This is a genomic window from Hymenobacter perfusus (genome assembly GCF_003944765.1).
Taxonomy (GTDB): Bacteria; Bacteroidota; Bacteroidia; order Cytophagales; family Hymenobacteraceae; genus Hymenobacter; species Hymenobacter perfusus.
Genome location: NZ_RWIU01000004.1, coordinates 227571 through 342913 on the forward strand (window position 1 = coordinate 227571; position 115343 = coordinate 342913).

Below are 115343 nucleotides of genomic sequence, written 5' to 3' on the forward strand. Positions count from 1 at the left end.
GTCGCCAATGCGGTAGGAGTCATTGGGTTTGTCCAGCAAATCCAGGAAGACCAGATCCACCGAGGGAGTCTGTTGCTTATCAACCGTATCGGATAAAGACTCGATACACCACGCCAGGCGCAGCTGGTTGTAGCGCTGCACATACTTGGTAATAAGTGCGCGGGCTAATTCTTCATCTTCTACTATTCCACAAGTGAAAACGCGCATACGTAAGGGGCAATTAGGTGCTGCTGTAGGGGAGAAGAGGAGGGTTAAGAGCGCAAAAAAGGCTGTTTGGAGTTGCTTCCGGAGCAACCCCAAACAGCCTTGACGAGCAATTCTGAAAAAGAATAGTTCGGGGAGGTAACTATACCGCGCGGCTGGTGCAGAGCGGAGTGGAAGTCAGGTGGTCTTCGGTAATAAACAGCAGGCTGGCACCGGTGGTAGAAAGATTGGTAACGGTTTCTTTTTTGATGTGGAGTTTCTGGGTAAGAGCAGTAATCGTTTTCATTAGGCAGTAGTTTATGTGAGATGGATGATCAAATGAAGGAAAAGATAGACTTCCTCCTCGTATAAATTCGACAAACAGAGAAAACTCTTCGACCATCTGCAAAAGATAGACGTATGTACTAGGTCGCTTCGGCTGCCAGCGACTTTATGAGTGGGGTATAAGTTTGGAAGGCTGTGTGACGCTGCCGCCGAGGATATTCAGCATGGGCCTGGATTGCGCTGCTGCCTTCTGCCATCAATGCAACTTTAGCTTTCGCCGTATCTTTAAGCATGGATTTTGGCCGCCTTTCCGACCTGCGCTACGTTGATTTTCGCCTGCCCGCCGACCACCCCGAAACGGCCGCCGTACTAGCCCGGGGCCTGCCTGCGCAACCCGCGCCGCCGGCCGTGTACGTGGGCTGCCCCATCTGGACGAACAAGGCCTGGGTAGGGAGCTATTTCCCGCTTGGTGTCCGGGAAACGGAGTATCTGCACCATTACGGCCGGCAGTTCAACAGCATTGAACTCAACACCACGCATTACCGCATTCCAGATGCGCCCACCGTGCGCAAGTGGCGGGAAGCAGTACCGGCTACGTTTCGTTTCTGCCCCAAAATCCCGCAGGTCATCAGCCACGACCGGGCCCTGTACAACGCCGATGACCTGACGACCAGCTTCTGCCGGGCCATTGAGGGCCTGGGGCCGACGCTGGGGCACGCGTTCCTGCAGTTACCGCCCACCTTCGGGCCGGAGCACTTACCGCGCCTGGAACGGTACCTGCTCGATTTTCCGGCCTACGTGCCGCTGGCCGTGGAACTGCGCCATCCGGCCTGGTTTTCCGACGCGGGGCTGCTGGCTTCGGTTACGGCTATGCTGGAGGCGCTGGATAAGCCGCTGGTGCTGAGTGACGTGGCCGGCCGCCGCGACGTGCTGCACATGCGCCTGACTACCCCCGTGGCCTTTGTCCGCATCAACGGCCACGGCCTGGTCGATTCCGACTTCCGGCGAGCCGACGACTGGGCCGCCTGTATAGCCGGATGGCTGGAGGCGGGCCTGCACACGGCCTACGTGTTTATCCACCAGAAAGACATCATGCATTCGCCCATCTGGGCGGAACATTTTCTGCGCCGGCTGCACGAGCTGACTGGCATGGCCCTGCAGCCACCCCGCATCCTGCCGCAACAGGTGCAGGGGAGTCTTTTTTAGCGTGGTGAAGAGATAAAGAGCTGCAGTGAGTTAGCTGTTCTGGTGGAGCGTGAAGGCGCAGCTTACACAGCTAGCCCACTACCTGCTACTTTACTGCTTTTCCCAAGCTGAACTTGATGCCCAACTCCGTAGCAATGCCCAACTGTGGGGCCCGTTTGACCGGGCCGGCATAGTAGTCGAAATACGTATAACCTGGCTCCCGGCCGAGGCCGGCTCCCACGTAGGCATCCAGCCAGCCGTATTTGCCCAGACGCCGCTGCATACCCCATTGCAGTGTCAGGGTAGAGTAGTTGTAGTGGGTGCGGAAGGGCGTGGCAGTGAATACGGAGGTAGACTGCAACGATAGGTAGTTACCCACGAACGGCCCGGTAGCCCGGCCATTTTGCCGCCGCTTTTCCTGGTTGTAATAATATTTCACGCCTACATCAAAACCATAGTCACCGATGATAGACTCCCGTACATCGTTGAAATAGCGTTGCCGCTTGCCCACTTTAAAGCCGCTGAATCCATTGGCGTACAGGGAAAAGGCCGGTGTGAGATGATGCTCAACCCCTAATACTATCGGCACCGATAAGCCCCAGTAGCCGCTGGAAAGGCCCCGGGTAAAACCAGTACCCAGTTTGAGCAAGGTGCCGCTCCCGCGCGGGACAGCCAACGAAGCGGCGGCCGGCGTGGTGGTTGAATCGGGAGTGGTTTGGGCCGTCGTGCACTGTGGGGTCAGGAACGCGGTAAAAAACGACAGGCCAGCCGGAGCCGCTACGAGTAGGATGCGCATAGAAATACGGGAATGAAGTAGAAATTCAGGTTCAGGATATCGGGCCGGGAGGGAAGGTTGCGTGCCGGGGAGCGGAAAACAGAAAAAAAATGGCTTGGCCCAACCGGAGGCAGGCAAATCCAGTACCTTTCCAACGCCCCGACGGCACGTTTCCTGCCCTTATGAAATTGAATTTTTCCTCCCTGCTATTCTCCCTGTTACTGGGAGCCGGCGGCCTCCAGCCCCTCCGGGCACAGGTGCTGCCCACGGCTGCCGAAACCCGCTGCCTGCTGCTCCCCCTCAGCCCCGCCATCCGGCTGGCTCAGGCTGTCCGGGTTGTGGAAGGCGAAGTGCTGGATGCCACCAGCTTCCGGGGAATCAACGGCCGCATTTTCACCCGCCACCGGCTGCGGGTATTTAAGCAGCTGAAAGGTCCGGCTGCTACTGAGCTGACGGTTCTGACGGAAGGCGGTACGCTGGGGCTGGAACGGCAGGAACTGACCAATACGCTCCGTCTGGCGCCCGGTGAGCAGGGTCTTTTCTTTCTGGAGCCCGTGCGGTTTGCCGGCGTGGCCGTCGGCGCCGGATGGCAGGCCTACGGCAGTGAGCAGGGCTTCGTGCGGTATGAGTTGAGCACTGCCACGGCAACCGAGCCCTTTCGGCAGTATCGGCAGCTGGACGCGGCATTTTACCAGACCATCGGCGGGGCGGCTCCGCACCTGGTGCAGGCAAACCCGGCCCTGGACGTGGCCCTGCTGCGCCGGGCGCAACCACCGGTAGCTGCCAAGGGTCAGGCTCCCGTCATTACTACCCTGGCTCCGGCGAGTCTCACGGCCGGTACCAATGCCATCCTGACTATTGCCGGCTCGGGCTTTGGGGCCAGCCGAGGCGCGGGCAGCGTGGAGTTCCGCAATGCCGATGATGGCGGGGCTTCGTACACCAAAGTCAACGATGACGACTACATCAGCTGGACGGATACGCGGATTCAGGTGCGGGTGCCTTCCCTGAGCGCTAGCCGTAACCCTGCCGGTACTGGTAACGTGCGCGTTACCACGGCGGATCAGGTGCCAGCAGTGAGCCCCGGAATAGTGACTATCGTGTTTGCCGCTGCCAATGTGCTGGATACCAATACCGGGCAGCGGACCGTGCCCGGGCACCGCAATTTTGATGGGGCCGGTGGGGTTACGTTCCGGTTTGATGCGGGCTTTGCCAGCAACGCGCCTGCCTCGGCGGCATGGCAGCGGGCGTTGGCTACCTGGCGCTGCCAGACCGGTATCAACTGGAGCGTGGGCACTACCCGCACCAAAACCGGCGTGGCCGACGACGGGGAAAACTCCGTGGGCTTCGACAATGGGCCGGAGCTACCAACGGGCGTTTTGGGCCGTACCACCAGCTACTACCGGGGCTGCTACCTGGCTAGCGGCGCGGTGGTATTCTACGTGCAGGAAATAGACACCCAGTTCGATGATGCTACCAACTGGCAGTTCGGGCCGGGCAACCCCACGGCGGTACAGATTGATTTTGAGACGGTAGCAGTACACGAGTTGGGTCACGCGCAGCAACTCTCGCACCTGATTCTGCCCACGGCCGTAATGCACTATGCCATTGCCCGGGGGCAGCGCAGCCGTACGCTGGCCGCCGGCAGTGATATTGCCGGAGGGCGCTACGTATTACGTACCCGTAGCTTTCTGCCTGCCGCCTGTGGCCCGGCCCCGATGCTGCCCGCCCCGCTTACCGGGCAGCTGGCCACTTACGCGGCCGGAAGCGGCACCACCCTCCAATGGACCACCCGCGACGAATGCTACCTGAACGGTTTTGTGGTGGAGCGGGCCCCGGCCGATACTACGGCGGGCTGGCGGCAGGTAGCAGCCGTGGCGGCCGGCGCAACGTCCGGGCAGTACCGTTTCGTGGATGCCCAACCGCTGCCCGGCCTCAGCTACTACCGACTGCGCCTGCGCCGCCCCGATAATTCCCTGGATACGGCCATGCCCATCGGGGTAACCGATGATGCCTCCGCCCTGAACTCTCTACAGGTGTTTCCGAACCCTTACCAGACCGGCGAACCGCTGAATCTGCAGTACGTGGGCGGCTCTGCGGCCGGCAGTCTGGTAGTGCGTTTCTACGATGCTGTGGGCCGCTACCTGGCCGGCTCCCGCCTCGATTATCTGCCGGGCCTGAACCGGCTTCCGGTTACGCCGCCTTCGCTGTGCGCCGGCTACTACCTCATCCGCTGGACTGACACCAATGGCCGCAACGGCGTAGTACCGCTGGTGGTCAGTGAGTGAGGAGGCAACCCTTCCCAGGGCATCATACCCCCTGAGCAACAAAAAGCCCCTGACGTCCGTGTTGGCATCAGGGGCTTTCTGCTTATCTATTTGTTTGCTCTTCGAAAAGGAAGGATTAGCTGCGCTGCCCTTCGGGTGCTTCACCTATGCCTCGCACTGACAACCACTCACCGCGTCAGGAGCATGGCCCCGTAGGAGTAGCCGCCGCCGAATACGGTGACGATAATGTGGTTGCCGGGCTGCAGCAGCGGCCAGGTATCGGCCAGGGCAATGGCGGCGCCGGCGCAACCGGTGTTACCCAGCTCCTCGATGTTGGAAACGGCGCGCTCCTCGGGCAGGCCCAGCTGCTGCTGCACGTTTTTGGTGATGCGCAGGTTGGCCTGGTGCGGAATCAGGTACGTCACGTCGGCCACGGTCAGGTTGTTCTGCTCCAGTAGCTGCTGGGTGACGCGCGTCATATAGGTGCAGGCGTGGATGAACACGTCCTTACCGAAGGGCATCACAATCCCGCGCTCCACGGGTTTCAACGTTACGGCCTGGTCGGCCTTGCCGATATTGCCGGCCCCGCCCGTCCGGATGGCCTGAACGTGCAGGTCGGCCGGCGCCAGGCGCTCCTTGGATAGCAGCAGCACCGCCGCGCCGTCGCCCCACAGGTGCCCGGCCACCGTATCGAAGTCGTTGTTGTAGGCCGTGTTATGTTCGCTCACGACTACCAGCGCCCGTTGGGCCTTGCCCGTGGCGAAGTACCCTTCCACAATTTCCACCGCGTTCAGCAGCGAAGAGCAGGCCGAAGAAATGCTCACCACCGGAATGTCCGACACATTCAGCTCGCGCTGCACGGCGTGCGCCACGGTGTAAATGGTATCGTGCGGGGTGTAAGTGCCACCCACAATCAGGTCGATGTCGGCCGCCGGAAAAGCCGGGGCCTGCGCCAGGGCACGGCGGGTGGCTTCAAGGGCCATCGTATTCGTATTCTCGTCGGGCGCCGCTTTGCGACGAGTCCGGATGCCCGTCCGCTCCGTTATCCACTCATGCGAAAGGCCATTAAGGCGAGTGAAATGTTCGTTGGTAATGATTTCGGCGGGCAGATAAGCCGCCACCTGATGGATGTACACGGAGCGAAAAGGAGAATAAGGCGCGAAGCGGAAATGAGTCTGCAAGGTACGGGGTTCGAAACAAGTTGCCGGCTATTCCGGTCGGGGCCCGTACTTTGCACCGGTGCCGTTCGTTGAACACGGGCCCCAGGGCCGGGTTCAATGGCCTACTTACAACATTATGATGTTTTTTAATTCGCTTCGTGCGGGGTGGCTTCTGGCGGCCCTGCTGGGGGCCGGAGCCGTGCTGGCTCCGGCCGTACACGCCCAGAAATACCATACTGCCGCCGGTTTGCGGCTCGGCAAAAACAACTACGGCCTTACCGTACAGCAGAAAATCTTCGAGAAGACCACCCTTGAAGGCCTGGGACTGGTAGGCTCCCGCGAAGTAAGCGCCACGGCGCTGGCCGAGCGGCACTTCGGCATCCTGGGCCCCAGCCTCAACTATTACTTCGGGGCGGGCGGCCACCTGGGCCGCAACAAGGACACGGGCGGCTTTGGCGGCTTTGACGCGCTGGTGGGAGTGGAGTACAAGGTGGCCTTTGTTCCCATCGTACTCAGCCTCGACTTCAAGCCCACCGTGGAAATCAACTCCGACGACTGGGCCCGGTTTCCCACGGCCTTCTCCATCCGCTACGTTATCATAAAAGACAAATCGAGCATTTTCGATGGCGTATTCGGCGGTGATAAGAAGAAGAAGTCCAAGTCTAAATCCAAGGCGAAAAGCGGCAGCGGGCGTGGTCTGTTCGATTTCTAGCTTCAGCGGTTGCCTGCGCGGCTAAAGCCGCCACTGTTCGCCTCCCCAAAAACCTCCGGCCCGTAGTTCGTCAGCTACCGGCCGGAGGTTTTCGGCGTTCAGGGCGGAGGTGACCAGGAGTTGGACTGTGTGTAAGCGGATGCATAGTAGGTTGATTTTTAATATATAAAATATTTCAAGGCGTATAGGTATAATGAAATCGATCTTGTTTAATTAATGCAATTAAAAATAAATAATTTGCAATTATAGAAACTTCATCTATCTTTAGTAATAAGAATTGTATTGTCTTTATTACAAAAATTCCCCTAAAGATGAAAAAACACTCTACTTCCGTGAAGTGGCTTCGGCTGCTATGGCTTCTGGTAGTGGTCTGTTGGCCGGCCCTGATTTCGGTGCAGGCGCAGCCTACGGGTTGCACCGGTGCCAGCCCCGGTGGACAGCCTGCTGATAATGGACTATATGCGGAGTATTTCAGTGGCTATTTCGCCGATGATCCGGCTTTTTTTACCGATAACAGTCATCCGGCCAGCCTTATCCGCACGGAGGCGCAGGTGAACTTCGCCGCCAACAACAGCTTCGGCGACCTGCTGCCCATAGCGGGCGGCACTGCCCAGGACCCGGACCGGTTTAGCCTGCGCCTGCGCGGTAGTCTCCGTATCACTACGGCCGGCGACTATACCTTTTACCTGACTTCGGACGATGCCGCCTACCTCTGGCTGGATGACAATGCCCTGGCGTTGCCTGTGGACCTTTCCACTGCCCTTATTGATAACGGCGGCGGTCATTCCAGTCTTACCCGTTCGGTTACGGTAACGCTGCCGGCCGGCCGCCACAACGTGTTAATTCTGTACGGGGAAGACTGCTGCGACAATGTGCTGGTGTGGGAGTATGAAGGCCCCGGCATTGCCCGGCAGGTGGTGCCCGCCTCGGTACTGTGCACCTCGGTGGTGCCGCAGCCGTCCGCCCCGCAGGCTATTACCTACACCCCGGCTACCCGGGCTTTGCCTACCGGCACCTCGCGTAGCTCGGGCGTACCGGTGGTGCAGGATGGGGGCGCGGCCGTTACGGAGTTTGCCGTGACCAACGCGGGTGCGCTGCCGGCTGGTATCACCATTAACGCCACTACGGGGGTACTGACGGCGGCAGCTTCCGTGGCCCAAGGAACCTATAATGTGGATGTGGCCGTCAGCAACGCCAACGGCACCAGCTCCTTCCGGAACGCCTTCCGGTTTCTGGTCACGGCTCCGCTACCCGGCGGCTGTGGCGGCCCCGACCCTGCCAGCGAGCCAGCCTCAGCGGGCCTGTACGCCGAATATTTCAGCGGTTATTTTGCCGATGATCCGGGATTCTTTACCAGCCTCACGCCGGGACTGATCCGTACCGACCCCCAGGTGAACTTCGCCGCCAGTAACAGCTTCGGGAATCTGCTGCCCGTAGCCACCGGCACCACCCAGGACCCCGATGAGTTCAGCCTGCGTCTGCGCGGTAGCCTGTACCTGGCCACTACAGGTTCTTATACCTTTTACCTGACGGCCGATGACGCCGCTTACCTCTGGCTGGATAACAACGCGCTGGCACTGCCGGCCGCGCGGCCCGATGCGCTTATCGACAATGGGGGCTATCATCCGGCTACTACCGTGGCGGTTACGGTAACGCTGGGCGCGGGTCTGCACAATGTGTTGCTACTGTACGGTGATAATGGTCTGGGCAACAGCCTGGTGCTGGAGTACGAAAGTGCCGGCCTGGGCATCAGCCGGCAGGTGGTGCCCGGCACGCTGTTTTGCACCTCGGTGCAGCCGCTACTGCCGCCCCCGGCCGCCCTGGGCTATTCGCCCAAAAGTCTGCGGCTGGTAGTCGGTGCTTCGGCTACCTCTGCCGCTCCCACGGTTACGAGTGCCTCGGCCGTGGTAGAATACGCCATTGCCAACGCAGCCGACCTGCCGACGGGCATTACCATTAATGCTGCTACCGGTCAGGTAGCGGCCAATGCCACGGTGCCCGAAGACAGCTACCAGGTAGATGTGGCCGCGCGTAATGCCGGGGGCAGTGCCGTCTTTGCCCGCTCGCTGTCGGTGCAGGTGGTGCCGCCCGCGCCAGCCGGGTGCTCCGGGCTCGATGCGGGCGGCCGGCCGGCTTCGTCGGGGCTGTACGCCGAGTTTTTCCCGGGTTACTTCAACGATGATCCGGCCTTTTTTAACACCATAACCCCCGCCCAGGGGCGCAATGTGGAGGTGCTCGATTTCAGCAGCCCCGAAAGCTGGGGCGACCTGACCGGAGCCGCCAGCGGTACCCCCGAAGACCCAGATAGCTTCAGTGCCCGCTTCAAAGGCCGCATCCGGATAGCGGTGGCCGGTACCTACACCTTCTACCTGACCGCCGACGACGGGGCGTTTCTGTGGCTGGATAATGCCGCCCTGGCCTCAACCCCGGTCATTGCTCAGGCACTCATTCAGAATGGCGGCCAGCACCCCGAAACCACCGAGCAGGCCAGCATCTACCTCAGTGCCGGTCTGCACGATATTTTGGTGCTATACGGCGAAAATGCGGCTTTCAACAGCCTGAAGCTGGAATATGCCAGTACTCAGGCCGGCGTGGCCCGGCAGCTCACCCCCACGGCCGGTTTGTGCTCCTCCAGCTCCAATGCGCCACTGCCCGTAACGCTGGTCCGGTTTGGGGCCCAGCCGCAGGATGCTGATGTGGTCCTCAGCTGGGAAACGGCTCAGGAGCTGAACAGTGCGTCGTTTGAGGTAGAACGCTCCGCCAACGGACAGGTATTTGAGGGGCTTGGCCAGATAGCCGCTGCCGGTACTACTTCCAGGCCCCAGCGCTACTCCTTTACTGACCGCGCTCCGTTGTCGGGCATCAACTATTACCGTCTGCGTCAGTTGGATCTGGATGGCACGGCCCACCTTTCCGGCGTGGTGGCGGTGCAGTGGGGCGGGACTGTGGTGACGCAGCTACGGCTGTTCCCGAACCCCAGTCCCAACGGTGAGGTGACAGTGGCGCTGACCCAGTCTACCCCCGAAGCCACCACCGTAGAAGTCTTGGATCTGCGCGGGGCCGTGGTACACCGCCAACTGGTGCCGGCCGCCAACCACCCCCAGGAAGTGCTCCTGAAGCTGCGGAAGCTGCCCGTGGGCATCTATCTCCTGCGCCTGATAACTCCCTCGAACGTTACCACCCGCCGACTGATGCTGGAGTAGCTGAGCGGGCCTCTGAAACGCAAAAGGCTCCAACGACGTGCCGTTGGAGCCTTTTTGCGTCAGGGTTTAACCGATGTATGCCTTACTCGCGGTGGACGCGGCCGCTGCCTACCACCGAGCTTTTTACCTGCGGATTGCCCGTCACGTACACCTCGCCCGAGCCCACAATGCTGGCCTCCAGCAACTGCGTGGCCTGCACCCGACAGTCGCCGGAGCCGCTGATGCTCACGCTGCAGGTTTTGCTTTGCAGCTTCGCCGCCTGCACGCCGCCCGAGCCGCTCACGCTGATGGCCTGTTCCGGAGCCACCCCCGCCGCCTGAATCGTGCCCGAGCCTGAGAGGGAAGAGCTGATTTTATCAGCCGTGACGCTGGTGAGCTGAATGCCGCCCGAGCCACTGACGGCCAGGTCCAGGTTGGCCGCTTTAATGGTGTCGGCGGCCTTGATGGTGCCGGAACCGCCCACCGACAGGCCCTTGATAACGGGCATGGTTACGTATACCGTCACGTTGCCTTTCATATTATACCAACTCATGCCGCTTTGCTTTTTGGTATTGATGCGCAGCTTGTTGTTGGTCACAATGGTTTCGAGGTGGGCCAGGTCCTCCGCGTCGCCCTGCACTTCTACTTTCTGCGGGCTGCCCTGGCGCAGCACCACTTTCATGGAACCACCCAGGCCTACCGAGGTAAAAGCGCCAACGGTGCGGGTTTCTCGGGTATCCGCCGTGCGGAAAGCGGATAATAGTACAAGGGCTAGGAACAGGCCGGGCAGCAGGAAACGGAAGGCTTTCATAAGGCAGTAGCGTTGAAGAGTGGAACGGTTGCCCGGACAGATGCGGGTGGCGAGGCAACCGTTGCCTGGGTCCCGAAAATAGCCGGGGCCTAGGCCGGGCCGGGGCGTAGCGAGGCGGGCATGGCTTCAGGCCCGGCCCGCATCAGATACCCTTGCCCCCAGCTCACCAGCGCGGCTATCATGGGTTGCACCCGCTGGCCTTGCTCGGTGAGCGAGTATTCCACTTTGGGCGGCACCTGCTGGTACACCACCCGTTGCACAATGCCATCCAGCTCCAACTCCCGCAATTCCTGAATCAGCATCTTCTCGGTGATTTCCGGGAGTAGGCGCCGTAGTTCCCCGTAGCGCCGGGCACCTCCGAACAGGGTGCTCAAAACCAGTAGCTTCCATTTGCCGCCCAGCACATTAAGCGTCGTGCGTACGGGGCAGAAATCAAACGGGCCAAGCGCCAGGTTGGCGTGCCAGTCCGATTCGGCCACTTGTTGTTTGGTGAGTTTGCCCATATTTATTCTGGCTGATATTCAGCAATTCTGTGAAAAAGGTAAGCACCCTACTTTATGGTAGGTACTTGCTAAAAGGAAAGGTAAGTGATTTTCTTTGTGAAGCATGAAGCGTGGGGATAGTCCGCCGTGCTTCAGAACCCAACTTCTTACCAGACACGCATATGGCAAAGCATTTTGTAATCACCGGTGCTACCGGCAACATTGGTACGGCCCTCGTGCATGAGTTGCTCGGGCAGGGGCATAAGGTAACGGCCGTGGCCCGGGCCAGTGCCCGCCTTGATGCGCTGGCCCAGGCCGGCGCCACAACCCGGCCCGGCAACCTGCACGATGTGGCCTTCCTGACGGAAGTCCTGCGCGGGGCCGATGCCGCTTTCCTGATGATTCCGCCCAACCCCACCGCTCCCGACGTGCTGGCGCACATGCAGCAGGTAGGGCAGGCCATGACCGAGGCCGTGCGCGCGGCCGGGCTGGCGCAGGCGGTGCATCTGAGCAGCATTGGGGCCGATTTGCCGGCCGGGACCGGGCCGGTGGTTGGGCTCTATCACCAGGAGGCCCGGCTGAATGCCGTGGAGGGGCTGGCCGTGGCGCATCTGCGGCCGGCGTATTTCATGGAAAACCTGCTGGCCAATGTGGGCCTGATTCAGCACATGGGCAGCATGGGTTCCGGAATGAGCCCCGATCTGGCGTTCCCCATGGTTGCTACCCGGGACATTGCCGCCAAAGCCGCCGGGCTGCTGCAACATGGCTTCGAGGCGGGCTCGGTACACTACATTCTGGGGCCGCAGAATTACAGCATGCAGGATGCGGCCCGGGCCATCGGGGCTGCCATTGGCCGGCCGGAGCTGCCCTACGTGCAGTTTCCGTATGCCGATGCCAAGCAGGGCATGATCGGGGCCGGCCTCTCCGAAAGCATGGCCAGCCTCTATGACGAAATGACGCGCAACATGAACGAGGAAAAAGTAATGGTACACGAGTCCCGCACCGCCGAAAGTAGCTCGTCTACCACCATGAGCGAGTTTGCCGGCGCGGTATTTGCCCCGGCGTTTCAGGGTGCCGCCGGCCGGCCGGTATAAGGCTGACCGGCGCCGCACAAAAAACAACGCCCGCCGGATTTTCGGCGGGCGTTGTTTTTTGTGCAGTTTTGGGCTCCCGGTTTCGGTTCCGTCCGGGCACCTGTTGTTCCTTTGCTTATCCGGCCATGCATCCCCACGAAGAGCTTCTGCACCGCTTCTACCAGGCCTTTCAGCGCCGCGACCACGCCGGCATGGCCGCGTGCTACCACCCCGAGGCCACCTTCGAAGACGCAGCCTTCCAGCTGAAAGGAGCCGAAATTGGGCAGATGTGGCGCATGCTTTGCGAGCGGGGCCGCGACCTGCGCCTGGCCTACAACGACGTAGCGGCCGACGAGCATGTCGGCCGCGCCACCTGGGATGCCCGCTACACCTTCTCGCAAACCCGCCGCAAGGTGCACAACCACATTCAGGCCCATTTCACCTTCCAGGACGGCCTCATCCGCACCCACCGCGACGAGTTCAGCTTCTGGCGCTGGTCGCGGCAGGCGCTGGGGCCGGTGGGCTGGCTGCTGGGTTGGTCGGCCTTCTTGCAAAACAAGGTGCGCGCTACCGCCCGGCAAGGTCTGGAGCAGTTCATGGCCCGCCCGAAACAGTAGCTGGGTAGCAGTACTCGCATAAAAAGAACTTCACCAACAGAACGTCATTCCGAGCTTGCCGAGGAATCTCGCGTGCTGACGTTGCTAAGCTGACCGGCATGCTTCATCGGGCGTCCGCTTGTTGAAGCATCTCTACCGCTTCGTTGAATTACTACCACAACAAAGCGGTAGAGATGCTTCGGCTTCGCTCAGTATGACGTTCTGTATGTTTCTGTGTGTTGACAAGCAAAAAAGGCTTTCTGCACTGCGCAGAAAGCCTTTTTTGCTTCGTTTCTGAAAAGTCAGCCTACCAGATTTTTACCCGGGCCGAATCAGCCAGGTAAAGTTTCTGGCCGGGCTTTACGTTGAAGGCTTCGTAGAACTCCGGCACGTCGGCGAAGGGGCCGTTGATGCGGAACTGGGCCGGCGAGTGCACATCGGTGAGGATAGCCTGGGCCAGTCGCTCGTCGCGCTGGTGGGTTTGCCAGCCCAGCGCATAGCCCAGGAAGTAGCGTTGGGTGGGCGTGAGGCCGCCAATTTTCTCGCCCTTTTTGTACTGCTCGGTCTTCTTGAAGGCATCCAAAGCAATGACGATGCCGCCCAGGTCGGCAATGTTTTCGCCGGCCGTGGCCTTGCCGTTGATGTGCAGCGAATCGAGGATGGTGTAGCCGTTGAACTGGCGCACGATGCCGTTGACGCGCTGCTGGAAGGCGGCCCGATCCTTTTTGCTCCACCAGTTGCGCAGGTTGCCTTTCTCATCAAATTGGCTGCCCTCATCATCGAAGCCGTGGGTCAGCTCGTGGCCGATGGTGCTGGCCCCGGCATAGCCGTAGATAACGGCATCGTCGGCGTTGGCGTCAATCAGGCCGGGAATGGCGAAAATAGCGGCCGGCAGCACAATTTCGTTGTTGCTGGGGTTGTAGTAGGCGTTATAGGTCTGGGGCGTCATGCCCCACTCGGTACGGTCCACAGGTTTGCCCAGCTTGCTCAGGTTGTAGCGGTAGGCCCATTCGTTGGCGCGCATCACGTTGGCGGCGTAGGAGCTGCGGTCCACTTTCAGGGATGAATAGTCCTTCCACTTATCGGGGTAGCCTACTTTGCGGGTGATTTTGGTGAGCTTCACCAGGGCCTTTTGCTTGGTGGAGTCGCTCATCCAGTCCAGCTTCTGAATATGCTCGCGGAAGGAAGCTACCACGTTTTCGGTGAGGTCCTCGTAGCGCTTCTTGGTGGCGGGAGTGAAGTATTCCTGCACGAACAGCTGGCCCAGGGCCTCGCCCATGGCGTTTTCCTCGGCATCGAGTACGCGCTTCCAGCGGGGGCGCTGCTGCTTGGCGCCCTGCAGCACGGTGCCGTAGAAGCGGAAGTTCTCGTTGTCGAAGTCCTGGCTGAGCTTGCCGGCAAAGGCGTGTACCAGCTGCCACTGCAGGTAGGCTTTCCAGTCGGCCAGGGGCGCGGTGGTGAGCAGGCGGCCGGCTTCGCGGTAGAACTCGGGCTGCCCCACAATCACCGTATCTACCTTGGCAAGCTGCATCTGGGCCAGCCAGGGCTTCCAGCTGAGGCCGGGTGTGAGCTTATCCAGGCCCGAAACGGCCATTTTGTTGTAGTTGGCGTACGGGTCGCGCAGGGCTTCGAGCTTGCGCGAGGAAGCGGCCAGCTTGGTTTCCAGCTGCACCACGCGTTGGGCGCTGGCCTGGGACATAGCCGCATCCTGGCCCAGCAGCCCGAACATGGTGGCAAGGTGCTTATCGTACTCCTGCCGGATGTTTTTGGTGCGGGCGTCCTTGTTGAAGTAATAGTCGCGGTTGGGTAAACCCAGGCCCGACTGCCACAGCTGCAAGGCCATTTTGTCGCTGTTTTTGGCGTCCTGGCCCACGTAGTAGCCAATGAGGGCATTCACGCCCAGCGGCTGCAGACGGGCAATGGCGGCCTGCACATCGGCCACCGACTGCATGGCGGCAATGCGGTCCAGCTCCTGCTTCAGGGGCGCTACGCCCTGCTGGTTAATGGTGGCGCTGTCCATGCCCGTGGCCCAGAAGTCGCCGATTTTCTGCTGCACCGAGCCAGCGGCGGCGCTGGTTTTGGCGGCGTCTTCGTTGAGCTTGCGCAGGCGGGCGTACACCTCGTTCTGCACCTCCTTGCCGATGCCCCAGTTGCTTTCCGACGCCGGAATAGGATGCTGCTTGAACCAGGCCCCGTTGGCGTAGTTGTAAAAATCGTCGCCGGGGCGCACGGTGGTGTCTAGGTTGGCCTGGATGAGGTCGGGGCCGGTGGCCTGGGACTTGCCGCCGGGCTGGCAGGCCGTGAATACGAGGCCCAGCAGCGGGGCCGCCAGCAGCCAGGGCCGCAGGGGAGGGGAGAAAATCATAGAAAACGACAGGTAAGGGAGGACGAATGTAGCGCGAATGAGTTGTTTCGCGTAGCGGCAAGGACGCCGCCCTCTTTCCGGTCGTTGCCTGCCCATGAAACTCCCGCATCTGCTGCTGCTCAACCTGGCCGTGGCCGCTTACCTCACCGGCCTCATCTGGACGGTGCAGCTGGTGCATTACCCCGGTTTCGCCTACGTGGCCCCCGAGAAATTCGGGGCGTTTCATGAGCACCACACCCGCACCATGAGCTGGGTAGTGTTGGCCCCGATGGTGCTGGAGCTGGGCCTGGCCGGCTGGCTGGCCGGGGCGGCCCCGGAGCTGGGCGCGGCCCGCTGGGGGCAGCTGGCGCTGGTGCTGCTCATCTGGGCCGTGACGTTTCTGATTTCGGTGCCGTTTCACAACCGCCTCGGCACCCACGGCTACGATTACGTGGCCATCGACGGGCTGGTGCGCACTAACTGGCTCCGCACCGTGGCCTGGACCATCCGGAGCGGCCTGCTGGGCTGGCTGCTGTGGAAAGTTTTGTAGCGGAAAGCCTTTGCTTGGCGTATCGTTGCAAAGTGGTTCGGCGTGGGCGTTCCAGAACTGAAGCCCTGGGCTAGTAGTCAGCGAAACAGCCAACGAACCATAGCGCCTCTCCGTTTCCCAGGGCTAAAGCCCTGGGAAACGGAGAGGCGCCACAACTACCAACCATATACCGAGACGCGAAGCAAAGGCTTCGCGCTGCAATCTGCCCCACAATGCTTCCCGCCGCCGCCGACTTCCTGCCCGAACTTCAGTTTCAAACCAGCCGCAGCAGCGGACCGGGCGGCCAGAACGTGAACAAGGTGGAAAGCCGGGTGGAGCTACGCTTCCGCCTCCTCGATTCCCAGCTGCTCACCGACGAACAGAAAGAGACGCTGCTTCAGAAATTGGCCTCCAGGCTCACCGCCGAAAGTGAATTGCTGGTGGTAGCCCAGGAAGACCGGAGCCAGCTGCGCAACAAGGAAACGGCCCTGCGCAAATTCCACGAGCTGCTCAGCAAAGCCCTCTACAAGCCCAAAGCCCGCAAAGCCACCAAGCCCAGCAAAGGCGCCGTGCGCCAGCGCCTGGAATCCAAAAAGAAGCACGGCGACAAGAAAACCAACCGTGGCCGGGTGGATTATTAGGGACTCCCAACTCACCTTCGGCCCATATCTTTAGGTAATGAAAAGTGCGGCTACAGTCTTTGTGATATTGCTGGTGTGGCTACTGGTTATTACTGGCTACCTCGGCGCTTTTATCCTGTGGTTACCAATGCTGACGTTTGTACTGGGCTCGGCATTTGTCATTGTATTTCTTACGGTGTGGGTAATGCTACCGTATTGGATATACCAGCAGATTATCAAGCTGGCAGATCTGCCGTTGGGGCCGCTGCGTACCGGCCTGAACTGGTGGCTGGCCGGTACATATTATCTGATGCCGATGGTGACGGGCCTACTGGTGCTGCTGAAGGGCTTCACCTACTTTCTTGATCCAACAAGCCTGTTTCCTTATTTCGTGGTCTGGGTAGTGGCAATGCTGGTTGCGCTGGTTCCCGGCTACATTGGTTTCCGGCGCTGGTATAAGCAGCAAGTGCCCGAGTAGCCGCTGAAAACAGCGGCCGCCTCAGATCCAGCCCTTGCGCTTGAACCACACATAAATCCCCACCGAAATAACCACCATCGATATGATGGAAAGCGGGTAGCCGAATTTCCAGGTCAGTTCCGGCATGTGGCTGAAGTTCATGCCATAGATGCCGGCAATGAAGGTGAGCGGCAGGAAAAACGCTGAAAACACGGTGAGTACGCGCATGGCCTCGTTGGTACGCTGTGACGAGAGCGAGAGGTAGAGGTTCATGAGGTTGGTGGCGCCGCCGTCGAGCTGCTGGTACATGGTTTCTACCTTCACCTGCAAATCCTGGGTATCTTGGAGCAGCGTGTCGTCGGTGTTGGTGGGGGCCAGCTGCCGGCGCAGCATCGTGAGGATATCGCGCGTGAGCAGCAGGAGCTGCTTGGCCGCCGAGGCTTTGCGCTTCAGGAAGTATAAGCCCTGCAAGGCGTTGGGTACTTCCTGCTTCAGAAATATCTCCGCCTCGTAATCGTCCAGTTCCCGCGTCAGCCGCAGGGCCGGCTGCATGTAGCTGTTGAGGGCGTAACGGACCAGATGAAACGCCACTTCGGCGGGAGTGCTGCACGCGTCGCTGGGGCCGCCAGCCACGCGTTGCAGCTCGTTCAGTACCGGGTGCGGCAGCCGGTGTACCGTAATCAGGTAGTCGGCGGCGTAGAACACGGCAATCTTGGTGCTGAGCTCCTGAATGGTGTCGGCCTCGTTGGTTTTGGGCGGATTGAACACCCGCAGAATCACGAAGCTCAGCCCGTGGGTAGCCTCAAACTTGGGCAGGTGGGTGGGTTCCAGACAGTCGCGCACCAGCGAGTCGGGCAGGTCGTATTGCGCGGCCACGGCCTGCAACTCGGCCACGGTGGGGCTGGTGATATCCAGCCAGGCAAATGAGGATTCCTGGCGGGTGAGAAGTTGTTCGGTCATTGCGTGGGGCTGTTGGCCGTCCTTCTACGCTTAGGAGCGGCGAACAGCCAACCGCCACACCTCTTACAGCAGTGTGCCGCGCAGCACGAAGGTGGCCACCGAGAAGTAGATGATCAGGCCGGTAACGTCCACCAGCGTGGCTACGAACGGGGCCGAGGACGTGGCCGGATCAAGCCCCAGACGGCGCAGCAGCATGGGCAGCATAGCCCCCGACAGCGCCCCCCACAGCACAATGCCCAGCAGCGAGAAGCCCACCGTCACGGCAATCAGCTGCCAGTACGGGCCGAAGTAGCCGGGGTCGATGTAGTTGGCCCACAGTACAATGCGCAGTGCGCCCACCACACCCAGGATGCCGCCCAGCGCGAGGCCCGACAGCAGCTCCCGCCGCATCACCAGCCACCAGTCCGATAACGAAAACTCGCCCAGGCTCATGGCCCGGATGATGAGCGAAGTGGCCTGGGAGCCCGCGTTGCCACCGGCCGAGATGATGAGCGGAATGAACAGCCCCAACACGGCCGCCTTCTGCAAGTCATCCTCGAAGTGGTGCATGGCCGAGGTGGTGAGCATTTCCCCAATGAGCAGAATCACCAGCCAGCCGGCCCGCTTCTGCACCATTTTCCAGATAGGCGTATCGAGATATGGCGCATCCAGGGCCTCCGAGCCGCCCAGCTTCTGGATGTCCTCGGTGTCTTCTTCTTCCCGGATGCTGAGGATATCATCAATGGTCACGATGCCGAACAGCACGCCTTCGTCGTTTACCACGGGCAGAGCCACCCGGTCGTTGCGGCGGAACACCTCAATGGCCTCCTCCTGGTCCTGCATGGCGGTAAGCTGCACGTAGCGGCGGTCCATCAGCTCGCTCACATGCTTCTGCGGATCGGAAAGTAGGAATTCCCGGATGCGGATATCGTCAATGAGGATACCCCGCTCATCGGTCACGTAGAGCACGCTCAGGGTTTCCGACTGCCCGCCGTGCCGCCGAATGTAGTCGAGCACCTGCTGCACCGTCCAGCTTTCCCGGATGGCAATGTAGTCGGGCGTCATCAGGCGGCCCACTGAGTACTCGGGGTAGCCCAGCAGCTCCAGCGTCACCTTGCGCTCCGGCTCCGACAGCGTCTGGATCAGCTCCCGCACCAGCTCGTCGGGCAGAAACTCCAGCAGCGCCGTCCGGTCATCGGGCGACATTTCGTTGAGGATATCCGAAATCTTATCCTGCGAGAGGTTGGCCAGAAAGTGTTTCTGAATGTCGAGGTCGAGGTACTCGAACACTTCCGTGGCCAGCCGGAGCGGCAGCAGCCGGAAGATGATGAGCTGTTCCCGCTCTTCTTCCTGTTCCAGCAGCTCCACTACTTCGTTCGGCTCAAACGACTTGAGCGCCTCCTTGAGTTTGAAAAACTCGCCCTCCTGAATCAGGGACGTGATGTGGTCGGTAGTCGGGTGCTGATTCATGAACGGCAGGAAGGGGTGTTTTTCGCTAGGCAAACAGGACTTGGTGAGGCGGTAAAAACCGGCGCGCAAAAGTAGGCTTTTCGGGGGCGGTTTCCGTGCCTCTACGTTAACTTTCTGGCGGGTTCAGGCCCATGTACGGGGAACTCAACGGTACGGGCGCGGCCACCACCGGATTTCTGCGCCCGTAACAGCCGGGTGGCCGCTTGAGGTAGCCAGATTTCTTGGCAGCTTGCACCTACCGCGTACATTTGGTCTGCACTCCCCCTCGATGTCTATGCCCCAGCCACCTATTGTCCCGCCCCTCGGTACCCTCGTCGCCCTTGGTGGCGGCGACGATGATGCCATGCTGGCCCTGCTCTGCGACATGCTGCCGAAGGCCGGCCTGCCGGTTGAAATCATCACCGTGGCCTCCCGCGACGATACCCGCTCGGCCCGGGCCTACGAGCGGGCTTTGCGCGAGCTGGGCTGTACCGGGGCCCGGCACCTGCGCATCAGTGAGCACCATCCCGCCGATGCGCCCGATACGTTGCGTCGTCTGCGTCGGGCCGGCCTCGTGTTCTTCTCCGGCGGCGACCAGGAGCGCATCACCGATTTTTTGCAGGGTACGGAATTCCTGCGGGTGCTGCACGAGCGGTATCAGCAGGAGGCAGACTTTATCATTGCCGGGACCAGTGCCGGGGCCGCCGTCATGCCCGAATACATGGTGGTGGAAGGCTACGGCTGGCGGGCCCTGCGCAAGGGCGGCATGCTCACCAGCACCGGTCTGGGCCTGCTGCCCCAGCTGCTTATTGATCAGCATTTTGTGGAACGTGGCCGTTTCGGGCGGCTGGCCCACGCGCTGCTGGCGCATCCCATGTGCCTGGGCGTGGGGCTGGCCGAGGAAACCGGCCTCATCATCCGGCAGGGCCGCTACGCCGAGGTGTTTGGTGATGGAGTGGTAATGGTGGTAGATGGCCGCTACCTGCACGGCAGCAACCTGGGCCGCATCGGAAGGGGCGAGCCGGTGAGCGGGCAGGGTTTCCGGGTGCATCTGCTGGTGGCTGGCCAGCTGCTGGACCTGCACTCCCGCGAAGCAGGCCCCCGGGTGGAGATGTAGCGCCGGGCCCGGAACAGGCCCGGCCGGATTGCGGTAACCTGAGGAAGTACTCACAAACTGCGAAAATCACCCCACAGAAACTTGTTCGGCGTGCCGACTAAATCATTGTCTTTTTCCCTACATTTAGGGCCTAAACCCCCAAAATTCTCACTCATCTTTTCTCCGGTATGAATCTAAAATCTCTACTCCTCGCGGGAGGTGCGCTGCTCTCAGGCTCGGCGGCCTGGGCGGGTGGCTACCAGGTAACGCTGGCCGGGATAAAAAACAACGGCATGGGTGGCGTAGGCGTAGGCCTGTCGCTGGACCAGGCGGCCATGTTCTACAACCCCGGTGCTTTGGCCATGGTAAAGGAGCGCGGCGTGCAGATTGGTGCTAATCTGACGCTGGCGCGCAACGCGTTTGTAGCGGAAGGCGGTAGCCAGCAGCGGCAGCTGCGGAATACGGTAACCACCCCATTCAGCCTGTACGCGGGCTTCGGCCCTTCGGAAGGTAAATTCCGGGCAGGTATTGCGGTGTATACACCCTTTGGCAGCAAGCTGCAGTACGCCGACGGCTGGGAAGGCCGGACGTCCCTCACCGACATCGACCTGAAATCCATCTTTGTACAGCCCACCGTCAGCTACGCCATTACCGATCAGCTGAGCGTGGGTGCCGGCCTGGTAGTGCTGGCCTACGGCGCGGTAAACCTGCAGCGTGATGTTCCGTTGCCTGATTCCTACGGCCACATTGAATTGGATGGCAAGGCCGAAACGAAGATGGGCTTCAACGCCGGTATCTTCTTCAAGCCTTCCGATAAGCTGTCGGTAGGTATCAACTACCGCTCGAAAATTGATGCTGTAGTAAAAGATGGCGACGTAACGTTTACCGGCATTCCGGCTTCGTTCAGCTCCCGCTTCCAGGCCACCAAATTCGGCGCTACGCTGCCGCTGGTGGCCACTACCAGCATCGGTATCGGCATTATGCCCAACGAAAAGCTGACGATTGGCTTCGACGCCAACTTGGCCCAATGGAGCAAGTACCGCGTACTGCGCTTTGATTTCGATCAGCAGATCAACGGCTCTACTTCCAGCGAATCGAAGCGCTTTTACCAGGATGCTCTCACGTTCCGCCTGGGTGGTCAGTACAAACTCACCGAGGGCCTGACGGTGCGCGCCGGTGGCGTGTATGACGAAACGCCGGTGAAAGACGGCTACGTAACGCCCGAAACCCCGGATAATGACCGCATCAGCGGTACGCTGGGCGCTTCGTACGCCTTCGGTAAGTTCAGCGTGGACCTGTCGGGCCAGTTCGTGAGCATCAAAAAGCGCACAGAAACTCAGGCCGACCTGCTCAACAACGGCACCACGGACCGCATTGCCGGTACCTACAAAACCAACATCGTGATTCCGGGCATCGGCCTGAACTACGCTTTCTAACCGCGACTCGCTTTCTGACTCATGAATACTTACCTGTTTCGCAAGGTTACGCCCCTGGTGGCGCTGCTGGGCCTGGGCCTCACGGCCTGCCAGCCCGATATAGAAGACGACTTCCGGGCGGATAAAGGCTCCGCTGATTTCTCCCGTTACATTGCCGTTGGTAACTCCCTCACGGCCGGTTTCTCTGATGGCGGCCTGTATCTGGAAGGCCAGCAGAACTCGTACCCCAGCATTCTGGCGCAGCAGTTCTCGCTGGCCGGTGGTGGTGAGTTCAACCAGCCGCTGTTCACGGAAGCCCAGAGCAATGGCTCGGGTTACCTGCGCCTGACGGGCTTTACGGCCGCCGGGACGCCCATCACGGCCAACGTGACAACTAACCTAGCAGTGCGCAGCGCTACCCCGCTGCTGTACACCCGCTACGATGGCCGCGTAGATAACCTGGGCGTGCCCGGTATTCGCCTAAGCGATATCCAGACGCCAGGGTACGGCAGCACTCAGGGTAATCCTTACTTTGAGCGCATCACGCCTACCAGCACGCCCACGCAAAGCTATTTTCAGCGCGTGAAGGCGGAGGCAGCTACGGCTACGTTCTTCTCGAACTGGCTGGGTAACAACGACGTGCTGGGCTATGCTACAGCTGGCGGAGCTGCTAACACCATCACGAACGTGGATACCTTCCGCCTCAAAAACAACCGTATCATTAACGTGCTGACAGCTAGCGGGTCGAAAGGAGTAGTGGCAACTATTCCGGATGTGACCAACGTGCCGTTCTTCACTACGGTAGGGCCTACATTCCGTGCTACACTCGCGGCCGCCAGCGTACCCGGTATCGTGGTGCAAACAGGTTCGGCTTTCGGCGGACCTACTTCCACTAACCGCAAGCAGGTAGCCACTACCGATATTCGTGATGCCAGTGGTAGCGGCCGCCAGCTGTTCACCCTGCTTTCCTCGCCCTTCCTAGGGTTGCTGAATCAGCGTACTGGCCGCGCCTGGCGCTACGTGTACGCCCAGAGCGGCCAGCCAGCAGCTGGTTTCTCCCTCTTCCTGACGGCCTACGGTATTGATACCACGGCCACCTTCGGTACCAGCGCCGGCAACCCCATTCCCAGCCTATTTGTGCTAGATGATGTGGAGCAGGGCTTGGTACGTACGGCTACCACTAGCTTCAACTCCTCCATTGTGGCCAAAGCCAACGAGAAAGGACTGGCTATTTTCGATGCTAATGCCTTCTTCTCGCGCGTTGCTACTTCCGGCATCGTGACCAACGGGGTGAACAACACGGCTGCTTTCATTGCTGGTAACCTGTTCTCACTGGACGGCGTGCATCCTACGCCCCGCGGCTACGCCGTAGTGGCCAACGAGATGATCCGGGCTATCAATGCGAAGTATGGTGCCAAGGTACCTACCGTCAATGCCAACGACTACCGCGGAGTACGTTTCCCGCAGTAAGCTCTCGATAGTAAACCACAAAAAAGCGCCTCTCCTGTTTGCAGGAGAGGCGCTTTTTTGTGGCGGTATGAGCAGCAGTAAAGTTCAGGAAAGCTGCACCTGCTGCAATACCTCAGGCAGGGCAGGCGCGGCCTCGCCAGCCAGGCGGGCGGCAATGAGCTGGGCGTGGTAGCGGCCGTTTTCGATAAACCAGCGGCTGGTGTTGAGGCCGCCGCACACGGTGCCGGCGAGGTAGAGGCCGGGGCGGTTGGTTTCCAGCGTATCGGCGTTGTGAGTGGGCGTCTGGGCGGCGTCGGCTTCACAGGTGATGCCCAGGGTGGCTAGGAACCGGAAGTCGGGGTGGTAGCCAGTGAGGGCATACACGTGCTGGGCCGGCAGGGTGCGCGGACCGTCGGGCGTGTTCAGCTCCACAGTGGTAGCAGTAATGCGGGCCACGGTGGTGTTGAACAAACAGCCGATTCGGCCCTCCTTGATGCGGTTCACCAGGTCGGGCCGGATCCAGTACTTCACCGACTCGCTGATTTCCGGGCCGCGCACCACCAGCGTGGGGCGGGCACCGGCACGCAGCAGCTGCAAAGCGGCTTTGGCTGAGGAGTTTTTGGCCCCGATAATCACCACGTCCTGGTCGGCGTGGGCGTAGGGCTCCTTGTAGTAGTGCGTGACGTGGGGGAGGTCTTCGCCGGGCACGCGCAGTAGGTTGGGCACGTCGTAGAAGCCGGTGGCCACCACCACGAAGCGCGCCCTGATGCGGCCCTTTTCAGTTACGACAGTAAAGTTGCCCTGCTCGCCTTCGAGGCCGTTTACCCGCTCGTAGAGGCGCAAGGTGAGCTTTTCAGTCTGGGCTACGCGGCGGTAGTAGTCGAGGGCATCTTCGCGCAAAGGCTTGTAGTGCAGCGTGGTCATAGGGTGTCCCCCGATTTCGAGCAGCTCGGGCGTGGAGAAGAACTCCATATTGGTGGGGTAGCCGATGATGGAATTCACCAGCGCGCCCTTGTCGAGCACGCACACCGAGAGGCCGCGCCGCTGCACTTCCAGCCCGCAGGCCAGCCCTACGGGGCCGGCCCCAATCACCACTACATCAAAAGAAACGTCGGTTGTCATACGCTGTACTACCAAATCGGGGGCCAAGGGTTTTCGCCGGGCTTTGGAGCGTTGGGCATAAGGGGCCTATTTGCGACGTTTCAGATACGTCAGGGCCCCCGTGCTCCAGAGCGCCACGCCGATAAGCACGGGCTGGAAAAACAGCCGGGCCAGGCGCTTGTCGTCGGTGTCGAGGCCGAAGGCGGAGAGGTGGTGGGTGTACTGGTGGATGTTGCCGGGGAAAACGGCTGCGTAGAAAGCCGCCAGCCCGAGGCCCATTTCCACCCGGCGCTTCTTCCATAGCAGTAGCGCCAGCCCCAGCCCAATTTCCACCACGCCCGAGGCCAGCACGGTCGTATCCTTGCTCAGCGGCACGAAATCGGGAACCTGGGCCTGAAACTCCTGACGCTGAAAGGTGAGGTGGCCGGTGCCGGCCACTACCATAAAGGTGCCCATGAGGCCGCGGGCCACGTTTTGCAGGGTAGTGGTGTGAGGTTGAGGAAGCATAGGAGGCTGCGTTAGAGTGAGCGTGTAGGCTGGCTATACGGCCACCCAGCCGGCGCGGATATGTGCGCCGGATTTCGCCCGCCGCCGCCCATACTTTTCTCTATATGGCTGAGTACTCTGTTGCGTCCCAGCGTACGAACGGCGCGCCCGGGGCGCCTCACCCCCCGGCCCCCTCTCCGGAAAAGGAGAGGGGGAGCCTGATATTGGGTGGAGTTAGTTGCCTACCAGGCGTGCAGCAGTCGGCGCAGCAGAATGATTTCGCCGGTGTGGTAGGCGGCATGGTCGCCCAGCAGCATGGCTTCGCGCAGGATGGTCTGGCCGTCGCCGTGCGGAATGGGGGCCAGCAGGTCGGTGTCGGGCGCGTGCAGCAGGTCAATGAACCGCTGCTGGTCGGCCCGGATCTGGTCAAGCGTCCGGTGCCAGTTGGCTTCGTCGGCGGTGGCGGTTGTGGCGGGCCAGTAGCCGGTAGGCCAGTCCGGCGAAACGTGCGCGGCGCCGAGCGAAAATTCCACAATATCCCACTGGGCAATGCGCACGTGCTCTGCCAGCTGCCAGATGGTGTACGGCGCTTCCGGCACGTGCTGGTTCCACTGCGCGGGCGTGAGGTCGGTGCAGGCATCGACGAACGTAACGTGCGCGTTGGCCTGGGTCAGCAGGCTGATCAGCTCCGCGACTATTCCGTTTTTCGTGGTGTGGTCCATGGGGTTGTGTAAAGATTCAGCTCATTGACCGGATTGGTATACGAAGTAGAGACGCAATATTTTGCGTCTCGTCGTTGCTGATGTTGCGCAGTTCTGGCGCGATGCCAACCGTTCAACATCAGCAACGACGAGACTCCAACTATTGCGTCTCTACTTTGGTCCGCAAGCCTAAGAAACGATACTGTTTTAGTGCGCCTGCAGCCAGTTCTGGCCGGTGCCGACTTCTACTTCCAGCGGCACGCCGTGGGGCAGGAGCAGGGCGGTGGCCATCAGCTCCTTGATTTTGGGCGTGATGTAGGCCACTTCCTCCTGCACCGCATCAAACACCAGTTCGTCGTGCACCTGCAGAATCATCTTGGTGCCGAGCTTTTCCTGACGCAGCCACTCGTGGATGTTGATCATGGCCTTCTTGATGATGTCGGCGGCGGTGCCCTGAATGGGGGCGTTGATGGCGTTGCGCTCGGTGTAGCCGCGCAGGGTGGCGTTGCGCGAGTTGATGTCGCGCAGGTAGCGGCGGCGGCCCAGCAGGGTGGTGGCATATTCCAGCTCCCGGGCCTTGTTGATGCTGTCGTCCATGAACTGCTTCACCGACGAAAACTCCTCGAAATACGTATCGATAATCTCCGTGGCTTCCTTGCGCGAAATGCCGATGCGCTGGGCTAGCCCGAAGGCCGAAATGCCGTAGATGATGCCGAAATTGACGGTTTTGGCCTTGCGGCGCATCTCGCTGTCCACCTCATTCAGCGGCACTTTAAACACCTTGCTGGCCGTGCTGGTGTGAATGTCGAGGCCTTGGCGGAAGGCTTCAATCATCGTTTTATCCCCCGAAAAATCAGCCATGATGCGCAGCTCCACCTGCGAGTAGTCGGCCGCCAGCAGCAGGTGGCCGGCGTCGCGGGGCACGAAGGCCTTGCGGATTTCGCGGCCCTTCTCGGTGCGGATGGGAATGTTCTGGAGGTTGGGGTTGGTACTACTGAGGCGGCCGGTGGCCGTTACGGCCTGGTTGAAGCTGGTGTGTACGCGGCCGTCCAGCTCGCAGACCAGCTGGGGCAGGGCCTCCACATAAGTGCTGCGCAGCTTACTGAGCTGGCGATACTCCAGAATGAGGGCGGCAATGGGGTTGTCGGCCGCCAGCTGGCTCAGGATTTCCTCGCCGGTGGCGTACTGGCCGGTCTTGGTCTTCTTGATTTTGCCCTTGCCGATGTCCATTTTATCGAACAGCACCTCGCCCAGCTGCTTCGGCGAGCCAATGTTGAACTCCTGGCCGGCTTCCGTGAAAATCTGCTTCTCCAGGTCCACGATGTAGCCTTGCAGCTCGGCCGAGTACTCGCCCATGGCCGAGGAGTCGATTTTCACGCCCTCGTACTCGATATCGGCCAGCACCGGCACCAGCGGGTTTTCCACCTCGTTGAGCAAATCCAGCAACCCCACTTCCTTGAGCAGGGGCTCAAACACGTGCTTGAGTTGCAGCGTCACGTCGGCGTCTTCGCAGGCGTAGTCCGACACCTCGGCCGGGGGCAGGTCGGCCATGGTTTTCTGGTTTTTGCCTTTCGGGCCGATGAGCGCCGTGATGGGCACGGGCGTGTAGTGCAGGTAGGTTTCGGCCAGCACGTCCATGCCGTGGCGCATATCGGGCTCCAGCAGGTAGTGGGCCAGCATGGTATCGAACAGCGGCCCGCTGATGGCGACGTTGTAATGCTTGAGGATGGTGAGGTCGTACTTGATGTTCTGGCCGATTTTGAGGATGTGCACAGCCTCAAAAAACGGCTGAAATTCATCCACAAGAGCCTGGGCGGCGGCGTGGTCGTCGTGCGGTACGGGCACATAGTAGGCCTCGCCGGGCAGCCAGCAGAAGCTCAGGCCCACCAGCCGGGCCGTCATGGTATCGAGGCCGGTGGTTTCGGTGTCGAAGCTGACCTCGGTTTGTTGGAGCAGGAATTCCAGCAAAGATGCCCGCAGCTCCGGCGTGTCCATCAGGTGGTACTGGTGCGGTACGTCCTGCAGCGTACGGCGTGGGCCGGCTGGCGCGCCAAACTCGCCCGTTTCGCCTTCTTCCGCGCCAATGGCCACGGCGGCATCCGACGACGAGCCGAACAAACTGCCCTGGCCTTCGGCGGTTTTGGGGCGGCGCGCCCCGCGCCCAACTGGCGCGGCACTCACGCCGGCGGGACTGCCGCCGCCCAGTACGCGGGCGGCCAGCTGGCGGAACTCCAGCTCGTCGAACAGCTGGCGCAGGGCCTCGGCATCGGGCTGATCCAGCACCAGCTTGTCGGCCTCAAACTCAATGGGCACGTCGAGGTGGATGGTGGCCAGCTCCTTGCTCATGAGGCCCTGCTCGGCGAAGTTGCGCACGTTTTCCTGCTGCTTGCCCTTGAGCTGGTCGACGTTGGCAATCAGGTTTTCCACCGAGCCGTACTTCTGGATCAGCGTTTTGGCCGTTTTCTCGCCGATGCCCGGAATGCCCGGGATATTGTCGGAAGCGTCGCCCTGCAGGCCCAGAATGTCAATCACCTGCTCGGGCCGCTCAATCTCGAAGCGCTGCAGCACGTGGGCCACGTCCAGGATTTCGGCGGCGTTGCCCATGAAGGCCGGCCGGTAGATCTTCACGCAGTCCGTCACCAGCTGGCAGTAGTCCTTATCGGGCGTCATCATGTATACTTCCCCAAAGCCCTGGGCCTCGGCCCGGCGGGCCAGCGTGCCAATCACGTCGTCGGCCTCGAAGCCTTCCACCATCAGAATGGGAATGTGGAATGCCTTGATGATCTGCTTGATATACGGAATGGCTAGGCCGATATCTTCGGGCATGGCCTGGCGCTGGGCCTTGTACTCGGCGTACTGCTCGTGGCGGAACGTCTTCTTGGCCGCGTCAAACGCCACGCCGATGTGGGTGGGCTTTTCCTTCTGCAGCACTTCCACCAGCGTGTTGGTGAAGCCCAGGATGGCCCCGGTGTTCAGGCCCTTGGAGTTCACGCGCGGGTTCTTGCTGAACGCAAAGTGGGCGCGGTAAATCAGGGCAAAAGCGTCGAGCAGGAAAAGCTTGTGGGGCTGGGCAGCGGGGGCGTCGGGAGTCATAGGGGCGAAGGTACGGAAGGGGAGAAGCGCGGGCACGGGTTACAGCCGCCGCGTCACACAAAAAGCTAACAAACCAAAAGGAGAAGTAGCAGTTATACTACCCCAGATAGCCGACCGGAGTTACGGACACGGTGCGGGAGCCACCAAAAGACGTAAAGCCACCCTGCCCAGGCAGAGTGGCTTTAAAAATGTGTTCTGGCCGGCTACAGTGCGGGCTTTACCTCCAGAACCGTGTGGGTGCTGCCAGCCTGCCCGGTGGGGGCCAGGCCCTGTACCACCACCAGGTAGCGGCCGGCCTGGTCGCCGGTGTAAAACTGCAGCTGCTGGGGGCCGGCGGCCGTGGTAGTCACGCTCGGGTTCCAGTAGAGCAGGTTGCGCATGTCGGGCAGGCGGCTCTGCTTTTGCTGGGGTGTATCGTAGCGGGGTGCGTAGAACTCCCGCTGCGCCTGCAGGCCCTCGTACTGCTGAATCAGCGCCCGGGAGTCCAGCTCGAAGCCTTCCAGATCACCCTTGTAGGTGGTGTAGCTCACGATGCCGTTGTACACAGTGGAGCCGTGGAAGTAACGGCTGTCGATTACCTCCAGCTTCTGAATTTTCAGCGGATCCATGGCCATCATCTTGTTCACGCTGAAAACGGGCACGCCATCCAGCAATACCAGCGGGTTTTCGGAGAGAATGGCGTTATTGACCTTATCCGTCACCAGGAAGTGGAATCCATCCTTGCGGATACGGACGATAACGCCCGGCACGTACTCGCGCATCACTTCTTCCAGCACCTTGAAACGGGTGTACTTATCCAAGAAGTAGCTTTCGCTTGGCTTACCGTAGAACGCCAGGCTGTCGGAAGGGGCCGGGGCGGAACGCAAGGTTTCTTTGGGGGCGAAGATGGTTTGTACCTGGGTCTGGAAATGCCGCTTGGTATAAGCCCCTTCCAAGCTGGGCTGGGCACGGAACACGGGTGGCAGTGTAGGGGCGTAGCGGCCGGAGAAGGACGAAAGCAACTGAATTTGCGCGGTGCTGTCCTGGCGCGGGTCCGTCTGGATAACCAGTTCCCGGGTACCAGGTACCGCATCAGCTTCAAACTGCACGAGGCCATCGGCGTTGCTCACGGCGTTGGTCAGGCGAATCAGGCGGCTGGGCGAGGCCAAGTAGGCCGTCACGCCCGGGCGGGGAATATCGGTGCCGGGCTGGGTCAGGCGGGCCTGTACCAGCGGACCGCGCAGCTCGGGCAGGTAGGGTAGGGGGGGCGGCGTGGGAGCCAGCACCTGCTCCCATCGAAACCGGCTCCAGCCCTGGGTAAGCATCAGATTATCGGCTGCCTCGGCGGCTTCGGGGCCGGTAGTCGTAAAATAGTACTCGGGGCTTTCGACCTGGCCCTTCAGGTCGGCGCTCAGCCACAGGTAGCTGTTGATATCGGTGGGCCGCGGGGATGATAAGGAATCCAGCCGGTACACGGCCACCGATAAATTGGCCCCCAGAGGCTGCCCCGGCCCGCTCGTGGTAGCCAGGTTCAGGGCTACCTGTTCGCGCAGGGCGTAATAAGGCTTATCGGGTTGAGCGCTGACGGTGAGCTGGTTGCGGGGTGGCTGAAAATACAACCGCTCACACAGCGGCTTGCGGTCGGCGTTAAAAAGGGTGAAATGCGAAATGCCATCGGGCAGCTGACTTGGCTCCACGGTGAAGGTGGCCGCGCCGTTGCGCAGCGTTGCCTGGGTGGCTACGGCTATGTTTTGCCCGGCATGGCCCAGCAGGTACACGGTTTCGGACTGGCTGGTAGTGGCGCGCACTGTTACGGTGAGCGGGCCACTAGCCGGGCGTTCCAGGCGCATGGCGTAGCCCTGGGCGTATATCGGGGGCAACTGGTAGCGCCCCGGCTTGCCGTTGGCCGGGGTTACCACGGCCGTATAGGTGTTGCCGGCTTCCGGCGTAAAGCTGAAGCTACCCAGGCCAAAGCGCAGGGTTTTGAAGGTGGCTACCACCGCGCCGGTCTGGGTGAGCACCTGGCCCTGCACGGCTACACCCTTGCCGTTGGCGTTGGTGGCCTGAAAACCAACTTTACCGGGCAGGCCCTGCACCAGATTACCGCCCTCCGGAAAGAACTGGACCGTGTAAGGCTTGGTCGAATCCGGTGCTGCCGTACCCGAGGCTGCGAAGGTATTGACCACCGTTACGGAGCTGCGGAAGTAGTATTCCGGCCCGAAGTTCTGCATCCAGTTGGTGTAGGCGCGCACTGTGTAGGTGCCCGAGGCCAGGGAGGGCGGCAGGGTAAAGGAGCCCTGCCCCGTAGCCTGCCGGAGCTCTATCCGGGCTTGCAGCACGGGCTTGTTCTTGTGGTTGAGCACCTCCACGTTGGCTACCTTGCTCATAGGCAGCGGGCGGCCGGAGGTGCCATCCACGGCGTACACCTTAAACCACATGGTTTCCCCGGCGGTGTAGAAAGGTCGGTCGAGGTGCAGGAAAAGCTTCTCGGGCAGGGCCGTGCGCTGGTAGCGACTGAAAACGCGCGTGAGGCCGCCCAGCGAATCAGGGACTGTTTGACCTGCCGCGCTGCCGGCCGTTGCCAGCCCTAGGGTTAGTAACAGGGCAAAATAGCGGTTGGAACCGGTTCCGCTTTGGAGTGGATTACTGGCGTAATACATAAGGAATAGGATGATTATGGCCAGAAATCAGGCTTTACCGCTGTGCCACGCGTGCGGCAATCGATACAGTCCCGCGACTTGCTGATGTAGCCATACACTGTACCTGTAGGCGTTTCGAGTGCATAGATGGGCAAGTAGTTGGGATTACTAAATGCAGCCTGCAACGTAGCAGCCGCTGGTGGTGGTGGGGTAGGTCGGTCCAGAAAAATGGTATCGGCGGGCAGACAGCTTTCATAGCCACTTTGAATGCGCCAAGTGGTAGGTAATTCATTCCGGGTAATAAAAAGACGCTTCTGCTCCACTGAGTGGGCACTAATAAATCCCAGAGCTAACTCACTCTCATCATTCAGGCACCGGATGTTACCTGTTAGCTGAGAGGGCAGAGGGTCGAATAGCGTACCAATATTTTCGGTGTTTTTGCGCAGAATTTCCCAATACATGTACTCATCTGCAGTCTGGGCGTGCTGCTTTACCAGAATGCTGTAGCGCTGACGCAGCCGGTCAGCGGTACTGGGTAGAGAGCGAAGTAGATAATTGGAAACCTTATCCTGGGTAAGTCGGGTAGTGCTGGCCAACGCAATAGCCGAAGAGTTATTGGTTGACCAGCATATTGTGGGAAAGGGCGTGACAATATTCTGTATGCGACCATTCTTGTACTCAACCAATGGGTTATAGGGAGAAGTTATTTCCCAGGTTTCGGTGTACTCCCACCGGTAGTATTGCGTCTGGTTAGAGGCATCGTGTGAGCTGACGTAAATACTCAGTCCTTTATCTGCGGCCTGCCAGGTCACGGCATCAATGGGAGGAGTAGTTTTCACCGGTACATACTCGGAGGCGTACTCCTTGCCCGCCGCCGTAAGAATGCGCAAACGGTAGTTTCGCTGCGGGTTCAGCGTAAGTTGGGCCGAGGAATAGGTGCCTTTAACGGTTCCTTCCGGCAGTGTGTGCCGGGACCCGTTTTCTTCTTCAATTGACACAGCGGCTCCTTTCTCGGGCGGCGGCGGTGTTTTGGCTGCAATGTCAACGGTGCGTTGTAAGGTGATGGTGGTAATGCCCTGGCTGTTGATGAAGCCATCCACCACCAGAAACTGTCGGGGGCTACTGACGACGTCGGGCGTGTACGGCTCGATGCAGCTTGGTAGCAGCAGTGCCAGCAGCCACAGTAATGCAGAATAAACGGGAAGGCGGCGTGGCATCTAGAATTTGAAATTATAGGTGATAGTAGGAATGGGCTGGCCAAAGATGGAGAGCTGGTAGCCCTTGATCTGTCCATTTTCCGACTTGAAATAAACCGAATACGGGTTGCGGCGCCCGGTGAGGTTGTACAGGCCCAGCGTCCAGGAACTGTGCGCCAGCTTTTTTACCTTATGGCCGCCTTCTATATTCAGGGCAAAATCGGCGCGGTAATAGTCCGGAATGCGGTAGGCATTGCGTTCGGAGTAGTACACCCGGGTAGCGTTACCGCTGGTGTACTTGGCCAGCGGCAGCGTAATAGGCCGGCCGGTGCTGTACGTGAGGTTGAGGGAGGTACTGAAGCGGCGGCTGAAACGGTAGTTGCCTACCAGCGTAGCATCGTGGGGCTTATCGAAGTTGCTGGGGTAGTAGCGGCCCCCATTCACCATATCGGAAGTGGTGGCCGCATTCACCCGCACCAGGGAGCGGGAATAGGTGTAGCTGAGCCAGCCGTTCACCTTGCCGGTCGTTTTCTTCACCAGCACTTCCACCCCGTAGGCCTTACCCAGCGCATTCACGATGTCCGTTTCGATATGGGGGTTCAGAATCAGAGTAGCCCCGCTCTTGTAGTCCACAAAATCGCGCAACGACTTGTAATATGCCTCCACCGACGTTTCAATGGTGTTGGATTTGAAGTTGCGGTAAAAACCCACTGCGTACTGGTCGCCCACCTGGGGCCGCACGTTGGCGTCGGAGAGCTTCCAGATATCAGCCGGTGAGACGGAAGCCGTATTTGTCAGCTGGTGAATGTACTGGCGGGTGCGGTTGTAGCTGAGCTTCACGGAGGAGTTATCGGTGAGGGCGTAGCGGGCCGAGAGGCGGTACTCGGGGCCGTGGTAGGTAGCCAGCACCTTGCCCGAGCCGTAGCGGAGCGTATCAATAATGGTATTCTCCGATTTGGACAGGCCGGCCGCGTACTGGTACACATCCCGGGGGCCCAGGGCGTTGAACAAGGAGTAACGCAAGCCCACCGCCACCGAGAAGCGCGGACTCACATCAATCCGGTCTGAAACGTAAAGGGCGCTTTCCAGGGCCTGCTCGCGGCCCAGAATAGCGGGGGCTATCAGGGAGCCTTCCCCGTTGGGCTTCAGGCTGCCCGGTGAAATCTGGTACAGCAGGCTGCTCACCCCAAAATCAATGGTGTGTTTGGTATTGGGGAAGTAGCTGAAATCAGCCTGGAGGTTGGTTTGCTTGATGCCGTACTGCAGTCGGGAGGCCGTTACCGGGTTTTTCTCGCTGGTAATATCATAGCCGTAGTGGCTGTAAGCGCCCGTGAATACGCCGTAAATCTTGTTGTTGAAGCTGTGCTGCCATTTCAGGCTGGCATTCTGGTTGATGTACTGGTAAGTGGTGTCACTGGCCAGTCGAAACCGGTCGGCACTCAGGTAGCCGGTAGCGTACACGCTGTTTTTGTCGTTGAACTGCTGGCTGACGTGGGCACTCACATCATAAAACGAGGCAGTGCTGTTGCGAAACGAACTGTTGGAGAGCCGCCGCAAAATCCAGTCGGAGTAGCTGCTGCGCCCACTGATAATAAAGCTGCTCTTGTCCTTCACAATGGGGCCTTCCAGCGTCAGACGGCCGGTTAGCGGGCCAATGCCCCCGGAGCCGGAAAACTTTTTGCGGTTGCCTTCCCGGGTGGTAATTTCCAGTACCGATGACAGCCGCCCGCCGTACTTGGCCGGAATGGCACTCTTGTATAGTTCCACCGTTTGCAGAATATCGGGGTTGAAGGCCGAGAAAAAGCCGAACAGGTGGGAGGGGTTGTAAATAGTAGTACCGTTGAACAGAATCAGGTTCTGGTCGGTGGCGCCGCCTCGCACGTTCAGGCCGGTGTTGCCTTCCCCCACCGATTTTACCCCCGGCAGCGTCAGAATCACCCGCAGAATATCGGTTTCGCCGAAGGCAGTGGGGACTTGGCGCATGGTTTTGATGTCCAGCTTCGTCAGACCCATCTGCATGCCGGCCACGTTTTTGTCCTTCTCCGCCTCAATTACTACTTCCTTCAGCGAGGTGATATCCTCTTCCACCTCAATTTCCAGCCGGCCGTCACCGCGCAGGAATACCTGCCGCTTCGTGTTCTTGACGCCAATACCCCGGATTTTGATGTCGCGCCGCCCCACCGGAACTGTGAGGGAGTAGTAACCGAACTGGTCGGTGCTGGTGCCCGCGTCCGGGTTTTCCGTGTACACCGTCGCGCCGATGATGGGCTGTCCCGATTTCAGGTCGCGTACGTGGCCCGCCAGCGTGGCTTTACCGGTTCCCGCACCCGTGCCCGTGCCAATATCATGCACCACGTACTCAGCCTCGCGCACGTAGCGGGAGCGGCCCACGGGCGTATTCTGTTGCGGGGCCGCCGCGTCGGCGCGGGCAATTGTTGCGCCGTCAATGGTATTCTGGAAAAACGTGCTGGGCAAAGTGGCCTCGATGGGCTTACCCGCAGTAACGAATACGCGCTTCTCATCATCCACCGCAAAACGAAATCCTGTGGGCTGCAATGCCTGGGTCAGTGCCGCCGGTACCGGCAGATTCTGCGCTTTCAGGGTAATGAACAGACTATCGGTAGCGGCCGGATCGAAATAGAAACGGTAGCTGGTCTGGCTTTCAACGAGGCGGACAAACTGTTCGAAGGGTACGCGGGTAAAAGTGCCATCCAAGACCTTCTCGGTTTGCTGCGCTTGGCCGGGTACGTTGATTAGTAGGCTGAAAAGTAGATAAAATAAAAAGTAAATATGCTTCATATGAGAACGGGCTATTTGGGTGGAAAATTAGATGAAAAAAAATAAAAAATGATCTAATAAGTACTTGAATTATGATAAATGCACAATTCAAGTAGGCTTTTTTCAATATTTTTTTTATTAAATTTTAAATTTCTTGACTTAATATACTCCTGAATTTGAGGCGCGTTTTCGCTGAATGCGCGCAATGCAGTCCCTTTTGAAGAGGTGAAATAGTAGGTTCCATTATTGCAGATATAAAATTTATCAATTGGGGAAAATTCAGCTTCTACTCTTTTTTGTGTGATTTGTTTTTGTAACTTTTTTGTGCGACGGGCTAATAGCATTGTGTTGCCACTGTTCAATACTTCATAATAGCCGGTGTTAATATTATTCTTGCTACTATCAGTTACTATTCGGGTGAAATAGTGTTCATTAATAGTGAAATTACTTACGTTTTCATTTATGAGACGTAGCATAAATGGACTGTTAGGAAACGATAAAATTACTTGGTCAAGAACTGTGTCATAGGCGAGAGACAGGTTGTCAAAATATTCCCCGTTGTAAGTAACCGTACCAGGTTGTTTTTCAGGCCAGGTAAAATACTGGTGACCTGTGCGGACACTATACCGCAAAGAATAATCAATGTATTCAGGTCCGCTGTACAACAGAGTTGAATTAGGAAACGCAGGTGCGTACCGCAGTTGCGCAGTTTCCATACGTGCAGTAAGCTCATCACTGGCAGTAGCAGACTGGCCCAAGGCAGCTGAACAGTACATGAGACTTAGCATACTATAGAAAGCAATAAAAGGTATTTTCATGGAAATGGGGGGTAGGAGTAAAGGAACCTGTAAGTCCACTTTCAAGGAATAAGCCAGGTAATAGACAGGAAAGGTATTACAAATAGCGGTTATATAGTAGCTTACTGCCATTTTGCGTGGGACACTATATCTGATTGATAAACAACGAAGCTGCAGTGTAAGGCCGCCTGCTTACGACTCCACATTGAACCGGTAATCGATAACAAGTGGCGCGGACGACGAGACGCAAGCAGACGGCCCTATACCGGTCAGCAAACCGCCACATATCAATATTGGATTGGCCTTTGTGCGAAGAAAACCTATAATCTCAACAGCCCGCTCCTGCGGAGAACTACTGTAATGCGCTATATCTCCCTCGACCTTGAAACCACTGGCGGCAACTCGCTGCGTCATCAGATTCTGGAGCTGGCGGCCGTGGTGGAAGACACCCGCAAACTGCTGCCACTGGCGGAGCTGCCGTATTTCCGGCGCGTGGTGCGTCACCCGGAGCTAACCGGTACGGCCGGGGCGCTGGCGCTGAACGCCGGTTTGCTGCGCGAACTGGCCCGCAAAGAACCCAACCCGGAGCTGTGCACGCCCGAGGAACTGCTGCCACAGCTGCGCGAATTTCTGCTGGCCCAGGGTTTCAAAACCGATAAAAAGGACTGCGTGGCTGTAACGATGGCTGGCAAGAACATTGCCTCCTTCGATCTGGGCTTTCTGCGCGAATTGCCCGGCTACGGCACGCTGGTGCGTGCCGAGCCTGCCATGCTCGACCCGGCCGCATTCTACCTCAACTGGCGCAAAGACACCCGCCTGCCTACCATGCAAATCTGCAAGGCCCGCGCCGGCTTCGAAGACGATACGGTAGCCCACCAAGCCCTGGCCGACGCGCTGGACGTGGTGCAACTGCTGCGGCCGTTTTACGAGCTACCGGCATATAAAAGAGTAACTGAGTAGCGGAGTAATTGAGCAGTTGTTCTGGTGATTGTACAGACTTAGCAACCAGCTTCTAGCGCAGTAACTGTGTAGTAGGGCTGTAAAAAAAAATAGCTGAGTAGCTGCTCTGGCGCGCATTGTGCGGGTACCAGAACAACTACTCAGCTACTCAAATACTTAGTTACTCCTTACCAGTCGCCGGAGGCACCGCCCCCGCCGGAGCTGCCGCCGCCGAAACCGCCGAAGCCGCCCGAGTCACCGCCGCCGCCGCCGCCAAATACGCCGCGGCCGCCGCTGAAGTCGCCAAAGATAATAGGCGGAATCATGGCCCCGCCGAAGCCCCGGTTGCGCCGGCCGCCCGAGCTGCCGCCGCCCCGGTTCCGGAGCAGAATAAACAGTAGCAGCGCCCCAATAACCACCCAGAACATCCAGCCCCCGCCGCTGTCATCCGAAGAGGACCGACGGTTGCGGGGCTGGGTGGCGGGGTCGGCCTTGTATTCGCCTTTGGCCAGGGCAATGAGCTGGTCGGTGGCGCGGTCAAGGCCCTCGTAGTAGCGGTTTTCCTTGAACGCCGGCGTGAGCGTGCTGGTGATGATGCGCTTGGCCAAGGCATCCGGAATAGCGCCTTCCAGGCCGTAGCCGGGCTGAATCCGCACCTTGCGTTCCTGCTTGGCAATAAGAATCAGGACGCCGTTATTGTTGTTTTTCTGGCCTATGCCCCACGTTTCGTAGAGCTGCTGGGCGTAGCCGGCAATTTCGTAGTCGCCGAGCGTGGGGATGGTCACCACCGCAATCTGCGACGAGGTAGAATCATTGTAAGCCACCAGCTTGCGCTCCAACTGGGCCACCTCATCGGGGCGCAACAGGCCCGCCAGGTCGTTGACGAGGCGGGGCGGGTTGGGGCGGGGCGGCACGTTCTGGGCCAGGGCCGCCAGCTGCAGCAGCAACAGGCAGGCCGCCAGCAGCCAGCTGCGCCGCAGGAAAAAGTAGAACAGGTGCTTCATGGACGTTTGGTAGACGAATCGCCAAAGGAGATGGAGTCGTCCAGCTCGTTCTGGTCGGTTTTGGCATCGTAGGGAAAGTAGCGGCGCAGCTGCTCGCCTACCAGCCGGATGCCCTGTTCCAGGCCATCCACGTATTTCTCGGTCCGGAAATGCTGCAATACATTTTCCTTGGCGGTTTCCCAGAAGTCATCGGGCACGGCGGAGTTGATGCCCGTGTCGCCAATAACGGCAAACTGCCGACTCTGCCAGGCCAGATAAAACAGCACGCCATTGCGTTGCGCTGTCCGGTGCATACCGAGCTCGGCAAACACCTGGGCGGCGCGGTCCAGGGGCTCGGGCGTGGGACAGGTATCTTCCAGATGGACCCGGATTTCGCCGGAAGTACGCAGTTCGGCCTGCCGGATAGCCGCTACCAGTGCTGCTTCCTGCTCCGAAGAGAGTGGGTTTGTCATAAAATCGGTTTTTGGTTGTTCGTTTTCAGTTTTTGGTCCTGGACATCAGCTGCCCAGAAACCAAAAACCAGAAACCAAAAACGATACTAGAACTGAACGGTAGGCGCTTTCTGAGCCGCGGCATCGGCGGCGAAGTAGGGCTTCTCGGCGAAACCGAACATGCCCGCAAACAGGTTATTCGGGAAGCTCTTGATGTAGCCGTTGTAGTCGTTGGTGAGCGTATTGAGCTTATTGCGCTCCACGTTGATGCGGTTTTCGGTGCCTTCAATCTGGGCCTGCAGCTCCTGGAAGTTGGCGTTGGCCTTCAACTCGGGGTAGTTTTCCGATACGGCCAGCAAACGGCCCAGGCCAGCACTTACCTGCGACTGGGCTTCCTGGAACTGCTTCAGGTTTTCGGGAGTCAGGTTATCGGCGTTCAGCTGCACGCTGGTAGCCTTGGCCCGGGCTTCGATTACTTCGGTCAGGGTTGATTTCTCGAAGTTGGCGGCACCCTTCACTGTATTTACCAGGTTTGGAATCAGGTCGGAGCGGCGCTGGTAGGCGCTTTGCACGTTGCCCACCTGGGCTTTTACCGCCTGGTCTTTGGACACCATGGAGTTGTAACCGCACGAGGATTGCGTGAGTAGCAGCACCAGACCGGCAAAGTAGAGCAGAAAACGTTTCATGGGGAGAAAGTAAGAAAAGTGAAAAAGGGAGAGGAAAAACGTTTGGGAAGGTCAATATCGGCAGGGCCGCGTCGGTTTTAACGGCCGGCGGCTACAAAACGGCCGGCTGCCTGTTATTGCACGTAGCCGAACCGTTGCGCTGCAAAGTACGAATTCGCGCTCCGGTAGTTGTACCGGGCCTTGCTCCGGTGCTATTGCGTATTTTGCGCGTCGGTGCTCCCCGATTTTTCTCTCGCATGAAAGCAGTTATTCCCGTAGCCGGTATCGGCTCCCGTTTACGTCCGCACACGCATACCCAGCCCAAAACCCTGGTTCCCGTCGCCGGCAATACCATTCTGGGCCACATCATCGACCGGCTGGTAGAAGCCGGGGTGCAGGAATTCGTGTTCATTATCGGCTACCTGGGCGAGAAAGTGGAGCAGTACGTGCGCAAGCAGTACCCCGAATTGCAGAGCACGTTTGTGGTGCAGGAACCGCGCGAAGGCATTGCCCACGCCCTCTGGCTGGCCCGGGAACAGTTCCGCCACGAAGCAGACGGTATCCTGATCATGCTCGGCGACACCATTGTGGACGTGGACCTGCCGGCCATGATGCGCACGCCCGGCAACGTGCTGGCCGTGAAAGAGGTAAAAACGCCCTCGATGTTCGGTCTGGTGGAAACCGCCACCAACGGCCGCGTGACGAAAGTGGTGGAGAAGCCGCGCATCCCGAAGTCGAACTACGCTATGGTGGGGCTTTACAAGATTGCCAACGCCGACTGGCTGGCCTCGGCCCTGGAACGCATTGTGGAGCAGGACCAGCGCACCCACGGCGAGTTTCAGCTCACGGATGCGCTCATGCTTATGATCCAGGACGGCGCCGAAATGACCACGGCCTCGGTGGATAACTGGTTTGACTGCGGCCGCAAGGAGAGCCTGTTGGAAGCCAACGCCCGCCTGCTCAACCGTCCCGAGTTTCTGAAGCGCCGCGAGTTTCCGGAGTTTCCGGATACCATCATCATCCCGCCCGTCAGCATCGGCAAAGACTGCCAGATTTCGGGCTCCATCATCGGTCCCAATGTGGCCATCGGTGACCGGACCATCGTTAAGAACACCATCCTGACCGATTCCATCATCGGCTCCTACTCCGAGCTGCGCTCCGCCGTCATGCACGACTGCATCGTGGGCTCCGACGCCCTGTTCCGCGGCACCCGCCACAGCCTCAACATCGGCGACAACACGGAAATCGATTATAGCTAAGCGGTGAAGTTGTGAAATGGTGAGTTTGATGTTCTGTTTGTGCGGTTAACGCCTTCAGAACATCAAACTCACCACTTCACCATTTCACAACTTCACCATTTGTGTATCCGCTGCGGGCAGATTGTCGTTACTTTAGCCCGATGCGCTACCCGACCTCCTTCTCCCGCCTGCTGCCCACCCTGGGCCTGACGCTGTTGCTCCTGCCCGGCTGCTACTCCCGCTCCGATATGAAAGGAGAGGACGCTACCACCGAAAAACCCACGGCCGAAATGCCCGACGCTGTGCGGCCCACGGAAGCCCCCGGTGTGGAGGCTCCGGAGGAAGCATCGGACGTGGTGAGCAGTGTCGCTGTTCAGCCGTTGCAGGCCGTGAACGTGTTTCTGGAAGTGTCGGGCTCCATGGAAGGCTTTATGCCCAAAACCGGAGCCAGCGGCGAGAACACGCGGTTTCAACAGCACGTGGCGCAGCTACTTTCGGAAATCAACCGGACGCCGGCCTCCCGGAAAAAGGCGTTTTTTCGCATCAAGGAAAAGCCCTACGCCGATACCTACCAGGGCATTTCGGGGACAGTGCGTAGCGGCATTCAGCAGCCCGCCAAAAGCACCGACCTGCCCGCCGTGCTCGATACGCTGATGACGCGCTACTACCAGCCCGGCACCGTGAGCGTCCTGATTTCGGACTTCATCTACTCGCCCAAGAACGCCGGGGCCATTCCTTACATCAAAACCGACATCACCGACGCCCTGCAGCGCAACGGCGCGCAGCCCGATCTGGCTGTGTCGGTGTACGGCTACACGTCGGATTTCCGGGGCACGTATTATCCAGCGTTGAAGGCTGCGGGCAAGAAAACCAACTGCTGCGACACCGAAATTCCCTACTACATCTGGGTGCTGGGGCCGGCTGCGGCCGTGCGGCAGTTTGATGCCGCGCTGCTGGAGCAGCAGCCCGCCAAGCAGGCGCATTTCGGCGTCATGTATCCGCGGCCGGCGTATTCGCTGCTCAGCAAATACCAGAACAAAGGCAGCTGGTACTACGGCGACGCCGGGGCCAGCAAACGTAGCGCCGACGCCTACCGCGTGGTGGCCGTATCGGAAGCCTCGGCTCAGCAGCCGGTGGAGTTTGTGGTGGGCCTAAACCTGGGCCAGCTGCCCGGCCAGTACCGCGACGTGGCTTACCTCATGCAGAACCTGACGCTGCAGGGCGTGGACACCGACGCCAAGCTCCTCGACGTGCAGGCGGCCTCGGCCCAGACCAAGGCCAGCAGCGGCCCGGAAAGCAAGTTCACTCACTTCGCCAAAATCCGCCTGACGAAAGCGCCCAAAGCGGCCCGCCCGCTGGTGCTGCGCCTCCAGGACCAGCGCCCTGCCTGGGTTGCCCAGTGGACCACCCGCAACGATGGCACACCCGCTGCCAAAACCTTCGCCCTCAGCTCCCTGCTCGACGGTTTGGAGCCCCAGGCGGCCGGGGAGAAGCGTCCGGTGTTTGAGCTGCCCCTGACGGTGCAGCCGGCCGAGTAGCACCCTGCGGGCAGCGCGCCGCCGCTGTTTTGCGTATACCAACCCTATGCGCGCTGTCTCACTTGGCACGATAGTCGTGCAGCAGCCCGCCAGGCAACGGTTGCGCGCCGCATACAATTTCGCCTCCGTCGTATCGTTCCATCACCCGCGAAGGGAAACTTCGCGTTACTTCCTTTCATGAAAGCACTCTTCCGCTTCCTCTACGAACTCATCGGCGCCCCCCAACCACCCGCCGACACCCCCGTGTACCGCGACGTTATCTTCCCCAACCTGGGGCTGCTGAACCTGGGCATTTCGCTTGGGCTGGTGGTGGTGTTCTACCTGCTCATCAACCGGGCCATGGGCGTGGCTACCTTCAACAAGGGCCGGCACTGGGCCATCTTCCTGGGGCTGAATGCGCTGATTGCCTTTATCGTCACCATCTGGCAGACCAACGCCCAGCAGGTCACCGACCACAGCTACATCTACTGGCTGGCCACCTGGAACGCCATTTTGGGCATGTTCTGGTTTTTCCTGTTCTCCGTGCTGCTCAAGCGTGCCTCCACCAACGCCAGCACGACACCGTTTTAAATCACAGATGTTGCTGATGTAAGGATTACCCAGATTGCGGCAGGGCTTGCTTGCGTTGTCGGCCGTCTGGGTAATCAATCAGCGAAATCAATCTTAATCTGCAAAATCTGCGATTCATGGCTAAACTCTTTTTATTCGGTATTGGCGGCACGGGTTCCCGCGTGATTCGCTCGCTCACGATGCTGCTGGCGGCGGGTGTGGAGCTGCCCAACTGCGACCGGGTGGTGCCCATAATCATCGACCCCGACGCGCACAACGGCGACATGAACCGCACGGTGCAGCTGCTGCAGAGCTACCAGCAGATCTACAAGCGCCTCGGCCCCCGCGAAGAAGGCTTCTTCAAAACCGATATCAGTACGCTGAGCGGCATTTCGCAGGACGTGAACGGCTCGGTGAAGGATACCTTCATCTTCGACTTCGGCGGCATCAACCAGAGCTTCCGGCAGTACCTGAGCTACGACGGGTTGAGCGTGGACTCGAAGGGACTGGTGGATCTGCTGTTCACCCAGGACAACCTGGAAAGCCCGCTGACCATTGGCTTCCGCGGTTCGCCGAACGTGGGCAGCATCGTGCTGAATAAGCTGGTGGAAAGCCCGGAAATGCGGTTTTTCGCCGATAACTTCCAGGACGGTGACCGGGTGTTCTTCGTGTCGAGCATCTTCGGCGGTACGGGTGCGGCGGGCTTCCCGCTGATGCTCAAGAACCTGAAGGACACCAACACCCGCCTCAGCAACGCCCGCTACCTGCGCGACGCGCCCACTGGCGCCGTGACAGTGATGCCCTACTTCGCCCTCCAAAGCGAGGACAATGCCGTCATCGACTCCAACAACTTCCTGACGAAAACCAAGGCGGCGCTCAGCTACTACGAGCACAACCTCCAGGGGCTCGACGCGCTGTACTACCTAGCCGATACGCCCGATACGCCCTACGAAAACCAGCCCGGCGGCACCCAGCAGAAGAACAAGGCCCACGTAATTGAGCTGCTGGCCGCCCTGAGCATCGTGGACTTCATGCGCTACTCGCCCGCCGAACTGCGCACCGGCGGCCCGCACTTCCACGAGTACGGCCTGCAGACCGACGCGCCGGAAATCCAGTTTAGCCACCTGCCCGATGAGTCGCGCGAAATCATTGCCAAGCAGCTCACGCAGTTCCTGTACTTCACGCGCTACCACAAGCAGCACCTGCCCACCGACAAAGCGCCGTACGCCGACAACCTGAAGCTGGACTACGCCATGCGCAACGAGCCTATCTTCCGGGAGCTGAACACCTTCCTGCATAGCCCCGATTCAGGCGTAGACCAATGGCTGCAGGAACTGGCCCAGAACCGCCGCGCTTTCCGTCCCTTCGACCTGCAGACCGAAGACTTCAACGCCATGATCCTCGGCAAGCCGGTGGAAAAGAAGTGGAACGACTTCTTCAACAAAGGTCTCAGCCACAATTACTTGCTCGACAACCTCAACAAAACCGAGAAGTCCATCCAGGAACCCGACAACTTCCGCAAGCTGCTGGAGCTGTTCTATGATGTGACCGATAAGGCGTTTGAGGAGAAGGTAAAGGTGGTGTAGAACAAAAACTCCCCTCCTTGGAAAGGAGGGGACGCCGTGCCGCAGGCGCGGCTGGGGTGGTTTGCCCGTGTGCTGATGTTGTTTGCCTGAACGACCCAAGCCGCACCGTTCTAACGCATCAACCACCCCTAGCCCCTCCTTTCCAAGGAGGGGAACTAGCTTTCTAGTTGTAGTTTCTAGCAGTAAAAAATCACCCCGAACAACCTTCGTCTGGCTCCCCCTCTCCCGGAGGGGAGGGGGCCGGGGGGTGGGGTCCCGATATGGCCAAAGTCCTTCGCTTACACAACAACGGCTCCCAGCAGGTGCAGGGCTGGCAGAAAACCGCCCCCGTCACCAGCACCGAAATCAACACCGTGACGGACCCCGCGGGGGGCAAGTCGCGCAACCTGGCCGTGAGCATCCCGACGCCGTTTGCGCGGATGCACCTGTTCGAAACGGCTTTTGATTTCCTGGCCCGGGAGGGGCAGCGCAACCCTGGCTCGGTGTACCACGAGCTGACGACCCACTTCTGGGACTTGCTGGAGCTGCTCTACAACTACCACCTCTACACCCAGGCCGGCCGCAAAATCACGCTGCGCCGCTGGAATGCCGAGGCCGAAATCCGCCGGATGCGGCAGGACGAGGGCACGCGCCTGCTGGGCGAAACCCTGCAGCTGTACATGCAGGACGAGCGGTTCCGCGACTTCTCCGACATGTATCTGGTGTACTATGAGTCGCCGGAGCTGGCGGGCGGCACGCGCCTGCTGGGCGGCACCTCGCCGCTGACCATCCTGTTCACCGGCCCCGCCGTGACGCCTCTAGACTTAGAGCGCCCGCAGGCCCGCGGCCACTACTTCGACCAGCAAACTGTGCTGCTCGAAGACCGCGATCCGCAGTTCCGCGAGTTCGTGTATGAGCTGTTTCTGGCGTATCCGCAGTTGCAGCGCCGCGAGTTTGCCGGCAGCGTGTACGCCGGCTTCGACCGCGCAAAAATCAATCAGCTCCAGATGCAGGGCGACCGGAGCGCCCAGCAGTTTGCCGCCCGCTACCCGGCCCTGGCCGACGTGCAGGGCAACCTAGTGAGCGTGAAAGGTGTGCCGCTGCCCGGCCGCGCCGACCAGTCGGCCGTCACCAGCTCCGACCTGTTCATCCAGCCCACCCGCGAATCGACGACGGGCCGGCCGCGCCCCTTGGTGCTGCGCCCGAATCTGACGATGCCCGGCGCCAACTACCTCAACGGCCAGCCCTGGGACGACCGTACGCCGGTGCCCTACTACGATGAAGTAGCCCTGGAAAGCCGTGTGCTGCCCGGCAAAGGCTTCAAGTACCCCTACCTCACGGTGGGCGACCTGCTGGAAGATTCCCTGGTGGAGCTGCCCTACGAGTTGAACACCCAGCGCTTCCACACTGGCAAAGTCACGTTCCAGTACGGAGCCGACGGCCAGGGTCGGGCGCGGTTTCCGTATCTGCTGCCGCTGAAACAGGCGTTTTTCGAGTACTTCACCGAGAACGAGCTGGCCGAGCTGCTCACCTTCACCATCGACCTGAGCCACGTGCGCGTGCAGCTGCGGGTGCCGGTGCAGGCGGGTCGCTTCATCACGTTTGAGCGCAGCTACTACCACAATCCGCAAAACCCCAAGGATGCCCAGGGCCGCGAGATTCTGGAGAAGGGCCGCATTGTGAAAGCCGCCGTGGGCGTGGGCGTGTTCCCGTTCTACAAGGTGCGCTACCAGCCCGAGTACAACGACCTCTACAAGGTGATGCTGGTGGATGCCGACAACGCGCCCACCATGCTCAACCGCCGCTACGACCTCACGTTCTTCGTGAACGGGGAGCGAATCACGGAGCAGGGAGCCGCCCGCCGTGCCACCCGCTACGAGCGCACCCAGAAAAGCATGGCCACCGCCGGCAGCACCTACTACGAAGTCACCGGCACCCATTTCGACCTCGCGGAGTTGACCTGTCCGCCCGCCACCATTGGTGCGGAGCCGGCGCGGGGCCTGTTCGTGCCGCGCTGGCGCGAGCTGGACCGGGGTACCCGCCGCTTCACCTTCGCGGTGGACTTTGGCACCACCAACACCCACATTGCCTACGCCGATTCGCCGAGCGCGCACCCGCGCCCGCTCACTATCGGGGAAGCCGATGTGCAGGTGGAGTGGCTGCACGCGCCGGTAGCCGACCAGGGCCTTTCGGCCGCCCAGCGCTACCGCACCGGGGCCGGCCAGATCTGGGACAACATTGCTACGCTGCAAAACCGCGAGTTTGTGCCGTCATTCCTAGGGGAAGGCGGCTCGGTGTATGAGTTTCCGATTCGTACTGCCGTGTGCGAAACCACGTCGTTTGCCAACGAGCCGGCCAAGGTGCTTAGCAACATCAACATCGGCTTCAGCATCAACACCGAAAACACGGCCGAGCTGCCCCAGAACCGCTTCATCACCAACCTGAAGTGGTCGGCGGAGCTGGACCCGCAGGGCGTGTCGCGCATTGAGGCCTTCTTCCGGGAAATTCTGCTGCTGCTGCGCCACAAGGCGGCGCTGCACGGCGGCATTCTGGAAGACACCCGCGTGGTGTGGTTTGCGCCGCTGAGCTTTGATGGGTTCCTGCGCAACCAGTTCCAGCAGGTCTGGGACGAGTCGTTCCGGCAGGTGTTCAAGGCCAACCGCCCCACCATCTGCCTCACCGAGTCGGTGGCCCCGTACTACTACCTCACCGCCACCAACCAGGTAGTGCCCAACCGCGACGAAAACGTGGTGAACATCGACATTGGCGGCGGCACCACCGACTTGCTGCTGTTCGCTGACCAGAAGCCGGCCTACAGCACCTCGTTCCGCTTCGCCGGTGACGACCTGTGGGGCGACGGCTACGCCCGCGTGCAGGGCGCGCCCAAGCAGAATGGCCTGCTGCGCCTCGGCGTGGGCCACGTGGAAAGCCTGCCCGACTCCGAACAAAATCAGGAGTACAAAGGCTATCTGCGCGCCGCCCTCAGCAACAACGATTTCGGCTCCGCCGACGTGACCAGCCTGCTGTTTAAGTACGATGATGCGCTGCGCTTCACCCAGGCCCTGGGTCTGGGCAAGGGCCGGCAGCTGCGGGTGCTGTTCTACCTGCACTACACCAGCATCATCTACCACACGGCCCAGCTTACCAAGCACCTCGGCCTGAAAACGCCACGCTACCTGTGCTTCTCGGGCAAAGGCAGCCTCTACCTGCGCCTGCTGGCCGGGGGCAGCTCGCTGGTGGCCATTGAGAAGATTACGAAGGCCATCTTCCAAGCCGTGACGGGCGTGGAGCCGCCCCACAATTTCCGCGTCATCCTGGCCGACAACCCCAAGGAAGCCACCACCAACGGCGGCGTGCTATTCGAAGAAAAAACCACCACCGACTACGACAACATCAAGCCCGTGAAGTACAGCGGCGCCGTGGAAGGCACCGAGCTCAACCAGCAGCGTCTGAAGCTAAACCAAGTAGATGCCGAGCTGAAAAACACGGTGCTGGATAACGTCCGCAACTACCTCACCCTGGTGCTGGAAGGCGACGAAGTGGCTCCGCTGCTGCGCGAAGTAGGCGTGGACGTGGACCGTCAGCGCGTGAAAGACATTCTGCTCCGCGAAATCGAGGACAGCCTGAGCCTGGGTCTGCACCAGTTTCAGCGCCAGCTTTCCTCCGACGAGACCCTGCCGGAAACTCTGTTCTTCCTACCGCTGAAACAGGCGCTGTATAACCTGAGCCGCGAGCTGCAGGCGTAGCTATGTGCGAAACAGTAAATATCAATGCTGAAGTACTCAGGCTACGGCAGAGTCGACTGATGCAGGAGGATGGCCAGTATCTTGTGTTCGATGAAGCAATTGCAAGAATTCTGTCTGCTAGAAATGTGGAGCATATTCCTCTATTATGTCAGGGGTTTGACGACGCCACGGAGCATTATGAGGTTATGTTTGGACTAATTCATGCCGTAGAAGGATACCATAAAATTGCTAGTCCTGAAGTAGCTACGGGGTATTTTATCAAATCTATATCAGTAATGGTTCCGCATGCTTCTGAATGGGCGAAGCAAATGCTAAGACGATTCCTTAATAAAGCTGACGACAGACAAATTTTGCGGAAAAGTTTGGCAGCTGCAGAAACAAATGACTGGACAATGGCTGTCAAACTGCTGCAAAAAATTGCATCTGAAGATGCAGAGCGTTTTAATCAAGCAGTAGTAGAAGTTCTGGACTAAATGCATCAATGTAGCTATCCGCTCTTGCCCCCCAACCTACTACCCCAAACACCTTATGACCCTTTCCCGCCGCGTTGCTTCCCTGCTTACCGGCCTGCTGCTGCTCGCGGCGGGCGGCCATGCCCAAACGCCCCTCGGCCAGCCCACGCTGGAGGAGCGCAAAGTGCAAATCTGGTGCGCCACGGCCAGGTTTGTGTTTGAAGATACCGGCCACCCCGAACTGAAAAGCCAGCTGAAATGCGGCGGCCCGCTGAAGGACTTTGCCGGTAGCATCAAAGCCGACGAGCAGCGCGTGTACTCGGCGCTGTACCAGCCGCTGGAAGTACAGGGCGCGATGTACAAGGGCCTGGGCTCCGACAACTCCCGCCTGCAGACGCTGGTGCGCGAAATCATCAACCGGCTGCGCACCTCTCCGGCCCGCAAGGGCAATGCCGTCCGGCTGGCCGGCGTGACGAAGCTGGAAACCGCCCTGAAAAACTACCTCGACCAGGGCACGCCCATCGGCGACCTGCCCGCCGCCGAAGCCACCGCCGAAACCGAAGCCGTCGACACCACCGCCACCACCGACGAGGCTACGGCCGCTGCCCCCGGCGACGCGGGCCTGGACGAAGCCGGCGTCGCCACGGCCGCTACGCCCGCGGCCGTCGGTACCGGCGAGAGCCTGATGAACAAGTTTTTTGGTCCGTTAGCCCTGATTCTGGCGCTGCTGAGTTTGGTGCTGTACGCCCTGCTGAAGCGTAGCATCGGGGCTTCCTGGAAGGAAATCAACGCCCGCATCGACAAGCGCCGCGACGATATTGCCGCCCTGCAAAGTAGCCCCGGCAGTGGTGCTGGTGCCGGCAAAACGGCCGAGCGGTTCTCGCCGGCCCAGCTGCGCGAGTTGGAGCAGTTGATTCAGCAACGAGTGGAGCAGGAATTGCAGAAGCGTCAGTCGGCGCCGAAACCAGGTGCTGCTGCGGTAGCTCCCGCCAAGTCTGCCCCGCCGCGTGCGCCGCAGCCCGTTGCGCCGGTTTCGGTGCCCGTGGCTCTTCCTGCGCCTGTTGTAGCGCCGGCCCCAGCCCCGGTTCAGCCCACGCAAGCGCCGACTGCTACGCCTGCGGCCTATTCCGCTACCTCGCCCGACGAGTTCGATACTCTCGTGCCTCCCGTACAGCTTCCGCCACCGTCGGCTGCTCCGCCCGCTGTACCCGCCGCCGACCTGCCCCGCACGCGCTACGTGAAGGTGCCCGTAAACGGCGTGTTCAACGAGTACGACTTCTCCGACGAGCCCCAGCACGACAGCATCTACGAGATTCACCAGGACCCGCAGTGGCCCGAGCTGGCCACGTTCAGCGTGACTTCCAACCCGGCCGTACACGCCTACGCCATCCAGAGCGCGCAATACTCCTTGCGCGAAGCCTGTAAGTACCAGCAGCCCGTCGGCCCGGTAACGCGCATCGTGACGGAGGAGGAAGGCGTGCTGCGCAAAGTAGCCGGCGCTTGGCAGATTGAGCAGAAAGCCGCCATCCGGTTTGAGTAAAAGCCGAGTTGAGCAGCCCCGGAGGGGCAGTATGTTGGTAGAACAAGAACGGTATTTGACGACTGAGCCCCAGCGGGGCGACACTTCCGTTCAACGAATGGTGTCGCCCCGCTGGGGCTTTTGCTCTGTTACTTTCTGCGTTTACTACCGATATGACGCCCCGCTGGGGCTACTCACTCGTTTTTCGCTGTAGCTTCGTAGCCTTATGCTTGAAATCATCCTCGAAATCCTGGTGGTGGCTGTGGTGGTCGGGCTGCAGATTCGCACGTTTCTGCAGACGCGCGCCGCGGCCCGGCGGCTGGGCCAGCTGTATCCGTCCAAGGAAAGCCTGCGGGTGGAGCACCGCATTGTGCTGCCCGACGGCCGCGACCTGCCCGAATACGCCGCCGACGCGCCGCCTGAATCCTTCGCCTCCAACCTCATCAAGGCCGAAAACGCCTCGCCCGAGTTTCAGGAAATCCTGCTCGACACCAACGACTACCTGCGCCACAACAAGGGCGCGGCGGCCGACTTTGGCATCCTGAAAGATATATCGGAGCGCCAGAGCCAGGTTCTCGACAACTCGGTGCAGGCCAACGTGGCCACGCCTTTGTACCTGGGCTTGCTGGGCACGTTTCTGGGCGTGATTCTGGGTCTGGTGGGCATTGCCCGCAACGGCGTTTCGGATGAAAACGCGCTGACGCCCTTCCTCACCGGCGTGCTCATTGCCATGACGGGCTCCTTCGTGGGGCTGCTGCTCACGCTGCTCGGCAACGGCGTACTGCGCCAGGCCCGCGAGCAGCTCGACCGGCTCCAGAATCAGTACTACACTTTCCTGCAGGCCCGCCTGCTGCCGGTGCTGCACGCCGATATGGCCAGCTCGCTCACCAACCTCAAGTCGGTGCTCGATGCGTTCAACCAGCAGTTTGTGGGCCAGGTGGAGCTGTTCAACCCGCTCATGGAGAAGGTGACGCAGAACATCCGGGTGCAGAGCGACTTCCTGGAGCGCCTCGATACCATCGGCTACGACAAGATGGCGGCGGCCAATATTCTGGTGTTTGAGAAGGTGCGCGAGTCGGCGGAAATGTTCAGCGCCTTCACCGGCTACCAGCAGCGCCTTAACGAGATGCTGCAGAACGGCTACCACTCGGCCGAGGCCGTGAACAGCATCCTGGACCGTCTGCGGGGCTTTGAAAAAGGCATCAACGACCTGGGCCAGTACATCGGCGGCAACAACAACTCGGTGCAGTTGATGCTGGATTTCTTCCAGAAGCACCAGCTGGAGCTGCGCAACCTGAAGGACCGCGCCGAGCAGCACATCGACCAGGCCGGCGTCGGCCTCGCCGACGTGATGAACAAGCGTCTGGCCTACAACGAGCGGCAGGCCCAGCTGGCCTACGAGAAGTGGCAGCAGTATTTCGAGCAGCTCAACGCCGATAACGTCTTCGAGAAGCTGCTGAAACAGCTGGAGCCCTTCCAGAACCTCAACGTGCAGCAGGCCGACCTCAGCCGCGACGTAACCGCCACCCAGCGCGAGCTGCTGCGCAAAGTGGAAATCGATTCCCAGATTCAGGCCAAGCTGCTGCTGGAGCTGTCCAACCTGAACACGGTGCTTGTGAAAGCCACGTCCAAGAATAGCTTTCAGCGGTTTATGGACAAGCTGTTTGGCGGTGTGAAGCCGCAGTAGCTACAGTAGCTTTTCGAACTTCTCTTCCACGTTAGCCAATACTTCGCAGTCGCAGTAGCCCCCATGCGTTGCCAGCCATTCAGATGTATTAGCTACTGGTAGATTGCGGGACTGCAAAAAAAGGTGCGTGAGTCGGAGCGTATCATCGCACTCTTCTTCACCTAATTGTTCGTCCAGATAGTCAAACAGCTCTTTAAGATTGGATAATGAAACAGGCATAGCAGCCAGCAGCTCATGTTGCTGCTTTTGTTTAACACTTGCCAATAAAGCCTTCCGTTTCTGCTTTTCGTCTTTGCTGCTCATTGCCAGATAGTCAGTCGGCAAGATACATTCCATCATGAACAACGCCACCTCCAACAACCGCCAAAACAATGACTTCTTCTGGCCCAGCTACGTGGACCTGATGACGTCCTTGTTCGTGGTGATGCTGGTGCTGTTTGTGTACAGCTTCAAGCTGTTCAAGGACCGGGAAGGGGAGTTGAAGCAGGCCAACGGCGAGCTGAAAGCCAAGGCCGCCGAGCTGGAGCAGATTACCAAAATCCGCCGCTCTTTGCAGCAGCTGGAAGGCCGCTACTTCCGCTACGACCCTACCAATGAGCGGCACGAGCTGCTGGTGCCCGTGCAGTTCAAAGCCGGCCGCGACGAAATCCAGGACAGCTACAAGCCCGCGTTGCTGCAGGCCGGCCGCACCCTGCGCACGGTTCTCAAGAGCATCAAAACCGACCAGCCCGTGCGCTACCTCGTGATTGTGGAGGGCATGGCCGCCCGCTACCCCCAGGGCGACCCGCGCAACGCCCGCGAGGAGCAAACCACCTACCAGCTCAGCTACCGCCGCGCCCTCAACCTGCTCAACCTCTGGAAGCAGAACGGCCTCAATTTCGGTCAGGACCGTGGTATTGAACTCATCATCGGGGGTAGCGGCTTCTACGGCACCGGCCGCTACCAGGGCCGCCGCGAAGGCGACAACAAACGCTTCCTGATTCAGGTGATTCCGAAGGTGGGGCGGATGCAATAATACCTCACGCCCCAGGGCTGAAGCCCTGGGCTACGTAGCGTTGATACGATGTAGAGACGCAATATTTTGCGTCTCGTCGTTGCTGACGTTGTTCAGATGGCGCAGGACCGGTCGTTCAATGACGAGACGCAAAATATTGCGTCTCTACATCGTTTATGGCTAACTCAAACAGCCGCTGAATTATACCGCTTGTAGCCGCGGCTGCTTCTTCCGGGTTTTGTTGCGCCGGCCCCACCAGATGATGGTGCCGGTGACGGGCAGGCTGGCGCAGATCAAGCTCACCAGAAACGCCACCAGCTTGCCGCCGAAGCCCAGAATCTGGCCCACATGCAGGTCGTAGTTCATGTCAGAAAGCTTGGTGCCGGCGCTTTTGGTGGCGTGGAAGCGGGTTTCCAGCAGCTGGCCCGATACCGGGTGAAAGGCGTACTCGTCGCGGTGATAGTAGTGCAGGGTTTTTTGGTAGGTCCAGCAGAATGCGGGGTCTTTGCCAGTGCCGGTGGGGCCCAGCAGAATCATCTCGTGGGTGGGGGAAAAGCGGCGCGCTGTGCGGTACACCACGTCAGGTAGGGGCTGGGCGGCGGCGGCGGCGGTTTGTAGCGTGTCGAGCCTGGTTTTCATGATTTCCTGCGGGGCGGGGCGGCCGCCATCCACGGCCAGCACCAGCGGCTCCAGCAGCCATGGATACAGCATAAATAGGCCCGACAGCGCCAGCACTAGCCCGATGCTGGCCGCATAGAAGCCCAGCACGTTATGCAAATCGTAGTTGACGCGCCGCCAGCGGGCACCCCACTTGATGGTGAAGCGCTGCTTGCGTTCCTGCTTGCGCTTGGGCCACCACAGCACCAGGCCTGTGAGCAGCATCACCACGAACACGCTCACGCCGCCGCCCACCACCCACTTCGCCACTGCCTCGGGCAGCAGCAGGTGCATGTGGATTTCCTGCACAATGGTGAAGAAGTGCGTACGCAAATCCTGCTCGTGCAACACCTGCCCCGTGTAGGGGTTCAGGGACACCATAATGGGCGCGCCGGCCTTATCCGTAAAGAACACGGTGGCCGCCCGTTCCGGCCCGAAATACGTGACCCAGGTGGTGGCCGCCGCCACGTCGGGATGAGTCGCCAGCGCGGCGGCCTGCAGCTGCGAGGGAAGCACGTAGGCCGATTGTTGCACCTCCACTTTGCGCCACGACTCCGTGAAGTCCCGGATATCGTCCTGAAACACGAAAATAGCCCCCGTCAGGCTCACGATGAACACAATCAGTCCCGAGGCCAGCCCCAGCCACAGGTGCAGCTTTCCGACGGTTTTTTTGAACGTGCTCATAGTGAGGCAGAAAACGACTGTCATTCCGAGCGAAGCGAGGAATCTGGGTTTACCTTTTGATGAGTACGCCAGATTCCTCGCTTCGCTCGGAATGACAGCCGGTAAAAATTAAAACTTGTAAGCTACGCTGCCGACAATACTCCGCAGCTTCTGGGGGTTCATGGTGGTGTAACCGGTCCAGTACTGCTTATCCGTGAGGTTATCCACCTTGGCCGAAATGCGGTATTTGGGCTGGTCGTAGAATACCGAGGCGTTCAGCACCGTGTAGCTGGGCAGGATGAACACATTGTTCACGGCATTCTGCACCTTGTTTTCGCTCACATAGTTGCCCCCGAAACCGGCTCCAAGGCCCTTCAGAGGACCTTCGGGCTGACGGTAGCTTGCCCAAGCATTGGCCAGGTAAGGCGAAGATGCAGTGTTGGGCCGGCGGCCGTTCACCTCCTCCGGCGAATCTTCAAACTTCGAGTCGTTGTAGGCGAAGCCCCCGATTACGTTCAGGCCGCGTACCGGATTGGCCACCAGGTTGACTTCCACGCCTTTGCTGCGCTGGGTGGCATCCTGAGCGTTGATGGCTTCAAACGTGGTAGGCGCGTAGCCCAGCAGCCGCAGCCGGTCCTGCACCCGGATATCGTAGTAGCTTACCGTGGCGCTGAGGCGGCCGGCGGCGGCGTCCAGTTTCACCCCGCCTTCCCACTGGTTGGCGCGTTCAGGCCGGGCCAGCGACCGGCTGCCGTCAACGGCCAGGTAGAGGCCCAGGTTGTTGAAGCTGTTCTGATAGTTGGCAAACACGCTCACCCGGTCCTTCACCGGCTGATATACCAACCCGAACTTTGGCGACCAAGTGGTTTGCTTGTACGCCTGCACCGGCGAGTAAAACAGCCCGCCCTTGTTATCAACGTGGTCGACGCGCAACGCGGCCAGCACGCTCAGCTGCTCCGTCAGGTTTAGCACGTCCGAGATGAAAGCGCTGTACGTATTCGATTTGGTGGTGACCAAGTAACGGCCCCCGCCCCCGGCGGCGTACACGGCATTCATGTTGGTGCCGTTGAACTGATCCAGGACGGGCCGCGGCGAGGCTAGTGCCACTGTATCGAAGTTGCCGCCCAGAAAATTTACGTCGGAGCTGACGCGCAGGAAATCCAGGCCCAGTACCACGCGGTTACGCATATTGCCCACCTGGAAGTCGCCGTTGACCAGCTGCTGCGCTTCCCACAGCTGCCGCTGGCTGTTATCCGTCGATTGGTCGGCGCGTACCAGGTAGTTGGCCGCTTCGGGCAGATCGGGGCGGCGGCGGCGGAATTCCGGGGTAGACGGCGTCAGGTAGTAGTACGCCGAGTTGCCATCCGAGTAGCTGTTGCTGCTGGTCAGGTAAGTGGTAGCCGTGAAGGCGGGCGAAATCTTGTACTGCACCTGCCCAAATAGGTTGGTGCTGCGCGAGTCCTGGATCAGGCCCGGCCCCTGGTACGACTGCTCGTAGTCGAACGGCGACTTGTCGGCCCGGTCGAAACCCAGAACACTGGGGGCGAAGTACAGGAAGACAAACTGGTTGCCCGTGCCCCGGCCCTTGTAAATCTCGGCATCGAGGTTTACCGTCAGCCGGTCGGAGGGGCGCCATTGCAGGCTGGGCGCTACCGCGAAGTTCTTGTTGAAGCCGGTGTAGCCCTTGTTCTGGAAATTGTCCTCGTAGGTGTAGGCCGTATTCAGGCGAATTCCCAGGGTTTTGGGCTGGTCGGCGGGCGTGTTTTGGTCTACCAAGTTTACGTCGGCACTCACGCGGTGGAAGCCGTAGGAGCCAGCCGCCACGTTCACTTCGCCCCCGAAAGTCTCCAGCGGCTTTTTGGTTACGCGGTTGAGGAGGCCGCCGTAGGAAGTTAGGGCCGACCCGAACAGCGTGGCCGAGGGACCCTTGATGACTTCCAGCTTCTCCAGGTTCACCGCGTCGATGTTGCCGGTGACGTTGCCAGCCACGCCGTTCCGCAGCTGGCTTTGCGTAACGAAGCCCCGCGCGGCGTAGAAGGCGCCCCCGTCGCCGCCGCGGCCGGTAGCATCCCACATTTTCTGCAGACCCGGCGCGTTGCGGGTCGCGTCGTCCACGCTGAACACCAATTGCTCGGTCAGTAGCTCCTTGCCCACGGTGGCGTACACCTGTGGGTTTTCCAGGTTGCTGAGCGGCATTTTGTTCACGTCCACGCTAGCGGAACGGTTGAACTTGTTGGTTCGGTTGCCGCTGATAACCACCTCTTTGAGCTGCTGGGCATTCTCCGTCAACATAAAGTCAACTGCCGTGGCCTGGCCGCCGCCTACCGTTACGGTCTTCTCTTCCCCTTTCAGCCCTACCGCCGAAATAACGACCGTATACTGCCCGTCGCGGACCCGCTCAATCACATATTCGCCCTGACCATTGGTGATGGCCCCCTGACTGCGTCCTTTCAGGCCTACGGTTACGGCTTCGGCCGGGCTGCCATCGGAAGTGGTAACGCGGCCTCGGATAGCGGCGGTTTGCTGGGCTTGTACGGAAAGCGTGCAAGCCAGCAGAGTAGAGGTCAGGCCCAGGGAGCGAAGATTCAGCATGGTGTGTGATTGTCTGGAATCGGTCTAAAGAGCTGCAAAGGAACAACTGAAATTCTATTTAGAAAAATTCTTAATAAAAATATGTTGCAACAGACGAGCTAACCAGATTGTGGGAATTTGAAAGAATCGATGGCATCCGGCCAATCTGCAGCATCTGTCATTTATCTTCGGCGCTTCTCCCGCTATTCCCATCCAATGCAAAAATTCCTTCTTCCCGTAGTAGCCCTGGCGGCGCTGGCTTCGTGCCGCTCCACCCAGTCGCAGGCCCCCGGGGCCGCAGCTGCTACCGTTTCTACCCCTACCGCCGCGCCCGTGCAATACCCTGATACCAAGAAGGTCGACCACAAGGACGACTACTTCGGCACCTCCGTGGCCGACCCCTACCGCTGGCTCGAAGACCTCGACTCACCCGACACCAAAGCCTGGGTGACGGCCGAAAACAAGGTCACCTTCGGCTACCTGGAGCAGATTCCGTTCCGCGACAAAATCCGGGAGCGGCTCACCAAGCTCTGGAACTACGAGAAATTCGGGATTCCGCAGCAGGAGGGCAGCCAGCTCTACTTCAGCAAAAACGACGGCCTGCAGAACCAGGCCGTGCTTTACACCCAGCAGGACGGCGCAGAAGGCCAGCCCGATGTGCTGCTCGACCCCAACAAGTTCTCGGCCGACGGTACCACCGCGCTGGCCGGCACCTTCTTCTCCGACGACCACCGCTACATGGCCTACGCCACCAGCGGCGGCGGCTCCGACTGGCAGAAAATGAAGGTGCTTGACCTGAAAACCCGCCAGCCGCTCGCCGATGAGCTGCAGTGGGTGAAGGTGTCGGGCGCGGCCTGGTACAAGGACGGCTTCTTCTACAGCCGCTACGACGCACCGAAGAAGGGCGAAAACCAGCTTTCCGGCAAAAACGAGTACCACAAGGTGTTCTACCACCAGCTCGGCAAGCCCCAGAGCGCTGATAAATTGGTGTACGAGGACGCCAAAATGGCGTTGGGCTTCCGCACCGTGGGCACCACCGAGGACGAGCGGTTCCTGGTGCTCTACCTCACCGATGGCAAGGCCGACGGCAACCGCTTGCTGGTGCGCGACCTCACCGACCCCAAACAGGCCAACAGCTTCACGCCTATCATCAACAACTACGACGACAACAACTCGGTAGTCGGCAACGTGGGCGGCCTGTTGCTGGTGCAAACCAACTACAAGGCGCCCAACTACCGCGTGGTGCTCATCGACCCCAAAAAGCCGCAGGAGGCCAACTGGAAAGAGGTGCTGCCCCAGACCGAGCAAAAGCTGGAAGGCGTCGACCACGTGGGTGGCTACCTGGTGGCCTCGTATCTGAAGGATGCCAGCAGCCTGATTAAGGTGTACACCGAAAAGGGCGAGTTCAAGCACGACGTGGCGTTGCCGGCCATCGGCACGGCCAGTGGCTTCGGTGGCAAGCGCGACTCGAAGTCGGTGTACTACGCTTTCACGTCGTTCACGTACCCGACCACCATCTATAAGTACGACCTCGCCTCGAACACCAGCACGGTGTTCCGCGCCCCTACCGTGGACGTGAAGCCCGAGGACTACGTGACCACGCAGGTGTTCTACGCCAGCAAGGACGGCACCAAAATCCCGATGTTCATCACCCACAAGAAAGGCGTGAAGCTCAACGGCCAGAACCCGACCTATCTGTACGCTTACGGCGGCTTCAACATCTCGCTCACGCCGGGCTTCTCGGTGGCGCGCATGCTGTGGCTGGAAAACGGTGGCATCCTGGCCATTCCGAACCTGCGGGGCGGCGGCGAGTACGGCGAAAAGTGGCACCAGGCCGGCATGACGCCCAATAAGCAGAACGTGTTCGACGACTTCATTGCGGCCGCCGAGTACCTGAAAGTGCAGGGCTACACCAGCACCGAGAAGCTGGCTATGGCCGGCGGCTCCAACGGCGGCCTGCTGGTGGGTGCCACCATGACCCAGCGCCCCGACCTGTGCGGCGTGGCCTTCCCGGCCGTGGGCGTGATGGATATGCTACGCTACCAGAAGTTCACCATCGGCTGGAACTGGGCCCCTGAGTACGGCACCAGTGACAACTACGCGCAGTTCCAGAACCTCTACAAGTTCTCGCCGCTGCACACGCTGAAGTCCGGCACCACGTACCCCGCCACCATGATTACCACCGCCGACCACGACGACCGGGTAGTGCCCGCGCACTCCTTTAAGTTTGCCGCCGCTTTGCAGGCTGCCAACACCGGCCCCAAGCCCCAACTGATTCGCGTGGACGTAAACGCCGGACACGGCGCGGGCAAGAGCACCAAGCTGCAAATCGAGGAATGGGCCGACGTCTGGTCCTTTGCCTTCTACAACATGGGCGTGAAGCCGTACGGCAAGTAGTAATTAGTGTAGAGATGCAATAGTTGGAGTCTCATCGTTGAATGACCGGCATTGCGCAGATCAAACAACATCAGCAACGACGAGACGCAAAATATTGCGTCTCTACACCAAGCACTAAACTCTACACAGCGTATCTTCGCGGCCGCAACTCCCGTAATTGCCTCTGGCTTTTCGCTTTCTGATATGAAAAAAACGCTCCTTTTCGGCCTTTTGGCGGCTTCGATGCTGTCGGTTGCCTCGTGCAAAAACCCTGACGTGCGCTCGGAAGAAGATATGGCTACCAAGCCACTGCCCGAAATTCCGGCTGCCCCGGACACCACCGGCGGTAAAACTGCCCCCGAAAATGCCGCTACCCGCGAAGTCAACGCGGTTAACGCTACCGAAGACATCAAGAAGATGCAGCCCGTAATGTAATTGCCCGGCGCAATTCGCCTGGAAAGTGAGCAATGGCCTGGGTCGTTGCTCACTTTTTCTTTTTCAGGCTGTTTTACGGCAGAAGCCTGCTCGTATCTTCACTATCAAATACGCACGAATATGAATATCCGCCGGGGCCGGGAGGCCGATTTGCCGCAGGTGCTGGCCCTGATTCAGGAGTTGGCCGAGTACGAAAAAGCGCCGCAGGAAGTCACGAACACGCTGGCCGACATGCAGCGCGACGGATTCGGGCCGGAACCAATTTTCAAGTTCTTCGTGGCCGAAGACGCGGCGGGCGTCATCATCGGCATTGCGCTGTACTACACCGCCTACTCTACCTGGAAGGGCCGCATGCTGTTTCTGGAAGATTTAGTAGTCACCGAAAACCAGCGCGGCACCGGCCTGGGCCGCCAGCTGTTTGATGCCGTGGTGGCCGAAGCCCGGCACACCGGGGTCAACCGCATGAAGTGGCAGGTGCTGAAATGGAACGAGCCCGCCATCGGCTTCTACAAAAAACTGGGTGCCAACCTCGACCCCGAGTGGGACAACGGCAACCTCAGCCACGAGCAGCTCCACGCCTACGCCTGCCACCCGGCCGCCGAAGCCGCCGTGCAGCAAGGGTAGTAAACGCAAAAAAAACTGTCATTCAGAGCGAAGCGAGGAATCTGAGTTTCTCCCGATTACCGGAGAGTTTCTCCCAAATTCCTCGCTTCGCTCTGAATGACAGTTTTGGCAGGGGCTGGCTGAAGCGCTTAGCCCAGCACTTCCAGCATGGTGCGGAAGGAAGCATACCGACCGCCGAAGTGCTTTTCCATTTCCTGAATCAGGCTCGGAGCGGCCAGTTGCTGGTATTCCTCCAGCTGTTCCAGGCTCACGCAGTAATACTGCGAGGCGTAGGTGATGCCGTTGTCTTCCTCATTGAGCAGGCGGCAGAATTGGCTTTTCAGAAAGAACCCGGTGGCCATTACCTCCGGCATGTGGGTCTGCTGCATATACGACACCCACTGATCTTCAATTTCCGGATCGAGGCTGGTCGTGACGTTGTATAGAATCATGGTGACTTAGGTACGTAAGGTGCTGACTGATTTCCTGCCGATGGCAGCGCGCGAACAGGCGTAACACAAAAGTCGGCCAAAAAATCCAAGTGCCTAATCCATGAAGCCCATACCTCACACCCGCAGGTGGTCGAACTGGAAGTGCTGAATGCGGGCCTGAATGTCTTTGGAGGAGAGTTTTTCACGGATGGCGGCCTGCACCAGGCCGGGCAGCTCATCGTCGCCGGCGAAGCGCAGGGCCAGGATCTGGCTGAGCTGGAGTTGCGCTTCGAGCGGGCGCAGGCTCTGGCCGGTAATTTCGAAGTAGCGCTGGCGCACTTCCAGCCGGATCAGGCGGTCCTGGAGTTGCAGGGCGTAGTGCTGACGCATCATCACCAAAGTTCCCAAACCCACTATGGCCAGGGCCATGACCGTGAACCATAACCGGGACGTTTCGTCGTCGTTGCCCGCCACGTCCAGATAGCGCCGGACGCCGTAGCCGGCCAGGATGAGGGCGGCCGGCAGCAGCACGAAATGGTGCCACGGGTAATACATCGGTTTGTTCTGAGTGGGCTGATCGGCCATTGGGGGAGGGGCGTAAAAGTGAATACAGGTGGGAGCAATACGCAAAAACTCCAGCCAAAGGCCGGAGTTTTTGGGAATGAAACAGCGCGTTGGCAGGCCAACGCCCGAATTACATTTTGGAGGCTTTCTTGGCTTCGCGGGCTTTGCGCTTCTCGTCGCGGGCGGCCTGCTTGGCGGCCGACTCCTGGCGGCTGGCTTCCTTGGCCACGTCGCGCTGGCGCTTCAGCTCAATCTTCTGCTCTTTCATCTGACGCTTCTGCTCGCGCATGGCGTTTTCCTGGTCTTTGAGCTGGGCTTTGGTCTGGTCTACATTGCTGCGGGTAGCAGCGGTTTCCTGCTTGCGGACATCAAGGGCGGTTTTGGCTTCAGCGGCGCGTTGCTGTTGCATCTGCAGACGCATCTGGGTGGAATCTACCACCTGGGCCTGGGCGTGGCGGCCACTCAAAGCGAGGACGGCAACGGCGGCTACAACAAGAATCTTTTTCATAGGAAAGGGCGAATTTCGATAGGAAATCCGCCCCTAGTACGAAGCTGAGCCGTAATAGTTGATGTGCGGCTGGCTTATTCTTCCACGTAGTCGAGGTCTTTGCCGAAGCTCTCGGGCAAAGTGCTCACGGCCCAGAAGGCAATCAGCAGCGACACGCCACCTACCACCGCCCCGGCCAGCACGCGGTTGGGAGCCCCGGGCTGACCCAGCGCGGCGGCCGTGTACTGGAAAATGGGCACCAGCAGCACCACCGAGCCCCGGGCGAAGTTGGGGGCCGTGGTAGCCACCGTGGCCCGCAGGTTGGTGCCGAACTGCTCGGCCGCTACCGTCACGAACAAGGCCCAGAAACCCACCGAAATGCCCAGCACGAAACATACGGCGTAGAAAACGGTAGGTGTAGCGCCCTGAATACCGAAGAGGTAGACGCCCACCATCAGGCCGCAGAACACCAGAAACAGCTGCAGCGCGCGGTTGCGGCTACGCAGCAGCTGGCTGAGCGTGCCACTGGCAAAATCCCCGAACACCAGTCCGAAGTAGCACCAGAACACGCCAAGCCCGGCCGTTACGGGGCCAGTCAGCCCCAAATCTTTGCCGAACTCGGGGGACAGCGTAATTAGAATGCCCACCACAAACCACAGCGGCACGCCAATGAGCAGGCACTTGAGGTAGCGGGCCAGACGCGGCCCGTTGGTGAACAGCGCGAAGAAGTTGCCCCGCGCCACCTCGCTCTTCTTGGTCTGCTCAAATAGGCCCGACTCGTACACGCCCACACGCAACGCCAACAGCGCCAAACCCAGCCCGCCACCCACTAAGTAGGCATTGCGCCAGCCAAACTTGTCGCCCACCCAGTAGGCCAGCATGGCGCCGGATACGCCCACGGTGGCGACAATCATGGTGCCGTAGCCGCGCTTTTCCTTGGGCAGGGTTTCGGAAACCAGCGTGATGCCCGCGCCCAGCTCCCCGGCCAGCCCGATGCCGGCAATCAGCCGCAGCCAAGCGTACTGCTCAATGGTCTGCACGAAGCCGTTGGCAATGTTGGCCAGTGAGTAAATCAGGATGGAGCCAAACAGCACCGAAAGCCGGCCCTTTTTGTCACCCAGCACGCCCCACAAAACGCCGCCGAGCAGCATGCCGCCCATCTGCATGTTGATGAGGTAGAGGCCCTGGTTGGTGATTTGGCCAGGGTCGGTGATGCCCAGGTCGGTAAGGCTTTGCACGCGCACAATGCTGAACAGAATCAGGTCGTAGATATCCACGAAGTAGCCCAGGGACGCTACTATCACAATGGCGCTGAGCAGGCCGGTGGTTTTAGGAGGAGGAGCAGGGGTTGCGGTAGTCATGCGGGAAGGGAAGTTGGGGCCCGCAGATTACGAAGATTTACCGGTATGCTGTGCGGGGCGCCGGTCCGGCAGCTGCAAGTTGTCGGGCCGGTTGTCGTTCGATTCATTTGCTCGTCGCCGTAACAACAGCAGCTTACCTCAACCGGCCCGACAGCTTGCAGCTGCCGGACCGTGCGTTACTGCTTATCCGGCTCGTCGCAGCAGCCATGGGCACCCATGGCCGGGAATTCGTCTTCCAGCTGCACGGTGCAGTGGCGGATGTTGAACTCGTGCTGAAGGTCATGCTGCAGCTCGCGTAGGAACTGGTTGCCGTTCTGGCCGCCGGGGCGCACTAGGTGGACCGTCAGGGCCGTATCCTGGGTGCTGAGGGGCCAGATATGCAGGTCGTGGAGGGCCGTGACGCCGGGGCGGGCCAGCAGAAACTGCCGCACCGCCGCTACCTCAATACCGGCCGGAGCCGCCTGCAACCCCAACTGCACGGTTTCGCGCAGCAGCCCCCAGGAACTATACCCGATGATGGCCAGGATAGCAAAACCGATAAGTGGGTCGAGCCAGAGCCAGCCGGTGAAGTACACCAGCGCCCCGCCCACCACCACGCCCACCGACACCAGCATATCCGTCAGCATGTGCAGGTAAGCGCCGCGCACGTTCACGTCGCCCTTCTGACCGCTGCGGAACAGCCAGGCCGTGAAGCCATTGATGAGGATGCCCAGCCCGGCAAGCCCCATTACCACCGGGCCGTTGATGGGGGCCGGGTGGCGCAGGTGGTCGATGGTTTCCCAGAGAATAAAGCCGAGGGCGAGGTACAGCAAAGCGGCGTTCAGCAAAGCCGCCTGAATGGTGGCTCCCTTGTAGCCGTAGGTGAACCGCTCAGCGGCGCGACGCCTGGCCAGCAGCGCCGCGCCCCAGGCTAATGCCAGACTCAGCACGTCGCTCAGGTTGTGGCCGGCATCGGAAAGCAGGGCCGAGGAATTGGCCCATAGCCCACCGGCTGCTTCCCCGGCTACAAACAGCAGGTTTAGCGCAATACCCCAGCCGAAGGCCCGGCTAAAGTTACCGTCGGCGGGTGGGCCGTGGTGGTGGGCGTGGTCGTGTCCGGCGTGGTCGTGGGGCATGAGGGGTTTCGCGTACGGATGCGTCGAAGGCAGTAGCGCGAACTTTGCAGTTCGCGCTACTGATAAGCTACTTGAACGATAAGGGAACAATCAGCTTTACGCTCATCGTGCGGCCCAGGTTGAAGACGCCCTGCCGGCCCGTTACTTCATTCACGGCCGTGTATTTCAGGCGGCTGAGGTGGTTCTGGTACGCAACGTCGAACAGGTTGTTGGCTGCCAGGTACACCGAGAACAGCGTACGGTCCTTTCCCGATACCACGTCGGTGCCCACACCGGCATTAAAGAGGGTGTAGCCGGGCGTACGGGTTTCGGTGTCGAAGGCGGAGAAAATGCGGTTTTGCTGGAAGTTGTGCTCCACCGTGCCCCGGGCATACAGGTTGCGCAGCCGCGAGCTGCCCACCTTCCGGAAGTTCACCCGCAGCTCCGACTGCAGCCGGTCAGCGGGGGTGAATGGCAGGTTGCGCTGCCCGGCAGGCTGGTTTTGCTGCACCGAGCGCACCATGGAAAATGAGTTTTCGAAGTGCAGCCAGTCGAGCGGGTGCGGGTGCAGGTCGAGGCTGACTTCGCCCCCGGCCAGCCGTGCGTCGCCCTGTCCGTAGCGGAATACCCGGTCACCATCGGCCGACACCGAATCCTGGCCGACGGCCGTGCTCAGAGCCCTCGGGAAGATGTAGTTGCTGATCTGGTTGCGAAATACGTCGGCCGACAGGCTCACGTGGTCGGAGGTGAAGCTCAGGCCGCCATCCAGCTGAAAGCTGGTTTCGGCCTTGAGGTTCGGCTCCCCGATTTCGTAGCGCACCGTGCCCTCGTGGATGCCGTTGGAACCCAGCTCGGCAATGTTAGGGGCGCGGAAACCCCGGGCCGCGTTGGCCTTAATCAGCCACTTCTCGCTCAGATTGTAAGCGGCTCCCACGCTGCCGCTCACGTTGCGGAACGTGCTCTGGAAGCCCGCAAACTTGGTTTCGCCCTGCCCAACGGGCACCGGCTGCTCATCAGGGCCCAGGTCTAGGGCATCGGCCGTGATGCGGCGCACGTCGTAGCGCAGGCCGCCGCTGAGGTCCAGCTCCCCGAAGCTCTTTTTGGTGACGCCGAACAGGCCCCCGTCGAGCAGGCGGTAGGCCGGAATCAGGAATTCCACGCCCTTGTTCTGGTTTTCCTGCTGCATACCGCTCAGGCCCACGGTGGTGTTCCAGCCCTGCATTTCGGGCAGAAACCAGCGCAGGGCGTAATCCACGGTGCGCAGCTGGAAAAACAACGACTTCTCGTAGTAGTCCTCGGGGTTGCCGAACTCCCGGCGCAGGTTCTGCTGCCAGCCCACGTTCAAGGTCACGCGGTGCTGGCCCAGGATGAAGTTATTATCGGTGCCGATGCGCAGGTGGTTTATCTGCTGGCGGGGCACATCGAGGCCGTAGCCCGAGAAGCCACGGCCGGTTACTACCTGCTCCTCGCCCAGGTCATTCACCCGCAGAAACCGGCCCGTGGTGCTGTCCCGCTCGCCCTCAATCAGGCCCAGAATCTGGTTGAAGGAGCTGAAGGTGAGGTGGGAGTAGCCCCAGCTTTTGTTGAGGCCCACGTAGCCGCTGCCATCCAGCTCCCGGAAGCCTGAGTTGTACACCCGACCGTCGTAGCGGTTGCGGTAGTCGGCGGCTACTTTGCCCGAGCCCCGCACCTGCCAGTTCAGGCCGCCGAGGTTGCCCGCATTCCAGAGCGAGTAGCCCTGCTGGTAATTGTTGGTCTGGTAGTTGGCCGTCACGGAGCCCAGAATCCGGCCATCCTCCACGGGGTCGGGGGCCAGGAAGTTGATGACGCCGGCCAGCCCGTCGGAGCCATATAATAAGGAGCCGGGGCCTTTGATGATTTCGGCCCTATCGATGCTGTACTCGTCGATTTCGATGCCGTGCTCATCGCCCCACTGCTGGCCTTCCTGCTTGCTGCCGTTGTTGAGGGTGATGACGCGGTTGGCCCCCAGTCCCCGGATAATGGGCTTGCTGATGGCCGCGCCGGTGGTAATCTGGTTGAGGCCGGGCGTGTGGGCCAGGGCATCCACGGCGTTGGTGGCGGCCGTCTGGCGCAGGCGGGTCTGGTCTACCACGCTGGTCGGGATGGGCGAGCGGCGCATCTCCGTACTGGCCGATGCGCCCGTGACCACTACTTGCCCGATTTCCGTTTCGGCGGGCGTGAGGGCTACGTTGAGCGGTGCTTCCGCGCCGGTATCCACAGTGCGCACCACGGTAGTGTAGCCCACAAAGCGCACCTGCATGAGGAATCGTCCCCGGGGCAGCCGCGCAAACCGGAAGTTGCCCTCCGCATCGGCCGAGGTGGCCTGCTTCAGATCGGGAAAAATGACGGTGGCGCCGGGCAGGGCCTCGCCGGTAGCGGCATCGGTGATGCGGCCGGTAACGGGCAGGGCCACCGTGCGCGCGGGCCGGGTGGCTGGAGCTGGAACTGCCGTCGGGGCGGGCACAGTGGGAGTAGTCTGGGCCAGTACGCTGCCCGAAAGCAGCAGCAGGCCGGTGGTGAGGGGAAAGCGGGACATAGAAACGCAATTTACACGCTGCTCATCAACGGCAACTGGCACCGTCGGGCTGCATTCGGCCAAAAACAAAAGAAAGCACCGGCCAATAGCCGGTGCCTTCCCGAGAAATTCTCCACAACCAAAACGGGAGAAAAAAGGTGGAGAAGCCAGTTGCAGCCAGCCCCTCCGGATAAGTGGTGATTTAGTGAGGTGGTGATTTAGTGAGTTTGACGTTTCGATTGCGCGGCTTCGGCAGATGGAACGTCAAACTCACTAAATCACCACCTCACTAAATCACCTATCTCACAACCGTGGGGAAGGTGACTTCCACGTCGGTGTCGCCGGGGGTGGCGGTGCCGTTTTTGGTGCCAGGCTGGTGGCGCAGCGTTATTTTGAGGGTACCGGTGGTGCCGGTAGCGTTGGCGGCGGCCGTTTGCAGGCGGGTGTCGAGGCCCACTTCCAGGTTGTTCTTGTCCTTATCGGTGCGCGTGACGGTGACGTTGGTGCCGGCGGCTTCGAACAGGAACAGATGCTCGTCGGCCTCCTCCTTCACCTCGGCCGAAATGTCCTCGGCCGGGTTCTTAGTTTCGTCGAGCAGTACCAGCTTGCCGGTATAGGTAGTGTTGGGGGCCAGCGTCAGGCCGCTGATAAGCGGAGCCGCGCCGCCGTCGCCGTCCACGTCGCGGTACTGGGCCGTGAGTGTTGCGCCGCCGGTGGTGGGCGTCAGCTCGTAGCGCAGGGTCGTAATCTGCTCATTGTCGTCGTCGGGCGTGGGCGTGTCGTCGTTGTCATCGGAGCAGCTGGAGAAAACCGGAGCGGCGGCCAGCATGGCCAGGAAAGCGGAACGGAAAAGCAGGTTTTTCATGGGGTCAGTGATAAAGAAGTTGGGTGATGAAGAAACTGGTGAAAGGAGGGTGGAGGTGGTGTGAAGGGACGTTATGGGGTAGATTTGGCGTGGCTGAATTCAAGCGGCACCCGCAGGCGTAGCGTCAGGTTGCGGCCCATTTCATCGGCGAAGTAGCGGTAGCGGTTCAGGTAGTCGCGGTAGCGCTGGTTGAGCAGGTTGGCACCGGCTACGCTCAGCTCCAGCGGCAGGCGGCCCCAGTGCACGGTGGTACCAGCTTCCAGCCCCAGCAGACCGTAGCCGGCCGGCGGCAGGCGGTAGTCCCGCTCGGCGTAGTTGCGCGGCACGCGGGTCTGGCGGGCCACGCCGGTGCCCAGCACCTGCACGTAGCTGTTTTGCAGGTGGCCATCGGGCCGGTTCGCGGCCTCGTAGCGCACACTCAGCTCGGCACGGTCGGCGGGCATGAAGATGAGCCACTCATCCTGGCGGGTGTCGCGCCCGCGCACTACGGCAGCCTTGCCGGCCAGGAGCCAGCGCTGGGCCAGCTGGTAAGAGCCGCTCACGTCCAGCCCGCGTAGCGTGGCATCGGTCTGCTGAAACTGCCAGCTTGCCAGCACGCCCCGAATGTTTACCACCGGCGGCAGAATGGGCGACTGGTACAGGAAATCCCGGATGCGCGTCTGGTACACGGTCAGCTCCCCGTTTAGGCGCGGGTTGTCGTGCAAAGTGGCGGTGAGGCCGAGGTTGAGGGCGGTTTCGGGGCGGGCGGGACCATTGCCGGGCACCAGGTCGTATCCCAGCTCATACTGCGCGTTATGCACTCCGTCGCTGAACCGTTCGTTGGGGGCGGGGGCGCGCCGGGTGAGGCCCGAGGCCAGCCGCAGCGTGAGGTGGGTGGAGGCATCGTACACGGCCCCCAGCGAGGCGGCCGGCGTGGTGTACTGGAAGCGGGATTCTTCTACTCCGAATACGCCGCCCTCACGGGTGGCGCGCTTCACCTGCAAATCGCGCCGGTCCAGGCGCAGGCCGCCTTCCAGCAGCCAGCGGCCCTGCTGCCACTGCTCCAGCCAGAACAGGCCGCCCACGTAGTTGGTGTAGAACGGGATGAACTGCCGGCTGCCATCGGCATAGCGGTTGAACTGGTAAGTGCCCGCCAGCCCCACGCTGCCCGTGAAGCCGCGCCAGGCGCGGTGCTCCCACAGCAGCTCGGCGGTGCTGGTGCGGTTGGTGTAGCTCAGGGCCGGCCGGTCGAGGGCGGCGCGGTTGTCGTTGCGGGGGCGATACTTGTCGTACTCGTCGCGGGCGTCTACCTGCTGGGCTACGGTGGTGCTCAGGCGGCCGGCATTGCCCGTTTTCACGAACCCCGTGAACTTTAGCACCTCGTGCCGCACTTGCTGGTAGGCCCGCTCAATATCATAGGTGAAACCGGTGGTTTCCAGCGGCCGGTCCCGACTCACAGCCAGCAGAAAATCCTGCTGGTTGCCCACGTGCGCCGCCGGCAGAATCCCGATGCGGGTATTAAACTGGCTGTAGAAGACTTCGGCCCCGTAGGTCGATTTGCGCCAGCCCACGGCGCCCGAGAAGTTACCTTCCTCGAAGCCCGAGTTGTTCAGGTAGTAACCCGGGGCGCGCATGGTACCGGCTTTGCGCACCGTGCCCTGGGCCCGCCAGCTCAGGGCCGGCAGGCGGCGCAGGTTGCCCTCCACCATGCCCGAAGCTGCCCCCAAGCCGTTATTGCTCATACCCACCAGGTTCAGCTCCGCGCCCGTGCCGGCTGAGTCGCGCAGGGGGCGGGGCTGCACCAGCACCACGCCGCCCACGGCATCGGAGCCGTAGCGCACACTGGCCGCGCCCTTCACCACCGTCAACTGGGAGGCCAGAAACGGGTCGATTTCCGGGCCGTGCTCCGGGCCCCACTGCTGGCCTTCCTGCCTCACGCCGTTGTTAAGAATGGTCACGCGGTTGGAGTGCAGCCCATGAATCATGGGCTTGAAGATGCCGGGGCCGGTTTGCAGAGCCGTTACGCCGTTCACCTTCTGCAAGGCCTCGCCCAGCGTCTTGCCCCGGGTCTGCTGCAGGTCTTTTTCCGACAGCGTAGCCGTGGCCTGGGTAGCAGGAGCGGCCACGCGTTGCCCGCTTACCACGGCTCCTTTCAGGGCCACGGCATCGGGATGGAGGCGGAAGTCGCGGTACGCGGCGGCGGTCAGGCGCACCTCATTGGTTTCGGGGGCAAAGCCCACGAAGCTTACCTGCACGTGGTAGGTGCCGGGGCAGAGGTTGTCGAGGTGATAATGGCCGTCGGGTTCGGTTTGGGTGGCCTGCCGGGTTTCCAGCACTACCACCGTGGCCCCCGCCAGCGCCGTGCGCGACTCATGGTCGAGCACGCGGCCGCTCAGCAGCAGGGCGCAATTTGCCGGAGCGGGGGCTTGGGCCCACAACAGCCGGGGTAGCGCGCACAGCAGCCCTACCGCCAGCGCGAGGCCAGCTAACCCACCCCGAGAACGGCCCGGAGCACGAAAAAACATACGAAAACAAGGGAATCTGCCCGATTCTACTCTAAACCAACCATTCCCGTCACCAGGCCGGAAGCGGGCAGGCTCCGGCCGGTATCAACCGCACGTCATCAACTACACAACCGCGCCACTCAAAGCGGGGCGCAGAATTTACCTCAGGAATGGTTACCGCACTTACGCCCGGGCTGGCGGCCCGCGCAGGTCGGGCGTGGCAAATTGGTTCGTTGCCGCCACGGCAGTTACGGCGGCCGTAACCGGGGTGGTAAACTGCAGCGGCCGGGCCGGTATTAACTGTGCTTCCGGCGCCGGCTCGAAGGCCGACTTGAAGAACTGGTCCGCGTCGCAGTGCTGGTGCTTGGCCGACACCAGGGCTTTACCCTTAGGCCACGTGGTAGCCTGTGTGGGCTCCTCGGTGGTGTGCGCGTGCTGGTGCAGGGCCAGTACCCAGGCATCGGGCAGCAGCACCCGTGCAAAGCACAGGAGCAGCACTAAAGCCAGCCGGGAACGAAGAGTCTGCATTTGCAACAATGTGTCGAACAGGGGCAAATGTAGGACGAAAATATAGATGATGCGCTGGCAGGTCCGAATAAAATTCGGTCATCACGCAAGCATAATGGTCTGAACATCTTGCGGCAACAGTACGGCCGGACCTTTGCAGCGAAAAATTCAGACTTGTTTTTCCATGAAAAAGCTCACTGCTCAGTTGTTGCGCCGCCTGGCGGCTACGTTGCGCCCGATGCCCAAGCGCGGCGTCCTCCCCAACCCCGAAACACTGTTCGTATGAGTGGCAGCGCTCAGACTTCCTTCGGCTACCGGCCGGGGCAGTTTGGGTATCGGCGGGCCAGCCGGCCCCGCGTGCCCGTCCGGCCGTTGGTGCCGGTACCGGTCGTTTCGGCCGCCGCGCCTGAGCGGCAGGCGGCCTGAAAACCAGTCCGGTGAAACGCCCCGTTAGTCGAGCTTCCATCCGGGGTCAGCTAAAATCCGAAACCACCGCCCGGCCTGGTAGTTAAGTTTGTAACTGTCAGTCGGCTAGGAAGGCCGACGGCTGTCTGGCTGCTTATGGTGTGTGCGTTTGATTCGCTCTTTCTGCAGATTGAGCCTTCGTTGGAATTATTGCGTTGGGATTGGCAGGGGCCGATGAGCCGCCCGGTTTTTGAGCGGGCATTTGAGCAACTATTGGTATGCTCCGACAAGTACCGGGTTCGGAAGTGGCTGGCGGATGTTTCGCGCATTCCCCTGGTAGGCACCGACGAGCAGGCGTGGCTTAGTGAAATCTGGCTGCCGCGCTTCATGCCGCTGCAGGTGCGCACCGTGGCGCTTGTGTTGCCCGTGAGCCTGCACAACCAGTTGGTAGTAGAAAGCGTGTTGGCTGATGGCCGGCGCCAGGTACGCGCCGATGTGCAGTTTTTCTCCGATGTACACTCCGCCCTCGACTGGCTGACCATCTCCGCCGATGCGTTGATGCTACAGTTAGAGCAGGAGTGGCAAGAGGCCATGCGAAAGCCTGGGGCCGTTCGGCAGGGCCGATGCTGAAAAACCGGTCGGGCAGGAAAAATAGTTGGGCGGCAATTTACCCCTGCTGATCGAATCTGGAGAACGACAGAAAAATTGACGCAGTACTATTATTCTTATAATTAATAGCATAAGATCTTTTTGTATGGTAGCGCACTTGTCGGGTACTCCCTGGAGCTGTTTTCTGGTCCGGCATGAGCGGGCCCGTAATCTGCTGTACATCGAGTGGCAGCCGTTGGTGAGTGCCGCTCCGGCGCGGGAGATGCTGCAACACCTGCTAACCGTTATTGACGCCCGGCACACTACCCGGTGGCTGGTAAATCTGCACGGCATGCCGGCCCTGTCCCTCTCAGATCAGCACTGGCTGGAGCAGCACTACCTGCCGCAACTGGCCCGGTTGCCGCTGCAGCACATGGCCCTCATTCTCACTTCGTACCGGCAACACGAGGATCTGCTGGATGTCACCGCGCATTTCCCGCCGCCGTTTGAGGTGCAGGTGTTCGATGAGCCTGCTACCGCGCTGGAATGGCTACACCATACGGCGGTAACCGCCTCTGTCGAAGCGAATCGACATTTCCGTGCCGCCTGAAATGGGTACTGATTTTGGCTGTTGCCAGGCTGAGGCTACGCGGTCAGCAGCTGTACTTCAGTCAGCAGCATTTCCTGCCGGAACTGGTAGCGTATCCAGTTAACCAGCGTACCGCCCAGGCCAGCCGTCAATAGCCCCAGGCCAGCTTCCAGTTGCTGCGGCAGGTAGGCCGCCACCAGGCTACCGCCCACCAGTACCAGCAAGCTCATTACGGAAAGCAGCACAAACTGACGGGCATTAGCCGCCAGAGACTCCTCCAGCGTGAGCAAGGCGCGTAAGTCGCGGGCACGAAAACGGGAAGCGGTAGTAGTAGCCATAGTAGTAACCAGAAGATTGGTAGGGAGTTGACGGCATCTACGCGCGCCGGATAGCGGCTGGATTGCGCTGTCAAACTGACAGGGGCCCGCAAACTGGAACGTCGTTTGAAAAACGGGAATCAGCGCGGTTTACGGCCCGTGAGCTGGCAAATCGTCCGGTTTTTCGTTTTCATTCACTCCTTCCCATCTGTTATGCAAGAGAAAGGTAGCATCTCGATTCACACCGAGAATATCTTCCCCATCATCAAGAAATTCCTGTACTCCGACCACGAAATCTTCCTGCGTGAGCTGGTGAGCAATGCCGTGGACGCCACCCAGAAGCTGAAAAGTCTGGGCCAGCTGGGCGAGTTCAAGGGCGAACTGGGTGAGCTGAAGGTGAAAGTGAGCGTGGACAAAGACGCCCGCACCATCACCATCTCGGACCGCGGCCTGGGCATGACGGCCGAGGAAATCAAGAAGTACATCAACCAGATTGCCTTCTCCGGGGCCACCGAGTTTGTGGAGAAGTACAAGGAGAAGGACGCCGCCGCCAAAGACCAGATTATCGGGCAGTTTGGCCTGGGTTTCTACTCGGCATTCATGGTGGCTAGGGAGGTTGAAATTTTCTCCAAGAGCTACAAGGAAGGCACCGAGGGCGCTCATTGGGTGTGCGACGGCAGCACCGAATTCAGCCTGGAAAACACCGAGAAGGCCGACCGGGGTACCAACATCGTGCTGCACGTGGCCGATGATTCCGACGAGTTTCTGGAGCCGGCTCGCCTGAAAGGTATCCTCACCAAGTACTGCAAGTTCCTGCCCATCGAAATCGAGTTCGAGGGTGAGGTAATCAACCAGACGGCCCCCATCTGGACCAAGCAGCCCTCGGAGTTGACCGACGAGGATTACGTGAAGTTCTACCAGGAGCTCTACCCGTTCTCCGAGCCGCCCCTGTTCTGGATTCACCTCAACGTGGATTATCCCTTCAACCTGACCGGGATTCTGTATTTCCCCAAGGTGAAGGACGAGCTGCAATTCCAGCGCAACAAAATCCAGCTGTACTCGCGCCAAGTGTTCATTACCGACGAGGTGAAGGACGTGGTGCCCGAGTTCCTGATGCTGCTGCACGGCGTTATCGACTCGCCCGATATTCCGCTGAACGTGTCGCGCAGCTTCCTGCAGGCCGACGCGGCGGTGCGCAAAATCAACCAGTACATCACCAAAAAGGTGGCCGATAAGCTGGCCGAGCTGTTCCGCAAGGACCGCGCCGGCTACGAGAGCAAGTGGTCGGATATCGGCCTGTTCGTGAAGTACGGCATGCTGTCCGACGAGAAGTTTTACGACAAGGCCAAGGATTTTGCCCTCGTGCAGAACGTAGCTGGCAAGCTGTTCACCCTGCCCGAGTACCAGGAGTTCGTGCAGGCCAACCAGAAAGACAAGAACGAGCAGACCGTGGTGCTCTACACCACCGACGCCGAGGCCCAGCACGGCTTCGTGCAGGCCGCCACGGAGCGGGGCTACGACGTGCTGGAACTTAACGGTCCGCTCGATTCACACTTTATCGGGCAGCTGGAGCAGAAGCTGGAGAAAACCACCTTCAAGCGGGTGGATGCCGATACGGTGGGCAAGCTCATCGAAAAGGACGAAGCCACCGAAAGCGTCCTGAGCGAAGACGACAAAACCAAGCTCCAGGACGTGTTCAAGGCGGCCATCAGCAATGAGCACATGCACGTGCAGGTGGAAGCCCTTTCGCCCCAGGATGCGCCGGTTATCATCACGCTGCCCGAGTTCATGCGCCGCATGAAGGATATGCAGCGGGCCGGTGGCGGCGGTGGTATGCAGATGTTCGGCTCCTTGCCTGACAGCTACACGGTGAGCGTGAATGCCAACCACCCCGTAGCCCAGCGTGTGCTGAAAGCCGAAGGCGAGGCCGGCAACAAGCTGGCCCGCCAAGCCTTCGACCTGGCGCTGCTAGCCCAGGGCATGCTGAAAGGCGAGGCACTAACGGCCTTTGTGAAGCGTAGCGCGGATCTTCTGGCGGCTGAGTAGTCTTAGAAAGTCTGTAAAGTATTAAGCAGTATAAAACCCCGGTAGCTCAGGCTGCCGGGGTTTTGTCGTGTAGGCCAGTAGAAGTTGCATGGATTTCAGTATGAGCTATTTGTCTGTGCCTGACGGGCCATTGGGGGTAACCCGGGTATCCGGAACGGTTTACTCAACTGCTCAGGCTACTCAGTTGCCCTCTCCTGGGCACCAAATCCCTCTATATTTACGTTCGATGCTGCGAATCCTGCCCGTTACCCCCATGCGTCTGCTGCGTTACTCTGTTTTATTGCCGGCCCTGCTGTTGCTGGGAGCCTGCTCCAAAAAGACCGTCTCGTTCAACAGTCGGCCCGATGCGCCCGTGGCGTTGGCTGTCGGTGACACGCTGACCACTGCCGCCGACACGACGGCGGCTCCTTCGTTGGAAGCCAAGCGCGCGGTTCTGACCAAGGACCAGGAAAAGGCCGCCAAAGAGAAGGAAAAGCTGGCCCAGCGCAAGCCCAAGAAAAAGAAGAACATTTTCCTGGGCGAGCGAATCAAGAAAGGCTACGTGAAGTCGGGGCCGAAGGGCAAGAACCAGATAGTGGAAATCTTCTACTACCTACGCACCTTCCAGCAGCCTAACCCGTTTGCGCCGGCCCGCTACTATTTCAACCCCCGCAAGCGCAAAATCTTCAAGGCCAACACTGAGTTGAATGCCGGCACTGACAAAGTGCTGCACGGTCCCTACAAAAAATTGCAGGGCGGTAAGGTGATTGAAACCGGCTATTTCGCCGTGGGTACGCGCCACCTGCGCTGGGAAAAACTCAACCGCGACAATACGCTGCTGACCAAAACCCACTACGAAATGGGCTTCCCGCGCGACGCCAACGTGACCTATTACGACGCGGGCCAGAAGCAGGTGAAGGAGGTTGTGCCCTACTACAACGGCAAGCTGGAAGGCGACTACGTGCGCTACAACGAAAACGGCCAGCTGGAATGGGCCGGCCAGTTCGAGAACGGCAAGCGCGTGGGCAACTGGGACCGGTACTGGGGCTTCCGCAACTCCCGCAACCGCCTGCGCTACCAGTACCAGTACGCCGAATCGGGCTACGAGCCGGAGGTAACCGAGCCGGTGTTGGTGAAGGAGTACAACCGCAACGGCGTGCTCATCTACGAGAAAGACAAGCTCGACAACCGCGACAAACCCGATACCGCCCGCCCCGGCAGCCGGCGTTAAGTGGTGAAATGGTGAGTTTGACGTTCGTATTGCGCCACTTGCGTGGGCTGAACGTCAAACTCACCATCTCACCACCTACCAGAACGCGTCCTCGAAGTGATCGATGCGCAGGCCCTGGGCGGTGGGGGAGAGGGCCAGAATGTCGAAGCGGATATCACCGGGCCAGTTGAGCTCTTCCTGCAAGTGTTCGGCCGCCAGGCGTAGCAGCTGCCGCTTGCGCTCCGTCACGAATTCCTCGGGGTGGCCATACTGGGCCGATGAGCGCGCTTTTACCTCCACGAATACCAGCAACTCCCGGTCCCAGCGCATAATCAGGTCCACTTCGGCGCGACGGTGGCGGTAGTTGCGGTGCAGCAGCTCGTAGCCTTGGGCCAGCAGGTACTGCAGAGCCGCCTCTTCTCCATCGTGGCCGAGTTGGTGGGCGGCAGTTGGCATACAGGATAGATTCAGGTTAAAGATGAGTGGCCGGGCCAGATGAACTAGTACCTGAAGTAGCCGGTTTGGTGCTAAATCTAGTACCTTTGCGCGTTCCTTAAGCGGTAGCTGGTGCTCTTCTCGTCGGTAGTGTCCGTTGGTGCCAGTCTGCTGCGAAAGAAACTGGCTCACTACCTGAACCGGCTAATTTACTGCCGGTTGGGAGCAGCGAGTCTGCCCATAGCAGGCCGGACGATTTGTGCTCATCAGGTCCCGTCTTTTTCAGATAGCCCATGTCTTTATATTCTGCCTGCGTAAGTCCCACTGGCGTTGGTGCTGCCCCGGAGCTGGCTGCTGCCCCGGCCACAACTGGTCAGAACCGCCGGGTGGCTGTGCGTCGTCTGGGGTTGGTTGACTATCAGCCCGCCTGGGATGCTCAGGAGCAGTTGCTGGCCGAAACGCTGGCAACCAAAACCCGGAACCGGCAGTTGCAGGAAGCCGGAGAGCCCCTTGGCCTTACTGCTAATTACCTGCTGCTTTGCGAGCATCCGCACGTCTATACGCTGGGTAAGAGCGGTAAACCTGAACATCTGCTGCTTGATGAAGAAGGCTTGGAGGCGCATCAGGCCACCTTTCACCGAATCAACCGGGGCGGTGATATCACGTACCACGGCCCCGGCCAGCTGGTAGGCTACCCCATTTTCGACCTCGATAACTTCTTCACCGACATTCACCGCTACCTGCGGCTGCTGGAAGAAGCCGTCATCCTCACCCTGGCCGAGTATGGTGTGCGGGCCGGCCGTATTGCGGGCCTCACTGGCGTCTGGCTCGATTTTGAGGAAGGCGCCGCCAACCCCCGAAAAATCTGCGCTATGGGCGTAAAATGTAGCCGTTGGGTAACCATGCACGGCTTCGCGCTCAACGTTAACACCGACCTCTCGTACTTCGGCCACATTGTGCCCTGCGGCATTACGGATAAGGCGGTAACCTCGCTCCGGCAGGAGTTGGGCTATGCCGTGCCACTGGCCGAAGTCCAGGACCGCCTGCTGCCGCACCTGGCCCGCCTGTTTGGTGCCAGCCTCGCCACTGAATCTGCTTTATGAAGAAAGATATTGCCTTTGCTCCGGTAGAAGGAGTTTCCATTGCCATTGTGCCTGATGAGGCGGCTGCTACCACCGAAGGCCAGCCCGGCTGGCTGGTATACCTACTCAACCACAACGACCATGAGCTGGAAAACGTCATCGTTAGCTCCAACGGCTACGGAACCAACGCGGAAGGGGAGCCGGTGCGCACCTCTACGTTGCGTCACTCCTTATTGACGGTGCCCGAGCAGGCCGCTGTGCCCGTTGAGCCTATCGATCCGGCTCTGTTTCATCTGAACAACCAGTATTGGGTGAGCTATTATGTCGGTGGTCAGATCTTTGATAAGAAGTTCATCTTCGTGCCCGATTCCATCGTGGCGGATAACCTGACGCCCATTGCCTTGCTGGACCGCTCCGGGGTACTGCACCGCTAACCGTATCTTTGCTTTTCCATTTCCTGCCTCATGTTGAGGCATGTTTACCAAAATAGCCGAACCGCAATGAATGCACTCGGAATTCAGTTGGGTCTGTCCTCCCTGTGGGCGTTTCTGGTGGCCTTGTTCGCCGTCCCGTCCATCATCTACATCGCCCACCTGAAAAACATGCTCGATACGCCCAACGTGCGTACCGTGCACGAGTCGCTGACGCCGCGTTTGGGCGGCGTGGCGGTATTCGCAGGCTTCATGTCGGCTCTCACCATCTTCGCCCCCCTCAACAACGGTGTGCAGCAGCTGCTGGCTGGCTGTATTGTGCTGTTCTTCGTGGGTCTGAAAGATGATCTGGTGAGCATTTCCGTCGCCAAGAAATTTGTAGGCCAGCTGCTGGCTACGGGCGTGGTCATGATTATGGCCGATGTACGCATTACCAGCTTTCAGGGAATTCTGGGCATCAATGAGCTGCCCATCGGCATCAGCTATGCCTTTACCTTTTTCGCCATTGTGGGCATCACCAATGCCATCAATCTCATTGATGGTCTTGATGGGCTGGCTGGTTCCATTGTGCTTATTATCGTGAGCACCTTCGGTTACTACTTCTACCGCTACGGCGGTCCTGGTTTTCAGAACTACGTATTCGTGTCAGTATGCGTGGTAGGCGGCATTCTGGGCTTTCTGCGCTATAATTTTCATAAAGCCACCATCTTCATGGGCGACACCGGCTCGTTGGTGTGCGGCTTCATCGTGTCCATCCTCACCATCCAGTTCATTGAGATGGGCCTGAAGGTGCCAAGCCAGCCGTTCGCTTCCTCGGCACCGTCAGTAGCCGTGGGTATCCTGTTTGTCCCGCTGTTTGATACGCTACGGGTATTTATTGTACGCATGATGGCCGGCCGCTCACCCTTCTCTCCCGATAAAAACCACGTTCACCACCGTATTCTGGCCATGGGCTTCCAGCAGATTGGGACTGTGATGTTGCTGGGCCTGCTCAACATCGTGGTGATTCTGTTCGTTATCAACTTTGCTTACCTCGGCAATACCATTCTGATTGCCATGCTGGTAGCATTTTCTCTGCTGCTGAGCGTATTCTTGGGCGTGTACCATAGTCGCGCCGAGCGGCAGCGCGTAGCTTCCTAAACAACGACCAGAGGGGTGCGGAACAGTTACTATCTTTTCGTGTGCCTGCTCTGGCTTTGTGGCCTGAGGCTGGTGCCGGCTACCGCTCAGGCCGCCGAATACCGTCCGTTGCCTCCCGCCCCGCGTGCTGGACTCACTGCCGACTGGCTGATCTTTGATGAGCCGCGCAACCGCCTCGTCCTGTATCTGCCTGATTACCACCGGCCGGCCTATGCCTATTACCAGTGGCTGACCATCCGCCCGGGTAAAGGGCTGCCTGTTAGGTTCACGGCCCGGGAGAAGCTGAGCCTTTTTCTGGATAACCGTTTAGTCTTCACGGCTCGTGTGCCGGCTTCGTATACCGTCGATTTATCGTCGCTACTGCCGGCCGATAGTCCGGCCGGCCCCCATTTATTGTGCGTCTGGCAGCCCGACGCTACCCCCGATCTGGCCTCCTTCAGCAATGCGGTGCCCGTGGTAGCCGCAAAGCCCGGGGCCGCTCTCCCCGCTTCGTTGGCTGCTCAGCCCCGGCCCCGGGGCCATCAGGGCCAGAATGTTTTTGTGGGCTTCCTGCTGCTGATCGGGTTGTGCTATGGCGGCCTCCGGGCTACGTATCAGCCAGGCTTTACGCGTATCTACCAACTGGAAGGCCTCTGGGGCAAGGGCGCTGCCGAGCAAGATTTCCTGATCAAACCAACCTTGACCTGGCTGAATCTGGTACTGGTCCTGCTATTTTCCCTGTCATTCGCGTTGCTGCTGGTTGCTATCCATACCAACATTCAAAGTATCGTAATTCTGCGCCGCCTGTTTGACGTGGCCGAGTCGGCCATCATGGTGCGCGTCTTGCTGTACACGTTGCTGGTAGCTGGGTTCGTACTAGGCAAGTATTTATTTCTGGAGCTGCTGGGCTATATTTTCGATGTAACGGAGCTGGTCACCATTCAGTACCGAGAGTTTATCCGGACCATCCTATTCATGGGCCTGTTTTTACCCGTTGTGATGCTGCTGTACCTGGGCCTGAATCAGCGGCTGCCGGAAACGGTGCTTTGGGTTTCCAACGGAGTGGTTTCCTTGCTGTTGGTCGGGACCTTGCTACGGGTAGCCCGGACCTTACATCGTAAGACATCCTTACTGAATCTGCATTTGTTTTCTTACCTTTGCGCCACAGAAGTGATTCCCCTGATCATTCTGCTCAAGCTGATCGTTTTTACCTACTGACACATCACTGCCGACCTGCATCGGCAGATCCGCAACGCCTCCCTTATTGCCTTAGACTTACCCTTTTTCCTACCCTATGGCCGAGAGCAAAGACCAACCGGGGACGGGCCGCCACACCAGGCGCATCTCCAGCATTCTGGTCACCCAGCCTAAACCCACCAATGACGTCTCGCCCTATTTTTCCATTGCGGAGAAGTATGGTATCAAAGTAGATTTCCGGGAGTTTATCGAGGTTCAGCCGGTTTCCTACAAAGATTTCCGCAAAGAAAAAGTCAACATTGCGGAGCATACGGCGGTTATTTTTACCAGCCGCAATGCCGTTGACCACTTCTTCCGGATCTGCCAGGAGGCGAAGATTGAGATGCCCGCTGAAATGAAATATTTCTGCATCTCAGAGCAAACGGCCAATTACCTGCAGAAGTACATCGTACTACGCAAGCGTAAATTATTCGTGGGCCAGCGCACCGCTGCTGACCTCTTTGAGGTTATCCGGAAGCACAAGGGTGAAAAATTCCTGTATCCGTGCTCTGATATTCGCAAGGACGATATTCCGGAGTTCATGCGGGCTAACAGCTTCAAATTCACCGAAGCGGTTATCTACCGTACCGTTGCCAGCGACCTGTCGGATCTATCGGATGTGAAATACGACTGTATTGCCTTCTTCAGTCCTTCCGGCATTAGCTCGCTCTTCATCAACTTCCCCGATTTCGAGCAGAACGGTACCCGTATTGCGGCCTTCGGGCCCACAACGGCCAAAGCAGTTGTGGACGCTGGACTGGAACTTGATATTGAAGCTCCTCAGCCTAATGCGCCTTCCATGACCGGTGCCATTGAAGCATATATTCGGCTGCATCATGGAGCCGACGCCCCCAAAGAGAAAAAACAGAGTAAATAAAGGGCTGTATTTTTAGGACAAAGGGAATAGATTTCTATTCCCTTTTGTTTTTCCGGTGGAATTTGTTGCAGAGGCTTTTTTGCATACATTTGAAAAGGCCATGCCCTTCGTTTTTTAGGCATAACTGGCTATACTCACTACCTTATGAAGAAGACGCTATTCACTGCTATTGTCTTCTCCTTCGCCTTTGGCACTGCTATGGCGCAGCAGCAGCCCCAGTTTAGCCATTATGGCTTTAATGGGATGTTTCTGAACCCGGCCTATGCCGGTATCAAGGGGCAGGGGGAAATTACTGCGCTTGGCCGTTCGCAATACTTTGGGTACAACGCAACGTTTGATAACGGAGGCTCCCCTCAGACGTACATGCTTACCGCTTCCCTGCCGGTGGCAGCTATAGGTGGTGGCCTCGGAATTGGTATCTATCGGGATAAGATTGCTGAACTTACGACAACCAATGTTCAGCTTTCGTATTCCAAGCATATCAAGGTAGGAGAAGGCCGGTTAGGTGTTGGTGTGCAGGGAATATTCAATAATATCTATCAGGGTACCTACCGCGCCATTGATCAGGATGACATAAAAGTCCCACGGGAAGGTGCTGACCGGAAAATTGACGCGGGCGTTGGGGTATGGTACGAAGCAGATAAACTGTATGTCGGCCTGAGTGCCAACAATCTGCTGCGCTCCAGCTACAAATTCAATAGCCAGGTGGTTGGGGGCAAAACGGCCGAGTACATCAATGAAAATCACGCGTACCTGACGGCAGGATATAATATTGAGGCCTCATCTTCCGTTGTAGTAACACCTACCGTGCTGATGAAGATGGTATTGCCAGGTAAGTTTGGAGATGATGGTAAATTTACCTTCAAAAACAACTCGTACGAAGCAGGAATACGTGCTACTTTCAATGATCGGTTTTGGGGTGGCCTTGGTTATCGGTACGACGAATCGATTACGGCTTTAGGAGGGTTGAGTTTCTCAAAAGACAATGCAATGCGGGTGGGATTGGCTTACGACTTAATTGCATTTAATCAGGATGCAAGGGCGCTTAGCTCCTTTGAAATTATGCTCTCTTATCGCCTGCCCAAACCGGGTCTGGCAATCCGCCCGGCAATCCGTACACCACGTTACAGCTTCTAAAAAGAGGCTTGCAACACAGGTAACCGGTTACTCCTCATATATTGATTTAGCACAACTGACGAGCTGATATTAACTCATTGCTAACCATTGTTTAACCGGCTAATCGGCCAGTTCGCAGACAAATGGGATGCATTGAGCGATAGGCTTGCGTACGAACGTATGATTCGTTAGATTTGCCAGCTCGAAAAATTGTAATCTTTGGATATCGCCGCCTCGACCGTCTTTTTCTTTCTCACATGAACAAGTTTCTTGTATTGCCTCTCGTCGCTTTTTCGACGCTCATTCTGGGGGGCTGTGGTTTTGGCACAGGGCCGCAGGGTGACCTGGTTGGTGCGGAGGACCGTCCGGAGTTCAACCCGCAGGAGGTACCCTACGGTATGGTGCCGTGCCCCGGTGGAACCTTCCACATGGGCCAGACGGACCAGGATATTTCGGCCTCTATGGTCAACATGAACAAGCAGGTAACTATTGCCGGCTTCTACATGGACGAGACGGAAATTACGAACAACGAGTATCGTCAGTTCATGAATGCCATTCGGCAGGACTCTATTGACGTGCTGGGCGAGGAGTACGTAATGACGGAGCTTTACCCGGATACTACAGTTTGGGTACGCGACTTTACCTACCACATGGGCGACCCCCTGATGGAGTACTATTACACGCACCCGGCTTTCGACGACTACCCGGTGGTAGGCGTTGACTGGTTTGCCGCTAAGTATTTCTGCAACTGGCGCACCAAGAATAAGAATGCTGCCAACGCCGAAGCAGGCTTGGCTCCCACCCCGAACTTTCGCTTGCCTTCCGAGGCAGAATGGGAATATGCCGCCCGTGGCGGCCGTGATTTGGCCACGTACCCCTGGGGTGGCCCTTACCTGCGCAACTCGAAAGGCTGCATGCTGGCCAACTTCAAGCCTGGCCGTGGCGACTATGCTTCGGATGGCTACGCCTACACTTCGCCGGTTGGTGCTTTCTTTCCCAATGACTTTGGTCTGTACGACATGTCGGGCAACGTATCGGAATGGTGCGATGATGCATACATGGAAGCTTCCGTGCCAGTGGTGTGGGATATGAACCCGACCAACCCCGATGATAACGAGCCCCGCAAAGTAGTACGTGGCGGTTCCTGGAAAGACATTGCGTACTTCCTCGAAACCGGTACCCGCAACTTTGAATATCAGGATTCAGCTCGCTCTTATATTGGTTTCCGCACTGCCATGATTCAGATTGGCATGGGTACCAACGAAAGCCTGAACTAAGTACCGGTGATATCCGGCGCAGTAAAACTCCCACACACTACTGCTTTGCTTTCTTAAAATTCATTACCACAACAACTTCTTTTCCAACATCACAATCACATGGCAGCTAAAGGCGGTAGTTTTCTGTACGATGTGCTGATGCCCAAAGTGTACGGCATCGGCGCAGCAGTCGTAATCGTAGGGGCATTGTTTAAAATTCAGCACTGGGAAGGTGCCAGCGAAATGCTGATTGTAGGTCTGGGCACGGAAGCCCTGATCTTCTTGCTGAGCGCGTTCCAGCCCAACCCCAAAGAAGTTGACTGGTCACTGGTGTATCCGGAACTGAGCGAAGGCTACGACCCTTCCACCAACAGCAACAAGTTCGTTGATCAGACTACCGGCACGGGCCTGACCCGCAAGCTGGACGACATGCTGAAAGATGCTAACGTAACACCTGAGGCCATTGCTTCGCTGGGACAGGGCCTGAACCGCCTCAGCACCACTACGCAGCAGCTCTCAACCCTCGGCGACGCTACCAGCGCCACCGATGAGTACACCACCAAAGTGCGCACCGCCGCTCAGTCGCTGGAGCGCATCAACGAGGCGTACTCCAACACTGCTACGGCCATGACGGCTATGGCTGATGCCACGAACGACGCTCGTGAGTATCATGTGCAGGTGCAGAACGTGACCAAGAACCTGGGCGCGCTGAATGCAGTGTACGAAATGGAGTTGCAGGATGCCAATACGCACCTCAAGTCCATGAACAAGTTCTACGGTACCTTGGCTCAGGCCATGGAGAATCTGACCGAAGCTGGTAAGGAAACCGACCAGTTCAAGCAGGAAGTGACTAGCCTGACCACCAACCTCAGCTCGCTGAACCGTGTGTATGGTAACATGCTGAACGCTATGCGCGCTACCAACTAAGGTAGCCGTACTATCACGTCTCAGATTAAATTCCACACAGTATAGTAACAGGTAGACACGATGGCGGGAGGTAAAGAGACTCCACGGCAGAAGATGATCGGGATGATGTACTTGGTACTCACCGCTCTTCTGGCCCTACAAGTAAACTCAGCAATTCTGCTCAAGTTCAAGTTTCTGGATGACAGCTTGTCGGCTATCAACGGCAAAGTGTCGAAGGCAAACGACGATAAGGTAAAAGGCATTAAGGGACAGGTTGAAAAGAACCGTAACCAAGCCAAAGACCTTGCTGTCCTGAAGCAAAGCGAAGAAGTACGGCAGAAAACGCAGGAGATGGTTGCCTACCTATCCGGCGTCCGCACGAAACTGCTGGAGAAAACGGAGAACAAAGGCAAGAACGAATTCAAAAACATGAGCGCCGAGGATAAAGTGGCGGAGCTTATGTTGGGTGCCAGCCAGGACGGGGAAGGCTACAAGATGAAAGGGCAGTTGAACAACTACTCTACCTACATCAAGCAGTTTGTTCCCAATGCCGGTACTTTGGCACTCGATGCCAAGGAAGACCCAATGGTGACGGAGAAGGAGCAGAAGAGCAAAAACTTTGCTCAGCTTAGCTTCGAAAACACGCCGGTAGTAGCCGCTTTGGCTGTTCTGTCGCAGAAAGAGGCCGAGGTTCTGAAGTATGAGTCGGATGCACTTAGTGCTTTGGCCCAACGCGTAGGTGGCTCGGTTATCGTATTCGATAAAATTGGTGCTTTTGCTAGTGCTGAGTCGAACACGGTAGCAGCTGGTACCAAGTACAAAGCTGAACTGTTCCTGACGGCTTCGGCCTCAGGGCTGAACCCTAGCATGACGCTGAATGGCTCGCCCCTGAAGGTGGACCCAGCTACCGGCAAAGGCAAAATCGAATTCACGGCTCGTCCTGGTTCCTTTGATGCTTCTGGTAACGCCAAAGGATCCTGGACTGGTACTATCCGCTTCAAGCAGAATGGCCGTGATACGGTCTTCACTGTGAAAACTCCTTACACCATTACCAAGCCGGTAATGCAGATTCAGTCGGCTTCGGTGCAGGCGCTGTACTTCAAGTGCGGCAACAAGCTGAGCGTACAGGTACCCGCGCTGGGTGCTCAGTACGATCCTAGCTTCTCCGCATCCGGGGCTTCGACTATCAAAGGTTCAGCCAAAGGTGAGGTAACGCTGGTTCCGAACTCGAAAGAGGTAACCCTGAACGTAAGCAGCGGTGGTAACCCCATCGGCTCGCAGACCTTCCAGGTTCGCCCCATTCCCAAGCCGGAAATTCAGTGCTGGGTAGGTGGCCGTCCGGCCAACGAAAAGCAAGGTACCCCGATTACTGCCGTTCGTAACATGAACATGAAGGCGGTGGCCGATGCTGGTTTTGCCACCTTCCTGCCGGATGATGCCCGTTTCCGGGTGTCGCGCTACGAAATTACGCTGGTACGTGGCAAGCGTCCGGCTATGCAAACCATTACTGTCAATGGTCCAACGGTTGATCTGAGCAGCGTGGTAAACACTGCTCGTGAAGGTGACCGTCTGTACATCGAAGTAAAAGGAGTGCAGCGTCAGAATTTCCAAGGCAATGTGGAGGACGTAAACGTTTCCAAGCAGTTCAATATTCCGCTGCTCTAAGCGTTACTGGTCCTGAACTATCCGTCGCGCTTTTTTGATTACTCTGGTATGAACAAATTCCTCTCCTTCGCCGCTCTGACGGCCGGCCTGACGCTGTCGGTGGCAGCCTCGGCTCAGGAACAAGCTACCACCGCGAGCAGTAACGGCTCGTACCGCCCGATTCCGAGTTCGGACATCATGTTCCGAAAGACTATCTGGCGCGCGATTGACCTGCGTGAGAAGCAGAACAAACCCATGTTCGCCGAAGGCAAGGAAATCAGCCGTGTAATCATCGATGCGGTAAAGCGTGGTGAGCTGCAGGCGTATCGTAACGACTCGCTGACGACTACTTTCTCTTCGAAGGAAGTATTAAGCAACATGTCGTATGCGGAGGCTAGCGCCGGTCTGAGTGATGAGGAAAGAGCCGCTGGTTTCTCGGAGGATACGGGTGACGACTGGGGTGCTCCCGTTAAAAAAGGAGCCAAAGGTAAACCTGCAGCTAAAAAGGCTCCAGTAGTAGCACCGAGCTACGAGATTCGTCCGAAGGATATGTATCAGATGGAGATGAAAGAGGATATGATTTTCGACAAGAAACGGTCGAGAATGTATCATGACATCAAGTCCATTACGCTGCTTGTTCCTTCTACGCTAAGTTCTAACACTGCCGGTATCGAGAAAACCATTGGAGTGTTTAAATACAGCGACCTAATTCGCGTATTCCGAGCCAACCCGGACAAGGCTATTTGGTTTAATCCCCAAAACGATGCCCAGCATAAAAACCTTGCTGACGCTTTCGAACTGTGGTTGTTCAACTCCTACATAGTGAAGGTGTCTAACCCCAGCGACTCGCGTCTGGACGAAATCTATGGTGGGCAGCAGCAGGGTATTCTGGCTTCGCAACAGGCAGCAGCCGACCTGATCGAATACGAGTACAACCTGTGGTCGTTCTAGTATCACGGACTTAGGCAGATGTATTGGATTACACGAGTTTTGTAGTCGATTCATCTGTTCAACTATACAAAAGAGCCCCAACCGTGAAGTTGGGGCTCTTTTGTGTTTAACTACTTCGGTTCAGATCGTCAAGACTGTTGGGGCTCTTCCTGCTGTCTAAAGTAGGTAAGCAGAATGCGGGCTTTGGCTTTCCCGACTTCAGCGGTAAGCTCTGGCTCGGTCAGTTCTTTGATCTTTTTGACGGACTTGAACTTGGTGAGGAGCTTATCGGCAGTGACGGGGCCGAGGCCTTTCACGTCAGTTAGTTCGGTTTTAAGGGTGCCTGCGTCGCGGCGGGAGCGGTGGAAGGTGATGCCGAAGCGGTGGACTTCATCGCGCATGCGTTGGAACAGGCGAAGTGACTCGCTCTTTTTGTCAATGTAGAGCGGTAATGGGTCGTTGGGGACGTAGATTTCCTCCAGCCGCTTGGCAATGCCGATGACGGCCATCTGGCCCCACAGGTTGAGGTCTTTAAGGGCTTTTACCGCCATACTGAGCTGGCCCTTGCCACCATCCACAATCACCAGCTGCGGCAGGCTGGCTCCTTCATCTACTAGGCGGCGGTAGCGGCGCGTAACCACTTCGTACATCGAGTCGAAATCGTTGGGGCCGATGACGGTTTTGATGTGGTAGTGGCGGTAGTCTTTCTTGCTGGGCCTGGCGTTGCGGAAACACACCATGGCGGCCACCGGATTGTCGCCCTGGAAGTTGGAGTTATCGAAGCATTCGATATGCTTAGGCAGCTCCGTCAGGCGTAAATCCTTGCGGATGGTTTCCATGATGCGGACCTCGTTCAGGTCCTTGCTCCGGTCGTTCATGCTTTCCTTCTCCTTACGCAGGTACAGCACGTTTTTCAGCCCCAGCTCGATGAGCTTGCGCTTGTCGCCGATCTGGGGCTGGGTGATGCTAACGCCGGGCAGGGGCAGGTTGGGAACGGGCAGATTGGTGAGGATTTCCTTGGACTCACTCTCGAACTCCTGCCGCATCTGCATGATGAGCGGGGCCAGAATCTCCTCGTCGGGCTCATCCAGCTTCTTCTGTACCTCCACCGACTGCGTGAGCACAATGCTACCATTCATCACCTTGAGGTAGCTGATGAAGGCTGATTTCTCGTTCGACACGATGCTGAATACGTCGATGTTGGACAATGATGCATTCACGATGGTGCTCTTGCTCTGGAAGTCATCCAGCTTATCCAGCTTGAGCTTGAACTGGTGGGCCAGCTCGTATTGCTGGTCTTGGGCCGCCTGCGTCATCCGGTCCCGGAAGTACTGCTTGGGCAGGCGCAGGTCACCGTTGAGAATCTGGCGAATCTGCTGGATATACTGGTTGTAGGCTTCCTCTTCCTGGTGGCCCTCGCAAGGGCCTTTGCAGTTGCCCAGGTGATATTCCAGACACACCTTAAACTTGCCGGCCTCGATGTTCTGGGGCGAGAGGTTGTAGGTGCAGGTACGCAGCGGATACAGCGCCCGAATCAGCTCCAGCAGCAGGTTCATGCCCGTGACGTTGGCGTAAGGTCCATAGTAGCGGCCGTGGCCCGGAATTTTGTTGCGGGTGGGGATGAGGCGCGGGAACCGCTCGTTGGTCAGCAGCAGATACGGATACGTCTTGCCATCTTTAAGCAGGATGTTGTACTTGGGCTGGTGCTGCTTGATAAGGTTGTTTTCCAGCAGAAATGCGTCTGACTCCGAATCGACAATGGTAAACTCGATGCGGCGGATGTTCTTGACCAGCTGCTGGGTTTTCTTGTTGTGGTCCTGCTTGGTGAAATAGCTGCTGACCCGCTTGCGCAGGTCGATGGCTTTGCCCACGTAGATGATGCTATCTTCTTCGCCGAAGTATTTGTACACGCCCGGGCGGTGGGGCAGCTGGCGGATTTGGTCCTGTAGTTCGGGGCGAGCAGCCATATCACAGATTTTGCAGATGGATTGGATGGCACGGATTCCGTTGGAGCCTGTAGTGTTCAACCCGAGTTTTTACTGGAAGTACGCAACGTTTCGGGACGGAGGTTCGCGAAGCCAGCGTGGCGTTGTGGTCAAAACAAAAAAGGTGGCCGGGATGTCCCGGCCACCTTGCGTAAAAATCGGTGAAATCAGAGGAAATCCGCGCCCTTAAATGTCTTCTTCGTTCAGGTCTTCCAGTTCTACCTGGTTTAACTTTTGGTCGGAAGGAATGGTGTCGCGCTGGCCGGCTCCGTTATAGTAGCGTGAGCAGTCAATTTCAATGCTGAGGGCCTGGGCCGGTTTGGGGAAAGGGCCGGTGTTGATATCGACGCTTTTATCGGCGTACACTTTCTTCATAAAGATGCCATAAAGTGGCAAGGCCATGCGGGAACCCTGCCCGTACGCACCGGTTTTGAAGTGGATGCTCCGGTCCTCACCTCCCACCCATGTGCCGCACACCAGATCCGGGGTGAGGCCCATGAACCAGCCGTCGGAGTAGTTGGAGGTAGTGCCGGTTTTAGCACCCATTTCATAGGGGAATTTGAATCCGCCTTTCAGGATGATGCTGGTGCCGCCCTTTTCCTCGGTGGCCCCGCGCAGCATATAGGTCATCAGGTACGCCGTTTCCTCGCTCAGGGCCTCGCGCGTCTGGGGTACGAATTCGCGCAACACGTTGCCGTTTTTGTCCTCAATGCGCGTCACCATCATGGGGGCCGTCCAGATGCCTTTGTTCACGAAGGTGCTGTAGGCGCCCGTTATTTCGTAGATGCTCACGTCGGAGGAACCAAATCCCACTGCCGGTACCGCCTCAATGGGAGAGGTGATGCCTAAGCGCTTGGCATAGCTTACCACGGTTTCGGGGCCGAGCTTCTGTACCAGCCAGGCGGTAATGGAGTTCATAGAGCGGGCTAGGGCTTGGCGAAGCGTGAAGGTGCGGCCGGAGTAGCTGCCCTCGAAGTTGCGGGGCGTGTAGGCAGGCCGGCCGCGCTCGGCCGGGAAGGTGGTGGCCACGTCGGGGCGCTGGTAGCAGGGCGAGTAGCCCTGGTCGATGGCGGCCACGTACACGAATGGCTTGAACGTGGAGCCCGGCTGGCGCTTGCCCTGCTTCACGTGGTCGTACTTGATGTACTTGAAGTTGATACCGCCCACCCAGGCCTTTACCTGCCCGTTGAGCGGGTTCATGGCCATAAAGCCGGAGTGTAGCAGCCGCTTATAATAGGCCAGCGAGTCCATCGGCGACATCAGCACTTCCTTCTCGCCCCCATTCCAGGTGAATACCTTCATCCGGTACTTCTTGTTGAGATGGTACTTGATGGAGTCCTTATTACCCTCGAAGCGGGTGGTGAGGGAGCGGTACCGCTCGGTGCGCTTGATGGCTGTGTTCAGAAAGTTGGGGATGATGCGGCCGTTCTCATCGCGCCAGGGCTGCTGGCCCTTCCACTGCTGGTCGAACCATTTCTGCTGCAGCTTCATGTGCTCCGCCACGGCCGACTCAGCGTACTTCTGCATGCGCGAGTCGATGGTGGTATAGATTTTCAGGCCGTCGGAGTACAGGTCGTGGTCGGTTTCCTTGGCCCACTGCTTGAGCATCTTGCTGACCTCCACCCGGAAGTAGGGCGCAATGCCTTCGTTCTGGTTTTCCACGCTGTAGCGTAGCGCAATGGCTTTCAGCGTATCACTCTGCAGCTGCTGGGGCGTGATGTAGCCGTACTTGTTCATCTGGCGCAGCACCCAGTTGCGGCGCACTCTGGAGCGCTCGGGATTGAATTTCGGGCTGAAACGGGTAGGCGCGTTTAGTACGCCAACCAGCGTGGCAGCCTCGGGGCGTGTCAGCTCCCGGGGCTTCTTGCTGAAGAACGTTTTGGCGGCCGTGTTGATACCGAAGGCATTGGATCCGTAGTCGTTGGTGTTCAGGTACATGCGCAGAATTTCGCGCTTGGTGTAGCTGCGTTCCAGGCGGGTAGCCAGAATCCACTCTTTGGTTTTGGTGATGAGCATGCGTACGCCCGGTACATCATTCAGCGTGCCGTCGTTGAGGTCTTCGCGGGTGCGGAACAGTACTTTGGCCAGCTGCTGGGTAAGGGTGGATCCGCCGCCGCCGCTGCCGCCCGTGAGCAGCCCGGCCGCCACCCGGCCGGTCGCCTTGGGGTCGATGCCGGAATGTTCCTCGAAGCGGGCGTCCTCGGTGGCAATCAGGGCATCTACCAGGTGCTGGGGCAGGTCTTCGTACTCGGCGGGCGTGCGGTTCTCGCGGAAATATTTGCCCATGAGTACGTTGTCGGCGGAGTAGATTTCCGAGGCCAGCTCGCTACGTGGGTTTTCCAGCGTTTTGAGGTTGGGCATGCGCCCGAACAGATTCAGGAAGTTGACGCTCACGGCCAGCACGTACACTACCAGCCCGAGTGCTCCGGCTCCGAACAACAGCCAGAACGTGCGCGCCCAGCCGGTGTAGCGGCCGGTGGGAGGGGTTTTACGAATGGAATTCTTGGTGGCGGATCTGGCCATTTCAGGAGGTAAGAATGAAGGTCGGATAAACCACCCGTGAACCGCTCCCGACCGCCCGAAGGCAGCCGAAAGCGGTTCACGGGTGGTTCCGACAGCAAAATTAGCGGTAGTTCTGCTGATAGAACTGCTGATATTGTTCTACGTTTTGGGTTTGGAGCAATACCGGCAGATTCTCAATACTAATTACCAGGGTTTGGTAACCCGCCCCGCGCAGCTTGCTCAGCGGCGATTGAGGCCCGCGCAGCTTCAGGGCGTAGCTCTGGGCCAGTTTGGCATTGGGTAGCGTTTCCATTACCACTAGCTGCGTGGCTCCTAGCTCCTGTTGGCGCACCAGCAAGCTGCTGGATTTGAAGTAGCGGGTGTTGTATGCGCCAAGCTGAGCCACCATATCCTTCAGAGCCGGCGCATCCTTGGCAAATACCAGCACAACGGCATGCGCCGTGGCGAGGTTGGCCTTGAATGGCGAGGCAGGAGCCGCTGGGGCAGGTGCTGGCGTTGGAGCCGGGGCCGGAGTGGTAGGCGCAGGCGTAGGTGCAGTTGGTTCTGGGGCGGCGGCCGGAGCCGTTGAGGTAGGCGTGATGGGTGTTGCCGGATTCTTCGCTGGGGCGGGGGCCTTCTTACCGCGGGCGCGGGCTTGGGCCGCCGCCTGCCGGGCAGCCTTCGCGGCTTCTTCCGGGGTTGGCTCGGGCTTAGGTGCCGGCGCAGGTGGGATAGTGGTGGTGGGCTCCGAACCCACCGGGGCCGGGACGGCATTTGTCGGCTGGGCCGCTGATGCTGCCGGAACCGGAAGCCCCTTTTGCTCAGTGGCTGCCAGAGTGGCTGGAGCAGCAGGCTTCGGCACCAGCGTCGTCAGCGGGGTTTCGTTTTCCTGGTAGTAGATGCGCATCCGGTTTTCCACTTCACCGGGCCGGAACGCTGATACCACGGGCTTATCGGTGGAAGCCATAACGCCAGCAATCTGTCCACCTTCAGCTTTCTTATAGGTTTCGATGAGCGTGGCAGCCTGACCAGCCAGCGGGCTTTGCGGGTACTCTTTGTAGAACTTCTCTACCGTGGCCCGCGCCGTCAGGGGCGGTTGGGTGCGCACCGTCAGCAGGGTACCTAAAAAGGCCACCCGGTCGTTCAGGTCGTTTTCCGGATACTGCTTCCTGGCCCGGGCCAGTACGGCCGTAGCTTTCTTAAACTCCTGATTTTTGTAGAACGTGAAGGCCGAATCTACCAGGACCGTCACCTGCGCATTGGCCACTGAAGTCCGCCGCAGGTACTCCGGGTCGGCTACTAAGCGGGCGTAGGAGGACGTTGGGTACGCCTGCCGCAGCCGGGCGGCGTAGCTCTCAGCTTTGCCCGCGTCGTTCTGCTCCTTATACAGCAGGTACAGAATATACAGGGTTTCGGGCGTATGCTTGCCGCTTGGGTAGCGCGTGAGTAGCTTCTCGTACGTTTCTACCGCCCGATTCTGTTCCCGCAGCTGTTGGGCATAAATGCCGCCCAGCGCGTACAATGCCTCCTCGGTCTGGGCATCCGACTGCTGCACCTGGGCCGGGGTGAGAGGCAGGCTCTGACGGTAACGGCCCACCAGCTCCCGCAGCTGCACGGCCGGATCAACGGTAGCTGGCTCGGGTGTGTTAACTACCGTGCTGCCGTTGCCGGCAATGCTCACCGGCACGTTGCCGCCCCGTGCCGTCACCGGCGAGTTGCTGGCCGTACTCACGATGCGCCAGTTATCCTGCAACGGCCGGTCGCCCCAACGGCGGATAAAGTCGTTCTTGGCCGTGCTTAGGGCCGTTGGGTTGTCGAAGTACCACTTGGCCCCGGTATTGCCCGCTAGGAAATCCTCGGCACTCACGCTTGGTTGCAGGTCGCGCTCCGGGCTGAGGCCGGTTGCCGTTTGCTGCTGACTGCGCCGTTCCTCCAAAGCTTGTTTGGCCGCCAGAGCTTCGGCCTGCCGCTGCTGCGCGTCCAGTTCGGCTTGGGCGTATGTGGTCAGGCGGGTGCGCAGCGTAGCCGAGTCCAGCCGGGCCAAAGCCTGCAGGCTGTCCTGGGTTTCGATGATGGTCAGCTGCTGCGCGAAATCCTTGAGAATCCCGGCCCGCTCCGAAATGGCTGCGTAATCGGGGGCCTCCCGGGGCAGGTTCTGCACGGTGCTGTCGTAGTAGGCCGCTGCCAGCCGGTACTTCTGCAGGTTCTCGTAGTAAATGCGCCCGTCCAGCAGGTAGGTGTAAGACTTCTGCGCCCGGTTCGGGGTAGGCACGCGGGCCGACTTCTGGAGCAAAGCCAGAGCCTCGGGGTAGCGTTGCTGGCGGTATTCCAGCCGCGCCATCTCGTAGTAGATTTTGTCGCGGTACTCCTTGTTCTTGGTGTCCTTGAGCAGCTTGGCGAAATACTTGTCGAGGCGGGCGCGGTCGGTCTGGTTCAGGTCGGAAACCTGGCCTAGCATCAGCTTACTGTAGAAATCCAGCTCGTAGGGCGGGTTTTTCTTCAGAATCTGATTCAGCTGCGCATACGCTTTCTTGTCCTCCCCGGCTGCTTGGTACAGCTGTGCCAGCACGTAGCGCGTGCGCGACTGTTCGTTCTTGGGCTCTACGTAGGGAATGGCCTTTTCCAGGTTCTCAATGGCCCGGGCCGGCTCGCCTACCCGCAGGAAGTAGTCGGCGCGAGTCAGGAACAACTCCCGCGCGTTCTGCTCAACGCCTTGCTCTTTATCCAGCAGATTAGAAACGGCAGTGGCGTTTTCCAGCTCGTTGAGGGCCAGGAACGTGCGCATCAGCCAGATCAGGGCCTCGTGACGGGCGTTGGCGTCCTTGCTGGTGCTGTTGACGTACTTAAAAGTCTTGGCCGCGTCCTCGTACTCCTTTTTATAGAAGCGGGCTTTACCGATGAGAATATAGCTGTCATCGGTCCAGTCGGAGCCCGGGCGGTGCTGTACCGGCAGCGAGGCCTTCTTGATGATGTCCTCCAGATCGGCCGTCACGCGGCCCACGGTGGCATCGTCCAGCGTCGGGAACAGGGGCAGGGTGCGGTTGTAGTCGTTGAGCCGGGCCGCGTAGAGCGTGGTTTCCACGGCCCGCATCTTCTCCCGCGCCAGGAAATAGGCATTGTCGCGGGCCACCACGTTGTCGTAGGCGTGGCCCAGCGTAGATGGGCGCTCCGAGGCGCAACCGGCCACGCCCGCCGCCAGCAGGCCGGCCGCAGCCGGTAGCACGAGGGCGCGGAAAAGCAAAGAGGTAGTCGTCGTCAAAACGGCAAAAGAGCTCAGGGCGAAGGAAAGACAGTAAGCAGAAAACGCACCTGCCGGTCAGAATCGTTCGACGGGCGGTTTTCCTCACAACGTTGCAGGGTGAGTAAAAGTACAGGTTTCCGTTGGTACCCTGCCGCGCCTCCCGGCGGCGGCCGTGGCCGCTAACTTGCCACAGCGTAATTTTGTGATTCCCACTGCCTCCCCCAGTCCCGATGTCAGCTCCTGAACCCACCCCGCCACCCCGGTCCACGCCCGAAAATACCCCCGACCGGATGCGGGCCGTGGCCAAGTACTCCGGCATTGCTGCCCAGATGATAGCCACCATTGGCCTGAGCACCTGGGCCGGCTATTGGCTCGACGGCCACTTCCACACCAAAACTCCGTGGTTCACGCTCAGCCTGATGCTACTGGGGCTGTTTGCGGCCTTATATAACGTCATCCGCTCGGTCACGAAGGAGCAATAGGGGCCAGCCCCGTTCACTCAATCACCTTCTCTGTTGAAAGCTTTCCTGCGTTCCTATTTCCTTTTTTGCCTGCTCACCGGGTTTGCGCTCTACGCTCTGCACAGTCAGTTCGGGCCCCGCATCATCCATCCCTTCACGCCCTACACGTTTTCGTTCTTCGCCGCGCTGACGCTGCTCACTTACTGGGTGACGGCAAAACTGGTGCAGGCCGACGCGCAAAACTTTATGGTCGCGTACTTAGGCAGCATGGTTGCACGGCTGCTTTTGTCGCTCACGCTGGTGCTGGTGTACCTTTTCATTGGCGGCGGCCGGGAAGGCGACGGCCAATGGGCCTTCCTGGGAAGCTTCTTTATCCTGTATTTTCTCTTCGCCGGGTTTGAAGTGTGGGCCGTTCTGAGTAACTTGCGCCCGTTTTCAAAACCGGGTGAAATCACAAAATGAAGATTTTGTGAATATATCTCTAAACTGCTCTGAATGAAGCGCTTACTTTTAGCTATCTTCTGTTTCCTCTCGTTCGCAGCGTATGCCAACGAGCCCACGGCGACAACCGAAGAAGCCACCGACAAGGAGGCGTTCAGTCCCGGCGAGATGATTCTGCACCACATCGGCGATTCGCACGAGTGGCATTTCGCTACCCTCGGCGACGAGGCCCACGGCACGCACGTTACCATTCCGCTGCCCGTTATTGCGTATCGCCCCGCCCAGGGCCTAAGCGTATTCTCGTCGTCGCAGCTGGCCGAAGGCAAAGTGTACAACGGCCTGAAGCTGGAGCACGAGCACCTCGTGTCGGAGGATGGCAGCAAAGTGTATGACTTCTCCATCACTAAGAACGTGGCCTCGCTCATGCTAAGCGCCGCGCTGCTGTTGGTGGTGTTTACCGCCGTTGCCCGTGGTTACGCTAAGCGCGGCAGCGGTGCTCCCAAAGGTATTCAGTCGTTTTTTGAGCCTATCATCATCTTTATCCGGGATGAGGTAGCCAAGAAATCCATCGGTCCGAAGTACGAGCGGTATATGCCGTATCTGCTCACCGTATTCTTCTTCATCTGGTTCAACAACCTGATGGGCCTGATGCCCGGCGGTGCCAACCTCACCGGCAACATTGCCGTGACCCTGACGCTGGCTGTTCTGACGCTGCTCATCACCCTGTTCAGCTCCAATAAGAACTACTGGCACCACATTTTCGCTACGCCCGGCGTACCGAAGGCGTTGTTGCCCATTATGATTCCGGTAGAACTTATCGGTATCGTGGTGAAGCCGTTCTCCCTGATGGTTCGTCTGTTCGCTAACATCACGGCCGGCCACATTGTAATTTTGAGCTTTATCTCGCTCATCTTCATTTTCGGTAGTGTCACCGTGGCTCCCGTAACGCTGGCGTTCGGCTTGTTCATCAACATGCTGGAGTTGCTGGTAGCCATCCTGCAGGCCTACATCTTCACCTTGCTGACGGCCATGTACATCGGCGGTGCGGTAGAAGAGCACCACGACGCCGACTACCAGATGGGCGGCGGCGACGGTGCCGATACGGCCCACGCCCACTAAGTTTTCACACCCCTGATTTTTTTGTTTTTCACTCCCCACAAACCTTTTTTTTATGCTTCTTTCTCTGTTGTTGCAGATTGCTAACGCCGCTGGTCTGGCTGTATTTGGTGCCGCTATCGGTGCTGGTCTGGTTGCTCTGGGTGCTGGTCTGGGTATCGGCCGCATCGGTGGTCAGGCTATGGAAGCTATCGGCCGTCAGCCGGAAGCTTCGGGCAAGATCCAGACTGCTATGCTGATCGTAGCTGCTCTGATCGAGGGTCTGGCCCTGTTCGCAGTAGTAGTCTGCCTGCTGATTTCGTTCAAACTCTAGGGATAGAGGTAGTACACAAGCAGCCCGCTGCGCGCGTCGCTTCAGCGCACGGCGTAGCGGGCTGTCTTGGCTTTTCCGGGTTGGCTGAACGAGTATCATCTTCGGATACCGCCCCGGATTTTAACGTATTCCCTACTGATTTCTCTACTCCCTCATGCAAATTGTAACGCCCGAATTAGGCCTTATCTTTTGGCAGCTGGTGATTTTCGGTATCGTGCTGCTCTTGCTGCGCGCGTTTGCCTGGAAACCCATCCTCAGCTCGCTGAAAGAGCGGGAGAGCTCCATTGAAGGAGCTTTGCGCATGGCCGATCAGGCCAAGCTGGAAATGCAGGAGCTGAAAGCCGGCAACGAAAAGCTGCTGGCCGAAGCCCGTATGGAGCGCGACCGTATTCTGAAGGAAGCCACTGATGTTTCGAACCAGCTCATTGAGCAGGCCAAGAACAAGGCAACTGAGGAAGGCAGCCGCATGATCCTGCAAGCCCGCGAAGCCATCCAGAACGAGAAGAACATGGCTCTGGCCGAGGTGAAAAACACCGCCGCCAAGCTCTCCATCGATATTGCCGAGCGCATCCTGCGCCGCGAGCTGGCCGACCAGCCCGCTCAGCAGCAACTCGTGGACTCGTACCTGAAAGAAGTAAAATTGAATTAGTAGTGAGTAGCGGGTATTGAGTAGTGAGATTCGGCCTGCCGGATAAGAACCAACTCGATACTCCCTACCAACTACTCAATACTGAAATCAATGTCTGAACTACGAGTTGCCTCCCGCTACGCCAAATCCTTGCTTGATCTGGCCCGGGAGCGTGGGGAACTGGAAGAAGTAAAGCAGGACATGGACCTGTTCAGCAAAACGCTGAACGAGAACCGCGACCTGCGCCTGCTGCTCCGCAACCCCATCGTGAAGCACGACAAGAAGCTGGCTATTCTGCAGGCCATTTTCGGCGGTAAGGTGTCGGTGATGACGGAGAAATTCTTCACCATCGTGACCCAACACAGCCGCGAAAGTGCCCTGGAGTTTATCGGCTCCGAGTTCCTGACCCAGTACAACCTGCTGAGCGGCGTACAGGTGGCCCAGGTAACCACGGCCACTCCCCTCGATGCGCCGACCCGTCTGCAGGTGGTGCAACTGGTACGCCAGCAAACCGGCCTCCAGGAGGTCACGCTCCAGGAAAAAGTGGATGCCTCGCTCATCGGCGGCTTTGTGCTGCGCATCGGCGACAAGCTGATTGATGACTCGGTGAGCTACCGGTTGCGCAAGCTGCGCAACGACTTCTCGAAGAACCCCTACCAACCCCAACTATAACCCACCATGGCAGAAGTACGTCCGGATGAAGTATCCGCCATTCTGCGGGAGCAACTCTCCAACTTCAAAACCGAAGCCGAACTCGAAGAGGTTGGTACGGTTCTGCAGGTTGGCGACGGTGTAGCCCGCATCTACGGCCTGGGCAAAGCCCAGTCGGGGGAACTTATTGAATTTGAAAACGGGCTCCAAGCCCTCGTGCTGAACCTGGAAGAGGACAACGTCGGAGCCGTAATGCTCGGCGACTACTCCGGCATCCGGGAAGGCGCAACGGTCCGTCGGACCAATAAAATTGCTTCGATTCAGGTTGGTGAAGGCATCATTGGCCGCGTGGTAAACACGCTGGGCCAGCCCATCGACGGCCGTGGCCCCATCCAGGGCCAGACCTACGATATGCCCCTGGAGCGTAAGGCCCCCGGTGTAATCTACCGCCAGCCGGTAGCCGAGCCTATGCAGACCGGAATCAAGGCTATCGACGCCATGATTCCGATTGGCCGGGGTCAGCGGGAACTCATCATCGGTGACCGTCAGACGGGTAAGTCGACGGTAGCCCTCGATGCTATCCTGAACCAGCGTGAGTTCTATGAGCGTGGCGAGCCGGTTTTCTGCATCTACGTAGCCGTAGGCCAGAAAGCCTCTACCGTAGCCCAGGTAGTACAGTCGCTGACGCGTGGTGGTGCCATGGATTACACCGTGGTGGTATCCGCTTCGGCTTCCGATCCGGCTCCGATGCAGTTCTTCGCGCCCTTCACGGGTGCCGCCATCGGCGAGTTCTTCCGCGACACGGGCCGTCCGGCCCTGGTGGTGTACGATGACTTGTCGAAGCAGGCCGTAGCTTACCGCGAGGTGTCGCTGCTGCTGCGTCGTCCTCCCGGACGCGAAGCTTACCCCGGCGACGTATTCTATCTGCACAGCCGCCTGCTGGAGCGCGCCGCGAAGATTAACGCTTCCGACTCCATTGCCCAGGACATGAACGATCTGCCCGCCAGCATCAAGTCCATCGTGAAAGGTGGTGGTTCGCTGACGGCCCTGCCCATCATCGAAACCCAGGCCGGTGACGTTTCGGCGTACATCCCGACCAACGTAATTTCGATTACCGATGGCCAGATCTTCCTCGAAACCAACCTCTTCAACTCGGGTGTGCGGCCCGCCATTAACGTAGGTATCTCGGTATCGCGCGTAGGTGGTAACGCCCAGATCAAGTCGATGAAGAAGGTGGCTGGTACGCTGAAGCTGGACCAGGCGCAGTTCCGCGAGCTGGAAGCCTTCGCCAAGTTCGGTTCCGACCTCGATGCCTCGACCAAACTCACCATTGAGCGTGGCCGTCGTAACCTCGAAATTCTGAAGCAGGCCCAGTTCTCGCCCCAGAAAGTAGAGGACCAGGTTGCCATCATCTACGCTGCCACCAACGGTCTGCTCGACCAGGTACCGGTAAATAAGGTGCGCGAGTTCGAGAAGGAGTTCACGCAGGTGATGCACACGCGCCACCCCGAGGAGCTGAAGGCCCTGAAGGCCGGCAAGCTGGATGACGCCATCACCGGTGCCATCCGTCAGGTTGCCAAAGACCTGTCGGCGGTATACGCTTCTAAGTAATTGGTTTTTGGTTTTTGGTTTTTGGTCATTGGCTCTCGTAAGAAGTGCCGGACCAAAAATCAAAAACCAGAAACAAAGAACCAATAATGAATGGCTAGCTTAAAAGAAGTTCGGAGCCGCATTACGTCGGTGCAGAGCACGCAGCAGATTACCAAAGCCATGAAAATGGTAGCGGCGGCCAAGCTGCGGCGCGCTCAGGATAATATCCTGCGCATGCGTCCTTACGCCCAGCGGCTCAACAGCATTCTGGGTAACCTGACGGCCTTGGCCGGGGAGGATGTGGTAAGCGAGTATGCGGAGCAGCGCGAGGTGCGTCGGGTACTCATCATTGCCGTGACTTCCGACCGGGGCTTGGCCGGCGCGTTCAACAGCAACGTGTTCAAAGCCGTAAATGCCGTGGTGCAGGAACGCTACGCGGCCCAGGCAGCAGCCGGCAACGTGGCCTACATGGCCATTGGCAAGAAAGCCCACGATTTCTTCAACCGGCGCGGCCCGCTGGTCGGCAACTACACGCACGTCTTCGGCAAGCTGTCGTTTGACACGGTGCGGGAAGCGGCCGAGCAGGCCATGGACGGCTTCCGGGAAGGCCAGTACGACGAGGTGGTGATGGTGTACAACGAGTTCAAGAACGTGGCCACGCAGGTGGTGCGTACCGAACAGTTGTTGCCCCTGGTACCAGCGGCTCTGCCCGCCGGCACCTCGGCCACTACCAACGTGGACTACATCTTCGAGCCCTCGAAAGAGGAAATCGTACGGACGCTGATTCCCCAGTCGTTGAAGGTGCAGCTGTACAAGGCGGTGCTGGAAAGCAACGCCTCGGAGCACGGCGCCCGCATGACGGCCATGGAGAAAGCCACCGAAAACGCCGGTGAACTGCTCAAGTCGCTCAAGCTGACCTACAACCGGACGCGTCAGGCCGCCATTACCACCGAGATTCTCGAAATCGTGGGTGGTGCGGAGGCTTTGGCTGCCAGCCGGTAAGCAACGTATAGAACCCAAGTGGCAAGGCCCGCTTCCGCAAGGAGGCGGGCCTTGTTGCGTATAGGGCATACGGAAGGTGCCAAGCAGCGCGGGCGGGGCGGGGCGGGGAGGTGCCGTCCGGCTGGCTGGTAGGGGCGGCGGGCACGCATTACAGTTGTCCGGCTGGAGGGCGCGGCGTATCTTGGTCCTGGGTTACACCCTCTTATCCTATCGTAGTGATGAAGCGTTATTTCCTGGGGCCATTGGCCCTGCTGCTGCCGCTGCTGCCCGCCACGGCCCAGAGCCTGACCATAACGGAAGTGCTGCCCGCCGCCAACGCCACGGCCATCCCCCGTCTGAATGGCCTGCGCATCCGGTTTTCCCAGCCCCTGGCTCCCGATGCCGGCACTGCGGGCGGTTTGCGGGTGTTCAGCAGCCAGTACTCGGGGCGGCTGCCGGGCACGCCCACCGTGAGCGGCAACACACTGTCGTTTTTCCCCGGCAACGACTTTCAGCCGGGCGAGAAGGTGCTGGTAACAGTGCCCACTACCGTGCGCAGCAGCAGCGGCGCCACGCTGGCCCGCCCGCTAGTATACGAGCTGACCGCCTCGGCCCAGGGTGGCAGCGGCACGTTTGCCGCGCCCGTAACGCTGGGGGCCGGAGCCTCGCCCTTCAACGCGGCCCTGGGCGACGTAAACAACGACGGCTACCTGGATATGGTGGTGGCCAACCTGGGCGGCGGCACCGTGGACGTGCGCACCAACAACGGGCGCGGCACGTTTGGGGCCGGCACTAGGCTGCGGGTGGGCGATGTACCGTTCTGGGCTCAGCTGGCTGACCTCGACGCGGACGGCGACCTGGACATTCTGACGCCCGACTTTAGCACCAGTACCATCAGCATTCTGCCCAATGATGGGAAAGGAGTGTTCGGGACGAGAAAGGTGCTGCCGGTGGCCGCCGGCCCCCAGCACCTGACGCCCACCGACATCGACGGGGACGGGGACCTGGACCTGCTGGTGGTGAGCAATCTGGCCGATAAGGTGATGAGCGTGCTGCGCAACGACGGCACCGGCAACTTTGCTGCCCCCGTGACGGTGGCGGTAGGCTATTACCCGTGGTTTGTGGCCGCCGCCGACGTGGACGGGGACGGGGACCAGGATGCCCTGGTCGCCGACTACGACGTGGACGGGACCGTGGACTTGCTGCGCAACGACGGCACCGGCACCTTCACCCGCAGCGTGGCCCTGCGCCTGAATGGGGAGCTGAGCAATGTGGCTGCTACCGACATGGACGACGATGGCGACGTAGACTTGCTTATCACGGATACCCGGCAGGGAGCCGTGGTGCAGGCCCGCAACGATGGGCAGGGCACGTTTACGGTGGTTGCTACCCTCGCCGCCCCGGGGCTGCCCCGCATCGTGGTGCCCGCCGATATGAACGGCGACGGATACCCCGACCTGGTGGTGAGCTGCCAGGCCAGCGACCGGGTGCTGGTGGCCCTCAATGATGGGACCGGCCGGCTCACGCTCAGCGCCACGCTCACCACCGGCCGCGAGCCGGTGGGGGTAGCCACCGGCGACCTGGACTACGACGGCGACCTGGACCTGGTGGCGGTGAACATCGGGGTCGGGGGCGTGAATACCTGGCTCAACAATGCTGCCGGCCCCGTGCTGCACGCCGGGGCGGCCCAGGCGGCGGCCCGCTTGCAGCTGCTGCCCAACCCGGCCCGCGCGGCGGCAACGGTAGCCGGCGTGGCCCCCCGGGCTACCATTGTGGTGCTTGATGCCTTAGGCCGCCAGGTGACGACGGCTACCGCCGATGCCGCGGGCACGGTCCGGCTGAACCTACCGGCCAGCCTGCCCGCTGGCGTGTACCTGGTACGGGCCGGCGCGGCCGTGGGCCGGCTGGTAGTAGAGTAGGCCGCCACAGGCTAGCGGCCGTAAGATACGGGCCACGGCCGAGGAGCAGGGCCTGGGTAGCGGCGCTGGTGGGGCAGATGTTGGCTGCCAAAGCCCACGTCGCCACCGCCGATACCCAGGCCCTGGAGGCGCAAATCGATGCCCTGGTGGCCGCCCTCTACGGCGTGGCCCTGCCCGCCACCCCGGTAGCCGCGCCAGCCGTCTGAGCCGCTGCCCCGGCCAATCTAACCGCAAACGGCCCGCCTCCTGCAAGCAGGAAGCGGGCCGTTTGGGTAGTTGCAATAGGCGGTATAGGAGTAGTAGGGCAGTGCGGCGGCCCTGGACCGGGCCGCTTCGCTCCGGCTTACAGGGTGGCGCGGTGGGCGGTTACTTCCGCAATGGCCTATTGCAGCTCGGGTACCTGCACGGCCACCTGGCGCACATCCACGGCCTTCAGGAAGGCATCCGTGGGCGTTTGGGTGCTGGTGCCGGGGCTGGCGCTCAGGTCTTCTACCCGGCGCTGGGCCCGCGTGAGCATCTTGCTCAGGCTGCTGTGCTCGCTGGTGCCGGGCGTGAGGCCGGCCACTACCGGCGTTAGGCGGGTTACGCTGGCCTGCGCGGCGGCCAGGTCCAGGGCGCGGTCGGTGGCCCGGTCCGCCGACTGGTCGGCCTGGAGGTCCAGCACCTGGTCGCGCACGGTAAACACGCGCAGCTCCAGGTTCAGAGCCTCGAGCACGGTGTCGCACTCGACCTGGGTGGTGAGTAATTGAATGGGAAAGGGCATAAAAAAAAGGAATAAGGTAAGTGGCGGTATTGCCGGGGGTAAAATAGGCGAAAAACCCAAGCTGCGCCAGAGGTGGCCGGACCTCACCCCGGTCGGGCGGCGGAAAAGCCGTCTGACCGGGACGTTCTATTGTTGCTACTGCGGCGCCCCCAGGGCCGCCACCTCGGCGCGCAGGCCAGCTACGCGGGCGGCCAGCAGGTGCAGGGCAGCGGCGCGGGCTGCCGGATCGGGGTCGTCGCGGCGGAGGTCTTCGGCCAGGGCCTGGAGCCAGCGGGCGAGGTGGGCGGCTTCGGCGGCCTCGGGGGGCGGGGGCAGCGTGTGCAGGCGGGCCAGCCCGAGGCGGCGGTGGTGCAGGGCGGCGGCGCGGGTCTGCGCCGCCGCTAGTTCCGTCCCGAGCGTGAGCAGCCGCAGGCGCTGGTCGCGCAGGCGGCGGCGCAGGGGTTCGGGGGCGGGGGCCTCGGGTAGGGGCGGGGCCAGCTGCTCGGGGGCGGGCAGCGGCAGCAGCGGGTTGTAGGGCGGGGGCAGCGGCACGGCGGGTGGCCCCTGGCCCAGCGGGGGCGGCAGCGCGGACAGCAGCCTCAGCAGGCGCGGCAGCAGGGCCGCCGGCAGCGGCTTGCGCCCCGCCTCCAGGTGGCTCACAAAACTCGCCGATACGCCCAGGTAGCGCGCCAGCTGCGGCAACGACACCCCCAGGTGCGCCCGCACCGGGGCGGTCAGGCTCACGAAAGAAGCGGTAGGTACGGTCATCATGACCCAAGGTAACAGGAAGACGGAATATGTGCATAAGTTATTACCCACTAGGTAACAGGGGAGCAGAATATAGGTAAGGGATGTTACCTGTCCTTTGCCGCCGGGCGGGTGGCACGGGCGGTGCTGCTATGGGGCGGGGCTGTCTGCTACCCGGCCGCGCCAAGAGCAGCGGAGGAGTTGGCCGGTGGCGAATAGTTCGGCAAATCAGCTGCTTAGAGGAAAAACTGTATCCGGAGCAGGAATGGTAAGCTCGGCGTTGGTAGCTTTACAGTACTAGTCAAATTTGTTGACTTCACTGGATCTTAGGCACTAGCTGCTTGCGTTCTTTGCCTCTTTCCCTCCCAGACGTGGCACTCCGCTCCCTTGCATGAAACACACCTACTCCCGGGCCGCCCACGCGGCCTATGCTCATTCTATGGTCCTGGCGGGCCATCTTTTTCTGCTAGTGGCCTTACTACTGCCCTGGGGCGCACGGGCGCAGACGTGGTCGGCGGCCGGCATCGGTAGTAGCAGCCAGACCAACGGCACAAGCATCACGCAGGCCACGGCGGTGGATGCCGACGGCAACGTATTCGTGACGGGCAGCTTCACGGGGCAAGTGGGCTTCGGCAGCACGGTACTGAGCAGCAGCGTGGGCGGCGAGGATCTGTTCGTGGCCAAGTATGTGCCGGCTACCGCCACCTGGGCCTGGGCCCAGAGCGGCGGCGGCACCAGTTTCGACCAAGGCCTGGGCATTGCCGTGAGCGGGGGCAACGTGTACGTGACGGGCTTTATCACCAATAACACGGCCAACGCCAGTGATGTGCGCTTCGGTGGTACCGACCCCACCACCAGCACGGTGGTGCAGCATGGGGCCAGCAGTACCAACAGTCAGGATCTGGTAGTGGCCAAATACACCGACAACGGCCCGAGTGCTACCCTGGGCTGGACCCAGGTGGGCGGCGGCACTAGCGACTTCGACCAGGGCAATGGCATTGCCGTAAGCGGCAGCAGCGTGTACGTGACCGGCGCTATTGTGAACAACACAGCCAACACCAATATGGTGCTCTTCGGCGGCACGGGCACTACGGCCGGTACGGTGCAGCAGAACGGGGCCAGCACCAGCAGCACCTTAGACTTGGTAGTGGCCAAGTACACCGACAACGGGGCCACGACCACCCTGGGCTGGACCCAGGTAGGCGGCGGCATCAGTTCTGATCAGGGGAATGGCATTGCCGTAAGCGGCACGAGCGTGTACGTGACGGGCTACATCATCAATAGCACGACCAACGCCAACACGGTGCGCTTCGGTGGCACGGGCACCACGGCGGGCACGGTACAGCAGAACGGGGCCAGCACCAGCAGCACCTTAGACTTGGTAGTGGCCAAGTACACCGATAACGGCACTACGGCCACCTTGCGCTGGACCCAGGTGGGCGGCGGTACGAATGACGACCGGGGCCAGGGCATTGCCGTGAGCGGCACGAGCGTGTACGTGACGGGCTTTATCCGCAATACCACGACCAATACCAATATGGTGCGCTTCGGTGGCACGGGTACTACGGCCGGTACGGTGCAGCAGAACGGGGCCAGCACTGGCAATGCCTCCGATTTGGTAGTAGTTAAATACACCGATAACGGGGCCACGGCCACTTTGCGCTGGACCCAGGTAGGGGGCGGCACTAATGGCGACCAGGGCTTGGGCATTGCTGTGAGCGGCAGCAGCGTGTACGTGACGGGCTATATCCTCAACAATATAGCCAACGCTAGCACAGTGCGCTTCGGCGGCACGGGCACTACGGCGGGTACGGTGCAGCAGAACGGGGCCAGCACCAGCAACAGCGTTGACCTGGTGGTAGCCAAGTACACCGACAACGGGGCCACGGCCACCTTGCGCTGGACCCAGGTGGGCGGTGGCACCACCTTCGACCAGGGCCAGGGTATTGCCGTGAGTGGCAGCAGCGTGTACGTGGCGGGCTACGTAGGGGCAACCAGCGTGGCGAATTTTGGCGCGGCAACGGGCACTCCGCTGCTGGGTACGGCCAGTAGGCGGGCCGTGCTGGCCACCCTGACGGACAACGCCAGTGCCGGGCCCTGGCAGACGCTGGCCGCCACCGCCAACGGCGGCACGAGCCAGACACGGGCCACGGCGGTGGATGCCGATGGCAACGTATTCGTGACGGGCAGTTTCACGGGGCAGGTGGCCTTCGGCAGCACGGTGCTGAGCAGCGTGGGCAGCGAGGATCTGTTCGTGGCCAAGTACGTGCCGGCTACCGCCACCTGGGCCTGGGCCCAGAGCGGCGGCGGCACCGGCAACGACCTGGGCCTGGGCGTTGCCGTGAGCGGCACGAGCGTGTACGTGACGGGCTACATCATCAACAGCACAGTCAACACCAGTGGGGTGCTGTTCGGGGGCACGGGCACCACAGCCGGTACAGTGGTACAGCATGGGGCCAGCGGCTCCGACAGCCAGGACTTAGTGGTGGTCAAATACACTGACAACGGCACGAGTGCCACGCTGGGCTGGACCCAGGTGGGCGGTGGCACCAGCAACGACCAGGGCCTGGGCATTGCCGTGAGTGGGGGCAACGTGTATGTGACGGGCTACATCACCAACACCACGACCAATACCAATTTGGTGCGCTTCGGTGGTACGGGCACCACGGCGGGCACGGTGGTGCAGCATGGGGCCAGCAGCACCAACAGTCAGGATCTGGTAGTGGCCGAGTACACTGACAACGGCACTACGGCCACGTTAGGCTGGACCCAGGTGGGCGGTGGCACCAGCAACGACCAGGGCCTGGGCATTGCCGTAAGCGGCAGCAGCGTGTACGTGACGGGCTACATCACCAACACCACGACCAATACCAATTTGGTGCGCTTCGGTGGCACGGGCACCACGGCGGGCACGGTGGTGCAGCATGGGGCCAGCAGCACCAACAGTCAGGATCTGGTAGTGGCCGAGTACACTGACAACGGCACTACGGCCACGTTAGGCTGGACTCAGGTGGGCGGCGGCACTGGCACCGACCTGGGCCTGGGCATTGCCGTAAGCGGCAGCAGCGTGTACGTGACGGGCTATATCCGCAATACCACAGGCAACACCAGTGGGGTGCTGTTCGGGGGCACGGGTACCACGGCCGGCACGGTGCAGGTTAACGGGGCCACGGCCACGAGCAGCTCGGACTTGGTGGTAGTCAAATACACTGACAACGGCACTACGGCCACGCTGGGCTGGACCCAGGTGGGCGGCGGCACTGGCACCGACTTGGGCCTGGGCATTGCCGTGAGTGGCACGAGGGTGTACGTGACGGGCTACATCAGGCCCAGCGCCACCTTCGGCAGCTTCACCATCGCCAACCCAGATGGGGATGCCAACTTCCTGGGGGAGCTGCTCGACGCGGCACCGCTGCCCGTGGAGCTGACGCAGTTCACGGCCGCGCCGGAAGGCACGCAGGCCGTACGCCTGGCCTGGGCTACGGCCTCGGAGGTGAACAGCGCCGCCTTCGAGGTGGAGCGCAGCCCAGATGGCCACACCTTCGGAGCTGTGGGCACAGTAGCCGCTGCCGGCCGCAGCACGGCCTCGCGTCGCTACACCCTGCTGGACGCGGCACTACCGACTGGTGCGGTAGTGCTCTACTACCGCCTGCGGCAGGTAGATGCCGATGGTACATTCAGCTACTCGCCGGTGCGGGTGGTAACGCGAACTAGTGTGGCCACGCTGCAGCTTTATCCCAACCCTACTACCGGCGCGGCTATGCTCACGGGAGCAGCGCCCAGCACGGCCATTACGGTGCTGGACGCGCTGGGCCGTCCGGTGCTGCGCGCTACCGCCGACGCCACGGGCACGGCCCGTCTGGGGCTGCCGGCCGGACAGCCTGCCGGTATGTACCTAGTGCGTAGTGGCGCGCAAACGGTGCGGTTGCTGCGGCGGTAGCCGGCTACTGTTTTTTGCGAGGCTTGGGGACGGTGGGGTGCTGCTCCAGCAGCGCTAGCAGGTACTCAGGCGTGAGGCCAGTGAAATCCTTGATATAGATGAGGGGGGCCTGAAAGTCGGGGGCGTTGAGGGAGGTGCCCACGGCCACGCAGCGCATGCCGGCCCTGTAGGCGGCCTGTTCGCCCAGCACGGCATCTTCCAGCACCACGCACCGCTCGGGCGGGATGCCGAGCTTGCGGGCCGTGGTGCGGTAGGTATCGGGGTGAGGCTTGCCTTTGGTTACGTCGTCCTTGCCCACCACCACATCGAAGTAGCGGCGCAGGCCCAGATGATCGAGGATGTAGGCGATGGTATCGTCGCCGGAGCCGGTGCCCAGCCCGATGCGGAAGCCGGCGGCGCGGGCGGCCTGCAGAAACGCCGTGAGGCCGGCCACCTCGCGGCGCTTGTTCCAATAGAGTACCCGGTAGAGCAGCTCGCGCTGGGCGGCATACTCTTCCAGCTGCTTTTTCGGGACGGGGTTGGTGAACACCGAGGCCAGAATCTCGGCGGCGGGCATGCCATTGAGGCGGCGCAGCAGGCGGCGGGCGTTGGTGGTCAGGCCCAGGTCGCGGAATAGCAGCTGGAAGGCGCGGGCTTGCTCGGGCGTGTTGTCGATGAGCACGCCGTCCATGTCGAAAATCAGGGCATAAGGCTGATCAGTAGGCATACTGGATGAGATAGTGGTTTGGTAGGAACACAATCCGTAGGACCGATAGGGTCAGTTACGAAACTGTTATACGTACGCAACTCCGGGCGGCCGGGCCTATCTTTGCAGCCGGGGCGTCAACGTGGTGCCCCAGCCGTTCCATTCTTCTTTTCCGCCTTGAAAACACCGTTGAGTTTATTGCTGGCCGCTACCCTGGCTGTGCCCGCCTTCGCCCAAAAAGCCGGTAAACCCCTTGACCGCCCCAAGCTGGTGGTGGGCATTGTGGTAGACCAGATGCGCTACGACTACCTCTACCGCTACTGGAATAAGTACGGCAGCGGGGGCTTCCGCCGCCTGTTGGGGGAAGGCTTCAGCTACGAAAACGCCCACTACAACTACGTGCCTACCTACACCGGGCCAGGTCACGCCAGCATCTATACCGGCACCACGCCCTCGGTGCACGGCATCATCGGCAACAACTGGCTGGAGCGGGAGCAAGGCCGGGGCACCTACGTGACGGAAGATAAAACCGTGCAGGGCGTGGGCGGCACCGGCGAGGCCGGGCAGATGTCGCCGCGCCACATGCTCACCTCCACCATCACCGACGAGCTGCGGCTGGCTACCAACTTTCAGAGCAAGGTGGTGGGCGTGTGCATCAAAGACCGGGGCTCCATTCTGCCGGCCGGGCACGCGGCCAACGCCGCCTACTGGTACGACGGAGCCAACGGAGCCTTTATCACCAGCACCTTCTACGCCCAGCAGCTGCCCGAATGGGCCACCAAATTCAACGCCGAAAACCGGGCCGCCCAGTACCTGGATCAGCCCTGGAACACGCTGCTGCCCATTGCTCAATACACCGAAAGCTCCCCCGATGACGTGGCCTGGGAAGGCGCGTTTAAGGGCGAAGCCCGGCCCGTATTCCCCCACGATTTGCCCACGCTGAGCGCCGCGCCCAGCCGCGCCGTGAAGGGTAACATGGAAGCCGCCGGCGAAAAAGCGCCCGTGGCCTCGGCCCGCAACCTCGACCTGATCCGCTCCACGCCCTTCGGCAACTCGCTCACCCTGGATTTCGCTTTGGAAGCTATGCGGGCCGAGCAGCTGGGCCAGCGCGGCCAGACTGATTTCCTGGCCCTGAGCTTCAGCAGCACCGATTACGTCGGCCACCAGTTCGGGCCGAACTCCATTGAAGCCGAGGATACTTACCTGCGCCTCGACCGGGAGTTGGCCCGCCTGTTCGCTTACTTGGACAAAGCCGTGGGCAAGAAGCAGGCCCTCGTGTTCCTGAGTGCCGACCACGGCGCGGCTCACTCGCCCAACTTTCTCATCGACAAGAAAATACCGGCCGGCTCGGTGGGGCCGGGCCTGATGCGCGACTCCCTGCAACGCAAGCTGGTGCAGCTGCACGGCCCCGGCAAGTGGGTGCTCAGCTACGAAAACCAGCAGGTGTACCTGAACCGCCCGCTGCTAACCGAGAAAAAGCTGGACCTATACCAGATGCAGCGCGAAGTGGCTACCCTGATGCTGGGTTTTGCGGGCGTTACCCGGGCTTTGGCCGCCGAGGACGTGCAGAAGTCGCACTGGGAAAGCGGCATGCTGATGTACCTGGAAAACGGTTACTTCCCTAAGCGCAGCGGCGACGTAATGGTGGTGCTGGAGCCAGGCTGGCTGGAATCGTACCAGTTCCCGGTGAACAAAGGCACCACCCACGGCTCCTCCGGCAACTACGACACCCACGTACCGGTAGTATTCTGGGGCTGGAAAGTAAAGCACGGCGAGTCGTCGGCTCCGGCAAAGATTACCGATATTGCACCCACATTGGCCCGCTGGCTCCACATTCAGGAGCCTGACGGCTGCACCGGGCAGCCCCTGGCCGAAGTGCTGGGCTGGTAGCCGTAGGTTTTTTGTTTTTGGTTGTTCGTTTTTGGCCTGGGTGCGTATCTGTCGCACGCGTTGGGTTAAAGGCGTCCGACTCCGGACAAACGGCCTTTCGGACAAAGAAATACACAACCAATAACGAACAACGAATACCCCATCAATGGCTCATTTTAACCCTTGGCACGATGTGGAGCGCGGTGAAGACGCTCCGAAAGTAGTAAACGCCATTATCGAAATTCCGAAAGGCTCGAAGGGCAAGTATGAGCTGGACAAGGAAAGCGGCCTGCTGAAGCTGGACCGCGTGCTGTTCTCGGCCGTGCATTACCCGGCCGCTTACGGCTTCATTCCGCAGACGTACTGCGACGATAAGGACCCGCTGGATATTCTGGTACTGTGCTCCGTAGATATCGTGCCCATGTGCCTGGTAGATGCCAAGGTAATCGGCGTGATGCAGATGATTGACCAGGACGAGGAAGACGACAAAATCATTGCCGTGGCCGCCAACGACGTGTCAGTGAACCACTTCAACGATATTGCCGACCTGCCCCCGCACATGCTGCTGGAAATGCAGCGCTTCTTCGAGGACTACAAAGCCCTGGAGCACAAGCACGTAAGCGTGGAGCGGTTCATGGGCCGCGAAGATGCCTACCGCATCATCGAGGACAGCGTGAAGCTCTACGAGGAAACCTTCCCGAAAGGCAACCCCAAAGACGAGGAGGACGTAAAGGAGGCCCTCAGCTAATCCACCCTCCTCCTTTCCGCTACACACCGCGCAGCCCCCGGCCGTCAGTTACTGACGCCGGGGGCTGTTGCGTTGGCGGCAAACGGGCGCGGCCTCCGGTCGGGGAGGCGGGGTTTCGGTGGTATCTTGTCCGCTTAACCCCTCTGCCCGTGCCCGCCCTGTTTCGCCTGCTCCGTCGCTGCCTCGATGCCATGCTGTATAGCAGCGTGTGGCTGTCGGGGGCGGCGCTGGGGCTGATGTGGGCCACGTTCCTGTTTTGGCGGGTGCACATTCCGCTGCGGCTGGGGGGGCTCATCTTCGCGGCCACGCTCTTTCTCTACAACCTCGACAGCGTGCTGCCCTACAAGCACGGGCAGCTACCCGGCCTCTCGGGGCGCAAGCAGTGGATACGCGGGCACCGCCGGCAGCTGGTGGTACTGACGCTACTGGCCGGCACGGCGGCGGCAGCCCTGTTCCTGACCGATACCCACCTCCTGCCGCTCACGCCCTTCCTGCTGCACCTGGGCCTGATTTCGGGTCTGTACTCCCTGCCGCTTCTGAAGCGCCACGGCCGCTGGCGGGCTTTGCGGGACTTGCCCCTGCTGAAGGTGTTTCTGATTGCCTACGTCTGGGCCGGCGTCACCGTCTGGATTCCGGCCCTGTATCTGGGGCGGGAGCTAACCACACCGGTGGTGGGGATACTGTTTCTGCGGCGCTTCCTGTTTATTCTGGCCCTGGCTTTCGTGTTTGATATCCGGGACTACAGCAAGGACAAAGCCACCGGCACCCGCACGTTTCCGGGGCTGTTTGGGGTAATGGCTACCAAGCTCCTGGCCCTGGCGGCCCTGGCCGGGGCGGCGTGGCTGGTGCCGCCCGGGGCTCCGGCCGGGCAGGAAGGGGCCCTGCTGGTGCCGCTGCTGGCGGCGGGGGCAGTTATTGGATTTGCCGAGGAGAAGCGGCCCGACTACTACTTTGCCCTACTCACGGATGGGGTAATGGTGCTGCTGTTTCTGGCCGTGTGGTGGGTTACCCGCGGGCAGGCCGTGGGTTTTTCGTAGGCAGCCGGCGGGTTAGTGCCCGAAAACGGCTATTCTTGCCATCGTCTGCCCGTTGCAGACCTCTGCTACTGTGGTGCTATGCTGAAACTGTTGCGGGCCGGGCTGGCCCTGGTGAGTTGTTTGCTGGTAGGTACGGCTCCGGCCCAAACCCCCGAACCTGTGGACCTAGTGAACCCCCTGATGGGTACCGATTCCAAACCCAGCCTCTCCAACGGCAACACGTATCCGGCCATTGCTTTGCCCTGGGGCATGAACTTCTGGCTGCCCCAAACTGGCAAAATGGGCAGCGGCTGGGCCTACCAGTACTCGGCCGACAAGCTCAAGGGCTTCAAGCAAACGCACCAGCCTTCCCCCTGGATGAACGACTACGGGCAGTTTGCTTTGATGCCCATCACCGGCAAGCTGCGCTTTGAGGAAGAGGAGCGGGCCAGCTGGTTTTCGCATAAGTCGGAGGTGGCCCAGCCTCACTACTACAAAGTGTACCTGGCCGACCACGACGTCACCGCCGAGCTGACGCCTACCGAGCGGGCCGCCCGTTTCCGCTTCACCTTTCCCCAAACCGACAGCGCCTACGTGGTGCTCGATGCCCTCGATAAGGGTTCCCACGTGCAGATTCTGCCCCAGCAGCGCCGCATTATCGGGTACACCACCCGCAACAGTGGGGGCGTGCCGGCCAACTTCAAGAACTACTTCGTACTGGAGTTCGACCACCCGTTCACCAGCACCACCATCTACCAGGACAAGGTGCTGGATGGCAAGCTGCTGGAAGCCACGGCCAACCATACCGGCGCGGTGGTGGGCTTCAAAACTCGGAAGGGCGAGCAGGTGCAGGTACGCGTGGCTTCGTCGTTTATCAGCCCCGAGCAGGCGCTGCGCAACCTGGAGCAGGAGATTGGGGCCGCTGACTTTGAGGCGGTGAAGGCTAAGGGCCGCGCCGCCTGGCAGCAGCAGCTGGGCCGCATCAAGGTGGAGGGCGGCTCGGAGGCCCAGCAGCGTACGTTCTACTCCTGCCTCTACCGCAGCCTGCTGTTTCCGCGCAAGTTTTACGAGCTGGATGCCGCCGGCCAGCCGGTGCACTATTCGCCCTACAACGGGCAGGTCCTACCCGGTTATATGTACACCGATACGGGCTTCTGGGACACGTTCCGGGCGTTATTTCCCTTCCTGAACCTGCTGTACCCCGGCGTCAACAGCCAGATTCAGGAGGGCCTGGTGAACACCTACAAGGAAGGCGGCTGGCTGCCGGAATGGGCCAGCCCCGGCTACCGCAACATCATGGTGGGCAACAATTCCGCCTCTATCGTAGCCGATGCCTACCTGAAGGGCGTGCGGGGCTACGACATTAACACCCTCTACGAAGCCGCTCTGAAGGGAGCCAACAACCAAGGGCCGCTGGAAGCTGTGGGCCGGGCCGGCGTAGGCTACTACAACAAGCTCGGCTACGTGCCTTATGATGTCAAAATCAACGAAAGCGCGGCCCGCACCCTGGAGTACGCCTACGACGACTTCGCCATTGCTCAGCTGGGCAAAGCCCTGGGCCGGCCCAAAAAGGAAGTGCAGCTCTACGAAAAGCGCAGCCAGAACTACCGCAACCTCTTCGACAAGCAAACCGGTCTGATGCGGGGTAAAAACCAGGATGGTACGTTCCAGACGCCCTTCAACCCCTTCAAGTGGGGCGACGCCTTCACGGAAGGTAACAGCTGGCACTACACCTGGTCGGTGTTTCATGATGTGCAGGGGCTGATGAACCTGATGGGCGGCCCCAAGCCGTTTGTGGCGGCGCTGGATACCGTGTTTACCCTGGCCCCAGTGTTCGATGCGTCCTACTACGGCTCGGTCATCCACGAAATCCGGGAGATGCAGATTGCGGGCATGGGCAACTACGCCCACGGCAATCAGCCCATTCAGCACATGACTTACCTGTACAATTACGCCGGTCAGCCCTGGAAAACGCAGTACTGGGTGCGCGAAACCCTCAACCGCCTCTACCAGCCCACCCCCGACGGCTACTGCGGCGACGAGGACAACGGCCAGACCTCGGCCTGGTACGTGTTTTCGGCGTTGGGTTTCTACCCTGTGTGCCCCGCTACCGATCAGTACGTGCTGGGCGCGCCGCTCTTCCCCAAGGTGACCCTGACGCTGGAAAACGGCAAGCAGATACTCCTGAACGCGCCCAACAACAGCGCGGCCAACCGCTACATCAACGCCCTCACGCTGAATGGCCAGCCCTACGAGCAGAACTGGCTTAGCCACGAAACCTTGCTGCAAGGAGCCATCCTGAACTTCGACATGGCCCCCGAGCCGAACCGGCAGCGGGGAGCTACTCTGAAATCCGCTCCGTATTCCTTCTCAAAGCCGGCGCGGTAGGGCCGTCAATTCCCGTAGCGCCGGCCCGATAAAGCGCACCAAGTCGCCGGCCACCAGGCCCGCCTCGCCGGTTTCCCGGGCGGCCAGGTCGCCGGCGCGGCCGTGGGCGTAGAGGCCCAGCAGGGCCGCATCCAGCGTGGAGAGGCGCTTGTCGGCGCGCAGGGCCAGCAGCAGGCCGGTCAGTACGTCGCCGCTGCCGCCGGTGGCCATGCCGGGGTTGCCAGTACTGTTGAAGTACGTGGTGCCTTCGGGCGTGGCCAAAGCCGTGTAGGCCCCTTTCAGCACGCAGTAGCAGCTATGTCGGCGGGCAAAGGTGCGGAGCTGCTCCAGCCGGTGGTAATCGTCGCGGGCGGGCTCCCCGGTCAGCCGCTCGAATTCCTTGGGGTGCGGCGTCAGCAGCGAATCGGGCGGCAGCAGGGCCAGCAGTTCCCGGTTGGCCCCCAGTAGATTCAGCGCGTCGGCATCCAGCACCAGCGGCACCCGGGCCGTTTTTAACAGCTGGCGTAATGCCTCGCAGGTGGCGTTTTCCTGCCCCAGCCCCGGCCCGATGCCCACGGCGGCGTAGGGTTTCAGGTCCGGCAGCTCCGTTACAAAATCGGTGGCGGAATCGGTGAGGGTCATGGCTTCGGGCACGGAAATCTGCAGCACGTCGTAGCCCACGGCTGGTACCTGCACCGTCAGCAACCCCACGCCGCCCCGCAGGCAGGCCTTCGATGCCAGTACCGCCGCCCCTAACTTGCCCCGGCTTCCCGTCAGCAGCAGCGCGTGCCCAAAGGTGCCTTTGTGGCTGAACCTGGTTCGGGCCGGCAAGCGTCCCTGCATGAAGGCCGCGTCCACGAAGTAGTTATCCACAGGTGTTTTGTGGATAACTTCGGCTGCCAGCCCAATGGGCAACACGTACCATTCTCCCACGAAACCGGCATTCTGCGGCAACAGGAACGCCAGTTTGGGTAGCTCGAAACTGACGGTGTACTGCGCCCGCACTACCGGGTTGTCGGGTTCCTGGGCCGCATCAGCCAACAACCCCGACGGGATATCCACGGCTACTATGAGGGCATCGGCAGTGTTGAGGTGCGCCACTACGGCCGCCGCCAGCCCGGTAAGCGGCCGGTTCAGCCCCGCCCCGAACAGCGCATCCACTACCACCGCGTCGGCCGGGAGGTCTGGAAGGCGGGCGGCATCCAACTCCTGACAATTGATTTCCCTGGGCAGCTGGTGGTGGTTGGCAGCAAAATCGGCGGAGTGCCTGTCGGCGGGTAGCAGCCAGACGTGCACCGCGTATCCCGCCCCGTGGAGCAGCCGGGCCAGGGCCAGTCCGTCGCCGCCGTTGTTGCCGGGGCCGCAGAACAGGTGGATCGGGGTGGTGTAGGCCGGTTGCAACTCCGTCAGCAGCCAGTCGAATACGGCCGTAGCGGCGCGCTCCATCAGCTCCAGGGAGGTACTACCTTGCACTTCGCTGGTGGCCTGATCGAGGGCGC

General features: G+C 60.0%; 96 protein-coding genes (2 of these 96 cut by a window edge). 55 read left to right on the plus strand and 41 right to left on the minus strand.

Annotated elements, in window-relative coordinates; all coding sequences use genetic code 11:
- A protein-coding gene (locus EI293_RS13300; protein WP_125438625.1) for a response regulator crosses the window boundary here: on the minus strand, positions 1-207 show its 5' portion. 171 nt of this gene lie to the left of the window's left edge; only the first 207 of its 378 coding nucleotides appear in the window; the start codon lies at positions 205-207; its stop codon lies beyond the left edge, outside the window.
- Positions 208-346: 139 nt separating this feature from the next.
- Positions 347-490 (minus strand): hypothetical protein, encoded by a 144-nt coding sequence (locus EI293_RS22110; protein ID WP_170170367.1) that lies wholly within the window; start codon positions 488-490, stop codon positions 347-349.
- 269 nt (positions 491-759) lie between these two features.
- Here EI293_RS22110 and EI293_RS13305 point away from each other — a divergent pair, with 269 nt between their 5' ends.
- A complete protein-coding gene (locus tag EI293_RS13305; protein ID WP_125438627.1) occupies positions 760-1674 on the plus strand; it encodes a DUF72 domain-containing protein in 915 nt (304 codons plus the stop codon).
- 85 nt (positions 1675-1759) lie between these two features.
- Here EI293_RS13305 and EI293_RS13310 read toward each other — a convergent pair whose 3' ends face one another.
- Positions 1760-2449 carry a hypothetical protein gene (locus EI293_RS13310; RefSeq protein WP_125438629.1) on the minus strand — a complete coding sequence of 230 codons (690 nt, stop codon included), beginning with the start codon at positions 2447-2449 and terminating at the stop codon, positions 1760-1762.
- Between the two features lie 161 nt (positions 2450-2610).
- Here EI293_RS13310 and EI293_RS13315 point away from each other — a divergent pair, with 161 nt between their 5' ends.
- A complete protein-coding gene (locus EI293_RS13315; RefSeq protein WP_170170368.1) occupies positions 2611-4713 on the plus strand; it encodes a matrixin family metalloprotease in 2103 nt (700 codons plus the stop codon).
- Positions 4714-4880: 167 nt separating this feature from the next.
- Here the strand turns inward: EI293_RS13315 and EI293_RS13320 are convergent, their stop codons facing one another.
- On the minus strand, positions 4881-5828 hold the full coding sequence (locus tag EI293_RS13320) for a 3-oxoacyl-ACP synthase III family protein (protein ID WP_125439078.1): 948 nt from the start codon (positions 5826-5828) through the stop codon (positions 4881-4883).
- A 160-nt stretch (positions 5829-5988) separates the two neighbouring features.
- Between EI293_RS13320 and EI293_RS13325 the strand changes: the two genes are divergently transcribed.
- Together EI293_RS13325 and EI293_RS13330 are read left to right on the plus strand one after the other, a co-directional pair.
- On the plus strand, positions 5989-6564 hold the full coding sequence (locus tag EI293_RS13325; protein WP_211339586.1) for a hypothetical protein: 576 nt from the start codon (positions 5989-5991) through the stop codon (positions 6562-6564).
- Positions 6565-6875: 311 nt separating this feature from the next.
- Positions 6876-9767: a PA14 domain-containing protein gene (locus tag EI293_RS13330; protein ID WP_125438633.1), complete on the plus strand. Its 2892-nt coding sequence runs from the start codon at positions 6876-6878 to the stop codon at positions 9765-9767.
- An 82-nt stretch (positions 9768-9849) separates the two neighbouring features.
- On the opposite strand, the gene EI293_RS13335 is transcribed toward EI293_RS13330, so the two are convergent.
- Both EI293_RS13335 and EI293_RS13340 read right to left on the minus strand, forming a co-directional pair.
- A complete protein-coding gene (locus EI293_RS13335) occupies positions 9850-10557 on the minus strand; it encodes a head GIN domain-containing protein (protein WP_125438635.1) in 708 nt (235 codons plus the stop codon).
- Positions 10558-10646: 89 nt separating this feature from the next.
- Positions 10647-11060: a winged helix-turn-helix transcriptional regulator gene (locus tag EI293_RS13340; protein ID WP_125438637.1), complete on the minus strand. Its 414-nt coding sequence runs from the start codon at positions 11058-11060 to the stop codon at positions 10647-10649.
- 161 nt (positions 11061-11221) lie between these two features.
- Here EI293_RS13340 and EI293_RS13345 point away from each other — a divergent pair, with 161 nt between their 5' ends.
- Together EI293_RS13345 and EI293_RS13350 are read left to right on the plus strand one after the other, a co-directional pair.
- Positions 11222-12133 (plus strand): NmrA family NAD(P)-binding protein, encoded by a 912-nt coding sequence (locus tag EI293_RS13345; RefSeq protein WP_125438639.1) that lies wholly within the window; start codon positions 11222-11224, stop codon positions 12131-12133.
- A gap of 125 nt (positions 12134-12258) precedes the next feature.
- Positions 12259-12729 (plus strand): nuclear transport factor 2 family protein, encoded by a 471-nt coding sequence (locus tag EI293_RS13350; RefSeq protein ID WP_125438641.1) that lies wholly within the window; start codon positions 12259-12261, stop codon positions 12727-12729.
- A gap of 286 nt (positions 12730-13015) precedes the next feature.
- Here EI293_RS13350 and EI293_RS13355 read toward each other — a convergent pair whose 3' ends face one another.
- A complete protein-coding gene (locus tag EI293_RS13355) occupies positions 13016-15073 on the minus strand; it encodes a M13 family metallopeptidase (protein ID WP_125438643.1) in 2058 nt (685 codons plus the stop codon).
- A gap of 94 nt (positions 15074-15167) precedes the next feature.
- Here EI293_RS13355 and EI293_RS13360 point away from each other — a divergent pair, with 94 nt between their 5' ends.
- The 3 genes from EI293_RS13360 (at position 15168) to EI293_RS13370 (ending at position 16679) form a co-directional block, all read left to right on the plus strand.
- Positions 15168-15602 carry a hypothetical protein gene (locus tag EI293_RS13360; protein ID WP_125438645.1) on the plus strand — a complete coding sequence of 145 codons (435 nt, stop codon included), beginning with the start codon at positions 15168-15170 and terminating at the stop codon, positions 15600-15602.
- 212 nt (positions 15603-15814) lie between these two features.
- Positions 15815-16222, plus strand: a complete 408-nt coding sequence (gene arfB, locus EI293_RS13365) for an alternative ribosome rescue aminoacyl-tRNA hydrolase ArfB (protein WP_125438647.1) — start codon at positions 15815-15817, stop codon at positions 16220-16222.
- Positions 16223-16349: 127 nt separating this feature from the next.
- Entirely contained in the window at positions 16350-16679 is a 330-nt protein-coding gene (locus tag EI293_RS13370) for a hypothetical protein (RefSeq protein ID WP_125438649.1), read from the plus strand.
- A 21-nt stretch (positions 16680-16700) separates the two neighbouring features.
- On the opposite strand, the gene EI293_RS13375 is transcribed toward EI293_RS13370, so the two are convergent.
- Together EI293_RS13375 and mgtE are read right to left on the minus strand one after the other, a co-directional pair.
- Positions 16701-17618 carry a magnesium transporter CorA family protein gene (locus EI293_RS13375; RefSeq protein WP_125438651.1) on the minus strand — a complete coding sequence of 306 codons (918 nt, stop codon included), beginning with the start codon at positions 17616-17618 and terminating at the stop codon, positions 16701-16703.
- Between the two features lie 63 nt (positions 17619-17681).
- Positions 17682-19067: a magnesium transporter gene (gene mgtE, locus EI293_RS13380; protein WP_125438653.1), complete on the minus strand. Its 1386-nt coding sequence runs from the start codon at positions 19065-19067 to the stop codon at positions 17682-17684.
- 274 nt (positions 19068-19341) lie between these two features.
- On the opposite strand from mgtE, the gene EI293_RS13385 reads away from it, so the two are divergent.
- From EI293_RS13385 to EI293_RS13395, 3 genes are all read left to right on the plus strand, one after another.
- Complete coding sequence (locus EI293_RS13385) at positions 19342-20163, plus strand: cyanophycinase (protein ID WP_170170369.1); 822 nt, start codon at positions 19342-19344, stop codon at positions 20161-20163.
- A 167-nt stretch (positions 20164-20330) separates the two neighbouring features.
- Complete coding sequence (locus EI293_RS13390; RefSeq protein WP_125438656.1) at positions 20331-21578, plus strand: OmpP1/FadL family transporter; 1248 nt, start codon at positions 20331-20333, stop codon at positions 21576-21578.
- 21 nt (positions 21579-21599) lie between these two features.
- A complete protein-coding gene (locus tag EI293_RS13395) occupies positions 21600-23027 on the plus strand; it encodes a G-D-S-L family lipolytic protein (RefSeq protein ID WP_125438658.1) in 1428 nt (475 codons plus the stop codon).
- A gap of 84 nt (positions 23028-23111) precedes the next feature.
- On the opposite strand, the gene EI293_RS13400 is transcribed toward EI293_RS13395, so the two are convergent.
- The 8 genes from EI293_RS13400 to EI293_RS13435 all read right to left on the minus strand — a co-directional run bounded on the left by EI293_RS13400 (position 23112) and on the right by EI293_RS13435 (position 35797).
- A complete protein-coding gene (locus tag EI293_RS13400; RefSeq protein ID WP_125438660.1) occupies positions 23112-24128 on the minus strand; it encodes a YpdA family putative bacillithiol disulfide reductase in 1017 nt (338 codons plus the stop codon).
- A 66-nt stretch (positions 24129-24194) separates the two neighbouring features.
- On the minus strand, positions 24195-24614 hold the full coding sequence (locus tag EI293_RS13405) for a DoxX family protein (RefSeq protein WP_125438662.1): 420 nt from the start codon (positions 24612-24614) through the stop codon (positions 24195-24197).
- Between the two features lie 221 nt (positions 24615-24835).
- Complete coding sequence (locus EI293_RS13410) at positions 24836-25315, minus strand: DinB family protein (protein ID WP_125438664.1); 480 nt, start codon at positions 25313-25315, stop codon at positions 24836-24838.
- Between the two features lie 186 nt (positions 25316-25501).
- Positions 25502-28387, minus strand: a complete 2886-nt coding sequence (gene polA / locus EI293_RS13415) for a DNA polymerase I (RefSeq protein ID WP_125438666.1) — start codon at positions 28385-28387, stop codon at positions 25502-25504.
- Between the two features lie 203 nt (positions 28388-28590).
- A complete protein-coding gene (locus EI293_RS13420; protein ID WP_125438668.1) occupies positions 28591-31026 on the minus strand; it encodes an MG2 domain-containing protein in 2436 nt (811 codons plus the stop codon).
- Between the two features lie 14 nt (positions 31027-31040).
- A complete protein-coding gene (locus tag EI293_RS13425) occupies positions 31041-32222 on the minus strand; it encodes a DUF4249 domain-containing protein (protein WP_125438670.1) in 1182 nt (393 codons plus the stop codon).
- Complete coding sequence (locus EI293_RS13430; RefSeq protein ID WP_125438672.1) at positions 32223-35000, minus strand: TonB-dependent receptor; 2778 nt, start codon at positions 34998-35000, stop codon at positions 32223-32225.
- Positions 35001-35053: 53 nt separating this feature from the next.
- Complete coding sequence (locus EI293_RS13435; RefSeq protein WP_125438674.1) at positions 35054-35797, minus strand: hypothetical protein; 744 nt, start codon at positions 35795-35797, stop codon at positions 35054-35056.
- 339 nt (positions 35798-36136) lie between these two features.
- Here EI293_RS13435 and EI293_RS13440 point away from each other — a divergent pair, with 339 nt between their 5' ends.
- On the plus strand, positions 36137-36736 hold the full coding sequence (locus EI293_RS13440) for a 3'-5' exonuclease (RefSeq protein WP_125438676.1): 600 nt from the start codon (positions 36137-36139) through the stop codon (positions 36734-36736).
- Positions 36737-36903: 167 nt separating this feature from the next.
- On the opposite strand, the gene EI293_RS13445 is transcribed toward EI293_RS13440, so the two are convergent.
- From EI293_RS13445 to EI293_RS13455, 3 genes are all read right to left on the minus strand, one after another.
- Positions 36904-37719: a TPM domain-containing protein gene (locus EI293_RS13445; RefSeq protein WP_125438678.1), complete on the minus strand. Its 816-nt coding sequence runs from the start codon at positions 37717-37719 to the stop codon at positions 36904-36906.
- Positions 37716-38171 (minus strand): TPM domain-containing protein, encoded by a 456-nt coding sequence (locus EI293_RS13450; RefSeq protein WP_125438680.1) that lies wholly within the window; start codon positions 38169-38171, stop codon positions 37716-37718. The genes EI293_RS13445 and EI293_RS13450 overlap by 4 nt, the downstream gene beginning before the upstream one ends.
- A gap of 86 nt (positions 38172-38257) precedes the next feature.
- Entirely contained in the window at positions 38258-38836 is a 579-nt protein-coding gene (locus EI293_RS13455; RefSeq protein WP_044000713.1) for a LemA family protein, read from the minus strand.
- A 236-nt stretch (positions 38837-39072) separates the two neighbouring features.
- Here EI293_RS13455 and EI293_RS13460 point away from each other — a divergent pair, with 236 nt between their 5' ends.
- From EI293_RS13460 to EI293_RS13495, 8 genes are all read left to right on the plus strand, one after another.
- Positions 39073-40074, plus strand: a complete 1002-nt coding sequence (locus EI293_RS13460; RefSeq protein ID WP_125438682.1) for a sugar phosphate nucleotidyltransferase — start codon at positions 39073-39075, stop codon at positions 40072-40074.
- A gap of 140 nt (positions 40075-40214) precedes the next feature.
- Complete coding sequence (locus tag EI293_RS13465; protein ID WP_125438684.1) at positions 40215-41591, plus strand: hypothetical protein; 1377 nt, start codon at positions 40215-40217, stop codon at positions 41589-41591.
- Between the two features lie 177 nt (positions 41592-41768).
- Positions 41769-42161, plus strand: a complete 393-nt coding sequence (locus EI293_RS13470) for a hypothetical protein (protein ID WP_125438686.1) — start codon at positions 41769-41771, stop codon at positions 42159-42161.
- A gap of 116 nt (positions 42162-42277) precedes the next feature.
- Positions 42278-43726, plus strand: coding sequence for a hypothetical protein (locus tag EI293_RS13475; RefSeq protein ID WP_125438688.1), 1449 nt, complete (start codon positions 42278-42280; stop codon positions 43724-43726).
- 260 nt (positions 43727-43986) lie between these two features.
- Complete coding sequence (locus EI293_RS13480; protein ID WP_125438690.1) at positions 43987-47451, plus strand: acetate and sugar kinases/Hsc70/actin family protein; 3465 nt, start codon at positions 43987-43989, stop codon at positions 47449-47451.
- A 2-nt stretch (positions 47452-47453) separates the two neighbouring features.
- Complete coding sequence (locus EI293_RS13485) at positions 47454-47924, plus strand: Imm30 family immunity protein (RefSeq protein WP_125438692.1); 471 nt, start codon at positions 47454-47456, stop codon at positions 47922-47924.
- 55 nt (positions 47925-47979) lie between these two features.
- On the plus strand, positions 47980-49443 hold the full coding sequence (locus EI293_RS13490) for a hypothetical protein (RefSeq protein ID WP_125438694.1): 1464 nt from the start codon (positions 47980-47982) through the stop codon (positions 49441-49443).
- 205 nt (positions 49444-49648) lie between these two features.
- Entirely contained in the window at positions 49649-51109 is a 1461-nt protein-coding gene (locus EI293_RS13495) for a hypothetical protein (RefSeq protein ID WP_125438696.1), read from the plus strand.
- Here EI293_RS13495 and EI293_RS13500 read toward each other — a convergent pair whose 3' ends face one another.
- Entirely contained in the window at positions 51110-51412 is a 303-nt protein-coding gene (locus EI293_RS13500) for a DUF2695 domain-containing protein (protein WP_125438698.1), read from the minus strand.
- A gap of 34 nt (positions 51413-51446) precedes the next feature.
- Here EI293_RS13500 and EI293_RS13505 point away from each other — a divergent pair, with 34 nt between their 5' ends.
- Positions 51447-52124, plus strand: coding sequence for a hypothetical protein (locus EI293_RS13505; RefSeq protein WP_125438700.1), 678 nt, complete (start codon positions 51447-51449; stop codon positions 52122-52124).
- A gap of 180 nt (positions 52125-52304) precedes the next feature.
- Here the strand turns inward: EI293_RS13505 and EI293_RS13510 are convergent, their stop codons facing one another.
- Positions 52305-53444: a PepSY-associated TM helix domain-containing protein gene (locus EI293_RS13510; RefSeq protein ID WP_170170370.1), complete on the minus strand. Its 1140-nt coding sequence runs from the start codon at positions 53442-53444 to the stop codon at positions 52305-52307.
- A 108-nt stretch (positions 53445-53552) separates the two neighbouring features.
- A complete protein-coding gene (locus EI293_RS13515; protein WP_125438704.1) occupies positions 53553-56015 on the minus strand; it encodes a TonB-dependent receptor in 2463 nt (820 codons plus the stop codon).
- A 195-nt stretch (positions 56016-56210) separates the two neighbouring features.
- Here EI293_RS13515 and EI293_RS13520 point away from each other — a divergent pair, with 195 nt between their 5' ends.
- The 3 genes from EI293_RS13520 (at position 56211) to EI293_RS13530 (ending at position 59429) form a co-directional block, all read left to right on the plus strand.
- Positions 56211-58391: a prolyl oligopeptidase family serine peptidase gene (locus tag EI293_RS13520; protein ID WP_125438706.1), complete on the plus strand. Its 2181-nt coding sequence runs from the start codon at positions 56211-56213 to the stop codon at positions 58389-58391.
- Positions 58392-58574: 183 nt separating this feature from the next.
- Entirely contained in the window at positions 58575-58805 is a 231-nt protein-coding gene (locus EI293_RS13525) for a hypothetical protein (protein ID WP_125438708.1), read from the plus strand.
- A gap of 120 nt (positions 58806-58925) precedes the next feature.
- Positions 58926-59429, plus strand: a complete 504-nt coding sequence (locus tag EI293_RS13530; RefSeq protein ID WP_125438710.1) for a GNAT family N-acetyltransferase — start codon at positions 58926-58928, stop codon at positions 59427-59429.
- Between the two features lie 128 nt (positions 59430-59557).
- Here the strand turns inward: EI293_RS13530 and EI293_RS13535 are convergent, their stop codons facing one another.
- The 9 genes from EI293_RS13535 to EI293_RS13575 form a co-directional block, all read right to left on the minus strand.
- Positions 59558-59860 (minus strand): DUF4286 family protein, encoded by a 303-nt coding sequence (locus EI293_RS13535; protein ID WP_125438712.1) that lies wholly within the window; start codon positions 59858-59860, stop codon positions 59558-59560.
- A gap of 114 nt (positions 59861-59974) precedes the next feature.
- Entirely contained in the window at positions 59975-60424 is a 450-nt protein-coding gene (locus tag EI293_RS13540; RefSeq protein WP_125438714.1) for a DUF6526 family protein, read from the minus strand.
- Between the two features lie 109 nt (positions 60425-60533).
- Positions 60534-60911 carry a hypothetical protein gene (locus EI293_RS13545; RefSeq protein ID WP_125438716.1) on the minus strand — a complete coding sequence of 126 codons (378 nt, stop codon included), beginning with the start codon at positions 60909-60911 and terminating at the stop codon, positions 60534-60536.
- 74 nt (positions 60912-60985) lie between these two features.
- Positions 60986-62251, minus strand: coding sequence for an MFS transporter (locus EI293_RS13550; RefSeq protein ID WP_125438718.1), 1266 nt, complete (start codon positions 62249-62251; stop codon positions 60986-60988).
- 176 nt (positions 62252-62427) lie between these two features.
- The gene (locus EI293_RS13555; protein WP_125438720.1) at positions 62428-63366 is read right to left on the minus strand and encodes a cation diffusion facilitator family transporter; all 939 of its coding nucleotides are present in this window, start codon (positions 63364-63366) and stop codon (positions 62428-62430) included.
- A 67-nt stretch (positions 63367-63433) separates the two neighbouring features.
- Entirely contained in the window at positions 63434-65902 is a 2469-nt protein-coding gene (locus EI293_RS13560) for a TonB-dependent receptor (RefSeq protein WP_125438722.1), read from the minus strand.
- Between the two features lie 277 nt (positions 65903-66179).
- The gene (locus EI293_RS13565) at positions 66180-66746 is read right to left on the minus strand and encodes a hypothetical protein (RefSeq protein ID WP_125438724.1); all 567 of its coding nucleotides are present in this window, start codon (positions 66744-66746) and stop codon (positions 66180-66182) included.
- Between the two features lie 71 nt (positions 66747-66817).
- Positions 66818-69250: a TonB-dependent receptor gene (locus EI293_RS13570; RefSeq protein WP_125438726.1), complete on the minus strand. Its 2433-nt coding sequence runs from the start codon at positions 69248-69250 to the stop codon at positions 66818-66820.
- A 162-nt stretch (positions 69251-69412) separates the two neighbouring features.
- The gene (locus EI293_RS13575; protein WP_125438728.1) at positions 69413-69757 is read right to left on the minus strand and encodes a hypothetical protein; all 345 of its coding nucleotides are present in this window, start codon (positions 69755-69757) and stop codon (positions 69413-69415) included.
- A gap of 261 nt (positions 69758-70018) precedes the next feature.
- On the opposite strand from EI293_RS13575, the gene EI293_RS22115 reads away from it, so the two are divergent.
- From EI293_RS22115 to EI293_RS13585, 3 genes are all read left to right on the plus strand, one after another.
- On the plus strand, positions 70019-70162 hold the full coding sequence (locus tag EI293_RS22115) for a hypothetical protein (protein ID WP_170170371.1): 144 nt from the start codon (positions 70019-70021) through the stop codon (positions 70160-70162).
- A 180-nt stretch (positions 70163-70342) separates the two neighbouring features.
- Positions 70343-70771, plus strand: coding sequence for a hypothetical protein (locus tag EI293_RS13580; RefSeq protein WP_170170372.1), 429 nt, complete (start codon positions 70343-70345; stop codon positions 70769-70771).
- Positions 70772-70895: 124 nt separating this feature from the next.
- A complete protein-coding gene (locus EI293_RS13585; RefSeq protein ID WP_125438732.1) occupies positions 70896-71339 on the plus strand; it encodes a SpoIIAA family protein in 444 nt (147 codons plus the stop codon).
- 35 nt (positions 71340-71374) lie between these two features.
- On the opposite strand, the gene EI293_RS13590 is transcribed toward EI293_RS13585, so the two are convergent.
- A complete protein-coding gene (locus EI293_RS13590; protein ID WP_125438734.1) occupies positions 71375-71656 on the minus strand; it encodes a hypothetical protein in 282 nt (93 codons plus the stop codon).
- Positions 71657-71848: 192 nt separating this feature from the next.
- Here EI293_RS13590 and htpG point away from each other — a divergent pair, with 192 nt between their 5' ends.
- Together htpG and EI293_RS13600 are read left to right on the plus strand one after the other, a co-directional pair.
- Positions 71849-73681 carry a molecular chaperone HtpG gene (gene htpG / locus EI293_RS13595; RefSeq protein ID WP_125438736.1) on the plus strand — a complete coding sequence of 611 codons (1833 nt, stop codon included), beginning with the start codon at positions 71849-71851 and terminating at the stop codon, positions 73679-73681.
- Between the two features lie 226 nt (positions 73682-73907).
- Positions 73908-74891 carry a toxin-antitoxin system YwqK family antitoxin gene (locus tag EI293_RS13600; RefSeq protein WP_125438738.1) on the plus strand — a complete coding sequence of 328 codons (984 nt, stop codon included), beginning with the start codon at positions 73908-73910 and terminating at the stop codon, positions 74889-74891.
- Positions 74892-74966: 75 nt separating this feature from the next.
- On the opposite strand, the gene EI293_RS13605 is transcribed toward EI293_RS13600, so the two are convergent.
- On the minus strand, positions 74967-75326 hold the full coding sequence (locus EI293_RS13605; RefSeq protein WP_125438740.1) for a YraN family protein: 360 nt from the start codon (positions 75324-75326) through the stop codon (positions 74967-74969).
- Between the two features lie 272 nt (positions 75327-75598).
- Here EI293_RS13605 and lipB point away from each other — a divergent pair, with 272 nt between their 5' ends.
- From lipB to porN, 10 genes are all read left to right on the plus strand, one after another.
- On the plus strand, positions 75599-76408 hold the full coding sequence (lipB, locus tag EI293_RS13610; protein ID WP_125438742.1) for a lipoyl(octanoyl) transferase LipB: 810 nt from the start codon (positions 75599-75601) through the stop codon (positions 76406-76408).
- The gene (locus tag EI293_RS13615; RefSeq protein ID WP_125438744.1) at positions 76405-76821 is read left to right on the plus strand and encodes a hypothetical protein; all 417 of its coding nucleotides are present in this window, start codon (positions 76405-76407) and stop codon (positions 76819-76821) included. The genes lipB and EI293_RS13615 overlap by 4 nt, the downstream gene beginning before the upstream one ends.
- Positions 76822-76887: 66 nt before the next feature.
- The gene (locus EI293_RS13620; protein ID WP_246010637.1) at positions 76888-77958 is read left to right on the plus strand and encodes an MraY family glycosyltransferase; all 1071 of its coding nucleotides are present in this window, start codon (positions 76888-76890) and stop codon (positions 77956-77958) included.
- Between the two features lie 39 nt (positions 77959-77997).
- Complete coding sequence (locus EI293_RS13625) at positions 77998-79155, plus strand: DUF4271 domain-containing protein (RefSeq protein WP_170170373.1); 1158 nt, start codon at positions 77998-78000, stop codon at positions 79153-79155.
- Positions 79156-79231: 76 nt separating this feature from the next.
- On the plus strand, positions 79232-80050 hold the full coding sequence (locus EI293_RS13630) for a uroporphyrinogen-III synthase (protein ID WP_125438748.1): 819 nt from the start codon (positions 79232-79234) through the stop codon (positions 80048-80050).
- 144 nt (positions 80051-80194) lie between these two features.
- A complete protein-coding gene (locus tag EI293_RS13635; protein ID WP_125438750.1) occupies positions 80195-81187 on the plus strand; it encodes a PorP/SprF family type IX secretion system membrane protein in 993 nt (330 codons plus the stop codon).
- A gap of 236 nt (positions 81188-81423) precedes the next feature.
- The gene (porK, locus tag EI293_RS13640) at positions 81424-82443 is read left to right on the plus strand and encodes a T9SS ring complex lipoprotein PorK/GldK (protein ID WP_044000742.1); all 1020 of its coding nucleotides are present in this window, start codon (positions 81424-81426) and stop codon (positions 82441-82443) included.
- A 99-nt stretch (positions 82444-82542) separates the two neighbouring features.
- Complete coding sequence (gene porL, locus EI293_RS13645; RefSeq protein WP_125438751.1) at positions 82543-83349, plus strand: type IX secretion system motor protein PorL/GldL; 807 nt, start codon at positions 82543-82545, stop codon at positions 83347-83349.
- Between the two features lie 60 nt (positions 83350-83409).
- A complete protein-coding gene (gene porM, locus EI293_RS13650; RefSeq protein ID WP_125438752.1) occupies positions 83410-84993 on the plus strand; it encodes a type IX secretion system motor protein PorM/GldM in 1584 nt (527 codons plus the stop codon).
- 48 nt (positions 84994-85041) lie between these two features.
- Positions 85042-85923: a type IX secretion system ring subunit PorN/GldN gene (gene porN, locus EI293_RS13655; RefSeq protein WP_125438754.1), complete on the plus strand. Its 882-nt coding sequence runs from the start codon at positions 85042-85044 to the stop codon at positions 85921-85923.
- A gap of 128 nt (positions 85924-86051) precedes the next feature.
- Here porN and uvrC read toward each other — a convergent pair whose 3' ends face one another.
- The 3 genes from uvrC to porW form a co-directional block, all read right to left on the minus strand.
- The gene (gene uvrC / locus EI293_RS13660) at positions 86052-87869 is read right to left on the minus strand and encodes an excinuclease ABC subunit UvrC (RefSeq protein WP_125438755.1); all 1818 of its coding nucleotides are present in this window, start codon (positions 87867-87869) and stop codon (positions 86052-86054) included.
- A 204-nt stretch (positions 87870-88073) separates the two neighbouring features.
- Positions 88074-90410 (minus strand): transglycosylase domain-containing protein, encoded by a 2337-nt coding sequence (locus tag EI293_RS13665; RefSeq protein ID WP_125438757.1) that lies wholly within the window; start codon positions 90408-90410, stop codon positions 88074-88076.
- A gap of 100 nt (positions 90411-90510) precedes the next feature.
- A complete protein-coding gene (gene porW, locus EI293_RS22500; protein WP_125438758.1) occupies positions 90511-93648 on the minus strand; it encodes a type IX secretion system periplasmic lipoprotein PorW/SprE in 3138 nt (1045 codons plus the stop codon).
- Positions 93649-93860: 212 nt separating this feature from the next.
- Between porW and EI293_RS13675 the strand changes: the two genes are divergently transcribed.
- The 10 genes from EI293_RS13675 to EI293_RS22505 all read left to right on the plus strand — a co-directional run bounded on the left by EI293_RS13675 (position 93861) and on the right by EI293_RS22505 (position 101936).
- Positions 93861-94112, plus strand: a complete 252-nt coding sequence (locus EI293_RS13675; RefSeq protein WP_125438760.1) for an AtpZ/AtpI family protein — start codon at positions 93861-93863, stop codon at positions 94110-94112.
- Between the two features lie 33 nt (positions 94113-94145).
- On the plus strand, positions 94146-94553 hold the full coding sequence (locus EI293_RS13680; protein ID WP_125438762.1) for a hypothetical protein: 408 nt from the start codon (positions 94146-94148) through the stop codon (positions 94551-94553).
- A 33-nt stretch (positions 94554-94586) separates the two neighbouring features.
- Positions 94587-95651 (plus strand): F0F1 ATP synthase subunit A, encoded by a 1065-nt coding sequence (atpB, locus tag EI293_RS13685; RefSeq protein ID WP_125438764.1) that lies wholly within the window; start codon positions 94587-94589, stop codon positions 95649-95651.
- Between the two features lie 52 nt (positions 95652-95703).
- On the plus strand, positions 95704-95961 hold the full coding sequence (atpE, locus tag EI293_RS13690) for an ATP synthase F0 subunit C (RefSeq protein WP_044000749.1): 258 nt from the start codon (positions 95704-95706) through the stop codon (positions 95959-95961).
- 154 nt (positions 95962-96115) lie between these two features.
- Positions 96116-96610 (plus strand): F0F1 ATP synthase subunit B, encoded by a 495-nt coding sequence (locus EI293_RS13695; protein WP_125438766.1) that lies wholly within the window; start codon positions 96116-96118, stop codon positions 96608-96610.
- Between the two features lie 90 nt (positions 96611-96700).
- Positions 96701-97261, plus strand: a complete 561-nt coding sequence (atpH, locus tag EI293_RS13700; protein WP_125438768.1) for an ATP synthase F1 subunit delta — start codon at positions 96701-96703, stop codon at positions 97259-97261.
- 6 nt (positions 97262-97267) lie between these two features.
- On the plus strand, positions 97268-98851 hold the full coding sequence (gene atpA / locus EI293_RS13705; RefSeq protein ID WP_125438770.1) for a F0F1 ATP synthase subunit alpha: 1584 nt from the start codon (positions 97268-97270) through the stop codon (positions 98849-98851).
- Positions 98852-98941: 90 nt separating this feature from the next.
- Positions 98942-99832 (plus strand): ATP synthase F1 subunit gamma, encoded by an 891-nt coding sequence (gene atpG / locus EI293_RS13710; RefSeq protein ID WP_125438772.1) that lies wholly within the window; start codon positions 98942-98944, stop codon positions 99830-99832.
- A 218-nt stretch (positions 99833-100050) separates the two neighbouring features.
- Positions 100051-101730 carry an FG-GAP-like repeat-containing protein gene (locus tag EI293_RS13715; protein ID WP_125438774.1) on the plus strand — a complete coding sequence of 560 codons (1680 nt, stop codon included), beginning with the start codon at positions 100051-100053 and terminating at the stop codon, positions 101728-101730.
- A gap of 77 nt (positions 101731-101807) precedes the next feature.
- Positions 101808-101936 carry a hypothetical protein gene (locus EI293_RS22505; RefSeq protein ID WP_262706522.1) on the plus strand — a complete coding sequence of 43 codons (129 nt, stop codon included), beginning with the start codon at positions 101808-101810 and terminating at the stop codon, positions 101934-101936.
- A 176-nt stretch (positions 101937-102112) separates the two neighbouring features.
- Here EI293_RS22505 and EI293_RS13720 read toward each other — a convergent pair whose 3' ends face one another.
- Positions 102113-102493 (minus strand): hypothetical protein, encoded by a 381-nt coding sequence (locus tag EI293_RS13720; protein WP_125438776.1) that lies wholly within the window; start codon positions 102491-102493, stop codon positions 102113-102115.
- 135 nt (positions 102494-102628) lie between these two features.
- A complete protein-coding gene (locus EI293_RS13725) occupies positions 102629-103240 on the minus strand; it encodes a helix-turn-helix domain-containing protein (protein WP_170170374.1) in 612 nt (203 codons plus the stop codon).
- Positions 103241-103610: 370 nt separating this feature from the next.
- Here EI293_RS13725 and EI293_RS13730 point away from each other — a divergent pair, with 370 nt between their 5' ends.
- A complete protein-coding gene (locus EI293_RS13730) occupies positions 103611-107159 on the plus strand; it encodes a T9SS type A sorting domain-containing protein (protein ID WP_125438780.1) in 3549 nt (1182 codons plus the stop codon).
- Between the two features lie 4 nt (positions 107160-107163).
- On the opposite strand, the gene EI293_RS13735 is transcribed toward EI293_RS13730, so the two are convergent.
- The gene (locus EI293_RS13735; RefSeq protein ID WP_125438782.1) at positions 107164-107865 is read right to left on the minus strand and encodes an HAD family hydrolase; all 702 of its coding nucleotides are present in this window, start codon (positions 107863-107865) and stop codon (positions 107164-107166) included.
- Positions 107866-108021: 156 nt separating this feature from the next.
- On the opposite strand from EI293_RS13735, the gene pafA reads away from it, so the two are divergent.
- From pafA to EI293_RS13755, 4 genes are all read left to right on the plus strand, one after another.
- Positions 108022-109734 (plus strand): alkaline phosphatase PafA, encoded by a 1713-nt coding sequence (gene pafA, locus EI293_RS13740; RefSeq protein ID WP_125438784.1) that lies wholly within the window; start codon positions 108022-108024, stop codon positions 109732-109734.
- A 145-nt stretch (positions 109735-109879) separates the two neighbouring features.
- Positions 109880-110461, plus strand: a complete 582-nt coding sequence (locus tag EI293_RS13745) for an inorganic diphosphatase (RefSeq protein WP_044000754.1) — start codon at positions 109880-109882, stop codon at positions 110459-110461.
- A 149-nt stretch (positions 110462-110610) separates the two neighbouring features.
- Positions 110611-111498, plus strand: a complete 888-nt coding sequence (locus EI293_RS13750) for a UbiA prenyltransferase family protein (protein WP_125438786.1) — start codon at positions 110611-110613, stop codon at positions 111496-111498.
- A gap of 78 nt (positions 111499-111576) precedes the next feature.
- On the plus strand, positions 111577-113865 hold the full coding sequence (locus EI293_RS13755) for a GH92 family glycosyl hydrolase (RefSeq protein WP_125438788.1): 2289 nt from the start codon (positions 111577-111579) through the stop codon (positions 113863-113865).
- Here EI293_RS13755 and EI293_RS13760 read toward each other — a convergent pair.
- A protein-coding gene (locus tag EI293_RS13760) for an NAD(P)H-hydrate dehydratase (RefSeq protein WP_125438790.1) crosses the window boundary here: on the minus strand, positions 113848-115343 show its 3' portion. The gene runs 28 nt beyond the window's last position; only the last 1496 of its 1524 coding nucleotides appear in the window; its start codon lies off the right edge, out of view; it ends in the stop codon at positions 113848-113850. The two genes, EI293_RS13755 and EI293_RS13760, sit on opposite strands and share 18 nt — an antisense overlap.

What these genes read in the sequence shown, in the direction of transcription:
- EI293_RS22110 (WP_170170367.1), bottom strand. Translation starts at nt 490, where the DNA reads ATGAAAACGATTACTGCTCTTACCCAGAAACTCCACATCAAAAAAGAA.
- EI293_RS13305 (WP_125438627.1), top strand. Translation starts at nt 760, where the DNA reads ATGGATTTTGGCCGCCTTTCCGACCTGCGCTACGTTGATTTTCGCCTG.
- EI293_RS13310 (WP_125438629.1), bottom strand. Translation starts at nt 2,449, where the DNA reads ATGCGCATCCTACTCGTAGCGGCTCCGGCTGGCCTGTCGTTTTTTACC.
- EI293_RS13315 (WP_170170368.1), top strand. Translation starts at nt 2,611, where the DNA reads ATGAAATTGAATTTTTCCTCCCTGCTATTCTCCCTGTTACTGGGAGCC.
- EI293_RS13325 (WP_211339586.1), top strand. Translation starts at nt 5,989, where the DNA reads ATGATGTTTTTTAATTCGCTTCGTGCGGGGTGGCTTCTGGCGGCCCTG.
- EI293_RS13330 (WP_125438633.1), top strand. Translation starts at nt 6,876, where the DNA reads ATGAAAAAACACTCTACTTCCGTGAAGTGGCTTCGGCTGCTATGGCTT.
- EI293_RS13335 (WP_125438635.1), bottom strand. Translation starts at nt 10,557, where the DNA reads ATGAAAGCCTTCCGTTTCCTGCTGCCCGGCCTGTTCCTAGCCCTTGTA.
- EI293_RS13340 (WP_125438637.1), bottom strand. Translation starts at nt 11,060, where the DNA reads ATGGGCAAACTCACCAAACAACAAGTGGCCGAATCGGACTGGCACGCC.
- EI293_RS13345 (WP_125438639.1), top strand. Translation starts at nt 11,222, where the DNA reads ATGGCAAAGCATTTTGTAATCACCGGTGCTACCGGCAACATTGGTACG.
- EI293_RS13350 (WP_125438641.1), top strand. Translation starts at nt 12,259, where the DNA reads ATGCATCCCCACGAAGAGCTTCTGCACCGCTTCTACCAGGCCTTTCAG.
- EI293_RS13355 (WP_125438643.1), bottom strand. Translation starts at nt 15,073, where the DNA reads ATGATTTTCTCCCCTCCCCTGCGGCCCTGGCTGCTGGCGGCCCCGCTG.
- EI293_RS13360 (WP_125438645.1), top strand. Translation starts at nt 15,168, where the DNA reads ATGAAACTCCCGCATCTGCTGCTGCTCAACCTGGCCGTGGCCGCTTAC.
- arfB (WP_125438647.1), top strand. Translation starts at nt 15,815, where the DNA reads ATGCTTCCCGCCGCCGCCGACTTCCTGCCCGAACTTCAGTTTCAAACC.
- EI293_RS13370 (WP_125438649.1), top strand. Translation starts at nt 16,350, where the DNA reads ATGCTGACGTTTGTACTGGGCTCGGCATTTGTCATTGTATTTCTTACG.
- EI293_RS13375 (WP_125438651.1), bottom strand. Translation starts at nt 17,618, where the DNA reads ATGACCGAACAACTTCTCACCCGCCAGGAATCCTCATTTGCCTGGCTG.
- mgtE (WP_125438653.1), bottom strand. Translation starts at nt 19,067, where the DNA reads ATGAATCAGCACCCGACTACCGACCACATCACGTCCCTGATTCAGGAG.
- EI293_RS13385 (WP_170170369.1), top strand. Translation starts at nt 19,342, where the DNA reads ATGCCCCAGCCACCTATTGTCCCGCCCCTCGGTACCCTCGTCGCCCTT.
- EI293_RS13390 (WP_125438656.1), top strand. Translation starts at nt 20,331, where the DNA reads ATGAATCTAAAATCTCTACTCCTCGCGGGAGGTGCGCTGCTCTCAGGC.
- EI293_RS13395 (WP_125438658.1), top strand. Translation starts at nt 21,600, where the DNA reads ATGAATACTTACCTGTTTCGCAAGGTTACGCCCCTGGTGGCGCTGCTG.
- EI293_RS13400 (WP_125438660.1), bottom strand. Translation starts at nt 24,128, where the DNA reads ATGACAACCGACGTTTCTTTTGATGTAGTGGTGATTGGGGCCGGCCCC.
- EI293_RS13405 (WP_125438662.1), bottom strand. Translation starts at nt 24,614, where the DNA reads ATGCTTCCTCAACCTCACACCACTACCCTGCAAAACGTGGCCCGCGGC.
- EI293_RS13410 (WP_125438664.1), bottom strand. Translation starts at nt 25,315, where the DNA reads ATGGACCACACCACGAAAAACGGAATAGTCGCGGAGCTGATCAGCCTG.
- polA (WP_125438666.1), bottom strand. Translation starts at nt 28,387, where the DNA reads ATGACTCCCGACGCCCCCGCTGCCCAGCCCCACAAGCTTTTCCTGCTC.
- EI293_RS13420 (WP_125438668.1), bottom strand. Translation starts at nt 31,026, where the DNA reads ATGTATTACGCCAGTAATCCACTCCAAAGCGGAACCGGTTCCAACCGC.
- EI293_RS13425 (WP_125438670.1), bottom strand. Translation starts at nt 32,222, where the DNA reads ATGCCACGCCGCCTTCCCGTTTATTCTGCATTACTGTGGCTGCTGGCA.
- EI293_RS13430 (WP_125438672.1), bottom strand. Translation starts at nt 35,000, where the DNA reads ATGAAGCATATTTACTTTTTATTTTATCTACTTTTCAGCCTACTAATC.
- EI293_RS13435 (WP_125438674.1), bottom strand. Translation starts at nt 35,797, where the DNA reads ATGAAAATACCTTTTATTGCTTTCTATAGTATGCTAAGTCTCATGTAC.
- EI293_RS13440 (WP_125438676.1), top strand. Translation starts at nt 36,137, where the DNA reads ATGCGCTATATCTCCCTCGACCTTGAAACCACTGGCGGCAACTCGCTG.
- EI293_RS13445 (WP_125438678.1), bottom strand. Translation starts at nt 37,719, where the DNA reads ATGAAGCACCTGTTCTACTTTTTCCTGCGGCGCAGCTGGCTGCTGGCG.
- EI293_RS13450 (WP_125438680.1), bottom strand. Translation starts at nt 38,171, where the DNA reads ATGACAAACCCACTCTCTTCGGAGCAGGAAGCAGCACTGGTAGCGGCT.
- EI293_RS13455 (WP_044000713.1), bottom strand. Translation starts at nt 38,836, where the DNA reads ATGAAACGTTTTCTGCTCTACTTTGCCGGTCTGGTGCTGCTACTCACG.
- EI293_RS13460 (WP_125438682.1), top strand. Translation starts at nt 39,073, where the DNA reads ATGAAAGCAGTTATTCCCGTAGCCGGTATCGGCTCCCGTTTACGTCCG.
- EI293_RS13465 (WP_125438684.1), top strand. Translation starts at nt 40,215, where the DNA reads ATGCGCTACCCGACCTCCTTCTCCCGCCTGCTGCCCACCCTGGGCCTG.
- EI293_RS13470 (WP_125438686.1), top strand. Translation starts at nt 41,769, where the DNA reads ATGAAAGCACTCTTCCGCTTCCTCTACGAACTCATCGGCGCCCCCCAA.
- EI293_RS13475 (WP_125438688.1), top strand. Translation starts at nt 42,278, where the DNA reads ATGGCTAAACTCTTTTTATTCGGTATTGGCGGCACGGGTTCCCGCGTG.
- EI293_RS13480 (WP_125438690.1), top strand. Translation starts at nt 43,987, where the DNA reads ATGGCCAAAGTCCTTCGCTTACACAACAACGGCTCCCAGCAGGTGCAG.
- EI293_RS13485 (WP_125438692.1), top strand. Translation starts at nt 47,454, where the DNA reads ATGTGCGAAACAGTAAATATCAATGCTGAAGTACTCAGGCTACGGCAG.
- EI293_RS13490 (WP_125438694.1), top strand. Translation starts at nt 47,980, where the DNA reads ATGACCCTTTCCCGCCGCGTTGCTTCCCTGCTTACCGGCCTGCTGCTG.
- EI293_RS13495 (WP_125438696.1), top strand. Translation starts at nt 49,649, where the DNA reads ATGCTTGAAATCATCCTCGAAATCCTGGTGGTGGCTGTGGTGGTCGGG.
- EI293_RS13500 (WP_125438698.1), bottom strand. Translation starts at nt 51,412, where the DNA reads ATGAGCAGCAAAGACGAAAAGCAGAAACGGAAGGCTTTATTGGCAAGT.
- EI293_RS13505 (WP_125438700.1), top strand. Translation starts at nt 51,447, where the DNA reads ATGAACAACGCCACCTCCAACAACCGCCAAAACAATGACTTCTTCTGG.
- EI293_RS13510 (WP_170170370.1), bottom strand. Translation starts at nt 53,444, where the DNA reads ATGAGCACGTTCAAAAAAACCGTCGGAAAGCTGCACCTGTGGCTGGGG.
- EI293_RS13515 (WP_125438704.1), bottom strand. Translation starts at nt 56,015, where the DNA reads ATGCTGAATCTTCGCTCCCTGGGCCTGACCTCTACTCTGCTGGCTTGC.
- EI293_RS13520 (WP_125438706.1), top strand. Translation starts at nt 56,211, where the DNA reads ATGCAAAAATTCCTTCTTCCCGTAGTAGCCCTGGCGGCGCTGGCTTCG.
- EI293_RS13525 (WP_125438708.1), top strand. Translation starts at nt 58,575, where the DNA reads ATGAAAAAAACGCTCCTTTTCGGCCTTTTGGCGGCTTCGATGCTGTCG.
- EI293_RS13530 (WP_125438710.1), top strand. Translation starts at nt 58,926, where the DNA reads ATGAATATCCGCCGGGGCCGGGAGGCCGATTTGCCGCAGGTGCTGGCC.
- EI293_RS13535 (WP_125438712.1), bottom strand. Translation starts at nt 59,860, where the DNA reads ATGATTCTATACAACGTCACGACCAGCCTCGATCCGGAAATTGAAGAT.
- EI293_RS13540 (WP_125438714.1), bottom strand. Translation starts at nt 60,424, where the DNA reads ATGGCCGATCAGCCCACTCAGAACAAACCGATGTATTACCCGTGGCAC.
- EI293_RS13545 (WP_125438716.1), bottom strand. Translation starts at nt 60,911, where the DNA reads ATGAAAAAGATTCTTGTTGTAGCCGCCGTTGCCGTCCTCGCTTTGAGT.
- EI293_RS13550 (WP_125438718.1), bottom strand. Translation starts at nt 62,251, where the DNA reads ATGACTACCGCAACCCCTGCTCCTCCTCCTAAAACCACCGGCCTGCTC.
- EI293_RS13555 (WP_125438720.1), bottom strand. Translation starts at nt 63,366, where the DNA reads ATGCCCCACGACCACGCCGGACACGACCACGCCCACCACCACGGCCCA.
- EI293_RS13560 (WP_125438722.1), bottom strand. Translation starts at nt 65,902, where the DNA reads ATGTCCCGCTTTCCCCTCACCACCGGCCTGCTGCTGCTTTCGGGCAGC.
- EI293_RS13565 (WP_125438724.1), bottom strand. Translation starts at nt 66,746, where the DNA reads ATGAAAAACCTGCTTTTCCGTTCCGCTTTCCTGGCCATGCTGGCCGCC.
- EI293_RS13570 (WP_125438726.1), bottom strand. Translation starts at nt 69,250, where the DNA reads ATGTTTTTTCGTGCTCCGGGCCGTTCTCGGGGTGGGTTAGCTGGCCTC.
- EI293_RS13575 (WP_125438728.1), bottom strand. Translation starts at nt 69,757, where the DNA reads ATGCAGACTCTTCGTTCCCGGCTGGCTTTAGTGCTGCTCCTGTGCTTT.
- EI293_RS22115 (WP_170170371.1), top strand. Translation starts at nt 70,019, where the DNA reads ATGAGTGGCAGCGCTCAGACTTCCTTCGGCTACCGGCCGGGGCAGTTT.
- EI293_RS13585 (WP_125438732.1), top strand. Translation starts at nt 70,896, where the DNA reads ATGGTAGCGCACTTGTCGGGTACTCCCTGGAGCTGTTTTCTGGTCCGG.
- EI293_RS13590 (WP_125438734.1), bottom strand. Translation starts at nt 71,656, where the DNA reads ATGGCTACTACTACCGCTTCCCGTTTTCGTGCCCGCGACTTACGCGCC.
- htpG (WP_125438736.1), top strand. Translation starts at nt 71,849, where the DNA reads ATGCAAGAGAAAGGTAGCATCTCGATTCACACCGAGAATATCTTCCCC.
- EI293_RS13600 (WP_125438738.1), top strand. Translation starts at nt 73,908, where the DNA reads ATGCTGCGAATCCTGCCCGTTACCCCCATGCGTCTGCTGCGTTACTCT.
- EI293_RS13605 (WP_125438740.1), bottom strand. Translation starts at nt 75,326, where the DNA reads ATGCCAACTGCCGCCCACCAACTCGGCCACGATGGAGAAGAGGCGGCT.
- lipB (WP_125438742.1), top strand. Translation starts at nt 75,599, where the DNA reads ATGTCTTTATATTCTGCCTGCGTAAGTCCCACTGGCGTTGGTGCTGCC.
- EI293_RS13615 (WP_125438744.1), top strand. Translation starts at nt 76,405, where the DNA reads ATGAAGAAAGATATTGCCTTTGCTCCGGTAGAAGGAGTTTCCATTGCC.
- EI293_RS13620 (WP_246010637.1), top strand. Translation starts at nt 76,888, where the DNA reads ATGAATGCACTCGGAATTCAGTTGGGTCTGTCCTCCCTGTGGGCGTTT.
- EI293_RS13630 (WP_125438748.1), top strand. Translation starts at nt 79,232, where the DNA reads ATGGCCGAGAGCAAAGACCAACCGGGGACGGGCCGCCACACCAGGCGC.
- EI293_RS13635 (WP_125438750.1), top strand. Translation starts at nt 80,195, where the DNA reads ATGAAGAAGACGCTATTCACTGCTATTGTCTTCTCCTTCGCCTTTGGC.
- porK (WP_044000742.1), top strand. Translation starts at nt 81,424, where the DNA reads ATGAACAAGTTTCTTGTATTGCCTCTCGTCGCTTTTTCGACGCTCATT.
- porL (WP_125438751.1), top strand. Translation starts at nt 82,543, where the DNA reads ATGGCAGCTAAAGGCGGTAGTTTTCTGTACGATGTGCTGATGCCCAAA.
- porM (WP_125438752.1), top strand. Translation starts at nt 83,410, where the DNA reads ATGGCGGGAGGTAAAGAGACTCCACGGCAGAAGATGATCGGGATGATG.
- porN (WP_125438754.1), top strand. Translation starts at nt 85,042, where the DNA reads ATGAACAAATTCCTCTCCTTCGCCGCTCTGACGGCCGGCCTGACGCTG.
- uvrC (WP_125438755.1), bottom strand. Translation starts at nt 87,869, where the DNA reads ATGGCTGCTCGCCCCGAACTACAGGACCAAATCCGCCAGCTGCCCCAC.
- EI293_RS13665 (WP_125438757.1), bottom strand. Translation starts at nt 90,410, where the DNA reads ATGGCCAGATCCGCCACCAAGAATTCCATTCGTAAAACCCCTCCCACC.
- EI293_RS13675 (WP_125438760.1), top strand. Translation starts at nt 93,861, where the DNA reads ATGTCAGCTCCTGAACCCACCCCGCCACCCCGGTCCACGCCCGAAAAT.
- atpB (WP_125438764.1), top strand. Translation starts at nt 94,587, where the DNA reads ATGAAGCGCTTACTTTTAGCTATCTTCTGTTTCCTCTCGTTCGCAGCG.
- atpE (WP_044000749.1), top strand. Translation starts at nt 95,704, where the DNA reads ATGCTTCTTTCTCTGTTGTTGCAGATTGCTAACGCCGCTGGTCTGGCT.
- EI293_RS13695 (WP_125438766.1), top strand. Translation starts at nt 96,116, where the DNA reads ATGCAAATTGTAACGCCCGAATTAGGCCTTATCTTTTGGCAGCTGGTG.
- atpH (WP_125438768.1), top strand. Translation starts at nt 96,701, where the DNA reads ATGTCTGAACTACGAGTTGCCTCCCGCTACGCCAAATCCTTGCTTGAT.
- atpA (WP_125438770.1), top strand. Translation starts at nt 97,268, where the DNA reads ATGGCAGAAGTACGTCCGGATGAAGTATCCGCCATTCTGCGGGAGCAA.
- atpG (WP_125438772.1), top strand. Translation starts at nt 98,942, where the DNA reads ATGGCTAGCTTAAAAGAAGTTCGGAGCCGCATTACGTCGGTGCAGAGC.
- EI293_RS13715 (WP_125438774.1), top strand. Translation starts at nt 100,051, where the DNA reads ATGAAGCGTTATTTCCTGGGGCCATTGGCCCTGCTGCTGCCGCTGCTG.
- EI293_RS22505 (WP_262706522.1), top strand. Translation starts at nt 101,808, where the DNA reads ATGTTGGCTGCCAAAGCCCACGTCGCCACCGCCGATACCCAGGCCCTG.
- EI293_RS13720 (WP_125438776.1), bottom strand. Translation starts at nt 102,493, where the DNA reads ATGCCCTTTCCCATTCAATTACTCACCACCCAGGTCGAGTGCGACACC.
- EI293_RS13725 (WP_170170374.1), bottom strand. Translation starts at nt 103,240, where the DNA reads ATGACCGTACCTACCGCTTCTTTCGTGAGCCTGACCGCCCCGGTGCGG.
- EI293_RS13730 (WP_125438780.1), top strand. Translation starts at nt 103,611, where the DNA reads ATGAAACACACCTACTCCCGGGCCGCCCACGCGGCCTATGCTCATTCT.
- EI293_RS13735 (WP_125438782.1), bottom strand. Translation starts at nt 107,865, where the DNA reads ATGCCTACTGATCAGCCTTATGCCCTGATTTTCGACATGGACGGCGTG.
- EI293_RS13745 (WP_044000754.1), top strand. Translation starts at nt 109,880, where the DNA reads ATGGCTCATTTTAACCCTTGGCACGATGTGGAGCGCGGTGAAGACGCT.
- EI293_RS13755 (WP_125438788.1), top strand. Translation starts at nt 111,577, where the DNA reads ATGCTGAAACTGTTGCGGGCCGGGCTGGCCCTGGTGAGTTGTTTGCTG.